Here is a 115,343-nt window from a genome sequence, read left to right on the forward strand (position 1 = left end):
CCCTAAAATTGGGCATTCTTCGCATGTGGTGACCTTGGACGTACGGCCTCAGCTGCTCGAGACACTCTCCGCTCTGCGCGACCGTGTCGCCGCCGCACGCTTTCCGCTGCCCCTCCCCGGGGCGCCACGCGCGCGTGCCAACCGTGACGAACTCCTCGCCCAGCTCGACGACTACCTGGTACCCCGGCTCCGGGAGCCCGACGCGCCCCTGCTGGCCGTCGTCGGCGGCTCCACCGGGGCCGGCAAGTCGACCCTCGTGAACTCCCTCGTGGGCCGGCGGATCAGCGAGGCGGGCGTGCTGCGGCCGACGACCCGGACACCGGTCCTGGTCTGTCATCCGGAGGACCATCACTGGTTCAGCGACGCGCGCGTGCTGCCCGATCTCGGCCGGGTGTGGGTGCCCCACCAGGAGGCGGGCGACGAACTGCTGCCCTCCGGTGAGCACGACGCGCGCGTGCTGCGCATCGAGACCGCCGACACGGTGCCGCGCGGCCTCGCCCTCCTCGACGCCCCCGACATCGACTCCCTGGTGGCGGACAACCGGGCCCTGGCCGCCGAGCTGATGTGCGCCGCGGACGTCTGGGTCATGGTCACCACGGCGGCCCGCTACGCCGATGCCGTCCCCTGGCACCTGCTGCGCACCGCCAAGGAGTACGACGTCACGCTGGTGACCGTCCTCGACCGGGTGCCCCACCAGGTCGTCTCGGAGGTCTCCCGGCAGTACGGCGCCCTGCTCACCAAGGCGGGCCTGGGCGACGTGCCCCGCTTCACCGTGCCCGAGCTGCCCGAGTCGGTCTGGGGCGCGGGCCTGCTGCCCTCCACGGCCGTCGCGGCCCTGCGTACCTGGCTGGTCCACCACGCCCAGGACTCCGGGGCCCGGCGGCAGGTCACGGCCCGCACGGTGTACGGCCTCCTCGACTCGCTGAGGTCGCGCACGGCCGAGCTGGCCAATGCCGCCGCCGCCCAGTACGCGGCCGCCCTCCGGCTCACCGCCGCCGTCGACAACGCCTACGACGGCGAGCACGCGCGTGTGCGCAGCAGGCTGAAGAACGGGGCCGTCCTCGCCGGAGACGCGCTCAAGCGCTGGCGCGCCTTCCCCCTCGACTGCACCGCCGGTGAACTGCTCGACGCCCTCGTGGAGAGCCTCGGCGCCCTGCTGCTGTGCTCCGTCACGGCCGCCGACGAGCGCGTCGACAACGCCTGGCGGCACGACCCCGCCGCGGACACCCCCCGGCTCACCGGCCGGGAGCCCGCCGCGGAGAGCGCCGAGCACCGCATCGGCATCGCGGTACGGCGCTGGCGGCGCGAGCTGGAGGAGTACGCCGAGGACGAGGTGCGGGACCTCGAGCGGAGCACCGCCCCCGACCCCGAGGCCGTCGCCGCCCTGATGGCCACCGTGCTGCTGGGCGGACGCCGGGCACGCACCGCGGGCGAGGGGCTCGCCCAGCGGATCGGCGCCCATGGCGCGCTGCGGCTGCGCGACCGGGCCGGACGCCTGCTGAACGACCACGTCGACCGCGTCATGCACACCGAGCGCGAGCGGCGCCTCGCCCCGCTCGACGCCCTGGCCGTCACCGCCGAACCCCAGGTCGAACTCATCGCCGCGCTGTCCGTACTGCAGAAGGAGAGGTGACCGGTGACCGCCGTCACTGACCACGACCACACGGACCACAAGCACCACATGGACCCCATCGACTCCATGAACGGCGCGGCCGCCTCCGCGGATGAGCCCTCCGGGGAACCCGGGGCAGTGTCCGCGGGCGAGGGGGTTCGGAACTTTGAGCATCCGCTGCTGGACGCCGCGGCCGCCTCCGGTGCCTCGGGTGAGATCCGTCCGGCAAGGAGCGGGTCCCCCGAGCCCGCCTCGGGCGCCGGCGACGCGGACGTGGACGCGGGCGTGGGCGCTCGGGCGGGCGACGTGGAGGCCGAGGCCGAAGCGGACGCCGGCAGGGAGAGCAGGGACGAGCAGCGGCACGCGCGCGTGCCCGAGGCGGGACGGGAAAGGGAGCCGTACGCCCCTGTGAAGAGTGCCGGTGCCGAGGCCGGCCGGAAACCGCCCGCCCGCACGACGGACGCCAAGGAGGCCAAAGAGGCAAAGAGGGCCAAGAAGGCCGAGACGGCCAAGGAATCCGGCACCGGCGGGGGCACCGACCCGGACGCCGATCCCACGGAGGCGTGGGACGACGGGCTCATCGCCCGGCGCGTGACCGAGGACTCCGCGGCGGCTCTCGCCGCCGAGCGCGCCTCCGTGCTGGACACCCAGCCGCGCAGCTCCGGCAGCCACGCCCCCGCCCCCCTGGCGTACGACGGCGCCCTGCGCTCCCGGCTCGACGCCCTGCGCGAGCTCGTCGGCCTCTCCCGCACCCGCCTGGACAGCCGTACCCTCGCCGAGGCGGGCCGCGTCCTGGACGAGGCGGCCGCCCGCCGCAAGCTCTCCGGCCGGCACACCGTCGTCGCCATCGCGGGCGCCACCGGCAGCGGAAAGTCGCAGCTCTTCAACGCGCTGGCCGGGGTCGCCATCTCGGAGACCGGCGTACGGCGTCCGACCACGGCCGCCCCCATCGCGTGCAGCTGGAGCGACGGAGCCGCGAGCCTCATCGACCGGCTCGGCATCCCCGGACGACTGCGCCGGCGCCCCCTGCACAGCGCGGAGGCCGACGGCAAGCTGAGCGGGCTGGTCCTGATCGACCTGCCCGACCACGACTCGGCGGCCGTGGAGCACCGTGAGCAGGTGGACCGGATCCTGAAGCTGGTCGACGCGGTCATCTGGGTGGTCGACCCGGAGAAGTACGCGGACGCCATGCTCCACGAGCGGTACCTGCGCCCGATGGCCGGCCACGCGGAGGTCATGTTCGTCGTCCTCAACCAGATCGACCGGCTGCCCGGCGAGGCCGCCGACCAGGTCCTGGACGACCTGCGCAGGCTGCTCGACGAGGACGGCGTCGCGCTCGGCGAGTACGGCGAACCGGGTGCCACCGTGCTCGCGCTGTCCGCGCTCACCGGCGAGGGCGTGGGGGACCTGCGCGACGCCCTCGGCCACTTCGTGGCGGAGCGCGGTGCCGCGGCCCGCCGGGTCGGTGCCGATGTGGACGCCGCGGCGGCCCAGCTGCGGCCCGTCTACACCACCGGCCGGCCCGTCGGCCTCAGTGAGGAGGCCCGGGAGGACTTCGCCGCCCGGCTCGCGGACGCGGTCGGCGCCACGGCGGCCGGCGAAGCCGCCGAACGCGCCTGGCTGCGCAACGCCAACCGCGCGTGCGGGACGCCCTGGCTGCGGCTGTGGCGCTGGTACCAGAGACGCGGCGGGTCCACCACGGGCCGGCTCCCGGTGCGCGCCGCCCAGCCGGACGAGGAGGCCACGGCCCGCCAGAGCGTCGAGCAGGCGGTCCGTACGGTGGCCGACCAGGCTTCGGCCGGCCTGCCCGCGCCATGGGCGGTGGCGGTGCGCGAGGCCGCCGTACGCGGATCCCACGGGCTCTCCGAGGCACTGGACGAACTCGCGGGGCGCGCGGGACTGCCGCCGGGCCGTCCGCCCCGCCCGGGGTGGTGGCCGGTGGCGGTGCTGGTGCAGGCGTCGATGACCCTGCTGCAGGTCGTGGGCGGCCTGTGGCTGGTGGGGCAGATCGCCGGGGTCATGGCGCCCAACCTGGGGGTGCCGGTGCTGCTGATGATCTGCGGGATCGTCGGCGGGCCGCTGGTGGAGTGGGGATGCCGGATGGCGGCCCGGGGACCGGCACGCCGCTACGGCATGGACGCGGAACGGCGACTGCGGGAGGCGGCCGCGAGCTGCGGCCGGGCCAGGGTGCTCGACCCGGTCGCGGCGGAGCTGCTGCGGTACCGGGAGGTGCGGGAGCAGTACGCCAGGGTCGTGGGGACCGGGCCGGGGGCGGGCTGAGGCCCAGCGGTCCGCCCGTTCACCCGTACGGGTGAGGGAGTTCTCCACAGCCTGTAGCTGATCCACAGTGCTCGGCGGGCCCCGGCCCTGCGGAGGCAGTCTGGTCCCGCGGCGATCGCGCCGCACGGCAGACGCAGCCGTACGGGAGGGGCCCGTACGCATGCCGGCCCGGCCTTGGGGGGCCGGGCGAGGGAGGGAGCGCGAGCATGAACGAGACCGTGGTGTGTGTGGTCGGCAACGTGGCGACGCAGCCGATGTACCGGGAGACGGCGGCGGGCCCGTCGGCGCGGTTCCGGCTGGCGGTGACCTCACGGTACTGGGACCGGGAGAAGAGCGCCTGGACGGACGGGCACACCAACTTCTTCACGGTGTGGGCCAACCGCCAGCTCGCCGTCAACGTGGCGGCGTCGGTGGAGGTGGGGCAGCCCGTCGTGGTCCAGGGCCGGCTGCGGGTGCGTGCGGAGCAGCGGGAGCAGCAGAGTTGGGCGTCGGCGGACATCGACGCGGTGGCCGTCGGCCATGACCTGGCGCGGGGCACCGCGGTGTTCCGCCGCGCGGCCAAGCCGGAGACACCGCAGCCGGCCCGGCCGGAGCCGAACTGGGAGACCCCGTCGGCCGAGCCACCGGAGGGCGGGACGGCCCACGCCCAACAGCCCCCGGAACCGGCGGCTGTGACGTGACGTGAGGGGGGTGGGGCGAGGACGCAGGAGGACCGGCATCGGAGGGCGGGCGGCTCGTCGCCGAGCCCCTTGGGTTGATTTGTCGATAGGCCCTGCTCACAACCCCTCACCGCGATAACGATTCCGGATCGGATCACCCATCAGACGATCGGACCGCCCGACGAGGTCCGGCCTGGTTCATAGGATGCCGAGCGTGCCCCTTGGGGCTGCCGATTCTGCTGGTGGGACCGTCCCCCACGTCCAACGGGTCCTGCTCGAAGGGGAATTCTGTGCTTGCTGCGTTCTCTGGGTTTCCTCGGTCCGCCCGCGTGGCCGCCCGCCTCGGCGCCTTGGCGCTGCTGTCCGGGCTGGTGGTGACGGGTGTGCTGTCCGGCGCCGGCCCGGCCGCGGCCGACGAGGCACCCCAGACCCAGGGTGGCGCGACGGCCACGATCAACGGTCTGAAGACCTACGGCGAGGCCGTGATCCACGAGGACGGCGCCGACCAGCGGGTGGCCGCGGGCCTGTTCGAGATGTCCGTGGACGGCGGCGGCACCCTGCAGACGTACTGCGTCGACATACACAACCCCACCCAGCGCGACGCCCGCTACCAGGAGACGCCCTGGAGCGGCACCTCGCTGGGCGGCAACAAGGACGCCGGCCGGATCCGCTGGATCCTGCAGAACTCCTATCCCCAGGTGAACGACCTCGCCGCGCTCGCCCGGCGGGCGCACGCGAGCGGGCTGACCGAGCAGGACGCGGCGGCCGGCACCCAGGTGGCCATCTGGCGCTACTCGGACGGCGTCAAGGTCGACGCCGTCGACCCCCAGGCCGAGAAGCTCGCCGACCACCTCTACAAGAGCGCCCATGACATCGGTGAGCCGCAGGCCTCGCTGACTCTGGACCCGCCCGCGGTCTCCGGCCACCCCGGCGATCTGCTGGGACCGGTCACCGTGCACACCAACGCGGGCAGCGTCGCGGTGAGCCCGCCGGCGGACGCGGTGAACAGCGGGGTGCGGATCATCGACAGGACCGGCAACGTGATCACGTCGGCGAAGGACGGCAGCCGGCTGTACTTCGACGTCCCCGAGGACGCGGCGGACGGCTCCGCGGTACTGACGGTCCAGGCCTCCACCACCGTGCCGGTGGGCCGCGCGTTCGCCTCCGAGAGCCGCAGCCAGACCCAGATCCTGGCCGGCTCCAGCGAGTCCACGGTCTCCGCGACCGCCAGTGCCACCTGGGCCGCCGAAGGCGCCATACCGGCGGTGTCGGCCCGCAAGAACTGCGCCAAGGGCGGCGTCGACATCACCGCGGTGAACAAGGGCGACCAGCCCTTCACCTTCGCACTGCTGGGCGCCGAGCACACCATCCCGGCCGGGGCCTCCCGCACCGTGACGGTGCCGCTCCAGGAGGACCAGCCCTACGACTTCACGATCACCGGCCCGCACGGCTTCAGCCACCGCTTCACCGGAGTCCTGGACTGCAAGACCCAGGGCTCGGTCACCACGGAGACCACCCAGACCCTCAGCGAGCCCAGCCCGGCCACGGTCGGCGGCAACACCACACCCACCGACACCGACCTCGCCGCCACGGGCGGCTCCGCCATCACCCCCCTGATCGCCGGCATCGCCATCGGCCTGGTCGTCATCGGAGGCGCGGTCCTGGTCATCCTCCGCAACCGCGAAAACCCGACGACCGACCGGCCCTGACTTGCATTCCTGACCATGGTTCCCGGCCGTGACGATGCCGGAGCGTGCCGGCAGCCGGCCGCCGGGCGGGCGATCGTTCTCGAGCGGGTCGAGTCAGCCCAGGCAGATCATGGGCCATGAGCGAGATCAGCGTGCTGTACGGGGGCAGACAGTACGCTGAATCGAGCGGGATCGAGCCCCGCAGCACAGCGACCAGGAGGTGCTTCATGACGGCTGAGATGGTGGCACCGGCATGGATGCATGAGCAGATCACGGCGGAGGAGTACGAGTCCTGGTCCGAGGAGCAGTGCGCTGGTATCGAGATCGTGGACGGGATGGTCGTCGTGAGTCCGAGTGCGTCCAAGCGGCCCAACCGGCTCGCGCGGATTCTGGCGAATGCCCTGGACGCCGCCGCGGGCCCGGAGTGGAACGCCGACACGGACTTCGACGTACGGCTTCAGGACGTCCCGCTCACCAATCGCCGCCCTGACGTCGTCGTGTACCGCGCAGACACGATCGACATCCACCGGGATCGGAGACCACCGACCGGATCGTGAAGGTTGACCAGTACGCCAAGGCGGGCATCGGCTTCTACTGGCGGATCGAGCAGGCCGCGACAGGCGTTCCTCTCGTGTACACCTACGTACTCGACCCCGCGACGAAGACCTACCGGGACGGAGACGTGTTCACCGGCGTCCTCAAGGTAGCGGCCCCCTTCCCGGTGAAGATCGACCTCGGCCAGGTCTGACTCACGCACTGCTCGGCAGTCGGCGGCGCGTGAGCCGGCCGGACAGCACGTGCGTCGAGCTCCGTGAGGAGCAGGGATAGCGTTGACGTCATGGCTGTCGACGTCCTCACCGAGACCGTGATCGCCCGCCCCTGTGCGCAGGTCGCCGCCTATGCCGGGGATCCGACCAATGCGCCGGACTGGTACGCCAACATCGTCTCGGTTCGTTGGCGGACCTCGCCGCCGCTCGGTGCGGGCTCGAAGCTCGACTTCGTCGCCCGTTTCCTGGGACGCACCCTGACCTACACGTACGAAGTCGTCGAGTACTCACCCCAGCGACTCGTGATGCGCACCGCGCAGGGGCCGTTTCCCATGGAGACGACCTACACCTGGCAGCCGGTGGACGCTGACCACACCCGGATGACGCTGCGCAACCGCGGCGAGCCGTCCGGCTTCGCCAAAGTGAGCGCACCGATGATGGCTGCGGCTGTGCGACGGTCGAACGCCAAGGACCTGGCAGCATTGAAAGCTCTGCTGGAAGGCGCCGACGCCACCGATTCCAGCTGACGCGTGCTCCGGGCCGTCCCTGGGCCGTGCGAGGGTGCCTGAGGCCGCTCAGCTGCGACCGACAGCGACGGACGACCTACGGCCGCCCCCACCGAAACCCCAGGTCAGAGCGCCCAGACCAAACGGGTTAACACCCAAGCCTGGCGTTCAGGCAAGATGGGGTGTATCTGCCCACTGCCAGATTTCAAGCTGCCGGACGGTTTCTCTTGGCTGAGTTCATTTACACCATGCGCAAGGCGCGCAAAGCGCACGGCGACAAGGTGATCCTCGACGACGTCACCCTGAGCTTCCTGCCGGGAGCGAAGATCGGTGTCGTCGGCCCGAACGGTGCCGGTAAGTCGACCGTGCTGAAGATCATGGCGGGGCTGGAGCAGCCGTCGAACGGCGACGCCTTCCTGTCGCCCGGCTACAGCGTCGGCATCCTGCTGCAGGAGCCGCCGCTGAACGAGGAGAAGACCGTTCTGGAGAACGTCCAGGACGGTGTCGCCGAGATCAAGGGCAAGCTCGACCGGTTCAACGAGATCGCCGAGCTGATGGCGACCGACTACTCCGACGCGCTGCTCGACGAGATGGGCAAGCTGCAGGAGGAGCTGGACCACGCCAACGCGTGGGACCTGGACGCCCAGCTCGAGCAGGCCATGGACGCGCTCGGGTGCCCGCCCGGCGACTGGCCCGTCACCAACCTCTCCGGTGGTGAGAAGCGCCGCGTCGCGCTCTGCAAGCTGCTGCTGGAGCAGCCCGACCTGCTGCTCCTCGACGAGCCCACCAACCACCTCGACGCCGAGTCGGTGAACTGGCTGGAGCAGCACCTGGCCAAGTACCCGGGCACCGTCGTCGCGATCACCCACGACCGGTACTTCCTGGACAACGTGGCCCAGTGGATCCTCGAGCTGGACCGCGGGCGCGCCTACCCGTACGAGGGCAACTACTCCACCTACCTGGAGACCAAGGCCACCCGTCTGAAGGTCGAGGGCCAGAAGGACGCCAAGCGGCAGAAGCGGCTCAAGGAAGAGCTGGAGTGGGTGCGGTCGAACGCCAAGGGGCGGCAGGCCAAGTCCAAGGCGCGTCTCGCCCGGTACGAGGAGATGGCCGCCGAGGCCGAGAAGATGCGGAAGCTGGACTTCGAGGAGATCCAGATCCCGCCGGGCCCGCGCCTGGGCAACGTGGTCGTCGAGGTCAACGACCTGCACAAGGGCTTCGGCGAGAAGATCCTCGTCGACGGGCTGTCGTTCACGCTGCCGCGCAACGGCATCGTCGGCGTCATCGGCCCGAACGGCGCCGGCAAGACCACGCTGTTCAAGATGATCCAGGGTCTCGAGACCCCGGACGCCGGTGACATCAAGGTCGGCGAGACCGTCAAGATCTCGTACGTCGACCAGACCCGCGCCAACATCGACCCGAAGAAGACGCTGTGGGAGGTCGTGTCCGACGGGCTCGACTACATCAACGTCGGCCAGGTCGAGATGCCGAGCCGGGCGTACGTCTCCGCCTTCGGGTTCAAGGGGCCGGACCAGCAGAAGCCCGCCGGTGTCCTCTCCGGTGGTGAGCGCAACCGCCTCAACCTGGCGCTGACCCTCAAGCAGGGCGGCAACCTGCTGCTCCTCGACGAGCCCACCAACGACCTCGACGTCGAGACGCTCTCCAGCCTGGAGAACGCGCTGCTGGACTTCCCCGGCTGCGCCGTCGTCGTCTCCCACGACCGGTGGTTCCTGGACCGCGTCGCCACGCACATCCTCGCCTACGAGGGTGAGTCGAGGTGGTTCTGGTTCGAGGGCAACTTCGAGTCGTACGAGAAGAACAAGATCGAGCGGCTCGGCCCGGACGCAGCACGTCCGCACCGCGCCACCTACAAGAAGCTGACCCGGGGCTGATCGATCTTGCGCCACCTGTACCGCTGCCCGCTGCGCTGGTCGGACATGGACGCGTACGGCCATGTCAACAACGCGGTCTTCATCCGCTACCTGGAGGAAGCCCGGATCAACTTCCTCTTCCGCCCGGAGAAGGACTTCAAGCAGGGGTCCGTGGTGGCGCGCCATGAGATCGACTACAAGCGACAGCTCGTCCACCGGCACCATCCGGTGGACATCGAGCTGTGGGTCACCGAGATCCGCGCCGCGTCCTTCACCATCACCTACGAGGTGAAGGACGAGGACGTGGTCTACGTGCGCGCCTCCACCGTCGTCGTGCCGTTCGACTTCGAGGCCCAGCGACCGCGCCGGCTCACCCCGGAGGAGCGGGAGTTCCTCCAGGAGTACCGGGACGACGCCGAGAACGACGGGAAGACCGAGGCCGAGGGGGAGGCCGTCGCCGCATGACGGTGCTCCACCTCGCCGACGAGACGGAGGCGGCCGACCTCGCCGCCTTCCTCTCCCGGCTGCTCCACTACGACCGTGGAGCCGCGGTGCGCCTGCAGGCGGCAGGGACCGCGCTCGCCGTGTTCGGGCGGCCGCCGTCCTTCGAGGTGCTGGCGGTGCGCGCGGTACGGCTGGCCAAGCCGTACGAGAACGGGCTGGACCTCACGCTCGACGTGACCGTGTCCGCCGGTGAGTTCCTGGAGTCCGTGGACGAGCGGGCGGCCACGGCCGCCGTGCCCGCCCCGGTCACCGGGCCGCCGTGGGCCGGCGTGCTGCCGCCGCGCGGCGGCTGGCGGCCCGAGCCGGGACTGCCCGCGCCGGAGGTACTGCGGACGACGGTCGCCGCGTCCGTCGCCGAGTTCCGCTCGCGCACGGAGAAGCTGGCGCCCGAGCGGCGCACCCGCGCGGAGCTGGACCGGATAGGGCGGGACATCTGGTCCCGGGAGGTCGGGGACACCCGGCTGCCGGTACGGGCCGTGCACGCGGCGCAGTCCCTGGGCTTCCTGCGGCCGGGCGCCGGCACGGACGGCACCGGGCTGTACGCCTGCGGAGCGTGGCTGAGGCTGCGGACGCCGTACGGATCCGTGGCGGTACGGCGGGCACAGGCCTCGGCGGGGCTCGGGGTGCTCGGCGTCAGCGTGCGCTGAGCGCAGCGCGGCCGGGCGCCTGCTCCGGGTGCGGCCGCGGTGGCACTGTGGCGGGCCCGTCTATCTCTCTTCGCTGTCGTCCGGCCACACGCCGATGTGGTCCGCTTCCAGTTCCAGGGCCACGCGGTCGCGCATGTGCAGGGCCCGGGTGTACTCGGCGGGCAGTTGGAGGCGGCCCGCGCGGTCGAGCATGGCGTACTCGCGGGCGACCACCGTCTCGTCGCCCGTCGTGGCGTCCACCTCACTGCGGCGCAGCACCTCCGTGGACGTACGGCCGTCGCGGATGGCGACCGTGCGGCGGACCTCGCCGGCCACGGCCTGGTCGTGCGTGACGATGACGATGGTGGTGCCGAGGGTCTCGTTCGCCGTGCGGAACGCGTCGAAGATCTGGGCGCCGGTCCGGGAGTCGAGTTCGCCGGTGGGCTCGTCGGCGAGGAGCACCGCGGGGGCGTTCGCGAGGGCCACCGCGATCGCGGTGCGCTGCTGCTGGCCGCCGGACATCTCGTGCGGGTGGCGGTCGCGGCAGTCGGCCACCTGAAGCAGGTCCAGGAGTTCCAGGGCGCGTTCGGCGCGGGCGCGGCGGCGCATGCGGGTGCCGGAGAGCTGGAGGGGGAGGGCGACGTTCTGGGCCGCGGTGAGGTACGGGAGCAGGTTGCGGGAGGTCTGCTGCCAGACGAAGCCGACGACCTCGCGGCGGTAGGCCAGGCGGTCCTTGGCGGTCATGGTGAGGAGGTCGTGGCCGGCGACGTGGGCTCCGCCGGCGGTGGGGGTGTCGAGGCCGGCGAGGATGTTCATCAGCGTCGACTTGCCGCTGCCGGAGGCGCCGACGAGAGCCGTCAACTCGCCCTCGTGCACGAGGAGGTCCAGGCCCTGGAGGGCTTGGACCTCGACGCCGTCCGCGGAGAAGATGCGGACCAGGCGGTCGCAGGTGATGAGGGCGTCGTGGCCGTAGGCGGGGCGGTTGCGGGTTTCGGTGACGCGGGTGGCCAGCTCGGTGAGGGTGGGGTGTGCCGTCGTCATGGGGTCTCCCTGGGGGCGCGGCGCTGCGCCGGGCGGTGGCGTCGGCTGTGGCTGTGCTGCGCCGGTGCCGGGCGGTGAGTTGCCTGGTGCGGCCTGGGCTTTCATGTGGTGTCGCCCGCTCTCAGTTCGGTCACCGAGCTGCGTCGTCCCGTCCACCAGGCCTGGAGGGCGGGCACACCCACCGCGAGTACCAGGACGGTGAGCGCCGGGAGCGTCAGGGACCAGGTGTCCGGATGGAGGACCGCCTTGCCTGCCGGGGTCTCTGCGGAGGTCAGGGCGACGGTCGTCAGGTCGATGCCGGGGGACAGGAGGAGGATCGTGGCCCAGCCGGTCAGGGTGCCTCCGACGGCGGCGAGGAGCGCCTGGGGGAGGGACTCCAGGACCAGGAGGCGGCGGCCCTGGGCGCGGGTGAGCCCCATCGTGCGCAGGCGGGCCAGCAGCGCGGTGCGTTCCGGGGCCGCCCTGAGCAGGGCCAGCAGGAGGGCCAGTACGGCGAATCCGGCGCCCGCGGCCACCGCCGCCGTGTAGACGTGCCCGGCGCCGGTCTGCAGGGGCGAGTCGGCGTACCGGGACCGCTCTTCGGCGCGTACCCGGACCGATGTCCGAGCGGGGGCCAGGCGGCGCAGCGCGGCCGTGTCCGGGTGGGCGCCGGTCAGGAGCAGGCTGGTGGGGCGGGCGGCCGCGGCGGGGAGGCCGGCGCGGTCGACGATCAGGAAGTCCGCGCCGGGTACGGCCGGCGTGCGGTCCCGGACGGTGGTGATCCGGACGGTCACCGCGCTGCCGTCCTCCAGCCGGACCGGGAAGGGGCGCCCGGTCCCGTAGGCGCGGGCGACGGACGGCGAGGCCAGCGCGGGCAGCGGGCCCGATCCGCCCGCCCCAGGGGATGCGCCCGACCCGCGCGATGCGCCCGCCCCATCCGGTCCCGGCCCCTTCGCCCCACGGGATGCGCCGGACCCGCCGGATCGATCAGACGCGCGTGATGCGTCCGCCCCATCCGGTCTCGTTCCCTTCGCCCCACGGGATGCGGACCCGCCGGATCCATCCGCCCCACGGGATGCGCCCGACCCATCGGGTCCCTTCGGCCCACGGGACGCATCCGGCCCGCCGGATCCATCCGACCCCACAGATCCATCCGACCCACGAGGCGCGTCCGACGCCTCCGGCCCACCAGCCCGAGACGACGACCGCTCCAGCCGCCCGGCGGGAAACGCCCCCATCCCCGTCTCCGCCGCCAGGCGGCCGTACGGCACCGGGTCGACGCCGACCAGGGGCACCGTGTCCTCGCCGTCCTCCGGCTTCGCCATGTACGTGATGCTCGCCGGGGTCACCCCGGAGACGCCGGGCACGGTGCGTATCCGGGCGGCCAGGTCGGTCGGCAGCGCGGTGGTGGAGTCGAGGCGGGCGTCGGCGCCGACGCCGAGGAGGGCCGCCCGGTCACGGGCGTCGGCCACGCCCGCGAGGACCGAGCCCCCGAAGGCCGCCGTCGTCAGGGCGGTCAGCAGGGCCAGCAGAGGCAGCACCGCCGAGGCGCGGGTGCGGCCCGCCCGGGCCAGGGAGAGGTGGCCCACCGCACCGCGCAGCCGAGCGGCCGGGCGGGACAGGCGGCGCAGGAGGAACGGGTGGAGGCGCAGAAGGACGAGGGCCGCGATGATGCCGGTCAGCACGGGGGCGAGGGACACCAGTTGGCCCGCCGACGTGCCGCTTCTGCGCAGCGTGGCCACCGCCCCGGCCGCCAGTGCCAGCAGCGTCAGCTCGGCGACGGTGCGGCGCCGGGTGGGCCGTACGGCGGTCACGTCCTCGCGCGGACCCGTCAGCCGCACCGCGCGGTGGGCGAGTGCGGCGCGCAGCGGGAGCGCGGCGCCGGCGGCGGCGGTGACGGCGAGTGCGGCGGCGACGGCGTACCCGGTGCGGCCGCCCGGGAGGAGGAGCAGCGCGGCGGCCAGGCCGACCGCTCCCGCGGGTACGGCGACCACCGCCGTCTCGGCCAGCAGCCGGCCGGCCAGGCCGGGCAGCGAGGCGCCGCGGGCACGCAGCAGGGCGAGTTCGGTGCGGCGCCGGTCGGCGGCCAGACCGCCCGCCATGAGCAGGACGACGCCGGCGACCGTGGCGGTGCCGGCGGCGGCCACCGCGACCAGCGGGGAGATGCCCGAGCGCAGCCGGTCGAAGGAGGCCAGGACGTCGTCCAGGTCGGTGCCGACGTCGGCGTCCGAGCCGGCGACGGCGCGGGCGCGCCGCAGACCGGGGCCCGACTCCGCGGAGGCGACGGCGGACTTCAGGGCGTCCAGGTCGTGGGCGCGCAGGCCGTCGAGGTCGGGGGCGAGGTACCAGTAGCGAAAGGGCTTCGCGCCGGTGCCCAGCAGCACGGGCGCCGCCCGTTGCGGGAGCAGGAGGGCGCCGAGCCAGTAGTTCTGCTCGGGTCCGGGCACGGGCAGGCGCATCAGGCTGGGGGTGCGCAGCAGCGGGACGGTGGACCAGTAGGCGCCGGTGGGGTCGCGCGGGGTGAGGATGCCGGTGACCCGGACGGCGAGCGGGGGGCGGGGGATGCCGGGCAGGTGGATGACCGAACCGACCCTGATGTGCAGGGCCTTGGCGGTCGCGGCCGTGACGGCGGCCTCCACCCGGGGCGAACTCGCGTCCACCGGCCCGGAGGCGCGCGGCAGCCGGCCCTCCCGGACCTTCGCGTGCCGGCCCAGGCCGCTCGGCGCGACCAGGGAGACCCGGGCCGGATGGCCGGTCGGGCGCGGGATCCACGGATCGGGCACCGTCAGGTTGCTCTCCTCGGCGACGCCGTACGCCGACTGGGACCGGTCGGTCGCCGGTACCCCGCCGACCGCGCCCAGCAGCTTCTCGTACCGCCGTTCGAGCGCGTCGGGGCGGAGCAGCGGGGCCGGGTCCTCGGAGAACGTGTCGGGCTGGTCCAGGGACGAGGTGATCCGCAGGGTGGTGCGCTCGGGGCGGGCCTGGCCCAGGGTGTGCCGCAGGCCCGCGTCCTCGTACCGGTCGACGGCCCGCGGGAAGGCGCCCGCCAGGCACGCGGTCAGCGCGACCAGCAGCGCGAGCGCGGCGGCGGCACCGGGCGCGGCCCGCAACCGGGTGCGCACCCAGGGGGCGACCACGACAGGAACGGAACGCACCTCACGCACCCCCTTCGCACGGCCCCGGAGTCGCGCGGGTGCGCGTCGTGGGACGGGGCGCCACGGCCGGGGTGGCAGCCCCGGAACTCGCCGGATGCGGCCCCTTGTTCGCGCCGGACACCACCTCACTCACCCCCCTGTTCCCGCAGCGCCCGTACCGGGTCCGCACGGCGCAGGACCGTCGCCGCCGAGACCGCCAGCGGTGCCGCCGCGGCGGCCACGAGGAGCAGCGCGACGCGGCCCGGCGGAAGCTGCACCAGCAGGTCCGGTACGGGGCGGGAGGCCTCGTCGGTCAGGACGATCAGCGGGAGGACGCCCCGGGCCAGTACGGTGCCCAGGGCCACGCCCACCGCCAGGGCCAGGCCCACCAGTACGGCCAGTTCGGCGGCTACCGTCCGGGCCAGCCGGCGGCGCGGGGCGCCGAGGGCGCGCAGGACCGCGAAGTCGGCCTCCCTCGCCCGCAGCGACCCGGCGGCGCCGACGGCGAAGCCGACCGCGGCCAGGGCCGCCGCCACCACGGCCGCCGCGGTGAACGCGGCCGTGGGACCGGCGCCGAAGGGGTCGTCGCGCAGTTCGGCGGCGATCTCGTCCCGGACCAGCACCTCCCCCGGGTCGACGTCCGGCAGCGCCCGCACGGCGGCGGCCACCCCGGCCGCGTCGCCGGGCGCGGTGCTCAGCCACCACTCGTTCGGCGTGACACTCTCTTCGTGCCGCGCCAGCAGCGCCCGGTTCGCGGCGCGCAGGTCGAGCAGGACGGCGCCCCCGTCCTGGCTTCCGGAGGCCTCCGGGGCGCCGGTCGTGGGCAGGGCGCGCACGGAACGCACGATCCGCACCGGCAGGCTCTGGTCGCCGATCGTCACGTCCAGACGCTGCCCGGTGCGGGCGCCCGCCGACTGCAGGAAGCGGTCGGTCGCCACGGCCGTGACCTCGGGCGGCGCGGGCCGCGCCACCTGGAACCGAACCGTCAGCGACGCGACCGTCCAGGCGTTCGCGTTCGGCAGGTATCCGGTGCCGTAGGTGAACGCCAGTGGCGTGCGGGAGCTGAGCCGGGGCCGGGTGGGGCTGGTCCGGGCGGTCGTCACGGCCGCGCCGCCGGTGTGCACGGCCGTGCTCCAGGAGGCGGGCAGCGCGAGCGGCCGTACGGTGCCGTCGGCTCTCACGGCGGCCAGCTCCCGGACGGTGAACCGGTGCCGCTCGCCTCGGTCGTCGGGCTGCGTCATGTCCAGTTGCAGACCGGTCAGGACCGCCGGGCCGGGTGCGGAGGTGAGGTCGAGGGTGAGCGTGTGCGCCCTGCCGTCGGCGGGCAGCCGGCCCACCGGCAGGTCGTACGGCACCCCGTAGCGGTCCTCCAGGGCGAGCGTGACGTCGGCGGTCGTGTCGGGGCCGGTCGAGCGGTGCAGGCTCGCGGTCAGCCGCAGGCGCGCGGTGTGCGCCGGGATCCGGGTGCCGGCGGGGGAGTCCTTCGGTGTGAGCGCGGCGAGCAGCGGTTTCGGCGGTGTGTCCGCCAGGTCCGGGCGCATCAGCAGCGCGCTGCCGGCGTGCGCGGTGTCGGTGGCCAGCACGGTCGCGGTGCGCTCGCCGGACAGGGGCTCCTCGCCGCGCAGCACGGGGACGGCCGCCCGCACGTGCGCAAGCGCGGCGTACGCGTCCGTACGGCCGAGTGCGCCCTCCCCCGAGGACAGCACCCGTACCGGAGCCCCGGCGCGGAAGTCGGCCTGGTCGTCCTGTGAGCGGTCCCAGGAGGCCGCCTGCCCGATGGCCAGCATGCCGAGCGCCACGGCGAGCACGAGCAGCAGCACCGGGCCCGCCTGACGCGCGGTGCGGCGGCTGAACTGCCAGCCGGCCAGCGCCATCGGCAGCCCCCGCCCGGCCGCCGCCCCCCGCTCGGCGAGCCTGGCCACCGGGGGCAGCAGGCGCAGCGTCAGCACGGTTCCGGCGAGCAGCGCCAGCGCGGGCGCGGCCACCAGCAGGGGATCCACCCCGAGGGTGCCCGTCCGGTCGGCGGCGACGCCCCCCGAGTCGTGCTGCTCCAACTGCCAGTAGGCCACCCCGGCCACGGCGAGCAGCCCGAGGTCGCCGCCGGCGCGCAGCGGACCGGGGAGGAGCCCGGCGCCGGCGCGACGGGCGCGGGGCGCGCGCGACCGTCCGGAACGGCCTTCTCCGACACGGGGAATGAGCGGTCGCCTGCGGTGACCCCGCTGCCCGCGTCGGGTCGGACGCTCCGCGCCGCCGCCTCCCGTCACCGCCGGCAGCGTCACCGTCAGGGCGCAGCCGAGGGCCACGGCGGCCGCCACCAGCCACACGCCGGGGGCGCCGGCCACCGGGAGGTCCAGGCGCAGGTCGAGGCGGGCCAGCGGGCCGTGGGCGGTGAGCAGGGTGGTGAGCGGGCCGGCGAGCAGGGGCGCGACCACGGCCGCCGGGAGCGCGAGCAGCAGCGACTCGGCGCCGGCGAGGGCCGCGATCCGGGCGCGGGAGGCGCCGCGGGCCCTCAGCAGCCGGGTCTCGGCGGCCCGTTCGGTGCCGAGCAGCCGGGCCACCAGCAGCAGCGCGTACCCGGCGAGCAGCACCAGCTGGAGCGCGACGATCAGCAGCGTGGAGCGGGAGACGAGGAGGGAGCGGTCGATCCGGTCCAGGACGTCCGGCAGCGAAGTCGAGGCCGCCGTGGCCCCGCTCAGCGCGGGGGCCGAGCGCAGCGCCCCGCTTCCGGCGCGGGCGGCGCTGCGCAGCTCCCCGATGCGGCCGGTCGTCAGCGAGGAGAAGTCGGCCGTCGCGAGCCACGCCGTCGTACCGGAGCTGACCCGGCCGCCGCCGAGCACCGAGGGGTCGGCGAGCAGCGGCCCGTACGTCGTGAAGCCGGCTTTCTTCACGCCGCGCCCGAGCAGGTCGTCCAGCCGCCAGTACGCGGAGTCGACGGCGGTGGGCCGGTACAGCCCGGTGACGCGGACCTCGAGCGTGCGGTCGGCGAGCCGGTCGGTCAGGGTGAGGCGGTCGCCGGGCTTCAGCCCGAGCGGCCGGGCGGCGGCCTGTGGCAGGGCCACCTCGACCTCGCCGGTGCTCCGGCGCGGGAGCCGGCCGGCGGTCGGCCGGACCTGGGTGGCATCCAGCGCCGCGAAGTAGGTGAGGTCCGGGTCGCCGGACCGGGCGGCGGGCGGCTGCAGCGAGCGGGGCAGCGCGTACGGGCCCGAGCGGCGCAGGGTGCGGACGGTCACCGGCAGCCCGCCGAAGGTCCGCCGCGCCCCGTCCCGTACGGCGGTCTCGGCGGCGGCGCGCTGCCCGGCCGGCACGTCGGCCTTGACGATGAGTGCGGTGTCGGACGTGGTGCGCCGGTCGTTCAGTACGTGGCGCAGCGCCGCGTCGCCGATCGCCCCCGAGTACGCCGTGAGCGTGGCCAGCACCGCGGTGGTCAGCGCCACGGTGAGCAGGGCGGAGCCGAGCAGCAGGCGGTGCGCCCGCGCGCGTGAGACGACGAACCCCGTCATCCGGCCCCCGTGTCGCCCGGAAACTCCCCGTGAATTTCTGGATCTCCGGGCGATGCTCGCAGAGCGAACCGGCCTGGGTAAGCGGTTGTCGACCGGTCTATACCCGATCGTGACCGGAATCCGGCGTCATCCGCCCGGAATCCGACGTTCAGCGCGAACGGGTCCGGAAGCGGGAGCCGGTCAGTCCGGGGTGTTGATCATCGACTGGGCCGCGTACGTCAGGTAGTTCCACAGCGTCCGCTCGTGCTCCTCGGACAGCTCCAGCTCGTCGACGGCCACCCGCATGTGCCGCAGCCAGGCGTCGTGCGCGGCCCGGTCCACGGTGAACGGGACGTGCCGCATGCGCAGCCGGGGGTGGCCGCGCCGCTCGCTGTAGGTGGTGGGGCCGCCCCAGTACTGCATGAGGAACAGGGTGAGCCGCTCCTCGGCCGGGCCCAGGTCCTCCTCCGGGTACATCGCGCGGAGGAACGGGTCCTCGGCGACTCCCTGGTAGAAGCGGTGGACGAGCCGGCGGAAGGTCTCCTCGCCGCCGACCTGCTCGTAGAAGGTCTGCTCCTGCAGCGTGCCGCGCCGGATCTCGGTCACGTCGGATTGCCTCACATCTGTCTGCCGGTCCGCCCCGAGGCTGTTCGGCCGGGGGCCCGGGGCCGCCCCCGGGAACTGCACTACCCGTCCATGGTCTCAGACCGGGTGACCGAGGACCCGAGCCCTACGACCTCCCTTGCCGCCCGCCCCTACTGTGGACCCATGGGCGTCCAGGACGGCACCGGGATCGAGGCACTCGCCGCCGAGGCGCGGGCCGCGCTGGTGCGGGAGATCGACGCCGAGGGCGCCTGGGCGGCGGACCCGGTCTGGCGGGAGGCGTTCCGGGCGGTGCCCCGGCACCTGTTCGTGCCGTACTACTACGTCGTGGGCCCACGCGGCTACGAGCGCCGCTGGAGCGCAAGCCCTGACCCCGGGGCACGGGAGCGCTGGGTGCGCGGCGCCTACGACGACGTGCCGCTGGCCACCCGGCTGCGCGACGGCGAGCTGCTCTCCTCCAGCAGCCAGCCCTCGCTGATGGCCCGGATGCTGGTCGCCCTGGGCGTGACGGACGGCGACCGGGTGCTGGAGGTGGGCGCCGGCACCGGGTACAACGCGGCGCTGCTCGCGCACCGGCTCGGCGACGACGACCTCGTCACCAGCATCGACCTGGAACCGGAGATCACCGAGTCCGCCCGGCAGCACCTGGCCGCGGCCGGTCACCGCGTGCCGGTCGTCACCGGCGACGGCGCGCGAGGGGTGCCGGAACGCGCCCCCTTCGACCGGATCATCGCCACCTGTGCCCTGCCGACGGTGCCGCGCCCCTGGCTCGCCCAGTGCCGCCCCGGCGCGCGCATCCTGACCCCGCTGGCCACCGGGCTGCTCGCCCTCACCGTCCGCGACGCCGGGCACGCCGAGGGCCGCTTCCTGCCGACGGCCGCCTTCTTCGTGCCGCTGCGCGGCGCGGGCCGCGCGGAGCCCGAGCCGGTGTCGCTCGGCGGGTTGCCGGTCCGGGCGCGCGAGCAGGACAGCTTCCGCTTCCTGCTCGCCCTGACCCGGGGCGTCCTCGATCCGCAGGAGGCCTGCGCGCTCTGGGAGCGCGAGGGCACGCCGGAACGGGAACGCTACGGCGTCACGGTCGCCGGCGAGCACATCTGGGCGTGGCTGGACGACCCGGAGGGGCCGTACGCCTGGCCCCTGCCGTGACCGCAGGGGCTCCGCCGCCGAGCGTGCTCAGCCGCGGCGGATCGTGATCGTCGTCCAGGCGCCGACGTGCACCCGGTCGCCGTCCTGCAGCGGCACCGGCACGAACGGCTGGATCGGCTCGTCGGAGCCGTTGACCGTGGTGCCGTTCGTCGAGTTCTGGTCGACGACCGCCCAGGTGCCGTCGGGCTGCTGGACCAGCACCGCGTGCTGGTGCGAGACGCCCGGGTCCTCCGGCGGCACCGACAGGTCGATGTCGGGGGTGTCGCCGGTGGAGTGGCGGCGGCGGCCGATGGTGACCTGGTTGCCGGTGAGCGTGCGCTGCTGCTCGGGCGAGTACGCGGGCAGGTTCAGGCCCGCGGCCTCGGGGCCCGAGCGCTGCATCATCGCCATGAAGTACTCGCGGTCCGGGCCGATGGTCGCGGTCCAGGTGGCCGGCCCCCGGGGGGCCTGCGGAGCCTGCGGGAAGCCGGATCCGGGCGCCTGCGTGCCGCCGGGCTGCGGATAGCCGTAGCCGCCCTGACGGGCGCCGGGGCCGGACGAGGGCGGGGAGATCACCCAGTCGTCCTCACCGCCGCCGAAGGATCCGCCGGCCGGGGGCCGGCCGGTCTCCTGCGGGAACGCGGGCGGCGCGGGCGGACCGGACGGCTGGAAGGCCTGCGGCGCACCGCCGGCCGTGCCGCCGGGACCGGCGGGCGGGGTCGGCCCGGGCGGCGGCGGAACCGGACGGGAGGGGTCGCCACCGAAGCCGGAGGAGCCGGGCGCGCCCGGCCCGCCGGGACCGGAGGGCTCCCGCCCGAAGGGCGGCGGAACGGCAGGACCACCGGGACCCTGCCCGGGCCCCCCACCGAAGCCGGAGGGACCGCCGGGGCCGCCGGAACCCTGCCCCGGTCCACCGCCGTAGCCGGACGGGCCGCCGGGGCCGCCGGAACCCTGCCCCGGTCCACCGCCGTAGCCGGAGGGACCGCCGGGGCCGCCGGAACTCTGCCCCGGTCCACCGCCGTAGCCGGACGGGCCGCCGGGGCCGCCGGAACCCTGGCCCGGTCCACCGAAGCCGGAAGCGCCACCGGGGCCACCCGGCCCCTGTCCATGCCCCTGCCCCGGGCCGCCGCCGAAGCCGGAAGAGCCCCCGTCGAAGGCCGGCGGCGGGCCGGAGGGACGCCGGCCGCCGCCGAAGCCGGAGGGGCCGCCCTGGCCGCCGGGCCCCGACGGGCCGCCCGAGGTGGGCGGCGGGCCGGACGGGCCGCGCTCGCCGGCGAACGGCGTCGGGCCCGACGGCTCGCTGCCGAAGGACGGGATCGGCTCGGCGGGCCGGTTCACCTGCGAGGGCCGCGAGCCCTGGTACTCGTACCCGTCACCGCCGCCGTACGTCGCGCTCGGCGGCTGGAAGCGGGGCTGGGCCGGGCGCGGGGCGGCCGGGGTGTAGGAAGTGGCCGTGTTGGTCAGGAAGTTCCACCGGCACTCCTCGCAGAACGGCGCGCCGCCCTCCCGGGGCGTACGGCACTGCGGGCACAGCTCCGGCTCCGGCGCGCCGGAGCCCGCGGGGCGCCCCGCGGGCCGGCCGCCCTGCGGCGGCGGGAAGCCGTAGCCGCCGGCGGGCGGGGGCGGCGGGGGCGGAGGTACGGCACCGGCCATGCGGTGACCGCAGACCTCGCACCAGTCGTCGGAACCCGACTGGTGTCCGTTCGGGCAGGTCGGCATGTCGGCGCTTCCCCTTCTCCTGAAAGTCCTCCGGAGGTCCGGATGTCACTTCTTTACACGAACAGTCTTTGTGGACCGGGTCTCGAGAGTCATCTCGTCGGCTTCCGCGACCTTCGCCTTCAACCGCACAGTACCTGTCGCGGCATCGACCACGTCCACCACCTTCGCAAGCAGTTTCGCAGTATCCGCGTTCCCCGAGGCGCTCGCGAGCTGAACGGCCCGCCCCAGTTTGGCCGTTGCTCCATCGAAATCGCCCGCTTTGCGAAGATCCAGGCCCTTCTGGATGACCTGGGCCAGTTCGGCCTGCCCCGTGTAGTGGGCGACCTGCGGGTTGATCGAGGTGGAGGCCGTCATGTCGTCGGTCCACACGGCCCGGACCAGGCCCTGCGCACCGAGGTTCTGCACCGATCCGTCCGGTTGCGGGACGATCAGCGAGACCCGGGCGGCGAGCATCTCCTGGCCGAGGCCGGCCGCCGGTACCTCCACGCACAGGTGGTAGTCGCGGGACTCGTCGCCCCAGGACCCGGTCGGGTAGTCCCCGGCGCGCGGCCCGGCCTCGGTGCGCCGGCCGGTCAACTCCTCCACGGTGGGCGCGACTTGCTTGACGAAGCGGATGCTCGTGCCGACCGGCGTCCACACCCGCAGGGCGACGTCGGCGACCTCCTTGCCCATCGCCGTCTCCATCATCCGCGTGAAGTCGGCGGCCAGACCGGCCGGGTCGGCGACGATGTCGGCGGTACCGAGGAGCGCCGAGGCGATCCCTGTGACTTCTTTCACTTCCCAGTCGGTGCCCACGCCCCGAGCGTCACAGGTGAACCGCCCGGCACAGGCGTCGAGCGCCGCCTTCAGCGCCTGCGGTGCCTCGTGCTCGTTGCGCCCGTCGGTGAGCAGGATGCCGTGCCGGATGGCGACGTCCGCCGAGGACAGCAGCCGGTCCGCCAGCCGCAGCCAGGTGCCGATGGCCGTACCGCCGCCCGCGCCGAGCCGGCGCAGCGCCTGCTTGGCCTGCTCGCGGGTGGTGGCGTCGGCGACCGCGAGCCGCCCGCCGCCCGGATACACCTCCTTGGCCACGTGCGTGCCGCCGATCACCGCGAAGTGCGTGCCGTCGCGCAGGGCGTCGATCGCGGCGGCCGTGGCGTCCCGGGCACCGCGCATCTTGGTGGGCGGGTAGTCCATGGAGCCCGAGCAGTCGACCATGATCGCCACGGCGGCGGACGGGGCCTGCCCCGGCGCGTGGACGGGCACCCCGGCGGCGCTGCCGAGGGTGCCGCCCCCGGTCGCGGTCACGGTGACGATGGCGTTGACCTCACGGCCGCCCTCCGGCAGGTACTCGTTCTGATAGACGTCCACCGAGAACTGCGGCACGGTCGACTTCGCGAAATTGGCCATACTCGATCGAATCCCCCTCGGGCCCCGCTCGTGCGAGGTCATGCGTGTGGCCGGACCGGTCCCCTCCGGCCCGTCGAGGCTCCCCCGTCGTTACCGCCTCAGGCCGATCCTGCCCCCTCGGGCGGCGCGGGGAACGGCAGGACGGCCACTGTTACGTTGTCGTGGCCCCCGCCGTCCAGCGCGTGGCCGACCAGGACCTGGGCGCTGTGCAGCGGGCGCAGGGCCGCGTCCGGCGGGACGACCTCGCTCATCTCCTCGGCCGTCTCGGCGTAGTTCCACAGCCCGTCGGTGCACACCACGACGGCACCGGGGCGGTCCGGCTTGAACGACGCGGTGTGCGGCTCCAGTTCGTAGGCGTCCGCGCCGAGCCAGCCGGTGATCGCGTGGGCGCGCTCGTCGGCGTACGCTTCCGCCTCGTTCATCAGCCCGGCGGCCACCATCTGCGCGGCCCAGGAGTCGTCCTCGGTCAGCCGGGCCGGGGGCGCGGAGCGGTCGGCCGGCACCCAGTAGGCGCGGCTGTCGCCGACCCAGCCGACCACCAGCAGTCCGGAGGTGACGATCGCGCCGACGATGGTGCAGGCCGGGGCGTTCTGGTGCGGGGCGTGCTCGCGCGCCGCGTCCGGCTCGTCCGCCAGGGCGTTGACGGCCTGTGAGGCGGCGACGATCGCCTCGTGCATCGCCGCCTGCGGGTGCGTGCCGCGCGGCAGGGCCGCCAGCAGCGTGTCACCGGCCGCCTGCGACGCGGCCGCCGAGGCCTCGTCGGGCCGGGTGGCCGAGGACACGCCGTCGCACACGATCGCCAGCGCCGCGGGCGAACCGTCGGGCAGGACGGTGTGGCCGACCGCGAAGGCGTCCTCGTTGCGGTGGTGGCGCAGCCCGCGGTCGCTGACCGCGGCGACCGGGCCCGACTCCCGCTCCATGTGGTCGCGTTCGCGCGGCTGGGCGTGCCCGCAGTTCTCGCAGTAGCCGTCGTCGTCGACCCGGCCCGCCCGGCAGGCCACGCACACCTGCGCGGGCTCCTCCGCCGCGGCCGGGTCGGCGGCCACCCGCGGGTCCGGGGCCTGCAGCGGATACTCGTCGGGCTCCGCCGGCCGGTCGAACCGCACGCCGGGCGCGGCCGGTTCCTGCGCGTGCAGGGGGCGGCCGCCCGAGTCGGTGCCGGGCAGATCGGCCGGCAGGTGCACCGGGGGCGGGGTGGCACCGGAGCCGGCCGGCTCGGGGGCGGGCCAGTCCACGCCGTCACCGGGCGCGGGGGAGCCGGTCATGGTGAGCGTCGGATGGTCCTGCGGCGGCGTCGGCACGACGGAGAGGTCGTAACCGCACGCGCCGCAGAACAGGTCACCCGACTCGACCGGCTCCGCGCAGCTCGGGCACTTCGACAGTGCGGCCTGCTGGGGCATCTGCGACATCAACTACACCCACGTCCGGGGGCGGTAACGGTTGGCCCGTTCCACCAGCTCGATCCTCTCCTCGCCGCCGGGCGCCAGCCGGGCCAGCGTGCGGTACGCGCGCTCCAGGCCGAAGCGCAGGCCCCGCTCGTCCAGGCCGCTGCCGAGCAGCGTCCGTCCCTCGGCGGCGGGCCCGCCGGCGCCCTGGCCCGAGGAGAGTATCCAGTCCAGCGCGCAGCCGAGCACTTCCGCCGACAACTGCTCGCGCCGCGCCGGGTCCAGGCCGTACGCCTGCAGCGCCTCGACCTGCCCGGCGGCGGCGGTCAGGTCGTCCAGGAACGGTACGTCACCGGCGCTCGCCGTGCGCTGACCGATCCGGGCCCGCACGGCGGCGACGCGTGCGGCCGTGTAGTGGATCGAGGACTCCGGCACCGACTCCAGCGTGCGGACGGCACTGCCGCGGTCGCCGGCCGCCAGCTGCACCCGGGCGAGCCCGAAGGCCGAGCTGACGAAGCTCGGGTCGGTCGCCCACACCAGGCGGTAGTACTCGGCGGCGTTGTCGAGCTGGCCCAGCACCTCCGCGCACAGGCCGAGCGCCAGCTTGGGCGCGGCCTCGCCGGGGAAGGCGTCGTAGATCGCGTCGAAGGCGAGCGCCGCGCCCTCGAAGTCGCCGGTGACCAGGGCGGCCACGCCGCGGTACCACACCACCCGCCAGTCCTCGGGCCGTTCGGCGTCCAGTTGGGCCAGGGCGGTGAGCGCCGCCTGGTGGTCGCCGCTCTCCAGCAGGGCGCGGATCCGGCGCAGCCGGGTCTCCACGGTCTGCGCGGGCGCCGCGTCCAGCGCGGTGAGCAGCTCGGCGGGGCCGGAGGCCATCAGGCCCGCGAGGAAACCGGCGTTGGGATCGGCCGGGTCCACCAGCGGGACCGGCAGCGCGAGCGCGGCGGCCGCGGTGTCCACGGGCTTGACCAGGGCCGACCAGGGCGGAGCAGGGGCGGACGCGGCGTTCGGCACCGCCCGCGCCCCCAGCCGGGACACGTCGCCGTCGGGCTTCGCGAACAGCTCCGTGTCGGTGACCTTCACCTCGGGCCCGAACAGCGTCGACAGCGCGGGCCGCGCCTGCCCGGTCTGCAGCGAGACGACCTCGCGCAGCACCCCGGTCAGCTGCTCGGCCATCTCCTGCGCGGAGGCGAACCGGCGGGCCGGGTCGGGGTCGGTGGCGCGCACCAGGAGCCGGTAGAAGGACTCGTAGCGCTGGAAGACGTCGATGTCGTCCGGATCGGGCAGGGAGTCCACGAAGACGTTCGTGTAGCCCTGGAAGTCGAACGTGAGCACGGCGAGCGTACGGCCCACCGTGTACAGGTCGCTCGCCACCGACGGGCCGACCTCGGCGACTTCCGGCGCCTGGTAGCCGACCGTGCCGTAGATCGCGGACTCCTCGTCGTCCATGCGGCGCACCGCGCCCATGTCGATCAGCTTGAGCTGGTCCTCGGTCTGGATGGCGTTGTCGACCTTGAAGTCGCAGTACAGCAGGTTGCGGCTGTGGAGGTGGCCGAGTGCCTCCAGCGCCTCGATGCCGTACGCGCACGCCTGCTCCACCGGCAGCGGGTCGCGCCGGCCGTCCGCGGCGCGGCGCGCGTTGGCGATCTCCTTCAGCGACTTGCCGCCGACGTACTCCATGACGATGTAGCCGTCGAGGGAGCCGGTGCGCTGGTCGAGGTGCTCCACGAAGTTGTAGATCCGCACGATGTTGGCGTGCTCGATCTCGGCGAGGAAGCGGCGCTCGGAGATCGCCGCGGCCATCGCGTCCTGGTCGCCGGTGTCCAGCAGACCCTTGAGGACGACCCACCGGTCGGAGACCGCGCGGTCCACGGCGAGGTAGATCCAGCCCAGGCCGCCGTGCGCCAGACAGCCCGCGACCTCGTACTGGCCGTGCACGATGTCACCCGACCGCAGCTTGGGCACGAACGAGTACGGGTGCCCGCACTTGGTGCAGAACCCCTCCGTGCGCCCCGGCCGGTCGCCCCGGGCGCGGCCGACCGGCGCCCCGCAGTCCGAGCGGGAGCAGAACCGCTTGCGCTCGGGCACCTCCGGGTTGTCCAGCACCATCACGCGCGGGTCGGGCCGCGGCACCTGCGGCACGCTCACCAGCCCGGCACCCAGCCGGCCGCGCGTGGAGGTCCCGGAGGAGGACCCGGAGCTGCGCACCGACACCGAACGCCCGGTGGAGCGGCCCGACAGGGAGCGGGAGAGCCGCCCGGACACCGAGCGGCGCGACTTCGACGACTGCGACGACGTCCGGGAACTGCGCGAGCTGCGCGCACTGCCGCTCTGCGCCGAGCCCCGGGTGACCCCGGTGGGCGCCGAGCCCACCATGCCTCCCCCGGAGGAGGGACCCCCGGCCGAGACGACCGGCGCGAGACCGCACGTGTCGCAGTACAGCTCACCGCCGCCGACGTCCTCGTACGACCCCGCGCAGCCCGGCCGCTGACAGCTCTGCCCCGGCTGACTCATGCCTGCTCCCCCTTCCGGTCCTCCGGCACGCTCGCGCCGCCGAGCAGCTCGGCCGCCGCCTGCTGGTAGCGCAGCACGGCCTGTTCGGCCACGCGCAGGTCGCAGGGCGCGCTCCACAGCATCCGGCGGGCCGCGTCGTACCGCTCCACCAGCAGCGGGTCCTCGGCCAGGCCGTGCCGGGCGACCTTCGCCTTGTAGGCGTCCAGCCGGCCGCGCAGCTCGGCGCGGACCGCGAGCGGCGCGGTGACCGCTGTCAACGACTCACGGGCGCGCAGCAGTTCGTCCTCCGCCTTCTCCTCCAGCGACTCCAGCAGGGGGGACAGCCGGTGCCACTGCGCCTGCCGCCGGTACTCCGCCGCCGTCGCCAACTGCTCCTGCAGCACGGTCGGCGGGCCGCTGACCACCGGCACCTCGGTCGCCGCGATCTTCGCCAGCACCTCCCCGCGCGCGGTGCGCGCCTCGGCGAGGGTGCGGTCCGCGCGGGAGAGCACGTCCCGCAGCCGGATCAGCCGCGCCTCCGCGTCCTGCCGGACCGTCAGCACCGCGTCGATCTCCCGCCGTACGTCCTCCAGGGCGCGCGCCTCACGGTCGTACACCGTGGTGTCCGGGCGGCCGCCGCCGGGCGCCGAACTGCCCTCGGCCGGCACCCAGAAGGCGAGCGGGTCGCTGACGACGTCCTCGCGCAGCCTGGTCAGCGTGCGCGTGATGCGCTCCAGGTCGTCGCCCGCCGGATGCTCGCCGGGGCGCACACCGACGGAGTGGGCGAGCTTGCGGGTGCGCTGCAGCTCCGCGGCCAGTAAATCGATCCGCGCGGGGAGCGCGGACCACACCGCGTCGGCGGCGACGACCAGGTCCAGCGAGGACGCGTACAGCTCGTTCATCCGGTCCACCAGCGAGGACAGCGAGAAGCTCTCGCTGAGCCGGTTGCCGCCCGGCACGGTGACCGCGTCGTCGCGCAGCAGCGCGGTCAGCTCCGCCAGGTCCTCCCGGCTGGACCAGCGGCGCCGGGCGCGGATCTCCCGCGCGGAGCGCAGCGCGGCGGTGTAGGCGTCGAAGTACGCCCACAGCAGGGTGATCGACGCCTCCGCGTCGGCCCAGCGCTCGGCGGTGACGCCGGTGAGTTCGGCGCCCTCGAGGAGTCTGCGGCCCGCGTGGTCCTGCAGGGCCAGCAGGGAGGTCTCGATCGCCTCGTGCTCCTGGCCGAGCCGCGCCAGCGCACGGTCCACCTCGTCCCGGTCCATCACCGGCCCGGCGGGGTCCGTGACGCCCATCGATCACCTCTCGCTGCTGTGTGGTTGGCCTGGGTCGTGGAAGCGGGTCAGCTGGTGCGCAGATACTGCGGCGCGGGCGGCTTGGACGGTCCCGAGTCCTTCCCCAGTGTGGCCGACAGCCAGCGGTCGTACGACGCCTGCCAGCCGTTCGCGCGGTAGCCGACCAGGACGCGATTGACCCGGCGTACCAGATCGGTGGCGTCCTTCTTCATCGCCACGCCGTAGTACTCGGTGGTGAACGCCTCGCCCATCAGTTTGAGCGTCGGGTCCTGCGCGGCCTGGCTCGCGGCGAGCGCGCCGTCGGTGACGACCGCGTCGACCTCGCCGAGCTGCAGCCGCACCAGGCAGTCGAGCTGGTTGGGGACGGTGGTGGAGATGTCGGTGGACGCGGGCAGGGTGCCCTTGTCCCGGTCCGCCTTCAGCTTCAGGTAGGCGGTGGAACCGGACGCCGTGCAGATCTTCTTGTGCGCCAGCGTGTCGTTGTACCCCGTGATGGATGACGACTTGGGCGCGAGCACCTGCTGGCCGGTCTTGAAGTAGGGCGCGGAGAACGCCACTTCGCCCAGGCGCTGGCAGGTGATCGTCATCGTGCGCACCACCATGTCCACCCGGCCGTCCTGGATGGCGGGGATGCGCCGGCTGGTCGGTATCGCCTTGAACTGCACCGCGTTTGGGTCCCCGAGGATGTCCTGGGCGATCCGGTGCACCAGGTCGATGTCGAAGCCCTCCAGCTCGGCGCCCTCGGTGTTGGGGTTGCGGTAGCCCCAGCGGTAGCTGTTCTGGTCGACGCCGACGACCAGCTTGCGCTTGGCGCCCGTACGGGCCTTGATGGCGTCGATCGTCGGGCCGTCGGCGCCGGACGGGGACAGCGTCTGGTTCTGCGCCTCGGAGTCCTTGCAGCCGTCCGCGCGGGCCTGGCCGGCGACGACCGCCCGCTGCCCGGCCGGCCTGCCCTCGTCGGGCGTCTGGGTGCACGGCAACAGCAGGACCAGGGCCAGCGCCAGGGCGCACAGCACCGCCATCGCGCCGACCCCACCCCAGCCCCTCAGGGAGGCCCGTACACGGCTTGCGTACATCGTCCCGCCCCTTGTCACCGGTACTCCGAAAGCCTGCGCCCGATGCCAGCGAGCGCGCCGGCGGCCGAGAGCACCGTCAGGACGGCGGCGCCGACGGGCAGCCCGGTCAGGGCGTCCCGGCCGTCACCGGCGGCCTGCTGGAACTCGGCCTGCTCGTGGTCGATGGCGTGGGCGAGATTGGTGTCGACACCGTCGAAGCACGCGCCGGTGGCGTCCTTGCCGCCGATCACCTTGTCCAGCGCCTGCTGGTAGTTGCCGTTCTCGTCCTCGCTGCGGGCCGCGGCGTGGCGCTGCTTCCACACCGCCATGTTGCCCTCGGCCGCCTTCACCGGTGCGCTGCCCGCCTGGTCGTCGGCGAGCCGGGCGGCCTCGGCGAGGCCCGTGCCGAGCACCGTCATGTCCTTGTCGAAATCGTAGTAGTACGCGTCGTACTGCTGTCCGCCCACCGTGACGGTCTCGGCGCCGCGCGCCACCAGGCTCAGGTTCTCGTTGCCGCGCGCCTTCAGGGAGGCGATCCGCGCGTCGTGCAGCACCTTCAGGGAGCGGATGCCCTCGTCGTAGGAGCCGTTGAGCCCGGACAGCGCGACGCTGTGGCCGACGACCAGCCACAGCAGCGCCACCGTCGTCGCGGCCGTGGCGGCGACCAGGCCGTGGTTGAGGACGCGGTTGGTGCGCCGGTAGGTGCGGTGCTGGGCCCAGCCGAGCGCGGCCAGGGCGAGCACGCCGAGCGCGATGGCGGCCCAGGGGTAGGGCCGCGCGTCGCCGTAGTCGGAGTCCAGCCGCTGGTTCTCCGTGGTGTAGAGATCCTCCGCCGCCGGGAGCATCTCCTTCTGCATCTTCTCGTTGGCGTAGCGCAGATACGCGCCGCCCACCGGGTAGCCCTGCCGGTTGTAGGTCCGGGCCCGCTCGATCAGGCCCTTGTACTCGGGCAGCAGCCGGTTCAGCCGGGCGATGGTCGTCTCGGAGGCCGAGCCCGGCTCGGCGTTGGCGGCGGCCTTGACGAGGCCCGCGGCGGCCGTCCGGATGTCCTTCTCGTACCGGTCCCGGGACGCGGCGGTCTCCTGACCGCCCGCCAGGAAGCCGCTGGAGGCGGCCGTGTTGGCGTCCGCGAGGGAGCGGTAGATGCCGGCCGCGCCGGAGCTGAGCGGCTGACTGCGGTGCAGCACGTCGTCGGCGGCGGCCGCCCGCTCGGAGGTCTGCCAGGCGGTGACGGCGCCGAACGCGACGACGAGCAGCGCCAGTACGGCGCCGATGATCCGCAGCCGGCCCGGTTCGGTCGTCGCGGCGGCGCGGACCCGTTCGACCCCCTCGGCGAACGCGGTACGGCGGGACGGAGCGGCCGGCGCGGGCACCGGCGGGCCGGGCTGGGGAGGCACGACGGGCAGCGCGGGCGGCGCCGGCGGGGCGGGCAGGGCGGGGCCCGCGCCGGGTGGCGCCGTGCTGCTCTTCGGCGGGTGTGTCACTTGACCTCCCCCATGGTCATCCGTTCGCCGCACAGTATCGCCGCCCGGACCGGCATCCGCACCAGCCTTCACTCGATCTTGATCGGATCGCAGCGCAACGGACGGCGCGGGGCGCGGGTCGCACCACCCCGTGCCGGTGAATACGCCGGGGCCGGGCGATCGGTTCCCCGGCCGGGGTGCGGTCAGCCGCCGCCGTCCACGTACAGGCACAAGGGGGTGACCTGCCGGGTCGAGCGGCACCCGAGCGGTGTCCTGGGGCTGATGCCCGGCTTCCCGAGCACCGCGTGCGAGGGCACGGGCCACGGCCGCCGGCAGACCGGTGACCTCGAAGTCCGGGTGCGGGGCGATCCGTTGGTCCCCGCCACGGGTCGGCGACACGGGCGGCACGCAGTCGTCCCGACCACGGGAACGCCGGGCAGGCCAGGCCCTCCGCGGGCCCGATCGCCGCTCCCTCGGCGTCCTCCGCGCGATCTCTCCCCCCCCGGCAACTCGCCGCAGAACCGCGTCGGCACGCCGGCTCGGGCGCCTCCGGCACCACACCCCACTGGTCGTGCCGCGCCGTCCGCTCCGCACCGGGCTCGGGGGTGGACCCGAGGCGTCAGCCGTCGTCGGTCAGGGCATGGGCTCCCAGTGGTGGCGGGCCCGGGCCTGGGCCTCCGGCGCCGTGCCCAGGTGGTCGAGGCCCAGGAGGGCCGCGCCCAGGACGGGGGCGGGGGTCACCACCTGGGGCTCGGCCTTGGGGGCGTGGGCGGTCAGGAGGGTGCGGATGCCGTCGTCCAGGCGGGTGTGGCCGGCCGTCAGGACGCTGCCCCCCAGGAGGACCGGGGTCGGTTCGTCCAGGAGGTCCAGGCGGGTCAGGGCCACGGTGGCCATCGTCGCCACCTCCTGCGCCAGCCGGTCCACGACGGACGCGGCGACCGCGTCCCCGCGCGCGGCCGTGGCGAAGAGCACCGGCGTCAGCTCGTGCCGGCGGCCGTGCTCGACGTGCCCCAGGTGCAGCGCCTCGATCAGCGCGTACATCGAGGGCAGCCCGAAGTGCGCGGGCAGCGTGCGGGCCAGTTCGGTGGCCGGGCCCCGGCCGTCCTCCGCGCGGGCGGCGTGCCACAGCGCCTCCTCCGCCAGGCCCCAGCCGCCGCCCCAGTCCCCGGAGATCCGGCCGAGCGCCGGGAAGCGGGCGGTGCGGCCGTCGGGGCGCATGCCGACGCAGTTGATGCCCGCTCCGCACACCACGGCCACGCCCCGGGGTTCGGCCACCCCCGCGCGCAGGATCGCGAAGGTGTCGTTGCGGACCTCCACCGACGCCCCCCACGCGCGCGCGTGCAGCGCGGCCGCCAACTGCTCCTCCTCCACCGGCAGATCGGCGTTGGCCAGACACGCCGAGACGTGCCCGGCCGAGGTCACGCCCGCCTCGGTGAAGGCCCGCGCCACCGGTTCGGCCAGGGCGTCCAGCGCCGCCGCCACCCCCACCGCCGGTGGACGGAAGCCGCCGCCGCGCGCCGTCGCCAGCACCTCCCCGGCGGCGGTGACCACGGCGACGTCGGTCTTGCTGTTGCCCGCGTCGATGGCGAGCACGGTTGACATCAGGCCCACGCGAGGTGCTCCCGGTTGTGCGCGATCAGCCGGTCGGTGAGGGTGTCGGCGTAGGCGTGCCGGCCGATCAGCGGATGGGCCAGCAGGGCCCGGAAGACCCGGTCCCGGCCGCCGCGCAGGGCCGCCTGGAGCGCCAGTTCCTCGTACGCCGTCACGTTCGCCACCAGCCCCGCGAACAGCGGATCCAGCTCCGGCACCGGAAGCGGCGCGGCGCCGGCCGGCCCCACCGCCGCCTGCACCTCGATCACCGCGTCGTCCGGCAGGAAGGGCAGCGTGCCCCGGTTGAGCGTGTTCACCACCTGGTACGGGCTCCCCGCACCGCCCAGCAGCGCCGCCGCGAGGTCCACCGCGGCCTCCGAGTAGAACGCGCCGCCCCGCTTGGCCAGCAGCGCCGGCTTCTCGTCCAGGGCCGGATCGCCGTACAGGGCGAGCAGTTCGCGCTCCATGGCGGCGACCTCCGCCGCCCGGGAGGGCTTGGTGCGCAGCTCCGCCACCACCTCGTCGTGGGCGTAGTAGTAGCGCAGGTAGTAGGACGGCACCACGCCGAGGCGGTCCAGGAGGGGGCGGGGCAGCCGCAGGTCGCCGGCGACGGCGTCCCCGTGCTCGGCCAGCAGCTTGGGCAGGACGTCCGCGCCCTCGGGGCCGCCCAGCCTCACGCCGGTCTCCCAGGTGAGGTGGTTCAGGCCCACGTGGTCGAGGTGGACCTCCCCGGGATCGGTGCCCAGCAGCGCCGCGAACTTGCGCTGGAAGCCGATCGCCACGTTGCACAGCCCGACCGCGCGGTGCCCGGCCTGGAGCAGGGCGCGGGTGACGATGCCGACCGGGTTGGTGAAGTCGATGATCCACGCGCGCGGGTTGGCCCGGCGCACCCGCTCGGCGATGTCCAGGACGACGGGAACGGTGCGCAGCGCCTTGGCGAGACCGCCGGCGCCGGTGGTCTCCTGGCCGATGCAGCCGCACTCCAGCGGCCAGGTCTCGTCCTGCTCGCGCGCCGCCTGCCCGCCGACGCGGAGCTGGAGCAGCACGGCGTCCGCGCCGTCGACACCGGCGTCCAGGTCGCAGGTCGTGACGATCCGGCCGCCGTGCCCCTGCTTGGCGAAGATGCGGCGGGCCAGCCCGCCCACCAGGTCCAGGCGGTCGGCCGCCGGGTCCACCAGCACCAGTTCCTCGATGGGCAGGGTGTCCCTGAGGCGTGCGAAGCCGTCGATGAGTTCGGGGGTGTAGGTCGAGCCTCCGCCGACCACGGTGAGTTTCACTGGAGGGTCCCTCGCTTCCAGGTGCCGGGGATGGGCCTCGTCGGCCGGGGGGCCGGGGGTTGCCCCCCGGGCAGACGCAGCATGAATGGTCTAACCCTTCACTCCGGTGAGCGTGACGCCCTCGACGAACGCCTTCTGGGCGAAGAAGAAGACGACGATCACGGGGGCCATGACCAGCACGGTCGCGGCCATGGTGAGGTTCCAGTCGGTGTGGTGGGCGCCCTTGAAGGACTCCAGGCCGTAGCTGAGCGTCCAGGCGCCGGGGTTCTCCGAGGCGTAGATCTGGGGGCCGAAGTAGTCGTTCCAGGCGTAGAAGAACTGGAAGAGGGCCACGGCGGCGATGCCCGGCTTCGCCATCGGCAGGATCACCCTGAGCAGGGTCCGCAGGTCGCCGCAGCCGTCCACCTTGGCCGCGTCGACGTACTCGTTCGGGATCGTCATCAGGAACTGGCGCAGCAGGAAGATGGAGAACGCGTCCCCGAACGCCATCGGGACGATCAGCGGCCACAGCGTGCCCGACAGGTCCAGCTGTTTCGCCCAGAAGAGGTACATCGGGATGATGACGACCTGCGGGGGCAGCATCATCATCGAGATCACCAGCATGAGTGACAGGTTGCGGCCCCGGAAGCGGAACTTGGCCAGCGCGTAGGCCACCGGGAGGGACGACGCCACGGTCAGTACGGTGCCGAGCCCAGCGTAGATCAGCGTGTTCTTCCACCAGGTCAGGAAGCCGGGGGTGTCGAGCACGCTTCGGTAGTTGCCCCACTCCCAGGTGTGCGGGATCAGGTCCCGGCTCAGCGCCTGCGAGTCGCTCATCAGCGAGGTCAGGAACACGAACACGAAGGGCAGGGTGAAGAAGAGGGCGGCGGCGACCCCGAGGGAGTGCACCGCGATCCACTCCAGCAGCGCCCGGCGCCGCGCCGACCGCTCGGCGTCCGAGACCCGGGGGGCCCGCTGCGCGGGCCGGTCCAGTACGTGCGTCATGGTTCAGTCACCTGCCTGGACGAGACCGCCCCGGCGCCGCATCAGCAGCGCGGTGAACGCCATCGACAGGGCGAACAGCACCAGTGCCACCACACAGGCCGAGCCGTAGTCGAAGCGCTGGAAGCCGAGGTTGTAGACGAGCTGGGGGAGGGTGAGCGTGGACTTGTCCGGGTAGCCGGGCTCGAACTGGGTGCCCGCGCCCTGGATGACGCCCGAGGCGACCTTTCCGGCGATCAGCGGCTGCGTGTAGTACTGCATGGTCTGGATCACGCCGGTGACCACGGCGAACATCACGATCGGCGAGATGTTCGGCAGGGTGACGTACCGGAACCGCTGCCGGGCCGAGGCCCCGTCCAGCTCGGCCGCCTCGTACTGCTCCGTCGGTACGTCCAGCAGGGCGGCCATGAAGATGACCATCAGGTCGCCGATGCCCCACAGCGCCAGCAGGGTCAGCGCCGGCTTGGACCAGGCGGGGTCGTTGAACCAGCCCGGCGCCGGCAGGCCCGCCTTCTCCAGAAGGGAGTTCACCGGGCCGGTCCCGGGGTTGAGCAGGAACGCGAAGGACATGGTGGCCGCGACCGGCGGGGCGAGGTAGGGCAGGTAGAACAGGGTGCGGAAGACGCCCGCACCGGTCTTGATCTTCGTGATGAGCAGACCCACCCCGAGTCCGAACAGGACCCGGAGGGTCACCATCACCACGACGAGCCACAGCGTGTTGCGCAGGGCGGGCCAGAAGAGCGGGTAGTGCGCGAAGACGTACGTCCAGTTCTTCCCGCCGCGCCACGTCGGCGGACGGAATCCGTCGTAGTGCATGAAGGAGAAATAGACCGTGGAGATCAGCGGATAGGCGAAGAAGACCGCGAAGCCGATCAGCCAGGGAGACATGAAGGCGGCTGTCCGCAGCGCCGACCGGCGGCGCTTGGAGGCCAGGGTGAGGGCGCTCATCGCTACTTCGCCTGTGCGATGTCGGTGTCGATCTGCGCGGCCGTCTTCTTCAGTCCGGCCTTCAGATCGGTGACCTTGCCGCTCTCGTAGTCGTAGCCGAACTGCTGGATCGTCACCAGGTAGACACCGCCGTTGAGGGAGGCGGGTGTCGTGGTGGAGTGCGGGTCGGCGGCGATGTCCAGGAAGGTCTTGAAGCGCGGGTCGTACTTCAGCTTCGGCGACTTGAGCGCGGCGAGGGTGGAGGGCACGTTGTGGATGTCGTTGGCGAAGCCGACCACGGCATCGGTGTCCGTGGTGATGTACTTGACGAACTCCCAGGCCGCGTTCTGCTTGTGGCTGGTGGCGGCGATGCCGGCGATGGTGCCGGTGATGTAGCCCTTGCCGTACTGGGCCGCCTGGTCGTCGGGGACGGGCAGCGGGGCGACACCGATCTCGAACTTGGGCTTGGCCGCCTCCGCCATGCCCAGCCGCCACTCGCCGTCGAGCTGCATGGCCACCTGGCCGGTGTGGAAGGGATGCTTGGGGCCCCACTCGTCACCGAGGGTGGCCCGGAACTTCTCCAGCTTCTGGAATCCGCCGAGTTCGTCGACGAGACGCTTCTGGAGCTCGAAGCCTCTTTGGAACGCCGGGTCCTCGGCGAGGTTCGACTTGCCGTTCTTGTCGAAGTACGTGGGCGAGAACTGCGCGAAGTAGTGCTCGGTGGTGGATTCCCAGCCGTGGTAGTCCGGCATGAATCCGAGCTGCTTGTAGCTGTCGCCCTGGGGGATCGTGAGCTTCTTGGCGTCGGCCTCGAACTGGGACCAGGTCCTGGGCGGGGCGGTGATGCCCGCCTTCTTGAACGCCGTCTTGTTGTAGTAGAGCCCGTAGGCGTCGCCCAGCAGCGGCACGGCGCAGCGGTTGCCGTCGAACCGGGTGTACTCGTTCATCGGCTTCGGGAAGGTCGTCGCCGGGTCGATGCCCGACTTCTTGAAGAAGGGGTTGAGGTCCACCAGCGCGCCCGAGGAGCAGAACTTGCCCACGTTGTTGGTGGTGAAGGAGGAGATCACGTCCGGCGCCTTGTCTCCGCCGGAGCGCAGCGCCTGGTTGATCTTGTCGTCGGTCATGTTGCCGACGACGTTCACGTGGATGTTGGGGTGCGCCTTCTCGAAGCCGGCGACCAGCGACGTGACCGCCTTGACCTCGTTCGGCGCGCTCCAGGCGTGCCAGAAGTTGATCGTCGTGTCCTTGGAGGCGTCGTCGGTGGCGCCGGCATTCGACTGGCCGGTGCAGGCGGTGGTGAGCAGAGCCAGCGAAGCAGTCAGGGCAAATGCCACTTTTCGGGCAGCGGACGGCATGACGTCGGGCATGACGGGGTCTCCCAGCGGGACGGGGATCGGGTGGGAAGGGAGTGGGGGGCGCTCTAGCGCGAGGTGTCGAAGACCTCGTCGCGGGTGGCCGCGAGCGCGGACTCCAGCGCGCCGCGCAGCACGGGGTGTTCGCGGACGTCGCCGACGAGGAGCCGGGGACGGGCCGCCGCCAGCTCCTCCAGCTCGGCCTGGACGAGGGCGCGCAGCACCTCGCCGCCGGCCGTCAGCACGGAGCCGCTGAGGACGACGAGTTCGGGGTCGAGGACGGAGACGAGGGAGGCGAGACCGGTGGCCAGCCGGGTCGCGTACGTCTCCAGCAGGGTGCGGTGCGCTCCGCCCGCGTGGTCGGCGGCGCACGCCAGGAGTTCTGCTGCGGCCTCCGCGTTCGAGCCCGTCGGCACGTCCTCGATGCCCAGGTCGCGGGCGATCCGGGGCACGGCCTGGGAGCCGGCCAGCTCCTGGTAGCCGCCGCTGTTGGCCTTGGTCACCTGGCGCACCAGCGGAGTGCCGGGCACGGGCAGGAACCCGACCTCGCCGGCGCCGCCGGTCCAGCCGCGGTGCAGCCGGCCGCCGAGCACCAGGGCGGCGCCCATGCCCTCCTCGTTCCACAGCAGGACGAAGTCGGCGTGACCGCGGGCGGCGCCGAGCCGTTGTTCGGCGATGGCGACGAGGTTGACGTCGTTCTCGTACTCCACCGGCATCGGCAGCGCGGCGGCGAGGTCGTCGAGCAGCGCGGGGGAGTGCCAGCCGGGCAGGTGGGAGGCGTAGCGCAGGCGGCCGGTGTTGGGGTCGAAGGCGCCGGGGGTGCCGATGACCAGCCGGTGCACGTCCGACCGGGCCAGGCCGGCCGCCTTCACGGCGCCGTCGAGGGCGTCGGTGACCTGCTGGACGACCGGGTGGGCCGGGCGCCGGCCGGGGGTGGGCAGTTCGTACTCGCCGACCGTGCGGCCGCTGATGTCGGCGACGGCGGCGAGGATGCGGTGCGGGGCGACGTCGAGCCCGGCGGCGTACGCGGCGCTCGGGTTGACCGCGTAGAGCTGGGCGCCCGGTCCCGGCCGGCCCTCACTGGTGCCGGTGACCCGCACCAGCCCGGCCGCCTCCAGACGGGCCAGCAACTGGGAGGCGGTGGGCTTGGACAGGCCGGTGAGCTTGCCGATGCGGGTGCGCGACAGCGGGCCGTGCTCCAGCAGGAGGTCCAGGGCGGCCCGGTCGTTCATGGCGCGCAGGACGCGCGGGGTGCCCGGCGTACCGGCGGTTCCTGCCATCTCTGTCGCCACCTGCCTCTCCGGCTGCCCAGCTTTCCAGTGACCCGCGGATCATGTCCATCCGGACGCCACTGTTAGGAAACTTTCCTATTGCGGGTGGGAGGAACGTAAGCCCAGGACGAAGGGGGCGTCAATAGACAACGCCCCCGAGGCAACGGAGTCGTTACCTCGGGGGCGCGGTAGATGGGCCGGCGGGGGCGCGGCAGGCGGGACGCCCGGAGTCCTACTTCCCCGGAGTCCCCGACCTCTGCGGTGCGATGGGTGCCGTCGCCGCCGACTGCGGGGAGTCCGCGCTGGAGTAGACCGACGGGGCCGCCACCGTCGCCGTCGGGTCCGGGGCGTCCTCGGCGTTCTCGGCGGCCGTCGCGCCGCCGACGATGCGGATGCTGGCCGCGTCGAACGCCCGCTTGATGCGCCAGCGCAGCTCCCGCTCGACCGTGGCCGACTTGCCGGGCATGGTCCTGGCCGAGACCCGCACCACCATGGAGTCGATGAGCACGCTGTCCAGGCCCAGCACCTCCACCTGACCCCACAGCAGCTCGTTCCAGGGCTCTTCCTTGCTCATCTTCTCGGCGACCTCGTCCAGCGTCGCCTTCACCCGGTCCAGGTCCTCGCTCGCCTTCACGGTCACGTCGACCCCGGCCGTCGCCCAGCCCTGCGAGAGGTTGCCGATCCGCTTGACCTCGCCGTTGCGGACGTACCAGATCTCACCGCTGTCGCCGCGCAGCTTGGTCACCCGCAGCCCGACCTCGATCACCTCGCCGGAGGCCACCCCCGCGTCGATCGTGTCGCCGACGCCGTACTGGTCCTCCAGGATCATGAACACGCCGGAGAGGAAGTCCGTCACCAGGTTCCGGGCGCCGAAACCGATCGCCACACCGGCCACACCGGCCGACGCCAGCAGCGGCGCCAGGTTGATCTTGAAGGTGGACAGCACCATCAGCGCCGCCGTGCCGAGGATCAGGAAGCTCGCCACCGAGCGCAGCACCGAGCCGATCGCGGCCGCCCGCTGCCGGCGCCGCTCCGCGTTGACCAGCAGCCCGCCCAGCGTGCTGCCGTCCGCGGCCTGCACCGACCGGGTCATCCGGTCGATGAGCTGGGTGATCGCCCGCCGCACCACCGCTCTCAGCGCCACCGCCACGACCACGACCAGCAGGATCTGCAGACCCATCGCGAGCCAGGTCGACCAGTTCTGCTCCACCCAACTCGCCGCGTTCGTCGCGCTCTCCTGGGCGTCCTGGAGCGAGGGAACGGGCGGTGCCGTCGAACCCGCCGGGGACGGAGAAGGGGAGGGTGACGGGGACGCGCCGGCGGCCAGCAGGACGACGGGCAAGGACACGGCAGGTACCTCCATGGTGCTGCGCGGTCCGCTCCGGTGGGGGCGGTCAAGGTCTTCGTGATTACGAAAAGGTCACCGGGCGGACAGAACCACCACACTAACGGGGCATTGTGTGTGCCCCGCGCCGTTCCGCCCAAGGGAGACCGGTCTCACCTGCGCTTGAACCGGCCATGATCCGGGGGATGCTCCGGATGTGGTCGAAAACACTCCCAGCCCGTTACCGGGACATGGTGGCGCGTCCACCAGGCATGAGGGGAGACTGACTGCAGATCGTCCCGGCGCGAGCCACGCGCCGCCGACGCCCAAGGAGGCACCCGTGCCGCACGTCCTGGTCCTCAACGCGTCGTACGAGCCACTCGGCGTCGTACCGCTCCGTCGCGCGCTCGTCCTCGTCCTGGAGAACAAGGCGGTCTCCCTCGAGGAATCCGGCGCCTACATGCACAGCGCAACCGTCACAGTCCCCGCACCCAGCGTGGTCCGGCTCAAGCGATTCGTACGGGTTCCCTACCGGGGGCCCGTTCCTCTCACCCGGCGGGCCCTGTTCGCCCGGGACGGCGGCCGGTGCATGTACTGCGGTGGCGTCGCAACCAGCGTCGACCACGTCATCCCGCGCAGCCGCGGGGGAAAGCACGTCTGGGACAACGTGGTGGCGTCCTGCCGCCGCTGCAACCACGTCAAGGCCGACCGCCACCTGGTCGAGCTCGGCTGGCGGCTGCGCCACAAACCCGCCCCGCCCACCGGACTCGCCTGGCGCATCATCGGCACCGGTCACAGGGACCCGCGCTGGCTGCCCTACTTGCAGCCGTACGGCGCGGACGACGCCATGGCCCGGATCGACGGCATCTCCGCCTGACGGTCCGGGCCTTCGCACACCCCGTGGCGTCCGTCAGCCACGGGGCCCTTCGCCACGCGCGCCGCGCAGCGCGTACCAGGCGGCGCCCAGCACGAACGCGGCCAGCGCCGCCGCCCAGGCGCCCGGTTGCGCACCGGGTTGCATCGGCCACGCCCACACCGTCGCCGCGCGCCCACGCGCCCCCGAGGAGGCGACGTACACGGCGGTGACGTACCCGAACGCCGGCAGCCAGCTCAGCCGCGCCCCCAGCACGACGGCCGCCGCCGCCGTGATCCCCGTGCAGCCGAGCGTGTTGCGGACCACCGCCGGGGGCCCGAAGACCTCCGGACGCCCGAGCACCGCCAGCGACAGCAGCGCCGAGGCCAGCGCGGCCGGCGCGAGCAACTGCGCCAGCCGGCGCGGCCACCAGGGGCGTACGGCCGTACGGTCCAGCTCGTCCGACGCCGAGTACAGGCTCGTCCCGATCACGGCCGACGCCAGCAGCGGGGCCAGCGCGACGATCGGCACCCGGCGGTCCGGGTCGAGATAGGTGTCCAGGCGGTCCGCCGCCCACAGCGCGAAGACGGCGGTACCGGCGAACGCGGCCAGCACGGCCGGCAGGGCTCGGGAACGGGCGTAGAGCACGAGTCCGGTCACAGGGCCGGCACCCCCTTCGCATCACAGCGGCCCCGGGCCGCGAAGTACGCCGACAGCCAGTCCCGGCGCTGCCGCTCGCCCATGCCGGCCAGCTCCGCCCGGGCCGCGCGACGCCTGCGCAGCTCGGCGCGGTCGGCTGCGTCGCCGTGGGCGTGGACCTCGTCGAAATGCTTCTGCGCCGGGCTCGGCGCGAGGTGGTTCTGCACCGCGTCGTCCGCCAGCTGCACCCGTTCGGTCAGCCGTCCGTCGGAGCAGTCACCGGACAGCCCCAGGCCGATGACGGCCTCCCACGCGAACTGCCGCGGATCGGTCAGCCGTCCCCGCACCGCCGACCAGCCGAGCGGTGTGAGGTGCGGCAGCTCGGCCTCCCCCTTGTGCGGCCCGCCTTCGCGGTCCTCCCACCGCACCGGCAGGTTCCGTACGCCTTTCAGCCTGCCCCTGATCCCGGCCAGTGCCTCGCTGACCTGCGGCAGCATGCCCGCGTACCGGGCGTTGACGCAGACCGCCGGGGTGGCGGAGGTGTCGCACACCTGGCGCCGGGCCAGCGGATCGGGCTGCCACAGCCCGTCCCCGGCCTGCACGAGCAGCGTTCCCGCGGCCAGGGCGGCGGCCAGCGGCAGCAGCGCCGCCGCCCGGCGCCGGGCCGCGTACCCGAGCGCGGCGGCGAGCGCCAGCCCGCCCGTCCACACCGCCATCGCGGACGGCTGCCACCACACCGGATGCACCCCGGCCAGCACCCGGTACGACGGGTTCAGCCGGAGCCCCGCGCCCGAGTGGCCCGCCGTGGCGACCCCGAGCCCCACGTACCCCGCCATCGCCAGCAGCGGCGCCGCCAGCCGCGTCGGTACCACCCGCCCCACCACGTGCCCGAGCAGCGCGGCCGCCGCCAGCGCCACCGCGTCCCCGGGCACCTGGGCCGGATGCGGCCGGTCGCCCTGGGAGTACGGCCAGGTGGCGGCCAGGGCGAGCACGGCCGCGACCACATGCCCGACGGCCACCCACGCGGCGACCGGCAGCGCGGACGCCAGCAGCCGGGCGAGCGGCGTGCGCACCACCGTCCCCCACAGCTCCTCGGTACGGCGCCGCCGCTCCCGCCCGCCCTGCCAGCAGCCCGCGGCGGCCGCCAGCGGCACGGTGATCAGCAGCGAGCCGTGCACCTCGGTCGCGGTCTCCGCCCACGCGCCCTGCCAGCGGGCCGAGGAGCCGGCGAGCAGAACCCCGGTCGTCAGCAGCACCACCGCCCCGGCCGCCGGGGCGAAGCCGCGCACCGCTTCGGCACGCAGCGGACGGGGCGTCCGCGCGGGCGCCGTTCGCTCGGCCGGCAGCGTCATCGGACCGCCTCCCGGGCACCCGCGCCCGGCCGGCCCCGGTGCGTCCGCAGCACCGCCGTGTACCCGCGCTCGATCGGATGGTCGCCCGGCCCGCGCGAGGCCATGCCGATCGCGGTGAGCGCCTCCGGGGTGCCCCGATAGGCGATCCGGCCCCCGTCCAGCAGCGTGACCTCCGTACAGGCGGCGGCCACGTCCTCCACCAGGTGGGTGGAGACCACCACGGTGGCGGAGGCGCCCAACTCGCGCAGCAGCTCACGGAACTCCACGCGCTGCTCGGGATCCAGCCCGGCCGTCGGCTCGTCCAGCAGCAGCACCCCCGGATCGTTGACGATCGCCTGGGCGATGCCGACGCGGCGGACCATGCCGCCGGACAGCGTCCTGATCCTGGCGTCGATGCGGTCCGCGAGCCCGACCCGGGCCACCGCCCGCTCGACGGCGGCCGGGGTCCGGGCGGCCGGCACCTCCTTCAGCCAGGCCACGTACGCGACGAACTCCCTGACCGTGAAGCCCGGGTAGTAGCCGAACTCCTGCGGCAGATACCCGAGCCGGCGCCTGATCCCGGACCGCCCGCGCGGATCGGCGCTGTCCTGCCCGAGAATCTCCACCCGCCCGCCGGACGGCTGCGCCACCGTCGCCAGCACCCGGATCAACGAGGTCTTCCCGGCTCCGTTCGGCCCCAGCAACCCGTGCACCCCGGTGCCGAGCACCAGATCGACGGAGTCGAGCGCGAGGGTTCTGCGATGCCGGACGGTGAGGGCGGACATGCGGATGGGCGGCACGGGGCCTCCTGGAAGTCGGGGATGGGTGGGGTGGGGGGTGGGCCGGCCGTCGGCCGTGGGCCTCGGGCCGTGCAGGTGCCGGCCCGGTGGCGTGTGTCGCGAGGGCGGCGGGGCCGGTGACGGCACCGTCCACCGGGGCGAGCGTCGTCCTCAGCGGCGCGGCAGGCGGTCGTACGACGGGCGGCGGGCCCGCAGGAGTACGGCGCTGAGCGCGGCCGCCGCCGCCCAGGCGCCCTGGGCGGTGCTGCCGTCGAGGCAGCGGGCGAGTTGCCCGGCGAGCCGGGCGGTGGCCTCGCCGCCGGGGCCCACGGAGACCGGTGCGAGGACAGCGGCCAGCCAGCCGCCCGCCGTGATCCCGGCCGCCGCCCGGCAGCCGACGAAGGAGGCCAGGGCCAGCGTGGCCAGCGTCAGCGCCAGCCCCGGCAGCAGCCAGGCCGCGGCCGCCGGGGCGCCCGAGGCGGGCAGCAGCAGACCGGTGAGCGTCAGCAGCGGCAGGCTCACCACGAGCACGGCGGCCGTCCGGGTCAGCGCCAGCCGCAGCCCGCCGGCCGGGGTGGCCGCGGTGATCTCGTGCAGCGGATCGGCGTGCGGCCCGTACGACAGGGCGACCCCCGCGACCGGCACCACGGGCGCGATCGCCAGCAGCAGCGCCCGCGCCCCGGGGAAGCCGCCCCCGTGGCCCAGTGCCATCGCCCCGACGGCCACCACCAGCACCGCCGGCAGCCACGCCCCCCGCACGGCCGGCCCGGCGGCCCACAGCAGCCGTGCGAGCCGTGGAAGCCCGGCGGACCGGCGTGCCGGCAGGGCACCCGGAGCCTTCACCGGCGGAAGCCCGGCGTACCGGCGGTGCGACGGCGCCGGAGCCTCGGCCAGCACCGCCTCGCGCACCTCCGCGAGCATCGCCCCGGCCGCCGTGCCGCGCACCGCCTCCGAGACCCGGGCCGCGCAGCCCGCGCAGCTCTCCAGGTGCTTCTCCAGCGACCACGCGTCCGGCTCCGGAAGGGAGCCGTCGGTGTAGCGGGCGACGAGGTCGGCGCAGGCGTGCCAGGTGCGCGCGTTGCCGTCGGTCATGCCGTGCCTCCCAGCGGGGACGGGTTCAGATGGGCGAGCGCGGACCGCAGCTCGGCGCGGGCGCGCCGGGCGCGGGACTTGACGGTGCCCTCGGGTATGCCGAGCAGCCGGGCCGCCTCCCCGGTGCTCAGGCCGTCGACCACGGTCGCGCGCAGCACCTCGCGCAGCTCCGGGGAGATGCGGTCCAGCGCGGTGCCGACCTCGCCGTACTCCAGCCCGGCCAGCACCCGCTCCTCCGCGGACGGCACGGCCGCCCCGGCGGCGTACGGCCGCCCCTCCGCCGTCTCCAGCGGCGCCTGAGCCAACCGCGCGGACCGCTCCTGCGCCCGCCGCGCGTCGACCAGGCGGCGGGCGGCGATGGTCCACAGCCAGCCGCCGGCCTCCTGACCGCGGTGCCCGGACGCCGACCGCCACACCGTGACGAAGGTGTCCTGCAGGACCTCCCGCACGACCTCCGGATCGGCGCATCGCCGCGTCAGCCGGGCGTGCAGCCACCCCGCGTGCCGGTCGTACAGCTCGGCCATCGCCGCCGCGTCCCCCGACGCGACGGCGCGCAGCAACGCCGCGTCCCCGCCGTCCTTCTCCCGCTGGCCCCCCATGGGGCGGAACAGTCTCACACCCCCTCTATCGACCGGCCGGCCGCCGCCGGATCACCGCCGCTGCCGGACCGATCGCCGGACTCCCGGTCGCGGCCGGTCGATCCGGTTCCTGAGAGTGCCGGTCGGTCGCGGGGCGGCTGGGCGGAGGCGGGCCGGTGGTGGTGCCGGGTCGGTCGCGGCGGTGCCGGGTCGATCGCCGGGCCGGGTGCCGCACGGGTGCCCGGCCGGTCCCGGGGAGGTGCCGGGTCGGTCCCGGAGAGGGTGCTGGGTCGGTTCCCGGATGGTGCCGGGTCCCTGCACGATGAACCCCCGACGGCCCCCGCGAACTCCGCGCTCGGCCGTCCGTCCGCTCCGTCGACCCCGCCCTGTGCTCCGCCCACCCCGGCCCCTGCGCTCACGGATCCTCACTCCCCACCCGTGCTGCGCGGACGCCCGCCCCTCCGACCCGCCCCTGAGCTCCCCGGACCCCTGCACCAGCCACTTCGGCCCCCGCGCTCCGCCCACCCCCGCACATGTGCTCCACCGCACCCCCGTGAGTGCCCTCGGCCTCACTGGGTAGGCCTGCCGTAACCAGCGCACGGCGCAGTGATCGACCCCACCGACAAGGAGGCCCCCGTGGCCGCACCGGCTCGTCTTTCGATTCCGGCCCAGTGGAAACCCGTGGCGGAGCCGTCCGCCGAGACCCTCGAGGCGCAGGTGTGCGTGTTCAGCGCGGAGAGCGCCTGCGCGGAGGCGCCCCTGACCAGTGAGCCGCCCCTGCCCGACGCCGAGCCCCTGACCAGCGAGCCGCCGCTCGCCGACGCCGCCCCGCTGACCAGCGAGTCCGACCCCGTCCCGGACTTCTTCGGCGCGGGGCTGTAGATGACCGCGGCGCTCGACGACGAGGAGCTGTCCCGGCTCGCCGGCCTGCACGGCGTCGCCACCTCCTACCGCCCCGCCCCGGACCGTACGGTCGCCGTCCCCGCCTCCGCCGTGGTCGCCGCCCTGGCCGCCCTCGGCGTCGACGCGAGCACCCCGGCCGCCGTGCGCACCGCGCTCACCGCGCGCGAACGCGAGCTGCGCGAACGCCTGCTGCCGCCCACACTCGTCCACTGGTCCGGCGACGCCGAGGTCCCCGCCGCCCTCGCCGCGCTGCCGCCCGGCACCCGGCTGCGCGTCCGTACCGAGGCGGGGGAGGAACGGGACGGCACCGAGGGCCTGCCGCAGGGCGTCCACCGGATCACCGCCACCGCACCCGACGGCCGTACCGGCGAGGCCAGTCTCATCGTCGCCCCGGACCGGCTGCCCGCCCCCGCCGGCCGCTCCTACGGCCTCCTCGTCCAGCTCTACTCCCTGCTCTCCCGGCGCTCCTGGGGCATGGGCGACCTCGGCGACCTCGCCGAGCTGGCCGGCTGGGCGGGCCGCACCGCCGGCGCCGGATTCGTCCAGGTCAACCCGTTGCACGCGGCGGTACCCGGCGACCCCACCGACCCCTCCCCGTACCGGCCGTCCTCGCGCCGCTTCCCCGACCCCGTGCACCTGCGCGTCGAGGAGATCCCCGAGTACGCCTACGTCGACGACCAGAGCCGGCTGCGCACCCTGCTCGACCGCGCCGACCGGCTGCGCGCCGCCGTCCTCGACAAGGGCGCCCTCATCGACCGGGACGCGGTCTGGGAGCTGAAGCGGGAGGCTCTGGACCTGGTGCTCCGCGTCCCCCTCGGGCCCGGACGGCAGGCCGCCTACGACGCCTTCCGCGCCGAGGAGGGACAGGCCCTCGAGGACCACGCCACCTGGTGCGCCCTCGCCGAGACCCACGGCTCCGACTGGCAGCAGTGGCCCGTGGCCCTGCGCGACCCCCGCTCCGCCGAGACCGCCCGCGCCCGCGCCGGCCTCGCCGCCCGCGTCGCCTTCCACAGCCGACTCGCCTGGCTCACCGACGGCCAGCTGCGCGCCGCCCAGCGTGCCGCCCGCGAGGCCGGGATGCGCGTCGGGATCGTGCACGACCTCGCCGTCGGCGTGCACCCCGGGGGTGCGGACGCCTGGGCGCAGCAGGACCACTTCGCCGCCGGCATGTCGATCGGCGCGCCACCCGACGCCTTCAACGCCCGGGGCCAGGACTGGGGCCTGCCGCCCTGGCGCCCCGACCGGCTCGCCGCCTCCGGCCACGCTCCCTACCGCCACCTCCTGCGCGCCCTCTTCCGGTACGCCGGCGCCCTGCGCATCGACCACGTCATGGGCCTGTTCCGGCTCTGGTGGGTGCCGCAGGGCAGCCCGCCCACCGAGGGCACCTACGTTCACTACGACGCCGACGCCATGCTCGCCCTCCTCGCCCTGGAGGCCACCCGCGCCGGCGCCGTGGTGATCGGCGAGGACCTCGGCACCGTCGAGCCCGGCGTGCGCGAGACGCTGCAGCGGCGCGGGGTGCTCGGCACCTCCGTGCTGTGGTTCGAACGGGACTGGGAGGGCGACGGCCGCCCGCTGCCGCCCGAGCGCTGGCGCGCCGACTGCCTGGCCACCGCCACCACCCACGACCTGCCGCCCACCGCGGCCCGGCTCACCGGCGAACACGTCGACCTGCGCGACCGCCTCGGCCTGCTGACCCGCCCGGCCGCCGACGAGCGCGCCGAGGCCACCGCCGACGCCGCCGAGTGGCTCGCCCTGCTGGGCAGCCTCGGCCTGCTCGACAGCCCCGCGGCCGGGCCGCCCGGCAGCGACGAGGAGGCGGAGATCCAGGGCGTCCACCGCTTCCTGCTGCGCACCCCGGCCCGGCTGATCGGCGTCTGGCTCCCGGACGGCGTCGGCGACCGCCGCCCGCAGAACCTGCCCGGCACCTGGGACCAGTACCCGAACTGGCGGCTCCCCGTCGCCGACGCCCAGGGGCGCCCGGTGCCACTGGAGGAGCTGACGGCGTCCCCGCGGCTCAGGTCCCTGCTCGAGGTCCTCCGGAATCCGCCCGGGCCGGCGGGCCCGGACTAGGCACCCCGGCCGCGCGGCCCCGGGAGGCGTTCGCTAACTTGGGGAACGTGGACAAGAAGAACGCCCTGCGCGCCGGCGCCCTGGCCGCCGGTACGACGCTGATGATGCTGCTCATGTCGTCCCCCGCGCTCGCGCTGACCCGCGACGACGGCGACGACCCCGGCCCGGGCCTGAGCGTCGTCCAGACGCTGGGCCTCTACGTGCTGGCTCCGCTGGCGCTGTTCGCGGTCATCACCGGCCTGGTCATGGCGCTGGACAAGTCCCACAAGAAGAAGGACACCACCTCGTCCAACATCGCCACCAAGGGCGAGGCGAAGGCCAAGGCCTGACCACGGCCTGACGGAGTCCTTCCGGTTCTTCCGCATCTTCCGCCGAGGGCGCCTGTCCTCCCGTCCGGGTACGGGTGAGGACGGCGCCCTCGGTGTTTTCCCGGACCGGCTGCCGGCTGCCCGTCGCTCTGGCCGGCCGGTGCTCAGGGGCTCGGCGCGGTCAGGTACCGCTGCACGGTCGGCCCCAGCCACGCCACCAGCTCCTCGCGGGACAGCGCGACGGCGGGGGGCAGCCGCAGCACATAGCGGGTGAGCGCGAGCCCCAGCAGTTGGGCGGCGCACAGCGCGGCCCGCGCCGGAACCTGCTCGGGGTCGGGACACACCTGCCGGGCCACGGGCAGCAACTGGTCCCGGAAGATCCCCTGCATCCGCTCGGCCCCGGCCTGGTTGGTCGCCCCGACCCGGAGCACGGCCGTCAGTTCCTCGTTCTCCTCCCACAGGCCGAGGAAGTGCGTGACGAGGGCCCGGCCGGCCTCCTCGCGCGGCACCTGCCCCAGGTCGGGCAGGTGCAGATCGAGTGCGACGGCCGCCGCGAAGAGGCCCTCCTTGCTGCCGAAGTAGCGCATCACCATCGACGGGTCGATGCGTGCGTCCTTGGCGATGGCCCGGATGGTGGCCCGCTCGTAGCCGTCGGCGGCGAAACGCTCGCGGGCGGCGGCGAGGATGGCGGTTCTTGTGGCGTCGGAGCGGCGGCTCTGACTGGTGGGCATGCTGGCGGTCATGCCAACGAGCGTAGGCCAACATTCGTGTGCCAACAAACGTGTGCCAACAAACGTAGGCCAACAAGTGTTGACACCGTCGGGCAGGCGTCACTACTCTCGTCAACGAGCGTTGGCAAACAATCGTTGGCAAACGAGTGTCGGCAAACATGTGCCGGCAACAGGAGGCCCTCATGAACGGCACCGGCACCAACGGCTCCGCCCCCACCCCGGCGGCCGGCCCCGCCCGCGTCCTCGTGGTCGGCTCCGGCCCCACCGGCCTCCTCCTCGCCGGTGACCTCGCCACCGCCGGCGTCCCGGTCACCGTCCTCGAGAAGCGCCCCCACCGGATCAGCAACCTCTCCCGCGCCTTCGTCCTGCACGCCCGCACCCTCGAGCAGCTCGACGCCCGGGGTCTCGCCGACGACCTGGAGGCGGTGGGGCAGCCCCTCGACCGGCTGAGCCTCTTCGGCCGCCTCTCCATCGACCTCGCCGGCCTCCCCTCCCGCTTCAACCACCTCCTGGTCCTCCCGCAGTACGAGGTCGAGAAGGTCCTGGAGCGACGGGCGGTCGAGGCGGGCGTCGACTTCCGGTACGAGACCGAACTGACCGGCCTGACCCAGGACGCGGACGGCGTCACGGTGCGCGCCCGCGGACCCGAGGGGCGCACGGAGACCCTCCGGGCCGCCTACGTGGTCGGCGCCGACGGCATGCGCAGTGCCGTGCGCGAGGCGGTCGGGCTGCCGTTCCCGGGCAGGTCGGCGATCCGGTCCGTGGTCCTCGCCGATGTGCGGCTCGCCGAGAAGCCGCCGACCCTGCTCACCGTCAACGCCGTCGGCGACGCCTTCGCCTTCCTCGCGCCCTTCGGCGACGGCTACTACCGGGTGATCGGCTGGCATCGGGGCCGCAACGTGCCCGACGACGCCCCGCTGGACCTGGCCGAGGTCCAGGAGATCACCCGGCTCGCGCTCGGCCGGGACTTCGGGATGCACGACGCCCGGTGGATGTCCCGCTTCCACAGCGACGAGCGCCAGGCGCCCGCCTACCGCGTCGGCCGGGTCTTCCTCGCCGGGGACGCCGCGCACGTGCACACCCCGGCCGGCGGCCAGGGCATGAACACCGGCCTGCAGGACGCCGCCAACCTCGGCTGGAAACTCGCCGCGGTGGTCGCCGGTCACGCCGGCCCCGACCTGCTCGACACCTACCAGAGCGAGCGCCACCCGGTCGGCCGGGCGGTGCTGCGCAGCAGCGGCGGCATCGTGCGGCTCGCCATGGCCAAGCGCCCCTGGACGCTGGCGGCCCGCGCCGCGCTGACGACCTTCCTCGACACGGTCGGCCCCGCCCGCCGCAAGGTGGCCGGCCAGGTCACCGGCATCGGCTACCGCTACCCGGCGCCCCGGGGCGCCCACCGCCTCACCGGCACCCGGGTCCCGGACGTCGCCCTGGCCGGCGGCGGCCGCCTCTACGAGGCCCTGCGCGGCGGGCGGTTCGTACTGATCACGCCGGAGCCGTACAAGGCCGGCCGCGTGGACCGGCTGGCCGTGGCGCGCTGGGCGAGCGACCGCCGCACCACCGTGCTGGTGCGCCCCGACGGCTACGTGGCCTGGGCGTCCGACGCGGCCGGCCCGGCGGACACCGAGGCAGCCCTCGCCCGGTACGTCGGCCCCGAGGACTGAACGCCCGCGCCGTTACTTCGCTGTCGTCCCCAGCAACGCCCGCAACAGGTCGGCCAGTTGGCCGGCCTGTTCGTCATCGAGGCCGGACAGGGCCTCGGTCTGTTCCGCCAGGCCCGCGCCGACCGCCTCGTCGATCAGCCGCAACCCCTCGTCCGTGAGAGTGACCTGGAGGGCGCGGCGGTCGTGCGGGTCGGGGGAGCGGCGCAGCAGTCCGGCGCGTTCGAGTTTGTCCAGGCGGCCGGTCATGCCGCCGGTGGTGAGCATCAGCGTCGCCGAGAGCATGCGGGGCGAGAGGGTGTACGGCTCGCCGGCGCGGCGCAGGGTGGCCAGGACGTCGAACTCGCCGCGGGAGATGCCGTACCGCGTGTACGCCTTCTCCATCCGGTCGCCCATCGCTCGCGACAGCCGGAAGATGCGGCCGAAGACCTCCATGGCGCGGGTGTCCAGGTCGGGCCGTACGGCGGCCCACTGGCCGATGATCGCGTCGACGGCGTCCCGGGGGGCGCCGGCCTCGGGGTGCTGGCTGCTCATGGGGGGAGTATCCGCGCCCGCCCGGTCACCCGCAAGAAAGCTACTTGACGCTAAGTAGCTTAGCACTAAGCTAATCATCGCCAAGCATTCTCTCCGCTGCGGAAAGGACCCCGCCGTGAACCGGTCCGCCACCGTGCTGCTCACCGCCCTCGCCCCCGTCTCCTGGGGCACCACCTACGCCGTCACCACCGAGTTCCTGCCACCGGACCGGCCCCTGTTCACGGCCCTGGTGCGCGCCCTGCCCGCCGGCCTGGTGCTGCTCGCCGCCACCCGTGTGCTGCCACGCGGCGCCTGGTGGGCGAAGGCGGCCGTACTGGGCGCGCTGAACATCGGCGCCTTCTTCCCGCTGCTGTTCGTCTCGGCGTACCGGCTGCCCGGCGGGATGGCCGCCGTGGTCGGCTCGGTCGGACCGCTGTTCGTGGTCGGCCTCTCGGCACTGCTGCTGCGGGAGCGTCCGGCCGTGCGCACGCTGCTCACCGGCGCCATGGCCGCGCTCGGGGTGAGCCTCGTCGTCCTCAAGGGGGCCGGCGCCCTCGATCCGGCCGGGGTGCTCGCGGCCGTCGCCTCCACCGCATCCATGGCCGCCGGGACCGTGCTGACCAGGCGGTGGGGCCGGCCGCCCGGTGCCGGACCGCTCGCGCTCACCGGCTGGCAGCTCACCGCGGGCGGCCTGCTGATCGCGCCGGTCGCCCTGCTGACCGAGGGGGCCCCGCCCGCGCTCGACGTCCGCGCGCTGGGCGGCTACCTCTACCTCGCGCTGGCGAACACCGCGGTCGCCTACTGGCTCTGGTTCCGCGGCATCGGCCGGCTCGGCGCCACCCGGGCGGGCTTCCTCGGCCCGCTCTCCCCGCTGACCGCCGCCGTGGTCGGCTGGGCGGCGCTCGGGCAGGCGCTCACGCCCGTGCAGGTGCTCGGCATGGCGCTGGCCTTCGCGGCGACGGCCGCCGGGCAACTGGGCGGCGCCGGGGGCTACGGGCGCCGTACCTCGTACAGGAAGCACCCGTACTCCACCGCGCGCACCTGCACCAGCGCCACCCCGGGATCGGCGAAGGCCTCCGCGAACGCCGGCGCGAAGCCGTCCGGGTCCTCCACCAGGCGGCCGCCGAGGATGCGGCCGTCGGCGGAATAGCGGCGCAGCGTGCGGTGGGCGTCGGTGAAGGGGAGCAGGTCCCCGCGCGGCCCGGCGCATTCCCCGGCGTGGACGAAAACGGGTCCCTGCTCGTCGTAGGCCCCCGGGTCGGCACCCGTTTCGGCCGCCCAGCGGCGCAGGGGCGCGTACGACACCAGGGCGATCCGCTCGCCGGGGGTGCTGCGGCGCAGGCAGCAGCGCAGCGGTGCGCCGCCCTCGGCGTCGGTGAAGGGGCGCGGCGGGCGGCCGGCGTCGTCGGTGGTGCGCAGCTCCTCGAGGGCGGCCGGGGTGATGGGCCGTGCGGTGTGCCTGGTCATGCGGACAGCGTGCCGCGCGGCGGGCGCGTCGTCCGGCGGGATCCGGACGTCGTGTCCGATCCGGCCGCTCTTGACAGGGTCCGCCCCCGGGAGTCCCATGGAACCGCTCAACACCCCTAGTAACACCCTTAGTGTGCAGAGGAGTTGGCATGGCGACACGCATCGTGATCAGGCCGTTGGACAAGAAGGAGACCACGGGAGACAGCAACTCCAGCGGTGCCTGACCGGGGGACCCGCGTGCGGACACCGTGGTCCCGGGGCGCCCTCCATCCAGGGGTGGACGAACTGGAGCGGCGGGCCCGCGCGCTGGTCGCTGCGGCACCCCGAGTGCTGCGGCTGCGTGCCGCCGGCCGCAGCCGGGCCGGCCTGCCGCTGTGGCTGCTGAGCGCCGGTCACGGAGAGCGGCAGATCCTCACCGTCGCCGGGGCGCACGCCAACGAACCGGTGGGCGGGGCCTCCGCGCTCCGGCTCGCCGCTCTCCTCGCCCGCCGCCCGGAGCGGCTGCTCCCGCCCGACTGCACCTGGCACTTCCTGCTCTGCCTCGACCCGGACGGCGCCCGCCTCGCGCACGGCTGGCAGCCGGAGGAGCCGGCCCCGTCGCTGCAGGAGTGCCACCGGTACTTCTACCGGCCCGAGTTCGCCTGCCAGCCCGAGTCGCTGCCGGCGCCCGGCACGGGCCGGGAGCCGCTGCCCGAGTCGGCGGCGCTCGTGCGGCTGCTCGACGAACTGCGCCCGGTGGCCCAGTTCACCCTGCACGGCATCGAGGTCGGCGGCGCCTTCACGATGCAGACCCGGCCGGTGCCCGGTGCCGCGCGCGCCTTCCGTGAGACCGCCGCGCTGCTGCGCATCCCGCTCGACGACCGTCCGGGTGACGGTCCCGACTGGCAGGCGGACCCGCCCGGCGTCCTGCGGCTCCCGGACTCGAACACCGGAAGCGAGCGCGACCCCAGCGGCTTCGTCTCCGAGAGCACCTGGCTGTACCCGCGGCGCCACGGCACGCTGACCGTCCTCGTCGAGGCGCCGGCCTGGTCCGCCCCGGCGGTGAGCGACCCCCGGCCGGCTCCCGACCCGTGCCGGCAGGTCGCGCGGGCGGCCGGGGTGCTGCTGGGCCGGGCCGGGGAGCTGACCCGGCTGCTCGGTGCCACCTGGTGCGAGGACGTGCCCGAGGACCTGCTGCCGCTGCACGCCGCCGCCCGGGAACTGCTGGACGTGGCGCCGTCGATCGCCGCCGGCTGGGAGCAGGAGCGCGCCGGCTCCCGGGGACACTTCGCGACCCTCGGGGTCGCCGCCCGCCGCATCCCGCTGCGCGTGGCGGCCATGGCGCGCCGCGCCCTGGCCCGCACCGCCCCCGGGACGGCCGACGCCCTCACGGACCTGGTGCACGAGTGGTGCCGGGAACTCGACAAGACCTACGAGCTGCGGTGGATCCCGGTGTCCGCGCAGACCGGGCTGCAGGTGCGCACCATGCTCGACATCGCCCGCAGGGTGTGTCCCTGAGCAGGCGAGAGGGTGCCCGGCTTCCGGCCGGGCACCCTCTCGTCGGCGTGCGGGACCTACGCGTCGGCCGCCGCGTCCGCCGCCTGGGCCTTCAGCGCGCGCTCGACGCCCGCGCGGGACTCCGAGACCAGGCGGCGCAGGGCCGCGTTCGGCTCGGCCGAGGACAGCCAGGAGTCCGTCCTGGCCAGGGTCTCCTCGGACACCTGGACCGACGGGTACAGGCCGACCGCGATCTGCTGGGCGATCTCGTGCGACCGGGAGTCCCAGACGCCCTTGACGACCTCGAAGTACCGGTCCGCGTACGGCGCCAGCAGCTCACGCTGGTCGGTCTGCACGAAGCCGCCGATCACGGCCTCCTGCACGGCGTTGGGCAGCTTGTCGGACTCGACGACCGACGCCCAGGCCTCCGCCTTGGCCTCCTCCGTCGGGCGGGCCGCGCGGGCGGTGGCCGCGTGCCGCTCACCGGCCGCCGTACGGTCCCGCTCGTACTCGGCGGCGATCTCCGCCTCGTCGAAACGGCCGACCGCCGCGAGCCGCTGCACGAACGCCCAGCGCAGCTCGGTGTCGACGGCCAGGCCCTCGACCGTCTGCGAACCGTCCAGCAGCGCCTCCAGCAGGTCGAGCTGCTCCGGGGTGCGGGCCGTCGCCGCGAAGGCCCGGGCCCAGGCGAGCTGGTGGTCGCCGCCCGGCTCGGCCGCACGCAGGTGGGCCAGCGTGGCGTCGGTCCAGCGGGTCAGCAGGGCCTCCCGGGCCGCCGGGTCCGCGTACAGGTCGATCGCGAGCTTCACCTGGCGGTGCAGCGACTGCACGACACCGATGTCGGACTCCTTGCCGATGCCCGACAGGACGAGGGACAGGTAGTCGCGGGTGGCCAGCTCGCCGTCGCGGGTCATGTCCCACGCCGACGCCCAGCACAGCGCGCGCGGCAGCGACGCCTCGAAGTCGCCGAGGTGCTCGGTGACAGCCTGCAGCGACACCTCGTCCAGGCGGACCTTGGCGTACGACAGGTCGTCGTCGTTGAGCAGGATCACCGCCGGGCGCGGCCGGCCCGCGAGCTGCGGTACGGCGGTCAGCTCGCCGTCGACGTCCAGCTCGATCCGGTCGGTGCGCACCAGCTTGCCGTTGCCGTCCAGGTCGTACAGGCCGATCGCGATGCGGTGCGGGCGCAGGGTGGGCTCGCCCTTGGCGCCGGCGGGCAGGGCGGGGGCCTCCTGGCGGACGGCGAAGGAGGTGACGGCGCCCTCGGCGTCCGTCTCGATCTCCGGACGCAGGACGTTGATCCCGGCCGTCTCCAGCCACTTCTTCGACCAGGTCTTCAGGTCCCGGCCGGAGGTCTCCTCCAGGGCGCCCAGCAGGTCCGACAGGCGCGTGTTGCCGTACGCGTGGCGCTTGAAGTAGGCCTGCACGCCCTGGAAGAACTCGTCCTCGCCGACGTACGCCACGAGCTGCTTGAGCACGCTCGCGCCCTTGGCGTAGGTGATGCCGTCGAAGTTGACCAGCACGTCGTCCAGGTCGCGGATGTCCGCCATGATCGGGTGCGTGGACGGCAGCTGGTCCTGCCGGTACGCCCAGGTCTTCATCGAGTTGGCGAACGTGGTCCACGAGTGCGGCCACTTCGAGCCGGGCGCGGCGGCCTGGCAGGCGATGGAGGTGTAGGTGGCGAACGACTCGTTCAGCCACAGGTCGTTCCACCACTCCATGGTGACCAGGTCGCCGAACCACATGTGGGCCAGCTCGTGCAGGATGGTCTCGGCCCGCACCTCGTACGCCGCGTCGGTCACCTTGGACCGGAAGACGTACTGGTCACGGATGGTGACCGCGCCCGCGTTCTCCATCGCTCCCGCGTTGAACTCGGGCACGAAGAGCTGGTCGTACTTGGCGAACGGGTAGGCGTAGTCGAACTTCTCCTGGAACCAGTCGAAGCCCTGCCGGGTCACCTCGAAGATCGCGTCCGAGTCCAGGAACTCGGCGAGCGAGGGCCGGCAGTAGATGCCGAGCGGCACGCTCTGCCCGTCCTTCTCGTACACGCTGTGCACCGAGTGGTAGGGCCCGACGATCAGCGCCGTGATGTACGACGAGATCCGGGGCGTCGGCTCGAAGGCCCAGACGTTGTCCTTCGGCTCCGGCGTCGGCGAGTTGGAGATGACCGTCCAGCCCTCGGGGGCCTTCACCGTGAACTGGAAGGTCGCCTTCAGGTCGGGCTGCTCGAAGGAGGCGAAGACCCGGCGGGCGTCCGGCACCTCGAACTGGGTGTAGAGGTAGGCCTGCTCGTCGACCGGGTCGACGAAGCGGTGCAGGCCCTCGCCGGTGTTGGTGTAGGCGCAGTCCGCGACGACCCGCAGGATGTTGCGGCCCTCCAGCAGCCCGGGCAGCGCGATCCGCGAGTCCTTGAAGACCTCGGCGGTGTCCAGCGCGTCCCCGTTCAGCGTGACCTCGTGCACGGTCGGCGCGACCAGGTCGATGAAGGATTCGGCGCCGCCCCGGGCGACGTCGAAGCGCACCGTGGTCACGGACCGGTAGGTACCGCCCTCCTGCGCGCCGGAGAGGTCGAGTTCTACCTCGTACGAGTCAACGGTGAGCAGCTCGGCCCGCTGCTGCGCCTCTTCGCGAGTCAGGTTTGTGCCAGGCACGCGGTCATCTCCTCGTTATGTGTGGGTTCGGCCATCCTTCCACGCGACCTGCGGCGGAGGCGACGTTCGAGGGCCGCCACGACCAGGCCCTAGGGAAAGCCCTATACCTCTGCGCCGGCACCCCGCGGACCGGAGGACAGCCGCCCCGGAACGGGAGCGGGGCGGGCACCCGCGTGGTGCCCGCCCCGACGTGCCGTACGGCGTCGGCCGTCAGCCCTTCAGCTCGGCCGCCACCAGCTCCGCGATCTGGACCGCGTTCAGCGCCGCGCCCTTGCGGAGGTTGTCGTTGGAGAGGAACAGGGCCAGGCCGTTCTCCACCGTCTCGTCGCGGCGGATGCGGCCGACGTACGACGGGTCCTTGCCGGCCGCCTGCAGCGGGGTCGGGATGTCGGAGAGGGCGACGCCGGGGGCGCCGGCCAGCAGCTCGGTCGCGCGCTCCGGGGTGATCGGACGGGCGAACCGGGCGTTGACCTGGAGGGAGTGGCCGGAGAAGACCGGGACGCGCACGCAGGTGCCGGAGACCTTCAGCTCGGGGATCTCCAGGATCTTGCGGGACTCGTTGCGCAGCTTCTGCTCCTCGTCGGTCTCGTTCAGACCGTCCTCGACGAGGTTGCCGGCGAAGGGCAGCACGTTGAAGGCGATGGTGCGCTTGTAGACCCCCGGCTCGGGGAAGTCGACCGCCTCGCCGTCGTGGGTCAGCTTGTCGGCGTCGGCGGCCACCTTCTGCACCTGGCCGTGCAGCTCGGCCACGCCCGCGAGGCCGGAGCCGGACACCGCCTGGTACGTGGCGACGACCAGCGCCTCGAGGCCGGCCTCCTCGTGCAGCGGCTTCAGGACCGGCATCGCGGCCATCGTGGTGCAGTTCGGGTTGGCGATGATGCCCTTGGGGCGGTCGGCGATCGCGTGCGGGTTGACCTCGGAGACCACCAGCGGGACCTCGGGGTCCTTGCGCCAGGCGGAGGAGTTGTCGATGACGACCGCGCCCTGGGAGGCGACCTTCTCGGCCAGCGCCTTGGAGGTGGCGCCACCGGCGGAGAAGAGGACGATGTCGAGGCCCGTGTAGTCGGCGGTCGACGCGTCCTCCACGGTCACGCCGTCCAGCACGGTGCCGGCCGAGCGGGCCGAGGCGAACAGGCGCAGCTCGGTGACCGGGAAGGCGCGCTCGACGAGGATCCTGCGCATGACCGTGCCGACCTGACCGGTGGCTCCGACGATTCCGACCCTCACGGCGACTCCCTCTGGTGTAGTGCTGGCTGTACTGCTGCTGCGGTGCGTGACCGGGGCTTTCCATCATGCGGCCGACCCCGGCCCACGTGTCCAATTCTTTGCCGGGCCCGCCCGAGGAGTGGGACGCGATCATCCGGTGCCCGGTTCCCGGACGTCCGCTTCCGGCCCCAGCTGAGCTGCAGATATTCCCTCCGCCAGGGGTGTGCGCCGGAAGCTGTGCTGTCCCGGACCCTGCCCGGTCGGGTTCCGGCCACACGGCGGTGTGACGTACGCCTCTGAACGTTCCGGGCGGGTGCGGCGTCGTAGGGGCAGCGAACGCGTGAGGGGGTGGGCTGGTGCTGCGCGGAGGGACGCGCCGCGAGCGGGGTGCGCACGCCGGTGGCGGCGACCGTGCCGGCGGGGATCCGCTGGACGCGGTCCAGGAACGCCGGGTGCGGGCGGTGCTCGCGCTCGGTGGCGTGCCGCAGGCGGACCTGCCGGACGGGGTGCAGCAGGTACGCCTGCGGCTGCTGGAGCGGGCCGCGAGCGGACGCGAGGCGCCGCGGGACGTGTCGGCGTGGGCGGCGGTGGTGGCCTCCAACCTGGCCATGGACTGGCACCGGGCCAAGCGGCGCCAGGAGCGGCTGGGGGAGCGGCTGGCGTCGCTGCGGGAGCCGGCGCACCCCTCCGGGGAGGAGACCAGCCTGCTCTCCCTGGCCGTCGCCCAGGGCCTGGACGAGCTGCCCGACCTGCAGCGCCAGGTCGTGGTGCTGCGCTTCTTCGCCGATCTGCCGGTGCGGGGGATCGCCGAGGAGCTGGGCATTCCCGAGGGCACGGTCAAGAGCAGGCTGCACACGGCGGTCCGCGCGCTGCGGGACCGGCTGCACGAGGACGAGGTGGTGTGAGGTGCCCGCCGAACACGAGCGCGAGAACGCGGGGCACCCCGAGCGGTACACCGGCTCCGGACCGGACCCCCTCATGGCGGCCATCACGGACACCCCCCTGCCGGACGAGGACCGCACCGACCCGGCCCGTCTCACCGAGCACCGGGCGGCCCGGAGCGACGTGGCCCTGCTGAGGGAACAGCTCACGTGGCTGGCGGAGGCCCTCACGGGGGAGAGCCTCGAGGAGGCCGCCGAGGGTGCGGCCGAGGCGCCGCCGGCGGACGGCGGGGCCGGCCGGGGTGGGGTGCGGGAGCGGAGTGCCGTGCGGCCCGGCGGGGCCGGGCGGGCGCCTCGGGGCGGGCGGGGCCCGGGTCGCCGGCGGGGGGCGCGGGTCGCCCTGGGGGCGCTGGCCGGTACCGCCGCGCTCTCGCTGGTCGTCGTCGGGTTCGGCTGGGTCGTGACGCACACCGGCGTCTCGGCGAACGGTGCGAGCAGCGCCGCCGCGGACAAGAGGGCGGACCAGGCGTCCGGCAAGGCGTCGGGGAAGAGCGGGAGGCCGGCCGATCCGGAACGCGAGCTGGCCTGTTCCCGGCTGGTCGTGGAGGGCACCGTGACCCGGGTCCAGCGACAGGAGTCGTCGCCGTCCAGCCGGGTCACGCTGTCCGTCATCCGCGCCTACAAGCCCGCGCACGGACCGGCCGTGGTCACCGTCCTGCTCGACCGCGGCGCGCGGCCGGCACCGCGCACCGGCCAGCACGTCCTCGTCCGGGTCGGCCGCGACCGGCAGACCGCGAGCCTGTGGGCCGTGGGCGACGCCCGCGTGTCGGCCGAGCGCGCCTGGATCACCGAGGCCCTCCCCGGCTCCCGCACCACCACCTGCCCACCCGCCCCCTAGGGGGCCGGCAGCTCCCTGCCCGCCCCCGAATATTGCCCTGCCACCCCCACCGGCCCGCGTTAACGTCCCCCCATGCGACGGAACTTGAGGGTGGCGGCCTACGCCGTGTGTGTCCGGGACGGGCGGATTCTGCTCGCGAGGTCGCCGGGGCCCGGCGGGGTGCCCGAGTGGGTGCTGCCCGGTGGCGGGATGGAGCACGGGGAGGATCCGTACGACACCGTCCACCGTGAGCTGATGGAGGAGACCGGTTACCGCGTTCGGGTGACCGGGCTGCTCGGCGTCCACTCCTTCAACCTCGTCGGCGACCCGCGGACCGGCCGCCGCACCGACCACCACGGTGTGCGGATCGTGTACGAGGCCGAGGTCGTCGGCGGTGAACTGCGCTTCGAGGTCGGCGGGTCCACCGACTTCGCCGCCTGGCAGGACCTGGACGCCGTGCCGGGCCTGGCCCGGGTGCCGCTCGTCGACGTCGCCCTGCGGCTGTGGCGCGAGCGCCCGGTGGACGGGCACCTGGGCCCCGAGGGCCGTCCCCTGCCCGAGGAGATGAACACGGAGTGACCGGACTCCGGCCGGTCACGATCCACTCGATGACCGCACTCCCCAGCCCGTGATCCCCGTACGGTGATCGGCGCTGCGCGTTGCCGCCGCGTTCACGCGCAGGTCATCCCCGGTGCCAACCATCGCTGGTGAGCGGGGCGTTCGCGTCCGCGACGACCCGCGACCACTGCCGACGCGTTCGCACTCGGGGAGATCGCGCCATGTCGCGCACACGCTCTGTCGCCGCCTCCGCCCTGGGGGTCCACCGCCGTACCGTCCTCGCCGCCGCCGGAGCGGTCTCGCTCTCCGCGGGCGCCGGCTACGCCCTGCGTCCCACCGACAGCCACGCCGCCACCGGTACCGAGGCCCCGGTCGCCGCCTCCCGGAAGGTGACCCCGGCGGCCCCGCTCGTGCCCTACACCAAGGGCACCACCCTCGCCTCCGTCGCCGCCCCCCGCACCAGCTCCGGCTACCGGCGCCTCGGCGACGGCCCCGGCTGGAAGCGGGTGGTGCGCGACGAACTGGCCGCCCCCAAGTCGGGTCGCGCCGACCGCCGTACCGCCCTGGCGGCGTTCGTGCAGTTCACCGACCTGCACCTGATGGACGTGCAGCACCCGCTGCGCCTGGAGTACCTGCGCGCCCACGACCCGCACGCCTGGCGCCCGCACGAGGCGCTCACCGTGCCCGGTGCGATCTCGCTGGTCGAGCGGGTCAACGCGCTGCGCGGCGCCCCCGTGACCGGCGCCCCGCTGCACTTCGTCATGACCACCGGCGACAACACCGACAACAACGCCCACTCGGAGCTGGAGTGGTTCATGAAGGTGATGAGCGGCGGCCGCATCACCCCGAACTCCGGGGACCCCCGCCACTACGAGGGCGTGCAGAACAGCGGTCTGAAGCTGTACTGGCAGCCCGACTCCACCGCCCGCGACGGCGACAAGGCGCTCGGCTTCCCGCACCTGAAGGGCTTCCTGGCCGCCGCGATCCGCGAGGTGCGAAGCCCCGGTCTGAACCTGCCCTGGTACTCCACCGTCGGCAACCACGACAACCTTCCGCTCGGCTGCTACGGCTCCCACGGCGACCCCTATCTCGCCGAGGCGGCCATCGCCGGCAAGAAGCTGTTCAGCGCCTCCGCCGCCGACGCCAAGAAGCTCCAGGACGCCATCAAGCACGCCACCGACCCCAAGGGCACCGGGTACCGGGACTTCCTCAAGGCCCATGCGCGCTCCATGCGCTCGGTCACGCCGGACGAGAAGCGGGCCCCGTACACCCCGGCCGACTACCTCAAGGCCCATCTCGACCCCGCCCACCAGGGGCTCGGCCCGGCCGGCCACGGCTACTCCTCGGCGAACCTGGACGCGGGCACCCAGTACTACGCCTTCCGCATCTCCGAGGACGTCATCGGCATCAGCCTCGACACCACCGACCCCGGCGGCCACTACGAGGGCTCGATCGGCACCGCCCAGCTGAAGTGGCTGGAGAAGACGCTGAAGGACAACAAGGACTCCTACGCCGTCGTCTTCAGCCACCACACCAGCACGACGATGACCAACACCCGCCCCGACCCGTCCCGCCCGGGCGAGCGCCGCCACAACGGCGCCGAGGTGGTGTCCGTCCTCGCCTCCCACCCGGGCGTGCTGGCCTGGGTGAACGGCCACGTCCACAAGAACGTCGTCACCCCGCACCGGGCCTCCGGCAACCGCTCCTTCTGGGAGATCTCCACCGCCTCGCACGTCGACCATCCCCAGCTGGCCCGCGTCATCGAGCTGGTGGACAACAAGGACGGCACGATCTCGGTGTTCACCACGCTGATCGAGTCCGCCGCCCCGCACCGCACCGACTACACCGACCTCTCCCAGACCGGTCTGGCGGCCCTGTACCGTGAGCTGTCCTTCAATGCCCCGGGGGCGATCAGGACGCTGGCGGGCGGCGCGGACGACCGGAACACCGAGCTGGTCCTGAGGAAGGGCTGAAAGTCACTCAACCGGCCTACACCGGTGCAACCTTCGCGCATGCCGCCCGGTCCCTCACCCCGACCGAACCGCACGGAACAGTTGGGGAAGACATGCGCGTACGTACGACTCTGACGGGCGCCGGCGCCCTGCTCCTCTCGGTGGTCCTGGCGGGCCCGGCGGCCGTGGCCGCCCCCGCCGCGGCCGGCCGCTCCGCCGACGGGCACGCGGCCACCCGCCGGGCGATCGAGGAAACGGTGGAGGCCGGGGTGCCCGGGGTGACGGCCACCGCGAAGGACGCCCGCGGCACCTGGTCCGCCACGGCCGGCGTCGGCGACCTGCGCACCGGCGAGCCGCGCTCGGCCGCCGACCGCTACCGCGTCGGCAGCATCACCAAGACGTTCGTCGCCACCGTCCTGCTCCAGCTGGAGGCGGAGGGCCGGCTGTCGCTGGACGACACGGTGGACAAGTGGCTGCCGGGCGTGGTCCGCGGCCACGGCCACGACGGCCGCCGCATCACCGTCCGTCAACTCCTCAACCACACCAGCGGCATCTACAACTACACGGCCGACGCGGACTTCGCCCGGACCTACTTCACCGAGGACGGCTTCCTCCAGCACCGCTACGACACGCTCACCCCGCGCGATCTGGTGGCGATCGCCATGCGCCACCAGCCCGACTTCGCGCCCGGCACGTCCTGGAACTACTCCAACACCAACTACGTCCTCGCCGGCATGGTGATCGAGAGTGTGACGGGCCACTCGTACGCCACCGAGATCGCCCGCCGCGTCATCGAGCCGCTGCGTCTGCGGGCCACCTCCCTGCCCGGCACCCGGGTCACGGTGCCGCGGCCCAGCAGCCGCGCCTATTCCAAGCTCGCGCTGACGGCGACGGGCCCGACGTACGACGTCACGACCCTCAATCCGTCCCTCGCCTCCTCGGCCGGTGAAATGATCTCGAATTCCGCGGATCTCGACCGCTTCTACAGCGCGCTGCTCCGCGGAAAGCTGCTGCCGCCCGCGCAGCTGAAGGAAATGAAGACCACGGTGGCCGTCGACGGCGCACCCCGCACGCGCTACGGCCTCGGCCTCATGGAGTCCACCCTGACCTGCGGCGTTCGCGTCTGGGGCCACGACGGCGGCATCCACGGCTCCGCGTCCTCGGCGGTGACCACGACGGACGGCCGGCATTCCTTCGCCCTCAATTTCAACGGGGACTGGACCGGCGACACGGGTGCCGTGATCGAAAAGGAATTCTGTTAGTCAACGTTTCATTCGCGTCATTGCGCGTTAACCCGGACGCAATGTCCGTACCGCCTCATATCGGCTAACCCGCTGTTCACGGGGATGGCTCGATCTGGTTGCAAGGCGGGTGGTCGCATGCGCACAGGGCGCGGACTGCGTGTGCTGTCGGTCTACGAGGGCTTCTTCTCGGGAGGAGCCCGGATCGTCCACAGCGACGTCGTACGGGGACTGGCCGAGGGCGGCCAGTCCCATCAGGTGCTCAGCATCCACGGAGAGGTCCACCGCGAGGCCACCCGGCAGCGCATGGAGGACGACGCCTGCTACCGCTCGCTCACCGCGGCCGGGGTCGCGGTCACCTCGCTGGGCCGCACCGCCGGCCTGGTCGACGGCTCGGTCGCGGCGTCGGTTTTCAGCGGGCCGGAACTGGCCGAAACCGCTCGGTCGATGGCGGCGGCCGATGTGATCCTCTCCCTGAAGGAGCAGCCGCTCGCCCTGCTGAACCAGGCCGGCCTGCCCCGCCGCCCGGTCGTGGTCTGCCTGCACCGCTCCGACCCCGCGGGCCAGGGCCCGGCCCTGGACGAGCTGAAGGCGGCCATCGCCGACGGCACGGTCGCGGCCTGTGTGTGCTGCGCCGAGTCGACCCGGGCGGCCTACCGGGCGGCGGGCGTCCCGGGCGAGCTGCTGCACGTCATCCCCAACGGCGTCGACCTCCTCCGGTTCCGTCCCGACGCGGCGGCCCGGCTCGCCTTCCGCGCCTGCCTGGGGATCCCGGCCGCGGCGCCGGTGGTGGTCTTCGCGGCCCGGTACGCCCCGATGAAGAACGTCCCGCTCCTCCTCGGCGCCGCCCGCACCTGGCTGGCCCGGGAGGACGCCGGGCACGTGGTGCTGTGCGGTGCGGGCATGACGCGGACGAACCCCGCCCTGCGGGCCGACCTGGAGCGCGCCCTGGCCGGGGAGCCCCGGCTCGCGGACCGGGTGCACCTGCTCGGCGTCCGGCACGACATGGAGGCGGTGTACGCCGGTGCCGACGTCGTCGCCCTGACCTCCGTCTCGGGGGAGGCGGCGCCGCTGTGTCTGATCGAGGGCATGATGTGCGGCGCGGTGCCGGTGACGACCGACGTCGGCGACAGCGCGGCGATCGTGGCGGGCCACGGCTTCGTCACCCCGCCCGAGCCCGGCGCCGTGGCCCTGGCCTGGTCGGCGGCCGTCGCCGGGCGCGCCGCTCTCGCCCCCGCCCTGGAACGCAGCCGCGAGCGCTTCAGCCGCACCCGCATGATCGCCGCGTACGCCGCCCTGCTGGACCGGGTCCGCGCCTCCCGCCTCGGCGGCCGCCCGGTCGCCGCGACGGACGAGCTGTAGCCGGCCGCGCAACGAGGAGGGGCCACCGGTGCACAGGCCCGGTGGCCCCTCCTCTCCCCTCCTGATGCTCTCCCCGGCCGTCACTACCGGGGCAGCACCACGACGTACGCCGCCGGGTCACGGTCGGCGGAGGCCATCAGCGCCGTGCGGATCACCGTGGCCTGCTGCTCCAGGGACTCCCGCAGCTTCCTCGGGGTGAGGTACACGACCGTGATCCCGAGCCGTTCCAGGTGCTCCCGCTTGCGCGCGTACTCCGACCACATCGCGTCCTCCTCCTGGCGCGGGGCCCGCGTGTCGAGCTCCACCGCCACCGCCTGCTCCGGCCAGTAGGCGTCCACGCCGCCGAGGTGGGGGCCGCCGGGCAGGCGCAGGTCCACGTTCCAGACCGGGTCGGGCAGGCCGTACTCGCCGACCATCCGGTACAGCCGGTCCTCCGCGACCGCCCGCCCGGCGGCGACGAGCGAGTCCACCGCGTCCACCACGTGCGGCCGGTTCAGAAGCTTCGCGCTGGTCAACTCCCGCACGACGGACACCGGTTCGCAGTGGCCTCCGCGCACCGCCTCGGTCAGCAGCCGCCGTACCACCGCGGCGTCCGTCAGTTCCGCCACCGCGTCCGCCAGGGCGCGCGGCACCGGGGCCACCGGCAGGCCCGTCACCGTGCGGGGCGTGGGCAGGGCCGGGGTGCGCAGGACGCGGACGTAGCCGGTGGAGCGCAGCCGGCGCAGGCGGGGGACCAGGACGTCGACGCGGTCCAGGGACAGCAGCGGCGGGGTGGAGGAGAAGCCGTACAGGGTGAGGGCCGCGAGGCCCGTGATCATCGCCTCCGGGTACGGCGTGCGGTGCGGCTCGTCGGCGCCGGGCTGGGCCGGGACGCCCGGCGCCGACTCCCGGGCCGCGTACAGCAGGGCGCCGTGCAGCCGCTCCTCGCTGGTCGGCGGGCCGGGGTGGAGGAGGACGACGTTCGGCAGCAGCAGCTGCCAGGGGCCGCCGGAGCGGCACTGCTCGTTCAGCTCGGCCGTGCTCACACCGTGGGAGCGCAGCTGAGCCGTCGTCAGGACCCTGCGGTGGGTGTCGCCGAGGTGGGCCAGGGGGCGGGGGGAGAGCGGGGTGTTGTGCGTCATGGCGTCGGGATTCCCGCCTCCGGTCCCACCCTTAACCGCTGTTACACGCCCGTCGCACAATGCGGACAAGACCGCCCTAAAGGACGCGTGTTCGGATGCCGAGTGGACACCGATAACCCCTGGTCCGATCGGGTGCGGACCAGGGGTTACGGGCGCTATTGAATGAATTCCGTAACGGTCACCGAGACCGTGACCTCAGGCCAAAGCTCAGTGGCCGGCCTCCGCGTCGCACGCCTGTCCGCGCAGCGCCCGTGCCAGGTCGTCCCGCGCCTCCAGCACCAGCCGGCGCAGGGCCGGAGCGGCACCCTCGTGCGCCTCCAGCCACGCGTCCGCCGCCCGCAGCGTCTCGGGCGAGTCCTGCAGCGACGGGAACAGCCCCCGCACGACGTCCATGCCGATCTGGATGGAGCGCTCCCGCCACACCCGCTCGATCACCGCGAAGTACTTCTGCGCGTACGGCGCGGTCAGCTCCCGCTGCGAGGGCTGCCCGAAGCCCGCGATCGTCGCCTCCACGAGCGCGTTCGACAGGGCGTCGGACTCCACCACCTGCGCCCACGCCTGCGCCTTCACCGCCGCCGACGGGCGGGCCGCCAGGCAGCGCACCTGGTGGCGCTTGCCGGAGGCCGTGTCGTCCCGGGCCAGTTCGGCCGCCAGCGCCGCCTCGTCCGCCGCCCCGTGCGCGGCCAGCGGCTCCAGGAACGCCCAGCGCAGCTCCTGGTCCACCTCCAGGCCCTCGACCGACTCGGTGCCGTCCAGCAGGCCCTTGAGCAGGGCCAGGTCCGCGTCGGCGGAGGCGACGGAGGCGAAGAAACGCGCCCAGGCCAGCTGGTGCTCACTGCCCGGCTCGGCCGCCCGCAGCTCCCGCAGGGCACCCTCCGCCACCAGGCGGCCGCCCTGCTCGCGCCACTCGGGCGCCGCGTAGTGCACCAGCGCCGAGTCCGCCCACGCGTGCAGCATCTGCAGCACCCCGATGTCCGACTCGCGGCCCGCGAACCGCAGCACCAGGTCCACGAAGTCCCGCGCCGGAAGCAGCGCGTCCCGGGTCAGGTTCCACAGCGCCGACCAGCACAGCGCCCGGGCCAGCGGATCGGTCAGCGCACCCAGGTGCTCGCGCAGGGCCGCCAGCGAGGTCGTGTCGAAGCGGATCTTGCAGTAGGTCAGGTCGTCGTCGTTGACCAGGACCAGCTCCGGCGCCTCGGCGCCCGCCAGTTCGGCCACGACCGTACGCGCGCCGTGCACGTCCGTCTCCACGCGCGCGTACCGCTCCAGGGCGCCCTCGGGGGTACGGCGGTACAGGCCCACCGCCACCCGGTGCGGGCGCAGCTCCGGATGGGTCTCCGGTGCCTCCTGCACGATCGCCAGCTCGGCGATCCGGCCGCCCTCGGTGTCCAGCAGCACCTGCGGGGTCAGCGAGTTCACTCCGGCCGTCTGCAGCCAGGAGCGGGACCACTCCGTCATGTCCCGCCCGCTGGTCTCCGCCAGCACCGACAGCAGGTCGCCCAGGCGCGTGTTGCCGTACGCGTGGCGCTTGAAGTAGCGGCGGGCGCCCTCCAGGAAGGCGTCCTGGCCGACGTACGCCACGAGCTGCTTGAGCACGGAGGCGCCCTTGGCGTAGGTGATGCCGTCGAAGTTGAGCTTGGCGTCCTGCAGGTCGTGGATGTCCGCCGTGATCGGGTGCGTGGAGGGCAGCTGGTCCGCGCGGTACGCCCAGGCCTTGCGGCGGTTGGCGAAGGTGATCCAGGCATCCGTGAAGCGGGTCGCACCGACGTTGGCGAAGGTCCCCATGAAGTCCGCGAAGGACTCCTTCAGCCACAGGTCGTCCCACCACTCCATGGTGACCAGGTCGCCGAACCACATGTGCGCCATCTCGTGCAGGATGACGTTGGCCCGCGCCTCGTACGACGCCCGCGTCACCTTCCCGCGGAAGATGTACTCCTCCCGGAACGTCACCAGGCCCGGGTTCTCCATCGCCCCCAGGTTGTACTCCGGGACGAACGCCTGGTCGTACTTCCCGAAGGGGTACGGGTGGTCGAAGTGGTCGTGGAAGAAGTCCAGGCCCTGCTTGGTGATCAGGAAGACGTCGTCGGCGTCGAAGTGCGGGGCCAGGCCCTTGCGGCACATCGCGCCGAGCGGGATCTCCAGCTTGCTGCCGTCTTCCAGGACCCGCTCGTAGCGGTCCGTCACATAGTGGTACGGCCCCGCCACCACGCACGTGATGTACGTCGAGATCGGCTTCGTCTCCGCGAACCGCCAGACCCCGTCCGCGAGTTCGCCGGCGCCGTTGCTCCACACCGTCCACCCCTCGGGCGCCCGCACCGCGAAGCGGTAGGGCGCCTTCAGGTCCGGCTGCTCGAAGTTGGCGAAGACCCGGCGGGCGTCGGCCGGCTCGTACTGCGTGTAGAGGTAGACCTCGCCGTCCTCGGGGTCCACGAAGCGGTGCAGGCCCTCGCCGGTGCGGGAGTAGGCGCACTGGGCGTCGACCGTCAGCTCGTTCTCGGCGGCCAGGTCCTCCAGCAGGATGCGGGAGCCGTCGAAGACCTCCCCGGGGTCCAGGTCCTTGCCGTTGAGCGTCACGGCCGTCACACCGGGCGCGAGCAGATCGGCGAAGCTCGACGCGCCCGGCTCGTTGCAGCGGAACCGGATCGTGGTGACCGAGCGGAAGGTGCGCGGCTCGCCGTCCCCGTCGGCGACGGCGGAGCGCAGGTCCAGCTCCACGTCGTACCCGTCGACGGACAGCAGCGCGGCCCGCTCCCGGGCCTCGTCGCGGGTCAGATTCTCACCGGGCACAGCGGCACTCCCTTGTGGTCGCTCGGACACCTGAAGAACAGGACCGATCCTGCCATGCGCCCCTGACAGGGCACACCGGGGGAATGCCCGCACGCCCGGGGATGTTGACGTTTCACACGCCCGTTCCGCTGAGGAGAAGCATGTCCGAGACCGCGACCACGCCCGGCAAGACCCCCGTGGACTTCTGGTTCGACCCGCTGTGCCCCTGGGCCTGGATGACCTCCCGCTGGGTGCTGGAGGTCGAGAAGGTCCGCGACATCGAGGTGCGCTGGCACATCATGAGCCTCGCCGTGCTCAACGAGGACAGGCTGGAGGAGCTGCCCGAGCAGTACCGGGAGATGCTCGCCACCAAGGCCTGGCAGCCGGTGCGCGTGGTCACCGCCGCCTGGCAGAAGCACGGCGCGGACGTCCTCGGCCCCCTCTACACCGCGCTCGGCACCCGCATCCACAACCAGGGCGAGGGCCCGACCCTGGAGGCCATCGCCGGCGCCCTCGCCGACGTCGGCCTGCCCGCCGAGCTGATCGAGTACGCCGAGCAGCAGGACTTCGAGTTCGACGCCGAGCTGCGCGCCTCCCACAAGGAGGGCATCGAGAAGGTGGGCCAGGACGTCGGCACCCCGGTCATCGCCGTTCCCGGCCCCGACGGCGAGCAGATCGCGTTCTTCGGCCCCGTCGTCACCCCCGCCCCGCAGGGCGAGGAGGCGGCCCGCCTGTGGGACGGCACCCTCGCCGTGGCCTCCGTGCCCGGCTTCTACGAGCTGAAGCGCACCCGCACCAAGGGTCCCGACTTCAGCAACCTGTAGTCCCTCGGCGGAGCACCCCCGTGAGTCGCGTCCTCACGGGGGCCTCCTTCCACCCGCCTGCCCGTGAAAGGTGAGAAGACGATCACGAGGCAGGACGTTCTCAGGGCGCGAGCAGCAGCACGTCCGCGCGGGACCTGGCCGGCCTCGTACCGGCGGGCCACGTCCTGCCGGTCGACCACCTGCCACATCGCCTCTGGTGGTCGTAGACCTGCTCGACGATCAGCCGCGAGCCTTATTGCAAGCCTATTGCAACTACACGCTGGCAACAACAGTGCCCGGGGCAGCGCAAAGGCCCCCACGTGTCGTACGTGAGGGCCTTGTTGTGGAGTGGGACCGGCTCAGCGGCGGGCGCGCACCCGCTGCCACGCGTACCCCGCCGCCGCCAGGCACAGCGTCATCCCGCCCGAGGAGTACAGCTGCACCCGGGTCTCGGGCCGCCGGGCCATCAGGACGAAGACCGCCGCCATCCCGGCCAGCGCGACCCAGGTCAGCCACGGGAACGCCCACATGCGCACCACCAGCTTCTCGGGGGCCTCGCGCTCCACCCGGCGGCGCAGCAGCAGCTGGGAGACCGCGATGAAGATCCAGACGACGAGGATGACCGCGCCGATCATGTTCAGCAGCCACGGGAAGACGTCGTCCGGGCGCCAGTAACTGAGCAGGACGCAGCCGAAGCCGACGACCGAGGAGGTCAGCACCGCGATCCGGGGCACCCCGCCGGAGACCCTCGCCAGCACCCTCGGGCCCAGGCCGCGCTCCACCAGCGAGTGGGCGATGCGCGAGGAGCCGTAGATGTTGGCGTTCATCGCCGAGAGCAGGGCCACCAGGACGACCACGTTCATCAGCTGCCCGGCGCCGGGGATGCCGAGGTGGTCCAGGGCGGCGACGTAGGGGCCCTTCGTCACGACCTCCTCGGAGTTCCAGGGGACCAGAGTGACGACGACCGCCATCGAGCCGATGTAGAACAGCGCGATGCGCCACATCGCGGTGCGGACGGCGCTCGCCACGCCCCGCACCGGGTCGGCGGACTCGGCCGCCGCGATGGTGACCGTCTCCAGGCCGCCGTAGGCGAAGACGGAGGCCAGCAGGCCCACGACCAGGCCGTCGCTGCCGTGCGGCAGGAAGTCGGTGAGGTGGGCGGCGCCGGGGGAGTCCGTGCCGGGCAGCACGCCCGCGACGGCCAGCACCCCGAGGACGAGGAACAGGCTGATCGCGCCGACCTTCAGTGCCGCGAACCAGAACTCGAACTCGCCGAAGTTCTTCACGGCGGCCAGGTTCGCGCCGCAGAACACCACCATGAACAGGGCGACCCAGGCCCACTGCGGGGTGCCCGGGAGCCAGCCCTGGACGATCTTCGCGGCGCCGATCCCCTCCAGGCCGACGGCCGTGCACAGCAGCACCCAGAACGACCAGCCGGCGGCGAACCCGGCCCAGGGGCCGAGGGCCCGCTCGGCGTGCGCGGAGAAGGAGCCCGAGGACGGGTACGCGGCCGACATCTCGCCGAGCATCCGCATCACCAGCATCACCAGCAGCCCGGAGAGGGCGTAGGCGACGACGATGGACGGGCCGGCGGCGGCGATTCCCGCGCCGGAGCCGACGAACAGGCCGGCGCCGATCACCCCGCCGAGGGCGATCATCGACAGATGGCGCTGCTTGAGGCCGTGGGAGAGGGAGGCGCTGCGCTGCTGCGGAGGCGTCTCGAGGGTGGTGCGGGGCATGGGCGCGTCTCGTCCAAGCAAGAGATGGGCAAAATCGCCCCACAGTCTGGGCGGCCCGTCCGCTCACGCGGAGGAGCCGCCCAGTATTCGGACACCCGCTTGCACACAGGGTGAGACGGTGGTTACGCCGCCACGGGCGTGTAGTGCGAGGCGTCGCCCTCGATCGCGTAGCTCTCCTTGCCCTCGATGCCGACCGGGACGTCACCGGCGACGGTCACCCGGTGCAGGCGGCGCGGCAGGCCGTCGTAGTTGTCGATGGCGTAGTGCTGGGTGATGCGGTTGTCGAAGAGGACCAGTTCGTTCTCCGCCCAGCGGTGGCGCAGGATGTTCTCCGGCCGGGTGACGTAGCCCTGCAGCAGGTCCAGGATCTTGCGGGACTCCCCGGCCGACAGGCCCACGATCCGCTGCGCGAACCCGCCGATGAACAGCCCGCGCTCGCCGGTCAGCGGATGGACGCGGACCACCGGGTGGGCCGTGCGGTACGTGATGGACGTGAACCGGGCGCGCTGGGCGGCCTTCTCCTCGTCGATGTCCTCGTCCGCCACCGCGTAGTCGTAGTCGTTGGTGTGCTCCGCCCACAGCGTGTCGGCCAGGCGCCGCAGCGGCTCGGGCAGGTCGCGGTAGGCGGCGCCCGCGTTGGCGATCAGGGTCTCGCCGCCGTACGGCGGGATCGTGATCGAGCGCAGGCTGGTGGCCTGCGGCGGGTTGAGGACGAAGGTGACGTCGGTGTGCCAGTGGTTGGCGCGCCCGCGCTCGCTGTCCACGGGCAGCACGTTCGGGGCGCCGTCCACGGCGCCGACGGTCGGGTGGGCGGTGGTCAGGTCGCCGAGGTGGCGGACGAAGGCCTGCTGGCCGGCGTCGTCCAGGCCGTGGGCGTCGAACACGAGCGCCTTGTGGGCGTTCAGCGCCTCCCGGATCCCGGCGGCCTCCTCCGGGGCGAGCGGCCGGGTGATGTCGACGCCGGAGACCCGGGCGCCGATGCGTGCGGTGACCTTGGTGATCTCGAGGGACATGCGGGGCTTCCTTTCGGGAGGATCAGGCGAACGCGGGCGCGAGGTACTGGTTGGCGGGGCGGGGAAGGCCGTAGCGCTCCCGGAGGGTCTGGCGGGGGCCGTACTCCGCGCGGAACAGGCCACGGGCGCGCAGGACCGGTACGACGTGCTCGACGAACGCCTCCAGGCCGGAGGGCAGCACGGCGGGCATGATGTTGAAGCCGTCCGCGGCTCCTTGCGTGAACCACGTCTCGATCTGGTCGGCGACCTGCTCGGGCGTGCCGGCGAAGGTGAGGTGCCCGCGTCCACCGCCCAGCCGCCCGATCAGCTGCCGCACGGTCAGCCGCTCGCGCCGGGCCAGCTCGACCACGAGGGTGTAGCGGCTCTTGGCGCCCTCGACGGCGGACTCCGGCGGCAGGTCGGCGGGCAGCGGGCCGTCCAGTTCGAGCGTCCCCGCGGGCAACTGAAGCAGGTTCTCCAGCCGGTCCACGCCGTGGTCGTACACGATGTGGTCCTCCAGCAGCCGCTCGGCGGCCCGCGCCTCGGCCTCGGTCGAGCCGAGCACCGGGACGATGCCGGGCAGCACCTTGAGGTGCTCGGGGTCCCGGCCGGCCCGCCCGGTGCGCGCCTTGAGGTCGGCGTAGAAGCCCTGCGCGTCGGCCAGGGTCTGCTGGGCGGTGAACACCGCCTCCGCGTACCGGGCGGCGAAGGCCTTGCCGTCGTCGGAGGAGCCCGCCTGCACCAGCAGCGGGTAACCCTGCGGGGTGCGCGGCACGTTGAGGGCGCCGGCGACGCTGAAGTACGTACCCTGGTGCCGGGGCGGGTGGACCTTGCTGTCGTCGCCCCAGACGCCGGCCGCCTTGTCGGCGACGATCGCGTCGTCCTCCCAGCTGTCCCACAGCTTCAGCGCCACGTCCAGGAACTCGGTGGCCCGGGCGTACCGCTCGGCGTGCGCGGGCTCGGCGTCCAGGCCGAAGTTGCGGGCGGCCTCGGCGCCCGCGGTGGTGACGATGTTCCAGCCGGCCCGGCCGCCGCTGATGATGTCCAGCGAGGCGAACTTGCGGGCCAGGTTGTAGGGCGAGTTGTAGGAGGTGGACGCCGTCGCGATCAGCCCGATGTGCTCGGTGGCCGTCGCCAGCGCGGTGAGCAGGGTGAGCGGCTCCAGCGCGCCGGCCGGGCGCTGCGCCAGGTTGGACCACAGCTGCGGGCCGTCGGCCAGGAAGAGCGAGTCGAAGGTGCCGCGCTCGGCGATCCGGGCCAGCTCCACGTAGTGGGCGAGGTCGACGTGCGCGTACGGGTCGCTCTCCGGCAGCCGCCACGAGGCCTCGTGATGGCCGGTGTTCATCAGGAACGCGTTCAGGTGCAGCGTGCGGGTCATGCGTGATCCTCCGTGACACCGAGGGCGGCCAGCAGCCGCTCGCGGTATTCGCCCAGCACCGGCTCGCGGTAGGAGCGCGGATGGGGGTGGTCGATGGTCAGGTCGAGGCCGATACGGCCCCGGTCGAGGACGAGGACCCGGTCCGCGAGCACGATGGCCTCGTCCACGTCGTGGGTGACGAGCAGCACCGACGGCCGGTGGCGCTGCCACAGGTCGCGCAGCAGGTGGTGCATCCGGATCCGGGTCAACGCGTCCAGCGCGCCGAACGGCTCGTCGGCCAGCAGCAGTTCGGGCTCGCGCACCAGGGAGCGGGCGAGCGCGGCGCGCTGCGCCTCGCCGCCGGACAGCTCCCCCGGCCAGGCCCGCTCGCGGCCCTTCAGCCCGACCTCCGCGAGGGCGGCCCGGCCGCGTGCGGCGGCGTCCTTGCCCTCCGCGCCCAGCAGCACGTTGTCCAGCACCCGGCGCCAGGGCAGCAGCCGGGAGTCCTGGAAGACGACGGACACCCGCTCGGGGGCGGTGAGCCGCCCGCTGCCGGCGACCCCGTGGTCGAGCCCGGCGACGGCCCGCAGCAGCGTCGACTTGCCCGAGCCGCTGTGCCCGAGCAGCGCGGTGAACTGCCCGGCGGGCAGGTCCAGGTCGATGCCGTCGAGGACGGTACGGCCCTCGAAGGACCGGGTCAGGCCGCGCAGCCGCACGGCGGGACGGGTCAGCTGCTCAGTGTGCGGCGCCACGACAGCACCCTCCGTTCGACGAGACGGACCACGCTGTCGGACACCAGGCCGAAGACGCCGTAGATCAGCAGGCCGACCAGGATCACGTCGGTCTGGCCGTAGTTCTGCGCCTGGAACATCATGTAGCCGAGGCCGCTGGTGGCGTTGATCTGCTCCAGGACCACCAGGCCCAGCCAGGAACCGGTGACACCGAGCCGGAGTCCCACGAAGAATCCGGGCAGCGCGCCGGGGATCACCACCTGCCGGACGAAGGCCGGCCGGGACAGGCCCTGCGCCTCGGCGAGTTCGACGTACCGGGTGTCGATGCCGGACAGCGCCGCATGCGTGTTGAGGTAGACGGGGACGTAGACGACGATCGCGATGATGGCGATCTTGAAGGTCTCGCCGATGCCCAGCCAGAGGATGAACAGCGGGATCAGACCGAGGGTCGGGATGGCCCGGTTGAGCTGCACCGTCCCGTCGATCAGCGCCTCCCCGGCCCGGCTGAGCCCGGAGGCGAGCGCGAGCAGCACGCCCGCGCTCAGGCCGATCGCGAAGCCGTACGCGGCCCGCCGCAAACTGGTCAGCACGTCCGTGGGCAGCGTGCCGTCCGTCCACAGGTGGACGGCCGTCCTGAGCACCGTCCAGGGCGCCGGGACGGCGCCCGTGTCGAGCGCTCCGGCGGCCGACGCGGCGGCCCACAGGGCGAGGACGGCCAGCGGACCGACGAGCCGGGCGGCGGGCAGCCGGCGCCCGGGCGAGAGCCGGCGGCGCCGGCGGACCTGGGGCAGTAGCTCCTCGGCGGCCGGGGCCGCCAGGGCTGTCGTGGTCGTGGTCACGGCGCTCACTTCCGGTACTCCGCCGGTACGGCCCGGGCGGCGATGGACTCGAAGCGGTGGTCGAAGAGGGTGGAGACGTCGAACTTCTTCACGAAGCCGCCGTCGGCCAGCAGGTCCGCGGTCTCCTGCTCCCAGGCGACGGCCTCGTCCCAGCTGGGCGGGAACAGCGGCTTGTTGGCGAGGGCGGTGATGGACTTCGCCTGGTCCGGGGTCAGGTTCTGCGTCTTGACGTAGAACTCCTCGTTCCAGACGTCCGGGTGCTCGTACGTCCACACCTGGCCCCGGGCCCACTCGGGGATGTACGCGGCGATCGCGGCCGCCTTCGCCGGGTCGTTCAGCACGGACTGCGGGGCCCACAGCAGGTTGAGCAGGTCGACCACGTCGGTGGTGACCGTGTGCGCGCCCTTGGCGCCGTACTGCTTGAGGTAGGCCGGCGCCTGGCTGTTGGCGAGCGGGGCCACGTCCACCTGGCCGGACTGCAGTGCGGTGAGGAACTGGTTGCTGGTCAGCGGGATCAGCTTGACCTCGTCGTACGCCAGGCCCGCCTTCTTCAGCGCCCGCAGCAGGACGACACCCTGCGCCTGCCCCTGGGAGAAGGCGAGCTTCTTGCCCTTGAAGTCTAGGACCGTGCGGATGTCGCTGCCGGGCTTGGTGGCGAAGAGGTAGTTGGGCTTGCGGGTGACGTTGATCGCCACGATCTTCGCCTGGAAGCCCTGGTAGTGCGCCTGGATCGGCGGGATGCCCGCGTTGTTGGCCAGGTCCAGGGACTTGGCGCGGAACGCGTTGATGACGTCCGGGCCCGCCCCGATGTTCAGCCAGCCCGCCACCGTGAACGGCAGCCTGGGCAGCTTCGCCAGCTTGAACTGCAACTGCTGGACGTTCTGGTACGAGGCGATCTTCAGGCTGGTGCCGGCCGGGACCTTGTCGGCGAGCGGCTTCGTCGCGGCGGCCTGCGTGTCGGCGGCCGCGTCGCCCTTCGCGCAGCCGCCGACCCCCAGCACGGCGGCCGACGCACCCAGCACAGAGGTGAGAAACAGTCGGCGGTCGAGACCGGTAACGGATGGAGAAGGCATGGGAAGACTCCTGGATGCACGGAGCGGAAAGGCAGACGGAATTCCGGACGGGCCGCATACCGGATGTGGGGGAATCCCGGACGGGAAAGGCGCCGGAAGAAGTGGCGCAAGTGAACTCACGCGAAACTCACGCAGACGGAAACACGCGCTTCATGCGCGGCAACAAGTCAGCAACAGAAGGTGCGACAGCTCGTGAGCGGGTTCATGACCAGTATGTTCCCGGCCACGAGCGTTCCCTGTCAACATTCCGAGTTTCCGAATTAAATCGCCTCAGGTGAGGCAGTCAGCGGATCCCGGAACAGCACGTCGAGAACCACGGAACCACCCGCGACGGCCAGCACGGAATCACGGAAACTCGTCGGCTCGACGGCCGCCGCACGACGTATTCCGGCCGCTTCCTTCAGTGCGTGCAGACAGTCCTCGAAGTGCATGGCACCCACCTCGGTCACCACCACGGTCTCCGGGTTGAGCACGTCCAGCAGCAGCCCGGCCGCGCGCCCGGTCGCCCGCGAGCGCTCCACCAGCAGCCGCCGGGCCGCCGCGTCCCCGGCCGCCGCCGCGGTCACCACATGCATCGGGTTCGTGCCGTCGGTCACCCCGGCCGCCCGGGCCCGCCGGCACAGCGTCCGCTCGCTCAACTCGGCCTGCAGGCAGCCGGTACGGCCGCACGCGCAGGGCTCGGTGCCGCCCGGCACCGGCAGATGCCCGATCGCCCCGGCCTGCGACCGGGGACCGTGGTGCACCTCGTCATGGGTGGCGAAGGCCGCGTCGACCACGTTCCCGACGAACAGGTGCAGCACGCTGCCGCTGCCCCGGGCCCGGCCGAACAGCCGCTCCGCGTTGACCAACGCCCGCGCGTGCCCGTCCACATGGACCGGCAGCCCGGTGCGGTCCTCGAGCAGCGTGCGCACCGGCACCTCGCGCCAGCCCAGCAGCTCGTGCTCGACGACGGTGCCCGCCTCCCGGTCCACCCAGCCGCCGACCGCCACCCCCACCCCGAGCGCCCGGCGCTGCGGGACCCGGGCCAGCAGCGCCCCGAGCGCCTCGGCCGCCAGGGCCAGCACCCGGCCGGGGTCGGTGTCCGCGTGCTTCAACTCCCGCCGGGCCAGCACCCGGCCGCGCAGATCGAGCAGTGCCACCGTGGTGTACGGCACGGCCACGTGCACCCCGCCGACCACGAACCGCTCGGTGTCGAGGTCGATCGGCACGTGCGGCCGGCCCACCCCGTTCGACCGGCGTGGCGCGGCCTCCTCACGGATCAGCCCGAGCCCGCCCAGCCGGGCGCAGTGCTCGGTCACGGACGCCGGCGACAGTCCGGTCAGCCGGGCGACGGTGCTGCGCGCCACCGGACCGTGCGCCAGCACGGACCGCAGCACGACACCGGCGGTGGCGCGCCGGCGGTCGCCGCCGGCGGCGGCACGGGGGAGGGGGCGCGGGGGGACAAGAGTGGATGCCGCGGTACGGGGCATGGAGGACCGTCCTCGGGAGCGGGGCCGACACGTCTCGGAAGGCGAGGCGTGCCGCAGCCCGCCCCTACCGGGGGCGGCGACAGGTGGCCGTGCCCTGGCGTCGCAGGTCGACATAGCGACGCGACGTGAAGTACCGGGACTGGGCGACCATGCCTGGAAGGGTAGGACAGGAAAGGTGAATCCCACCAGCCCACTAGGATTCATTGGCGGAACCCCACAGTCTCCCGGGACGCCCCCGAAGCGAGCCGCACACCCCTGCCTCAGTGACCGTTGTCACGCCGTACCGGGTGTAACCACCACCCTTTGTCGGGAGCGCACCAAGCGCGCGCTGCCGCCTTTGTCGAGCGCTGACGGTGATCACCCCGCCGCCCCCGGGATAGCGTCACGGTGTTCCCACCTGCCCTCACCTCACGCGGAGTCCCCATGAGCACCGCCACCGCCACCGCCCGCCCCGGTGCAGTCCTCGCCGACCTCCTGCCCGCGTCCCGGGTGCGCGACGTGGCCCTCGTGGCCGGCGGCGCCGTGCTCACCGGCCTCGCGGCGCAGCTCTCGGTTCCGGTGCCCGGCTCCCCGGTCCCGGTGACCGGCCAGACCTTCGCCGCGCTCCTCGTCGGCACCGCCCTCGGCGCCCGCCGCGGCTTCCTCTCCCTGGCCCTGTACACCCTCGCGGGCGTGGCCGGGCTGCCCTGGTTCGCGGACGGTGCCTCCGGCGCGGGCGCGGTCTCCTTCGGCTACGTCCTCGGCATGCTGCTCGCCTCCGCCGCCGTCGGCGCCCTGGCCCGCCGAGGCGCCGACCGCTCCCCGCTGCGCATGGCGGGCACGATGGTCCTGGGCGAGGCGATCATCTACGCCGTGGGCGTGCCCTACCTGGCCCTGGCGGCCCACCTGTCCGCCTCCCAGGCCGTCGCCGCCGGCCTCACCCCGTTCCTGATCGGTGACGCCCTGAAGGCGGCCCTCGCGATGGGCGCGCTGCCGGCCGCCTGGAAGCTCGCCGGCAAGCGCTGACGCCGACGTCCCTGCCGAAGAGGCTCGCCGGTCCGCACCGCTCCTCGGTCCCGGCGAGCCTCTTCGGCGTTTCCGCGTCGTGGTCCGGGTCAGCCGCTGTGCCGCCGCCGCTGCGACCACCACACCCCGGCGGCTCCGGCCGCGATCAGGGCGGCACCCGTGACACCGAGGGGCAGCACGTCACGCCCCACACCCGTCTTCGGCAGTTCGTCGCCGCCGGGTGCCACCGGCTTGTTGTCGGTGCCGAGGAGCAGCGGGGTGGCCGGGGCGTTCGGCGACGGGTTGACCGTGCCGAAGGGCACGGGGCCCTGCTGCCAGAAGGTCTTCTTCCCGTCCGTCGTCTGCACGGGCAGGCAGACCTTGCCGTTCTTGCTCAGGTCGTAGGTCGCCCGGACCGCGTACGACTTCGACGCGCCGGCCGCGAGCGGGCCGACGGGGCAGGAGAAGCCGCTGTTCGCACCCTTGGGCAGATCCTTTTCCGCAATCGCCGAACAACCCCGGACGCCGGTGATCCGGAGCCCGCCGAATCCGACGACCAGGAGCCGGACGCTGCCGCTCTCCTTGCTTCCCTCGTTCTTCACGGTGGCGGTCAGTGCCGTTTTTTTCGAACTGTTGTCGACCGAGATCCTTTCCGGCAGCAGGGTGCGCAACTCGACTCCGTCCGGCGCCCGGTCGACCGCCTTTCCCCCCTTCTCGCTCCCCGGCCCCTGGTCATCGGCCACGGCCGCGCCGGACAGCAGGATCGCGGCCGAGAAAGATGCCGTGACCAGCGATCCGACGGCGGCCGCCGTACGACGAGAACGCATGTTCGTCCCCCCTTCGGAAACTCCAGGCAACACCTGGAAACCCCTGAACCCCCTGCAACTGCGCCTGAATTCGCAGTACTTGAAGAGGTACCACAAGATTTCGCCACACTATGCTGGTACGGCAGGAAGTGTGACCGTTGTGTTTGAGCACATGCGGTCGTTGAGGGGGGTGCGGCGGAATTGCCGGGGAATTTCACGCGTGGTGGTGTTCCGGGGTTACTGGTGGCGGGGCGCTACCGGTTGGTCGAAAGCATCGGCCAGGGGGGAATGGGGCGGGTGTGGCGGGCCGTCGACGACATGCTGGACCGGCTGGTCGCCGTGAAGGAGATCCACCTCGGCGGCATCGACGCGGAGGATCTGCGCACCCGCCGCGAGCGCACGCTGCGGGAGGCCCGGGCGACGGCCCGGATCGACCATCCCCACGTCGTCCGTGTCTACGACGTGGTCGACGAGGGCGAACGCCTGTGGATCGTCATGGAGTTGGTCGCCGGGCGCTCGCTCGAGCGGATCACGGCGGAGGAGGGCGCGCTGAGCCCGCGAGCCACGGCGCGCATCGGGCTGGGGCTGGTGGCGGCGCTTCGGCAGGTGCATGCGCGAGGGGTGCTGCACCGGGACATCAAGCCGGGGAACGTCCTGGTGGAGAGCGGCGCCGGCGGGCGGGTGGTGCTGACCGACTTCGGCATCGCGGCCATCCAGGACGCGACGGCGCTCACGATGGCCGGCCTGCTCGTCGGCTCCCCCGACTACATGGCCCCCGAGCGTGTCTCCGGCCTCCCCCAGGGCCCACCCTCCGACCTCTGGTCCCTCGGCGCCACCCTCTGCGCGGCCCTGACCGGCCACTCCCCGTTCTCCCGCGGCACCACCCTGGCGACGCTGCACGCGGTGCTGTACGACGACCCGCAACTCCCGCCCGCCCCCGCCCCCTTGCACGCCCTCCTGACCGCCCTCCTCCACAAGGACCCCACAGCCCGACCTCACCTCGCCGAGGTGGAGTCCGCCCTGACGCCGCTGGCGTATCCACCGCCCCCACCGACCCTCCCGGGAGGGTCGACGGGGCCGGGGGACGGGAGGGGGGCCGACGGTGCGGGGGCGTCGGTGGCGGCGACTTCGAAATCGTCGGCGCCTGCTCCGCCGGCCGCAGCGGGGGCGGGGCCTGCGGTGCCCGCCTCGACGGTGGGGCCGGCTCGCGGGGCTGAGGCGGAAGCGGGAGTGGGCGCGGGGCCTGCGGGGGCCGGTCCGGCGGCTGGGCCGGGCCCGCGGGAGGCGGCTGGAGCGGAGTCGGTCCCGGGGACTGCGGCTGGGGCGGGGGCGGACCGTGCGCCTGCGCCTGCGGCTGGTGCTGGTGCTGGGGCGGGGGTGGATCGTGCGCCTGCGGCTGGGGCGGGCGTGAATCCGGGGCCTGCGGGTGCCGGTCCGGCGGCGGATCCCGCACCCGGGCCGTCAGCGGCAGACGGATCGGCGTCGGGGGCTTCCCCGGCGGGCCCCGCGTGGTTGCCCCCACCCGAACCGCCGCCGGTGTCACCGCCCGCTGGCGGGGCGTCTGCCTCCCCGTCCGCGCACCCGCCCGCGGTGTCGCCGTTCGCCGGTGGGCGGGCGGCTGCGTCTGCGGGTTCGGCTGCGGCGTCACCGCCTGTGGGTGGGCCGGAGTCTGCACCTGGGCGCGCAGCGGGGTCGGCTTCGGTGTCACCGTTCGCCGGTGGGCCGGCGTCTGCGGTTGCGGGCGCGAGTGCGGTGTCGCCGTCCGTCGGTGGGCCGGTCTCTGCCCCCGCGTCCACCGGCGAATCGGCCTCGGCGTCACCGTCCGCTGGTGGGCCGGTGGCTGATCGGGGTCCCGCGGGCACCGTTCCTGCCGCGCCTCCCGGCCCCGTGCGGGCCGGGGGCCGGCCACGTCCCGGTGAGTCGTACGGGCCCACTCTCACGGCCGTGCCCCGGCAGGAAGCTGAGCGAGGTGGGGGTGCGGCGCGCCGTCGTACCGCCCTTCTGGCCGGGCTCGGTGTCGTGGCCGTGGCCGTCGTGGTGGCGGTGCTGCTGGTCAGCCCCTCCCGTGACGGCGGCCGGGCGGGACGAGGCCTCGGGACGGCCGCGTCCTCCCGAGCCGGCGACACCGCCACCGCCACGGCCACCGCCACGGCCACCGCCACTTCCTCGCCGACCGTCGACGGCACCGTCCGGCCCCGCACCCTGCCCCCGGGCGCGCGGCGGGAGGCAGGAGGGTTCGCGTGGGTCACGCCGCACGGATGGCGGCGGGACGTGAAGACCGGTGCCGAGGTGCACTACACCTCGCCCGACGGCCGGCAGGAACTCGTGGGCAAGTCCTCGCTGGCACGGGGCGACCTCATGGACACCTGGCGCCGGTCGGAGCAGGACGCCCGCCGGGGCCGGGACTATGTCAAGCTCCGGCTGGCCAGAACCACCTTCCAGGGACACCCGGCGGTCGTCTGGGAGTACACCTTCACCCTCCGCGGCACCCCCTGGCACGCCCGCCTGCTCGGCTTCGACGCGGACGGGACGTCGTACCAGATCAACACCTGGTACCAGCCGGGGATCGAACCCCAGGCCCTCGCCACCTACGACCGGGTCAGGGGCACCTTCACGGTGCTGTGACACGGGAGGGGCCCCGAGGAACACCTCGGGGCCCCTCCGGGCACGCGCGACAGCGCCCCCGTCAGCCCACGGAGACCTTGTCCGCCGCAGCATCCTCCACGCCCTCGGCGGTGCGCCCGCCGGTGACCTTCTCCTTCACCACGGCGACCGCCAGCACGAGCGCCGCGACCAGCAGCGACAGCAGCACCGTCTCGCGGCCGTCGTGCTCGGTGTCGGTCAGCATGTAGCCGAGGACGAACACGATCAGCGCGGCCGTCGCCCACGTCAGGTACGGATACAGCCACATCTTCACGACCAGCTTCTCCGGCGCCTCCCGCTGGATGATCCGCCGCATCCGCAGCTGCGAGAAGCAGATCACCAGCCACACGAACAGAGCCACCGCACCACTGGAGTTGACCAGGAAGAGGAAGACCGAGTCCGGGAACTTGTAGTTGAAGAAGACCGCGAGGAAGCCGAAGAGGACGGACGCGAGGATCGCGGCCAGCGGCACGCCACGCGACGTCGTCCGGGCGAACGCCTTCGGCGCGTCACCGCGCTGGCCCAGCGAGAACGCCATCCGGGAGGCCGTGTACATGCCGGAGTTGAGACACGACAGCACCGACGTCAGCACGATGAAGTTCATGATCTGACCGGCGTGCGCGATGCCGAGCGAGTCCAGGGCGGCCACGTAGGAGCCCTGGTCCTCGATCGACGGGTCGTTCCACGGCAGCAGCGAGACGACGACGAGGATGGAGCCCAGGTAGAAGACGCCGATGCGCCAGATGATGCTGTTCGTCGACTTCGTCACCGCCCGCTGCGGGTCCTCCGACTCGCCGGCCGCCAGGGTCGCGATCTCGCTGCCCATGAAGGAGAAGACGACCAGCAGCACACCGGTGAGGATCGCGCCGGGCCCGTGCGGCAGGAAACCGCCGTGCGCGGTCAGGTTGGAGAAACCGGCCTTGTCGCTGTGGACGCCCGGCAGCACGCCGAACACGGCCAGCAGGCCGACGACGATGAACGCGCCGATCGCCACGACCTTGATGCCGGCGAACCAGAACTCGAACTCGCCGTAGGAGCCGACGGAGACGAGGTTCGTGGCCGTCAGGACGGTCATCACGATGAGCGCCCAGCCCCATTGAGGCACGGCCGGGATCCAGCCCTCCAGGATCTTCGCGCCCGCGGTCGCCTCCACGGCGAGCACGACGACCCAGAAGAACCAGTAGAGCCAGCCGATGGAGAACCCGGCCCAGCGGCCGAGCGCACGGTCGGCGTGCGCGGAGAAGGAGCCGGAGGTCGGGTTGGCGGCGGACATCTCGCCGAGCATCCGCATCACGAGGACGACGAGGGTGCCGACGAGGGCGTAGGACAGCAGGATGCCGGGGCCGGCGGTGGCGATGCCGGAACTGGAGCCGACGAAGAGCCCGGCACCGATCACACCGCCGATGGCGATCATCGACAGATGTCGGTTCTTGAGACCTGCTTGGAGTCCGGAACCAGGGGTCATGGACGGATTTCCTTTGCGCCGGTGGAGCGGTTCCCGTACGAGCGGGGGTGCCCTTGTGGGACGTGGTACGGGTTCTCGCACGAGCGGTGTACGAGGTGGTCCAGTGAATCCGAGGCGAATGGATTCGGGAACCTCCGAATCCGGATCGTTACCTGAGGTTTCCTTGAGGTTCTATGGTTCGAGTCACGTTTTTCCGTGAAGACACCCGAGGCTGCTGCCCGGGAACGGCCGTGTCACACTCGTCCCATGCGCGTGTATCTCGGCTCCGACCATGCGGGCTACGAACTCAAGAACCACCTCGTCGAATGGCTCAAGGCGGCGGGGCACGAGCCCGTCGACTGCGGGCCCCACATCTACGACGCCCAGGACGACTACCCGCCCTTCTGCCTGCGCGCCGCGGAGCGCACGGCGGCCGACCCCGAGGCGCTCGGCGTCGTGATCGGCGGCTCCGGCAACGGCGAGCAGATCGCCGCGAACAAGGTCAAGGGCGTGCGGGCGGCGCTGGCCTGGAGCGAGGAGACGGCCGCGCTGGGCCGGCAGCACAACAACGCCAACGTCGTGGCCGTGGGCGGGCGGATGCACAGCACGCAGGAGGCGACCAAGTTCGTCGAGGTCTTCCTCAACACGCCGTTCTCCGGTGACGAGCGCCACATCCGCCGCATCGACATGCTGGCGGACTACGAGACGACGGGCGACCTCCCCCCGATCCCGGCCCACCACCCGCAGCAGGACTGAGCCACCGCGTGACCGGCTAGGAAGGAAGAGGGACAGGAGCCGTGCCAGAGGGGCACACGATTCATCGGCTGGCGCAGGACTACGCCGCCCGCTTCTCCGGCACGGCCCCGCGCGTCACCAGCCCCCAGGGCAAGTTCTCCGACGCCGCGGACCTGCTGACCGGTGCCGGGCTCACCGGCACCGAGGCCCACGGCAAGCACCTCTTCCTCCGGTTCCGGGACACCGACTGGGTCCACATCCACCTCGGCCTCTTCGGCAAGGTGACCTTCGGCCCCGCCCCCGCACCCCCGCCCACCGACACCGTCCGGCTCCGGCTCGCGAACGACACCTCGTACGTCGACCTGCGCGGCCCCACCACCTGCGCGCTGATCACGGACGCGGAGAAGCGGGCGATCCACGACCGCCTCGGCCCCGACCCGCTCCGCGACGACGCGGACCCCGGCGCGGCGTACCGAAGAATCTCCCGCAGCCGTACGAGCATCGCCGCGCTGCTGATGGACCAGAAGGTCATCGCCGGCGTCGGCAACGTCTACCGCGCCGAGGTCCTCTTCCGGCACGGTATCGACCCGTACCGCGCGGGCCGGGACGTCACCCCGGCCGAGTGGGACACGCTGTGGGCCGACCTCGTCGCGCTCATGCACGAGGGCGTGCGCCTGGGCCGCATCGACACCGTCCGCCCCGAGCACACCCCGGAGGCGATGGGCCGCCCGCCCCGCGTCGACGACCACGGCGGCGAGGTGTACGTCTACCGCCGGGCCCTCCAGCCCTGCCACATCTGTACGACCGAGATCCGCACCGCCGACCTGGCCGCCCGCAACCTCTTCTGGTGCCCCACCTGCCAGAAGGCCTGAGCCGGGTCGTCTAGAACCCGTGCGGCAGCCACGGCGCCACGGCGGAGCCGAACGCCACCGACGCCTCCGCCAGCGCGCCCGCCCGCAGCTCCCGCACGCGTCCGGCGGCCGCCAGGGACAGCAGACTCACGCCACCGAGGTACGACGCCCCCAGCTCCCGTACGGACAGGGAGAGATCGGCAGCGTCGGTCGTGCGTTCGCAGGAGGCGCCCTTGGCATCGCCGGTGAGCCGCCAACGGCCGGTGTTCCAGGGGCAGAAGGCGTCCTCGACATCGAACACGACGTCCACCGGTGCCTGGTACGTCCGCGCCGTCAGCGCCGCACCGACGTCGACGAGACGCAGATGGCAGGAGTCCCGGAACGTGGGCCGGCAGCGCCTGATGTCGGACACCATGTACTGCCAGGCGTCGTCCACCGGCCGGCCGCGCACCGCCAGGGTCGTCATCAGGTCGATGCCGCACAGGAAGCGCCACAGCGCCGCCTCGGTCGCCGGGTCGAGCGCGGCGAAACTCTCCAGCGTCACCGTGCCGTCGTGCCCGCTCGGGCCCCAGCCGAGCTTGGTGCGGAACCGGGCGTACCCGGTGACCTCGCCATCCCGCTCGGCGACCACGCACTGCAGCGCCGACGCGCCGTTCCGGTCGCTCTCGGGGTCCAGCAGCCCCACCCGGTCCCAGCCGGGCTGCCGGGCCAGCATCCCGGGCCGGCGCGGCACCAGCGCCGCGTACACCTTCTCGCACGCGGCGAGCACCTCCGCCGGCGCCGCGTAGCGCAGCCGTACGTCATCGGTGCCGGCCGGCAGTGTTAGGGCGACCCGGCTGGTGTCGATCTCGGCCTGCAGCTGGAAGGCCGCGGCGCCGTACCCGAACCGGCCGTAGATCGCCGGCTCGGAGGCGGTCAGCGCGGCCAACGGCTCGCCCCGCTCCCGGAACTCGTCCAACTGCCGCCGCATCATGGAGGTCAGCACCCCGCGCCGGCGGTGCGTGGCGGCCACGCTCACCATGGTGACGCCCGCGGTGGGCACCGATGCGCCGCCCGGCACGGTCATCCGGAAGCTGAACGCACCACCCGTACCGACCAGGGTGTCTCCGTCCCAGGCGGCCAGGGACCGGTCGAACTCGGTGACGGACCGGTCCAGTTCGCGCTCCTCGGCGGAGGCCGCACCACCCCCGAAGGCCCGGATCAGGTGGTCGAACCACCCGTCCCAGTCCTCAGGGCGCAGTACCTTCAACTCGGTCGCACGGTCAGTCGCCATGAGTCATGCCTATCAGCGCATTGCGGGACGAGCCAGCGAATTTCTCCCGGGCGGCGGCGCGATGGCCCTCCGTGCCGTTCACTGTGAAGTCGAACCGCGAAGTTGAGCCTCGCACGGGGGACAAGTGGGACCTCCCGTGCCAAGCGCCTGGTCCGATGGATAGGGTCCCGAACTGATGGCAGCAGGACGAGAGCGGCGTGCGAAGGCCGAGACGTTCACGGCCCGGTGCAGGATGCAGTGGCACCGGGCCCGCGTCGGGCTGCGCAGAAGCGCCGTCGACTACTTCCGCGGCGACGGCTCCGACTGGATCGCGCTGGCGGGCCTGCTGCTCACCATCCCCGTGCTCGCGCTCATGACCCTCGCCGACTCGGTCTGGTGCTCCCCGGCCACGCTGGTGCTGCCGATCGTCGCGGGCGGCCTGCTGCTGCGCCCGGCGAGCCTGCTCGGCCTGTACGCGGCCGCGGCCACCGCGCTGATCGTGGAGTCGGTGCGGCTCGGCCCCTACACCGAGGGGCCCTCGCGGGTCACCCCCGGCGTGGTCCTGGTGGTCGCCGCCTGCGGTTTCTTCGGTCTGCTCACCGCCCAGTTCCGCAGCCGGGTCGGCGTGCCCTGGCGGCGCGGCGGCACCATGCTGTTCGACCTGCGCGAGCGGATCCGGGTGCAGAGCAAGCTGCCGAAGCTGCCGCAGGGCTGGCACCACGAGATGGCGCTGCGCCCGGCCGGCGGCCAGTCCTTCTCCGGCGACTTCGTCGTCGCGGCCCGCACGAACGGAGGCCGCACCCTGGAGGTCGTGCTCACCGACGTGTCCGGCAAGGGCATGGACGCGGGATCGCGCGCCCTGCTGCTGTCCGGCGCCTTCGGCGGCCTGCTCGGCTCCCTGCCCCCGCACGCCTTCCTGCCCGCCGCCAACGGCTACCTCCTGCGCCAGGACTGGGACGAGGGGTTCGCCACCTCCATCCACCTGGTCCTGGACCTGGACTCCGGCGACTACGAGCTGTACTCCGCCGGTCATCCGCCGGGGCTCCAGCTCAGCTCGGGCAGCGGCCGCTGGGAGGAGAAGGCCGCCGAGGGCCCGCTGCTGGGTGTGTACGACGGTGCCCAGTTCGACCCCGTGAAGGGCTCACTGCGCCCCGGTGACGTGTTGATGCTGTTCACAGACGGTTTGGTGGAAACCTCCGACCGCGACATCGTCGAGGGCATCGACCGCCTCACCGGCGAGGCCGACCGCTATGTCGCCGGTGGCTTCCACGGCGCCGCCTGGCACCTCATCGAGGCGGTGGCCAAGGACGTCAACGACGACCGCGCCCTGCTGCTGATCTGCCGCCAGGCCTGATCCACCACCCGCTGCCGCCGTCGTAGGCCCGCTGCCGTGCGACCGGTGCATCACCCTGCCCGGCTTCCGCAGCGCCTACCCCCGCGCGGTCCGAGCCGCGCCGGTCAGTGGGGCCAGGGTCTGCCAGCCCACCGTCTCGTACAGCGCCCGTCCGTCCGGCGTGGCCCCCAGAACCGCCCTGGTCGCGCCCTGGGCCGCAGCGGCACCGGCGAGCGTCGTCATCACCACCCGGCCCAGGCCCCGGCGCCGGTGTCCCGGGTCGGTCTCCACCTGGTCGACGACGGCCGTCGGCCCGGTGACGGCCACCTGCCCCCGGGCGGCGAAGCCACCGTCGGCGGCGCGGACCACCACCCGGGTGACCCCGGCCCGGCGCCAGTGGTGCAGGGCGTAGCCCTCGGCGAGGCCGGCCGGGGGTGCGGGGGAGCGCAGCGAGGCGGTCATCAGGAAGCCGGGCCCGCCCGCGAGCGCCCAGCCCTCCGGCAGCCACGCCTCCAGCGTCCGCGGCGCCACGAAGGTCTTCAGCCAGACGCCACGTGCCGCCGTGCTCTCGGTGATCTTGCGTACGGTCGGCTCGTCGGCCGCCGGCAGCACATGCCGCGCCACCTCCTTGGCCAGCCCGACCTGCACGGTGAACCCCCAGGGTTCGTACGCCGGTTCGGACGCCCCACGCGAGACGACCCAACCCTCGACCCACGCGCGAACCGCGTCGGCGGTGTCGGCGAACGGCATGACCCCTCCCTGGGGTGTGTAATGGATGCTAGGCGTCTTCACCTATTACATCACGGGCGTGCCGGGGGCGCGAGAGACTGGGGGCATGACAACGGGAGACACAGAGCCGGCGGCGTCCCTCCCCCTGGCCGAGGTCGAGGCGATCGCACGGGCCGCCCACGCGGGGCAGACCGACAAGGCGGGACGGCCGTACGCCGAGCACCTCGCCGCCGTGGCCGAAGGCACCCGCACCCGCGGCGGTGACACCGATCAGATCGCGGCGGCCTGGCTGCACGACGCGGTCGAGGACGACGCGCTCACCCGGGAGTGGCTGGCGCGGGCGGCTCTCACTCCGCGTACGAAGGCCATCGTGGACGCCCTCACCAAGCGGCCCGGCGAGGACCCGGAGGCGTACGCGGACCGTGTCCTCGCCACCCCCGGCGCCCTGCTGGTGAAACAGGCCGACCTGGCGCACAACGCCGACCCGGAGCGGCTGGCGGTCCTGCCGGAGGAGACCCGGAAACGACTGACCGAGAAGTACGCACGGATGCGCGCACTCCTCGGTCTGCGGTGAGGGGGGACGAGGACGGGGCAGCCGGACGGGCGTGAGCCGGAAGTCCGGGCGTGAGCCGGAAGCCGGGCCCGGTCCGGGAGTCCGGCGCGGCGTCAGGCGCCGACCGTCTCCCGGGCACGCTCCTTCGTCTGGCGCTCACGGGCCAGTTCGGCCGCGTCCTGCCGGAACGCCCACTCCATCCTCGGCTCCATGGCGAAGCGGAACACGCGCTGCACGGGTCGGGTGCACAGCAGGGTGACGGCGGCGGCCGCGAGGACGGTGACCAGGATCTCGCCGAGCGGGCGGTGCAGCCAGGCGTGGTCGAACCAGCCGCGGAAGTCGGCGAACTTCACCAGGAAGCCGTGCAGCAGATAGCCGTACAGGGTGCCCGCGCCGAGCGCCGTGAACCACATCGGGCGGCGCGGCACCCAGGCGAAGAAGCAGGCCGTCAGCAGCAGCGAGCAGCCCATCAGCGCGAGCACCATCACCGGGCCGCACCACCACGGGGCGCCCAGTTCCTGCGCGGAGTCGCGGTGGTAGAACCACGAGGTGTTCATGCGCGGCACCGCCCACCAGCCGACCGCGAGCGCGGCGGCGAACACCGGAACCGAGGCGATCCGCACCCAGCGGCGGCGCACCATGTGGAAGTGCTCCGGCTTCATGCTCAGGCCCAGCACGAAGTAGGGGAGGAACTGCAGGACGCGCTGCAGGTCGAGGTCGTCACCGATGCTCGGGGTGACGGTCGCGAGCATGGCGATGCCGATGGCCAACGGCAGCGGCCAGCGCACCAGTTTCCACACCGGGGTGGTGATCCGCCAGACGAACAGGGCGACCAGGAACCAGGTCAGGTACCACGGGTCGAGGAGGCTGATGTCCTCGTGGGAACCGTCGACGGCGTTCTTGAAGAGCGGGTACGCCGTCTCGAACAGGATGTACGGCACGGCGACGCCCGTGATCAGGCGCTTCAGCCGGTCCGGGCGCATGTCGAAGCTGCGGGAGAAGAAGCCGGAGATGATGATGAACGCCGGCATGTGGAAGGCGTACACCACCTCGTAGAGGCTCTCCAGGATCCGGCTGTCGCCCTTCAGCGGCTCCCAGGAGTGACCCATCGCGACGAGCACGATCGCCAGGTACTTGGCGTTGTCGAAGAACGCGTCGCGCTGCATGCCGTTGGGTTGTTTGCCGGGTCTGTCCGCCTTCGTCCGGGGCGTCTGTGTACTCATCGGGGTACGCGGGCCGGGCACTCCGTCGGCCGGCGACTGTGCCGGGGGGAGTGGCCTGCGGTTCTGGCCGGGGGACGAGGCGGCGTCAAACATCTCAGGCACCCTAGCGTCGACTGTGGATTCCGTAAAACCCGCGTGGTCATTCCTGGTTATCGCGTTCGGGTACCCCCTGATTTGCATAACTTGCCACCCTGGTCGACGTGATGGCGCACACATCGATGCCGTTCATTCACCCTCGATGTCCCGATTCATACCGACTAATTGGGGCATACGTCACCTCTGTGCCATCAATTCGAATTACCTGCGCACAAGATGTGTGGGCACGGAAACGAACTTGCGTGATTTCCTGTGGAGTCACCTGCGGGTGCGCTGTCGAATTCCCGTCCGCCGCTTGGATGCCGGCGGCCCGGCACCCAACGTTGTGTCACGGGCCGCATAGCCTGGCCGTGTTGGTGGCACGATGGTTCTGGCAGGGGCGCGCGGGGTCGTGCCCCGCGGCCGGGAGAGCGGACCGACCGAGGGTGTGATCAGTTGTGGCCATTTCACTGTCTGTGGTGCTGCTGTTGGCGATCATCCTGGTGGTGCTGATCCGAGGGGGGAGCATCAAGGCGGGCCCGGCCATCGTCGCCATCCTCTTCGGCTTCTTCCTCGCCTCGACCGGCATGGCCCCTTCCATCAACCGCTTCCTGAACTCGATAGCGGAAACGATCAACTCGATCAGCTTCTGAGTGCCACCCCGGCGGGGACGCCGGCAAGGAACCCCGGGCCCCGCGTCCTCCGTGGCCACCCCCGCCGAACCGGCGCGACGCCGATCACCGCCGACCGCGCTCCCCGGCGCCCGCTGCCCCGGGACGCACGAATCCCCGGGAACAGCAGAAGGCCCAGGGAGAGGAGCCAACCTCTCACCTGGGCCTTCGGCGTCCAGAGCGGGCGACGGGAATCGAACCCGCGTAGCTAGTTTGAAGATCGCGTACGCGGGTTGTGGCTGAGCTGGCCTTCCGCTGAGCTGCCGTTAAGGCCTGCCATCCCCGCTGTTCCCCCTTGTGCCCCATCGGCTACCGCCTCCAAGGGCACGTCAGGGACACGGTGTCGCCCAGCCGGCCGATGTTGCCACGGTGGTGAGCGGACCGCCGCATGCTTCCGACAGTCCACAGGATCGCCGTGAGCAGGTTCGTTACGTGTTCGGTGGCGTGGGCATCCGCGTGAAGGTGCACGGTACCGTGAGCGGCAGCGTTGAGTTGCACACCCCCTGCCACACCTCTCCTGTTGACGTCAGCTCGGTGACCAGGAGGCGAGCATCGAATACCGACAGCGTGGCGTCGAATACGTTGGTCGGGCCTCCCACCAGCTGCCAGAAGACGCCGCTTCCGTTGGCAACAGGGGTCGGCGGATTCGGACCAGCCTCATTGACGGACAGGACCCGCACCTGCCCGCCACAAACCACCGAGACGTACTTGGTCATCCCCTGAACTGCTGAGTCGATGTCGTTGCAGCCTGTTGGCGGCGGGGTCGGGGTCGGGGTCGGCTTTGGCGGCCTCGGCCCCCTGCACTTGTGCAGCGCCCCCATGCCAGGTTTCTCGCACTTACCGTCGGCGGACGCGTGGCCAGTCGCGGTGTGTGCGATGGCCGCGGCGGGGGTCACCAGTCCGATCGCCACCAGCAGCGCGGTTGTGGCGATCCCGCCAATCTTCTTGCGCTTGCCTCGCAGCAGGGGCCCGGACGGCGTAGGTGTCCTGTGGTCAGGACTCATGTGTGCTCCTTGTTCCAAGCGTTTCGGATGTCTCCTGCATCCGATGCGAGCTTGAACTGCACACGCAGGATCATTTGGCACGTTTTGGGATAACACGCCTATATATCAACGAGTCGGACTAGTGGCCTACGGGCTCAGGTTCACGCGCGGCGTACCGCGTCTTCTCGCCCTGGGCCAGTCGTTGCGGTCCTCACCCGACCGTGCCGCGATCCCTCGCGCCCGCTCGATGTGCTCATGGGTCCGAGCCCGGTTCCCCTCCCTAGCGTTGATCACCGCAAGGACCAGGTTCATGGCGCCCAACAGCGACAGCTCCTCCGGCGGGCATGCCGGCGCCTCTGCCCTCGGCGCCATGACGGCCGCAGCGGACTTCGCCGCTTGCTCCGCCTGCTCCATGTGCTGCTGCCTCATGAAGGCATGCGACATGCGAAACAGACTCGCGACCACCTCCAACGGCTGGCCTGCTAGTTCGGCTGCCTGCAATGCCCGGTCTGCCGCGATCCACGCCGCATCCGCCTGGTCCTGCCGCGTGAAGCTGGCTGCGGCCACGCGCCGCGCTGATCTACCAGCACGCCGGTGCCGACCGTGAGCGGCTGATCGCCGACGCGCTGAGCGCCCTGGTCGACAAGGGACGCGGAAAGCGCGAGGGGCACGCGGGGGACACGCAGGGCTGAACAGCCCGGGAAACGATCGAAGGCCCAGGGGCAGGAAATTCACTACCTGACCTGGGCCTTCGGCGTCCAGAGCGGGCGACGGGAATCGAACCCGCGTAGCTAGTTTGGAAGACTAGGGCTCTACCATTGAGCTACGCCCGCAGCACTGCGCCGCAGGTCGGTGACCGCGGCACTGCACTGCATCGTAGCGGGTCGCACACCGCGGAGGCCAACGTGTTGGACTGCGCAGATGCCGCGCCTGCGACCGTCGGCGAGGCGGCCGGCAAAGCAGCCGACGGATCCGGCCCGGCCATGTACCCTACGTGTCGCACCGAACGGGGTGTGGCGCAGCTTGGTAGCGCGTCCGCTTTGGGAGCGGAAGGCCGTGGGTTCAAATCCCGCCACCCCGACCACCGACCGAGGTACCCCTCGGTGATCGCCTTTTGGGGCGCCGACCGCCTGCGGTTACTATGCAAGCTGCGCGCCCGTGTGACCCGGCCCTCACGGCCTACGACTCCTCCGGGCGGCGAATCCGCCGGACCTGTCTGGCTCGGCAGAACCCAAGAAGTCAGCCACAAGGAGACCGAACCGTGAAGAGCGCCGTGGAGACCCTGAACCCGACCCGGGTTCGGCTCACTGTCGAGGTGCCCTTCGAGGAGCTCAAGGACAGCCTCGACGCGGCGTACAAGAAGATCAACCAGCAGGTCACGGTGAAGGGCTTCCGCAAGGGCAAGATCCCGGCCCGCGTCATCGACCAGCGGTTCGGCCGCGGTGCGGTCCTGGAGGAGGCCGTCAACGACGCGCTGCCGAAGTTCTACACCGACGCGGTCAACGAGGCCGAGCTCAGCCCCCTGGGCCAGCCCGAGGTCGACATCACCGAGCTGAAGGACGGCGAGACGCTGAACTTCACCGCCGAGGTCGACGTCCGCCCGGCCCTGGAGATCCCGGACTACTCGGGCATCGAGGTCGAGGTCGACGCCGTCGAGGTCACCGACGAGGACGTCGAGAAGTCGGTCGAGCAGCTCCGTGAGCGCTTCGCCTCCACCACCCCGGTCGAGCGCGCCGCCGAGGACGACGACGTCGTCACCGTCGACCTCGAGGCCAAGGTCGACGGCGAGGTCCTCGAGGACGGCGTCGCCCAGGGCGTCTCCTACACCATCGGCTCCGGCGAGCTGCTCGACGGCATCGACGAGGCCGTCAAGGGCCTGTCCGCCGGCGAGGAGGCCACCTTCACCTCCGAGCTCAAGGGCGGCTCCGCCGCGGGCAAGGAGGCCGAGGTCACCGTCAAGGTCACCCAGGTCGCCAAGCGTGAGCTGCCCGAGCTGGACGACGAGTTCGCGCAGCTCGCCTCCGAGTTCGACACCCTGGACGAGCTGAAGGCCGACAGCCGCAAGCGCCTGGCCAACATGAAGCAGTACGACCAGGCCACCCAGGCCCAGGAGCGCGTCCTGGAGAAGCTGCTCGAGCTGGTCGAGGTCCCGGTCCCCGAGAAGCTGCTCGAGGACGAGATCAACACCCGCAAGCACAACCTGGAGCACCACCAGCTCGGCCAGATGGGTCTCACCCTCGAGAAGTACCTGGAGATCCAGGGCAAGACCGCCGAGGAGTTCGAGGCCGAGACCCGCGAGGCCGCGGTCAAGGGCATCAAGACCCAGTTCGTCCTCGACGAGCTGGTCAAGAAGGAGAACCTCAACGTCAACCAGGAGGAGCTCACCGAGCACCTCATGCGGCGTGCGGCCTCCTCCGGCATGTCCCCCGACCAGTTCGCCCAGGCCGTCGTCGAGGGCGGCCAGGTGCCGCTCCTGGTCGGCGAGGTCGCCCGTGGCAAGGCCCTGGCCGTCGTGGTCGAGGCCGCCACGGTGAAGGACACCAACGGCGAGATCGTCGACCTGGACGACGAGGAGGAGGAGACCGAGGCCGCCGAGGCGTCGGAGACCTCCGAGGAGAACGCCGAGGGCTGAGCGGCCCCACGGCGCCTCTGAAGCGCGTACGACGGGCCCTGGGGACTGTCCCCGGGGCCCGTTCGTCGTCTATGGGGCGACAGCGGAGCCCCACGCGCTACGCCCCCGGCGAACACCCGCATTCCCGGGATTCCCCGAAGGGACCATCGCGTTAGGGTCCATGAAAGGCAGAACAATGAGACGGCCCGGCGCCGTCGCAAGACGAGCAGGTGGATACGTGACGAATCTGATGCCCTCCGCCGCCGGCGAGCCTTCCATCGGTGGTGGCCTCGGCGACCAGGTCTACAACCGGCTGCTCAACGAGCGGATCATCTTCCTCGGCCAGCAGGTTGACGACGACATCGCGAACAAGATCACCGCACAGCTGCTGCTCCTTGCCGCCGAGCCGGACAAGGACATCTACCTGTACATCAACAGCCCCGGTGGCTCGGTGACGGCCGGCATGGCGATCTACGACACCATGCAGTACATCCCGAACGACGTGGTCACGATCGCCATGGGCATGGCGGCCTCGATGGGCCAGTTCCTGCTCACCGGCGGGAGCGCCGGCAAGCGCTTCGCGCTGCCCCACGCCGACATCATGATGCACCAGGGCTCCGCGGGCCTCGGTGGCACGGTCTCGGACATCAAGATCCAGGCCGAGTACCTGATGCGCACCAAGAAGCGCATGTCCGAGCTGACCGCGCTGCACTCCGGCCAGACGGTCGAGACGATCATCCGCGACGGCGACCGCGACCGCTGGTTCACCCCGGAAGAGGCCAAGGAGTACGGTCTCATCGACGAGATCATCACGCACGCCTCGGGTGTTCCGGGAGGCGGCGGCACCGGTGCCTGACCGGCCCGGCCACGCCACGCACCGCCACGACCCCAGCCCCCAGAACGCCACCAGGACGGTGAACACCCTCATGAGCAACTTCCCCGGCGCCGCCAGCGGCATGTACGAAGGGCCCCGGCCCGACAGCCGCTACGTCATTCCGCGCTTCGTCGAGCGCACCTCCCAGGGCATCCGCGAGTACGACCCGTACGCGAAGCTCTTCGAGGAGCGCGTGATCTTCCTGGGTGTCCAGATCGACGACGCGTCCGCCAACGACGTCATGGCGCAGCTGCTGTGCCTGGAGTCGATGGACCCCGACCGGGACATCTCGATCTACATCAACAGCCCCGGTGGCGACATGACGGCCCTCACGGCCATCTACGACACCATGCAGTTCGTGAAGCCGGACATCCAGACGGTGTGCATGGGCCAGGCGGCCTCCGCCGCGGCCATCCTGCTCGCCGCCGGCACCCCCGGCAAGCGCATGGCGCTGCCGAACTCCCGCGTGCTGATCCACCAGCCGGCCGGCTCCACCGGCCGCGGTCAGCTCTCCGACCTGGAGATCATCGCGAACGAGTTCACCCGGATGCGTGAGCAGCTGGAGAACATGCTGGCCAAGCACTCCAACCGGCCGATCGAGCAGGTCCGCGAGGACATCGAGCGCGACAAGATCCTCACGGCCGAGGAAGCGCTCGAGTACGGCATCGTGGACCAGATCATCTCCACCCGGAAGATGAACAACGCCTCGGTCCGCTGACGCGGAGCGGCGACTCGCGGGCCCCCTTGGCAGGGAGCACGTCAAAGTGAACCCTGCCAAGGGGGACCCGAACACGGGGCCCGGCAAGGTACCGTCGGACATAAGGCAGCACCAGGAGCCGCTGGACTCGGAAGCGTCCGGGCGTCTCCCAGGCGAAGGGGAAGCACACCGTGGCACGCATCGGTGACGGCGGCGATCTGCTCAAGTGCTCGTTCTGCGGCAAGAGCCAGAAGCAGGTCAAGAAGCTCATCGCAGGTCCCGGTGTGTACATCTGCGACGAGTGCATCGATCTCTGCAACGAGATCATCGAGGAAGAGCTCGCGGAGACCAGCGAGGTGCGCTGGGAGGAGCTGCCCAAGCCGCGGGAGATCTACGAGTTCCTCGAGGGCTACGTGGTCGGCCAGGAGGCCGCCAAGAAGGCGCTCTCGGTCGCGGTGTACAACCACTACAAGCGGGTCCAGGCGGGCGAGAACGGCGGCGCCCAGGGCCGCGACGACGCCATCGAGCTGGCGAAGTCCAACATCCTGCTGCTCGGCCCCACGGGCTCCGGCAAGACGCTCCTCGCCCAGACGCTCGCGCGCATGCTGAACGTGCCCTTCGCGATCGCCGACGCTACGGCGCTGACGGAGGCGGGGTACGTCGGCGAGGACGTGGAGAACATCCTCCTGAAGCTGATCCAGGCGGCCGACTACGACGTCAAGAAGGCCGAGACCGGGATCATCTACATCGACGAGATCGACAAGGTGGCGAGGAAGAGCGAGAACCCCTCGATCACCCGGGACGTCTCGGGCGAGGGCGTCCAGCAGGCCCTCCTCAAGATCCTCGAGGGCACCACGGCCTCGGTCCCGCCCCAGGGCGGCCGCAAGCACCCCCACCAGGAGTTCATCCAGATCGACACGACGAACGTCCTGTTCATCGTGGGTGGCGCCTTCGCCGGCCTGGAGAAGATCATCGAGGCCCGGGCGGGAGCGAAGGGCATCGGCTTCGGCGCCACGATCCGCTCCAAGCGCGAGCTGGAGTCCAAGGACGTCTTCGAGGACGTCATGCCGGAGGACCTGGTCAAGTTCGGCATGATCCCGGAGTTCATCGGCCGTCTCCCGGTCATCACCTCGGTCCACAACCTGGACCGCGAGGCACTCCTGAAGATCCTGGTCGAGCCCCGCAACGCCCTGGTCAAGCAGTACCAGCGGCTGTTCGAACTCGACGGCGTGGAACTCGACTTCGAGCGCGAGGCCCTGGAAGCCATCGCCGACCAGGCCATCCTCCGCCAGACCGGCGCCCGCGGCCTGCGCGCCATCATGGAGGAGGTCCTGATGTCGGTCATGTACGAGGTCCCGTCCCGCAAGGACGTGGCCCGCGTGGTCATCACCCCCGACGTCGTCCACTCCAACGTCAACCCGACCCTGATCCCCCGAGACGCCCGCGGCCGGGGGGCGGGGGAGCAGAAGACGGCGTAGCCGCCACCAGACACGCGCGAAGGGGCCCCGGTCACCCGACCGGGGCCCCTTCGCGCGTGTCGAACCGTCGGCCTCGACATCGGCGCGCGGGTGTCACAGCTTGACGCGGATCTCCTCGCGCACCTTCGTGGTGATGTCAACCGCCGTGTCCTTGTCGACACCTCCCGTGTTGTCGCCCGGGGACACCATGGCGACCGTGCTGTAGTCGGACCACACGCAGAACCAGTCGGTCGACTCCCGCTTCGTGAGGGAGTTCGTGCTCTGCGTCGCCTGGCACTTCATGAGAGCGCCGTCGATGTCGACGTCCTCCGGCTGGCCGAGCAACTTGACCTTGCCGCTGGTGCTCGAGGAATCGGACGACCCGCTGTCGTCGACCTTCTTGTTGTTGTCCGAGATCTGCTGGGTGAGGGCGACGAAGTACTTGTCCAGCGCCGCTTCGGGATCCGCGATCTCGCCGTAACCGCCCACCATGGTGAGGCCCTTGGCCGTCAGCAGGTCGCTCTGGCTGGGCAGTTTGCTGGGGTCGGGATGCTCCGGGTCGTAGTCGCCGAAGTCGGCCGTGGACCACTGGCCGACGACGGCCTTTCCGCCCTTGACGCCGGCCTTGGTCAGGTACTTCACCGTGGTCGAGTCGCTGCTCTCTCCGCCCTTGCCGACGCGCTTGTAGTCACTGAGCACGGTCGACGGAGTCGTCAGCTTGTGCGCACCGTCATTGGACAGACCCGATCCACTCCCGCTGAGCACGAAATACGCCCCCACCGCGATCGCCGCGACGACGGCCACCGCGCCGATGACCAGGCCCGTCTTCTTCTTGCCGCCCTCCGGGAGCGGGGCCTGGGGAGGCATGCCGTAGGGCTGCTGGCCGTAGGGGCCCGGCTGCTGGCCGTACGGGTTCGGCTGCGGGGGGACGCCGCCCTGCTGCGGGTAGCCGTACCCGGGCTGCGGGGGAGCCGGAGGGGCCTGCTGGGGGTAGCCGTAGCCGGGCTGCGGGGCCTGCGGCTGCTGGCCGTACGGGCCCGGCTGGCCGTAGGGCCCGGGCTGGCCGTACGGGGCAGGCTGCCCCGGCTGGCCGTACGGTCCCGGCTGCTGGGGCGGCTGGCCGTACGGGCCCGGCTGGTTGTTGCTCATCTCTGGGTTCCCCTCCAGATGCCTTATGTGTTCCTGACATCCTGGCCCAGCCCCCCGAACCGCACGGCACCGGGGGCCGCACCGTTACAGAACAAACGCGTTTCGGGACGGCCCCGTGACACCTCTAAACTGACCCCCGTGACCGAGAACGCTCAGCAGCAGCCACCAGCGCCCGACACCGAACTGCCGACCCAGTACGCGCCGGCCGATGTAGAGGGGCCGCTGTACGAGCGCTGGGTAGAGCGCGGTTACTTCGAGGCGGACGAGAAGAGCGACAAGCCGCCGTACACCATCGTCATCCCGCCGCCGAACGTCACCGGCAGCCTGCACCTCGGGCACGCCTTCGAGCACACCCTCATCGACGCCCTGACCAGGCGCAAGCGCATGCAGGGCTACGAGACGCTGTGGCAGCCCGGCATGGACCACGCCGGTATCGCCACGCAGAACGTCGTCGAGCGGGAGCTGGGCAAGGAAGGCAAGTCGCGGCACGACCTGGGCCGGGACGCCTTCGTCGAGCGCGTCTGGCAGTGGAAGGCCGAGTCCGGCGGGCAGATCAGCGGCCAGATGCGCCGCCTGGGCGACGGCGTCGCCTGGTCCCGTGAGCGCTTCACCATGGACGAGGGCCTTTCCCAGGCCGTCCAGACCATCTTCAAGCGCCTCTACGACGACGAGCTGATCTACCGCGCCGAGCGCATCATCAACTGGTGCCCCCGCTGCCTGACCGCGATCTCCGACATCGAGGTCGAGTACCAGGACGACGACGGCGAGCTGGTCTCCATGACGTACGGGGACGGGGACGACACCATCGTCGTCGCCACCACCCGCGCCGAGACCATGCTCGGTGACACGGCCGTCGCCGTGCACCCCGAGGACGAGCGGTACAAGCACCTCGTCGGCAAGCTCATCAGGCTCCCGCTCACCGACCGCTCCATCCCGGTCGTCGCCGACACCCATGTCGACCCCGAGTTCGGCACCGGCGCCGTCAAGGTCACCCCGGCCCACGACCCGAACGACTTCGAGATCGGCCAGCGGCACGACCTGCCGTCCCTCACCGTGATGGACGAGCACGCCGTCATCACCGCGCACGGCCCCTTCCAGGGCCTGGACCGGCTCGAGGCCCGCTCCGCCATCGTCGCCGCCCTGCGCGCCGAGGGCCGGATCGTCGCCGAGAAGCGGCCGTACGTCCACTCGGTCGGCCACTGCTCGCGCTGCAAGACCACCATCGAGCCGCGTCTGTCCATGCAGTGGTGGGTCAAGGTCGGCCCGCTGGCGAAGGCGGCCGGTGACGCCGTCCGCGACGGCCGGGTCAAGATCCACCCGCAGGAGATGGAGAAGCGGTACTTCGACTGGGTCGACAACCTCCACGACTGGTGCATCTCGCGCCAGTTGTGGTGGGGCCACCGCATCCCGGTCTGGTACGGACCCGAGGGTGAGGTCGTCTGCGTCGGGCCCGACGAGCAGCCGCCGAGCGGTGAGGGCTGGCGTCAGGACACCGACGTCCTCGACACCTGGTTCTCCTCCGGCCTCTGGCCGTTCTCCACGCTCGGCTGGCCCGAGCAGACCGAGTCGCTCGCGAAGTTCTACCCGAACTCCGTCCTGGTCACCGGCTACGACATCCTCTTCTTCTGGGTCGCCCGGATGATGATGTTCGGGCTGTACGCGATGGACGGCACCCCGCCGTTCCACACCATCGCCCTGCACGGCATGGTCCGCGACCAGTTCGGCAAGAAGATGTCGAAGTCCTTCGGCAACGCGGTGAACCCGCTGGACTGGATGGACAAGTACGGCTCCGACGCCCTCCGCTTCACCCTCGCGCGCGGCGCCAACCCCGGCGTCGACGTCCCGATCGGCGAGGACTGGGTCCAGGGCTCCCGCAACTTCGCCAACAAGATCTGGAACGCGACCCGCTTCGCGCTGATGAACGGCGCGACGGTTCAGGGCCCGCTGCCGGAGCCGTCCGCGATGTCGGCCACGGACCGCTGGATCCTCTCCCGCCTCAACTCGGTCGTCGCCGAAGTCGACGCGTACTACGACGACTTCCAGTTCGCCAAGCTCTCCGACGCCCTCTTCCACTTCGCGTGGGACGAGGTCTTCGACTGGTACGTCGAGCTGTCCAAGACGACGTTCCAGGCGGGTGGCGAACCGGCCGAGGTCAGCAAGCGAGTCCTCGGCGAGGTCCTCGACGTCACCCTCAGGCTGCTGCACCCGGTCGTCCCGTTCGTCACGGAGACCCTGTGGACCACCCTCACCGGCGGCGAGTCCATCGTCATCGCCGAGTGGCCGGCCGACAGCGGCTTCCGCGACCGGGCGGCCGAGCGGGAGATCGAGTCCCTCCAGTCCGTCATCACCGAGGTCCGCCGCTTCCGCGCCGACCAGGGCCTGCAGCCGGGGCAGCGCGTCCCGGCCCGCCTGACTCTCGACGGCACGGCGCTGGCCCCGCACGAGGCCGCCATCCGCCAGCTCCTCCGCCTCCAGCCGGAGGGCGACGCCTTCACGGCCACGGCCACCCTCCCGGTCGCCGGCGCCGAGGTCGCGCTCGACCTGTCCGGCACGATCGACGTGGCCGCCGAGCGCAAGCGGCTGGCGAAGGACCTGGCCGCCGCCGAGAAGGAGAAGGCCCAGGCCAACGCCAAGCTCGGCAACGAGGCGTTCCTGGCGAAGGCCCCGGAGAACGTGGTCGACAAGATCCGCACGCGCCTGGCCAAGGCCGAGGAGGACATCGCCCGCATCACCGCCCAGCTGGAGCGGCTGCCGCAGGCGTAGCCGTCCGTAGGCGACAGGGCCCCCGGAGCCGCGAGGTTCCGGGGGCCTTCGCGCGTCCGGGGGCCTTCGCGCGTCCGGGGAGAGGCGCTGCTCGCCGAGAGGTGCCTCCCCACGGGAGGCACCCGCAGCACTCACCCGTGCCGCCCCGGAGGCACGACTGCCCGCAGGCTGCGGTGGCGAGCAGCCGGCGGGAACCGCGACCCCCGTGGGGCGCGGGAACTGCGCGACCGGCCCCCACGCGCCCGCAGTCGGCCCACGAGACAAGCCACCCCATACCGGCGCCGCGAAGCCCCCGCCCGCTTTCGTAGACTGACCCCGTGAGCGACCACCCGGGCAACAGCGACACCCCCGACCCCCTCGGCCCCCTCGACGGAGTCGACGGCTTCGACGAGATCGTCGAGGCCGAGACCACCCGCGACCCCGACCTGGCGGTGATCGAGGCCGGCAGCCGCACCCTGCGCACCCAGGGCGGCGCACCGCAGGCCGACGTACCGGCGCGCCCCGAGGACCCGGAGGTCGACAGGGCGCTGCGCGCGGTCGAGACGGAGCTGGCCACCCGCTGGGGCGAGACCAAGCTGGAGCCCTCGGTCAGCAGGATCGCCGCGCTGATGGACGTGCTGGGCGAGCCGCAGCGGTCGTACCCCTCGATCCACATCACGGGGACGAACGGCAAGACCTCCACCGCTCGCATGATCGAGGCCCTGCTCGGCGCCTTCGAGCTGCGCACCGGGCGGTACACGAGCCCTCACGTGCAGTCGATCACCGAGCGCATCAGCCTGGACGGCGCCCCGATCTCGGCCGAGCGGTTCATCGAGACGTACCAGGACATCAAGCCGTACGTCGAGATGGTCGACGCCTCGCAGGAGTACCGGCTGTCCTTCTTCGAGGTGCTCACCGGCATGGCGTACGCCGCCTTCGCCGACGCGCCGGTGGACGTGGCCGTCGTGGAGGTCGGCATGGGCGGCTCCTGGGACGCGACGAACGTGATCGACGGGGACGTCGCCGTGGTCACCCCCATCGGGCTCGACCACACCGACCGGCTCGGCTCCACGCCCGGGGAGATCGCCGGTGAGAAGGCCGGCGTCATCAAGCAGGACGCCACCGTGATCCTGGCCCAGCAGCCGGTGGACGCGGCGCAGGTGCTGCTGAAGAAGGCCGTCGAGGTGGACGCCACCGTGGCCCGCGAGGGCCTGGAGTTCGGCGTGACCGCCCGGCAGATCGCCGTCGGCGGCCAGCTCCTCACGCTGCGCGGCCTGGGCGGCGAGTACCAGGAGGTCTACCTCCCGCTGCACGGAGCCCACCAGGCGCACAACGCGGCCGTGGCCCTCGCCGCGGTGGAGGCGTTCTTCGGCGTGGGCGCGCAGCGCGCGGAGCCGCTGGACATCGACACCGTCCGCAAGGCCTTCGCGGCCGTCTCCTCGCCGGGCCGCCTGGAGGTCGTACGGCGCTCTCCCACCGTCGTCCTGGACGCCGCCCACAACCCGCCGGGCGCGGAGGCCGCCGCAGAGGCCGTGCGGGAGGCATTCGACTTCACACGGCTCATCGGCGTGGTCGGGGCGAGCGGCGACAAGAACGTGCGCGGGCTGCTGGAGGCCTTCGAGCCGATCTTCGCGGAGGTCGTGGTCACGCAGAACTCCAGCCACCGCGCCATGGACGCGGACGAGCTGGCCGCGATCGCCGTCGAGGTGTTCGGCGAGGAGCGGGTGCAGGTCGAGCCACGGCTGCCCGAGGCCCTGGAGGCGGCGATCACGCTGGCCGAGGAGGAGGGCGAGTTCGCCGGTGGCGGGGTGCTGGTCACCGGGTCGGTCATCACGGTGGGCGAGGCCCGCCTGCTGCTGGGCAAGGGCTGAGGAGTTCCGTCGTGCGTACGCTGTGTTCGTCGACGCTGATCGGCGAGTTCTTCGTCATCGGGTTCGCGGGCCTCGTGGCCATGAAGGACCCGGGTCTGTCCACGTCGACCGTGTGGCTGGTCAGCGGCATCGCCATGGTGCTGTGCGTGCTGCTGTGCGGCGTGGTGACCCGGCCGGGCGGGGTCGCCCTCGGCTGGGCGCTGCAGATCGCCCTGATCGCCTCGGGTGTCTTCGTGCCGACGATGTTCTTCATGGGCGCGCTGTTCGCCGCCCTGTGGTGGGCCTCGGTCCACTTCGGCAGAAAGATCGACGAGGCCAAGGCCCGCTTCGCCGAGTCCGGCGCCTCCAAGGCTGACGCTGTGTGACGAGCGCAGGGCGCGCTCTTGTAACCTCGTGCCACCGCACATCGCAGACAAGGAGCACCTCGTGAGCCAGCGCACCCTCGTCCTCCTCAAGCCCGACGCCGTCCGTCGTGGCCTGACCGGCGAGATCATCAGCCGTATCGAGCGCAAGGCCGGCTGGCAGATCACCGCGCTGGAGCTGCGCACCCTGGACCAGGACACGCTGGAGCAGCACTACGGGGAGCACAAGGGCAAGCCCTTCTACGAGCCGCTGGTGGAGTTCATGGCCTCCGGCCCGGTCGTGGCCATGATCGTCGAGGGTGAGCGGGTCATCGAGGGGCTGCGCGCCCTGGCCGGCCCGACCGACCCGATCGCCGCCGCGCCCGGCTCCATCCGCGGGGACTACGGCGTGATCGTCCGCGAGAACCTGATCCACGCCTCCGACTCGGAGGAGTCCGCCGAGCGCGAGGTGAAGATCTTCTTCCCGGGCCGTGCCTGAGCGGCACGCGAGCGGATTTCCCACCGCCTTTTTTCTGACGGGCCCTCAGGCCTCGTCGTGAAACCGGCCTGGGACGGCCGTACGTTTTCGGCCGTCCCTTGGCATATGCCTTGCCGATCGGGGGAACGTGTGCCCCCGATGGACCGTCTCCACAAGCGAGGCGGCGCGCCATCTGATGACAATGGCGAAGACCCTCGCGCAGTGTTCGTGCAGGCGCGTTTACGATGGAAGCCTTCACGTCACAGCACCCGCCTCGCCGACCTGATATGCCCTCAAAAGCCCGGGAAGGCCAGATGAATCCGGATGGGGAACTCAATGTCGTTCATCGGCCGTGACATGGCTGTCGACCTCGGGACCGCCAACACGCTGGTGTACGTCAGGGGTCGCGGAATCGTGCTCAACGAGCCGTCCGTCGTCGCGATCAACACCAACACCGGTGGCATCCTCGCGGTCGGTGCCGAAGCGAAGAAGATGATCGGCCGGACCCCGGGCAACATCGTCGCGGTGCGTCCGCTGAAGGACGGGGTCATCGCCGACTTCGAGATCACGGAGCGGATGCTCCGCTACTTCATCCTCAAGATCCACAAGCGGCGGTACCTCGCCCGGCCGCGCGTCGTCGTCTGCGTGCCCTCGGGCATCACCGGCGTCGAGCGCCGCGCCGTCATCGAGGCGTCCTCCCAGGCCGGTGCCCGCCAGGTGCACATCATCGAGGAGCCCATGGCCGCCGCCATCGGCTCCGGCCTGCCGGTCCACGAGGCCACGGGCAACATGGTGGTGGACATCGGCGGCGGCACCACCGAGGTCGCGGTCATCTCGCTCGGCGGCATCGTCACCGCGCAGTCCATCCGCGTCGCGGGCGACGAACTGGACAACGCGATCATCCAGTACATCAAGAAGGAGTACAGCCTCCTGCTGGGTGAGCGCACGGCCGAGCAGATCAAGATCACGATCGGTTCGGCGTACGAGCTCGACGCCGACGAGCACACCGAGGTCCGCGGCCGCGACCTGGTCTCCGGGCTGCCGAAGACCGTCGTCATCTCGGCCGCCGAGGTCCGCAAGGCGATCGAGGAACCCGTCAACGCGATCGTGGACGCGGTCAAGACCACCCTCGACAAGTGCCCGCCGGAGCTGTCCGGCGACATCATGGACCGAGGAATCGTTCTGACCGGCGGCGGAGCCCTGCTGCGCGGCCTGGACGAGCGGCTGCGCCGGGAGACCGGCATGCCGATCCACATCGCCGAGGACCCCCTGGACAGCGTGGCGCTCGGCTCCGGCAAGTGCGTCGAGGAGTTCGAGGCGCTCCAGCAGGTCCTGGACGCCCAGCCGCGCAGATGACGCGACTCCCCGATTCCGCCGTACGAGATGATCTCCTCTCGTGCGGCGGATCGTTGATATAGAGGCACAAGCTCCCCCAAATGGGCCCCAAAGGTTTGCGTTTCACCATTCGCGCTCCGCCCAAAGGGCCCCTCGAATTCCTACTGAGGAAGGGCACGGCCGCCGCACGTGAGGGACACGAAAGAGAGCCGGCTGCTCCTGGTCCTGCTGATCGCCATCGCGTTCGCGCTGATCACGGTGGACATCCGCGGGGGCCGGAACTCCCCGGTCGACGGTGCCCGGCAGGCCGCAGCCGCCGCGTTCGGCCCCATCGAGAACGGACTGTCCTCGGCGGTCGACCCGGTCGGCAACGCCATCTCCGCCGTCCGCGACTCCGGCAGCCGCCACGACCGGCTCGCCGCGCTGGAGAAGGAGAACGCCGCCCTCAAGGCCAAGCTCGGCAGCGACGACCGCAACCGCAGCCGCCTCAGGCAGCTCGACAAGATGCTGAAGATCGCCGGCGAGGGCCAGTACGGCATCAAGGGCGCCCAGGTCATCGCCATCGGCGCGGCCCAGGGCTTCTCCTGGACCATCACCATCGACGCCGGCGCGAACGACGGCATCAAACGGGACATGACCGTCATCAACGGCGACGGACTCGTCGGCCGCGTCACCACCGTGGGCCCCGACACCGCCACCGTGCTGCTCGCCAACGACCCGGACTTCACCGTCGGCACCCGCATGGAGAACGGCGACGAACTCGGCTTCGCCTCCGGCCAGGGCGACCGCCCGCTGCGCGTGGAACTCCTCAACGGCAAGGCCGAGGTGAAGAAGGGCGACCGCCTCGTCACCTTCGGCTCCCAGGCCGACAGGCCGTTCGTGCCGGGCGTCCCGGTCGGCGTGGTCTCCCGCGTCGACCCCTCCGGCGGCGGCCTCACCCGTACGCTCTACGTCACGCCGTACGTCGCCTTCAGCAAGCTCGACATCGTCGGCGTGGTCGTCCAGCCCCCGAAGAAGGACCCGCGCGACGAGGTCCTGCCGGCCAAGCCCAAACCGGTCCCCACGCCGACGGTGACCGTCACGGTCACCCCCTCGGCCAACGCATCCGCCGACGGCGAGCAGCAGTAGGAGCTGACTTTTCCATGCGTGTCAACCGGATCCTGCTCTCCACCGCGCTGGTCGTCGTCGCCCTGGTGATCCAGGTCAGCGTGCTCGCCCGGCTGCACCTGCCGGGCGCCGTACCCGACCTGCTGCTGCTCACGGTCCTCGGCCTGGCGATGGTGTACGGCCATGTCGGCGGCGCCCTCGTCGGCTTCGGCGCCGGCCTGCTCGCCGACCTCGCCCCGCCCGCCGACCACGCCGCCGGCCGCTACGCGCTCGTGCTGTGCGTCATCGGCTACTTCGCCGGGCTCGTCCGGCCGGCGAGCGGCCGGCTGAAGTCGGCGACCGGCCCGATGGCCGTCGTGGTCGCCGCCGCCGTCGCCTCCACCCTGCTGTACGCGGGCGTCGGCGCCCTGGTCGGCGACACCGCCGCCCGCCATGTCGGCCTGCCCGGCCTGCTGTTCTCGGCCGCGCTGTACGACCTGCTGCTCGCGCCCTTCGTGGTGCCCGGCATCATGTGGCTGGCCCGCCGCTCCGACAACGACCCGCTCGCCGAGGTCGGGCCCGCCACCAAGGCCGGCGACATCTCCTCCGGCTGGCTCTCCTCCGGCACCGGCCTGCGCATCGGCAGCCAGCGCGGCGGCCTCGGCGCCCTGAAGGCCAAGGCCCGCAGCCGCTCCGCCCGGGTCGGCCGCATCAAGGGGGTCAAGCGCCTGTGAACCCCCGCGAGTTCACCCGAACGAGTCAGCTTTCGCGGAACGCGGCCTCACAGGCTGGTCGTTCATCATTCGTCGGTGCATCCGCCGTCCGAGCATCAGCCGTCCGCGCACCCGCATCCGCGTACTGAGAGGGGGAGACAGCCGCAGTGACCAACATCCCCGAGACCGGACGGACCCCACGGGTCCAGACCCGCCTCGTCGTCATCCAGATCCTCGTTCTCTCCCTCCTCGGCACCCTCGGCGGCCGCCTGTGGTACCTGCAGATCCGGGAGGGCGCCGAGTACCAGAAGGAGGCCTCCGGCAACCACGTCCAGCAGGTCGTCCAGCCCGCCGTGCGCGGAGACATCCTCGACGCCCGCGGCGTGCCTCTCGCCGACAACGAGACGCGCCTGGTCGTCTCCGCCTCCCGCACCGAACTGCTCAAGCAGAAGGACGACGGCAAGGCCGTCCTGACCAAGCTGGCCGGCGTCCTCGGCATGAAGCCCGCCGAGGTCATGCAGAAGGTCCGGCTGTGCGACGCCAAGACCCCCCAGCCCTGCTGGAACGGCTCGCCCTACCAGCCGATCCCGGTCACCGACGAGGCCACGCCCAAGCAGGCCCTGCAGATCCGCGAACGCGCCGAGGACTTCCCCGGCATCACCGCCGAACCCGAGGCCGTGCGCCGCTACCCGGGCCCGGGCAGGTCCAACTCCGCCCAGGTCCTCGGGTATCTCTCCCCGGTCACCGACAGCGAGATCCAGAAGGCCAAGGACACCGACTCGCCCTACCTGCGCTCCGACATGGTCGGCCGCTCCGGCCTGGAGCGCACCTACGACAAGGTGCTGCGCGGCAAGGCGGGGGTGACGCGCTACGAGGTGGACAACCTCGGCCGGGTCATCGGCAAGGCCAGGTCGGACGCGGCCCAGCCCGGCTCCAACCTGGTCACCAGCATCGACTCCCGCGTCCAGCGCGTCGCGGAGTACGAACTGGACAAGGCGATGAAGGTCGCCCGCCAGCAGTACGACAAGATCACCGGCGAGAACTACAAGGCCGACTCCGGTGCCGTCGTCGTCATGGAGGCCAAGACCGGCCGGATCGTCGCCATGGCCTCGGCCCCCACCTACGACCCGAACGTGTGGGTGGGCGGCATCTCCGCCAAGGACTACAAGGCCCTCACCGGGAAGAAGTCCGACTACCCGCTGCTCAACCGCGCCATACAGGGTCAGGCCGCACCCGGCTCGACCTTCAAGGTGGTCTCCACGGCCGCCGCGGTCAACGCCGGCTACGCGTTCGACGGCCGCTACCCGTGCACCAGCTCGTACTCGGTGGGCAGCCAGGTCTTCAAGAACTTCGAGGGCGAGAACTTCGGCCCCATCTCCCTGGGCCGCGCCCTGGAGGTCTCCTGCGACACCGTCTTCTACGGTCTGGCCGACAAGGAGTGGAAGCGCGACGGCGGCATCAACCCGAAGAAGGGCCAGCCCAAGGACTACTTCTTCAAGACCGCCCACCAGTTCGGCCTCGGCAGGGAGACCGGCATCGACCTGCCCAACGAGGTCACCGGCCGCGTCCCCGACCGCCAGTGGAAGCTGAACTACTGGAAGGCCAACAAGGACGCGTGGTGCAAGACCGGCAAGAAGGACGGCACCTACGTCGAGAAGATCGCGTACGAGAACTGCCTCGAGGGCAACAAGATGCGCGAGGGTGACGAGATCAACTACTCCATCGGCCAGGGCGACACCCTCGTCACGCCGATCCAGGAGGCGGTGATCTACGGCGCCGTCGCCAACGGCGGCACCATGTACCAGCCGACCATCGGCAAGGCCGTCATCAGCGCCGACGGCAAGAGCGTGCAGGAGATCAAGCCCAAGAAGCGCGGCCGGCTGCCGGTCACCCAGGCCACCCTCAAGGGCATGGACGACGCCTTCGCCGGCGTCATCACCCGCGGTACCGCCGCCTGGAAGTTCGGCGGCTGGCCGCAGAACAAGATCCCGCTGCACGGCAAGACCGGTACCGCGGAGGTCTACGGCAAGCAGACCACCTCCTGGCTCGCCACGTACTCCAAGGACTACACGGTGATCATGACGATCGCCCAGGCCGGTACGGGTTCCGGAGCCTCCGGTGAGGCCGTGCGCAACATCTACAGCGCGCTCTACGGCGTCCGGGGCGACGGCTCCATCGACAAGAAGAAGGCCCTGCTGCCCGAGCCGCAGAAGAGCCTGCCGAAGGTCCGCGCCGACGGCACCGTCGTCAACCCCAAGGTCTCCGGCGACCCCGCCAAGGACGTCGAGGCCGCCCAGAAGAACAACTCCACCAACGGCGACGACCAGCAGCCCCCGGCCACCTCGCCCACACCCACCAGCACCAGCAACACCCGCAGAAAGCCCCGCAGGAGGGGCAGCCGGAGGATGCTCACATGACCGGCGCCAACAGCTTCTCCGTCTCCGGGTACGGCCCCGAGCGGGCCGGCTGGACCAGGGTCTTCGCCCGCGACTCGCTGACCCGCCGGCTGGACTGGCCGATACTGCTGTCCGCGCTCGCACTGTCGGGAATCGGCTCGCTCCTCGTCTACTCGGCCACCCGCAACCGCACCGAGATCAACCAGGGCGACCCGTACTACTTCCTGCTCCGGCATCTCATGAACACCGGCATCGGGCTCGCCCTGATGATCGGCACCATCTGGCTCGGCCACCGCGCTCTGCGCAACGCCGTGCCGATCCTCTACGGCCTGTCCGTCTTCGGCATCCTCGCCGTGCTCACCCCGCTCGGCTCCACCGTCAACGGCGCCCACTCCTGGATCGTGCTCGGCGGCGGCTTCTCGCTCCAGCCGTCGGAATTCGTGAAGATCACGATCATCCTCGGCATGTCCATGCTGCTCGCGGCCCGCGTCGACGCCGGCGACAAGAAGTACCCCGACCACCGCACGGTCGTGCAGTCCCTGGGGCTCGCCGCCGTACCCATCCTGATCGTGCTGCTCATGCCCGACCTCGGCTCGGTCATGGTGATGGTGGTCATCATCCTCGGCGTGCTGCTCGCCTCCGGCGCCTCCAACCGCTGGGTCTTCGGCCTCATCGCCGCCGGCGCCATCGGCGCGATCGCCGTCTGGCAGCTGCACATCCTGGACACCTACCAGATCAACCGCTTCGCCGCCTTCGCCAACCCCGACCTCGACCCCGCCGGCGTCGGCTACAACACCAACCAGGCCCGCATCGCCATCGGCTCCGGCGGTCTCACCGGCGCCGGCCTCTTCCACGGCTCACAGACCACCGGCCAGTTCGTCCCCGAGCAGCAGACCGACTTCGTCTTCACGGTCGCCGGCGAAGAGCTCGGCTTCGTCGGCGCCGGACTGATAATCCTTCTCCTCGGCATCGTCCTGTGGCGGGCCTGCCGCATCGCCCGCGACTCCACCGAGCTGTACGGCACGATCGTCGCCGCCGGGATCGTCGCCTGGTTCGCCTTCCAGGCCTTCGAGAACATCGGCATGACCCTCGGCATCATGCCGGTCACCGGCCTGCCCCTGCCCTTCGTGTCGTACGGCGGCTCCTCCATGTTCGCCGTGTGGGTGGCCGTCGGACTCCTGCAGTCCATCAAGGTGCAACGACCCATGTCCGCCTGAAGGGGAGGCCTAATCAGCGCAAACGCGGCTAGATTCTGTTCATGGCGGATGAGAAACGCGAGATCGAGCGCAAGTACGAATCCGACGACAGCGGACTGCCCGACCTGACCGGCGTCGGCGGGGTGGCGAACGTACTCGACAAGGGCCTCGTCGAACTGGACGCCACCTACTACGACACCCCCGACGAACGCCTCGCCGCGGCCTCCCTCACCCTGCGCCGCCGCACCGGAGGCTCCGACGCCGGCTGGCACCTCAAACTCCCGGTCGCCCCCGGCATCCGCGACGAGATCAGAGCACCCCTGTCCGACACCGTCCCCGACGAGATCGCCGCCCTCGTCCGCTCCCGGGTCCGCGGCGCCGGCCTGGTCCCCGTGGTCCGGCTCCGCTCCGCCCGCGACGTACGCCACCTGGTCGACGCCGACGGCACCCTGCTCGCCGAGGCCAGCGTGGACACCGTGACCGCCGACCGCCTGAACCGGGCGGGCGGGACCGCCCAGTGGACCGAGATCGAGGTCGAACTCGCCGACGGCATCGACCCCGCCTTCCTCGACAAGGTCGACAAACGGCTGCGCAAGGCGGGCGTACGACCCTCGTCGTCCTCCTCCAAACTGGCCCACGCCCTGCAGCAGACCGGCGGAGCCCCCACCCGCACCACCGGACGGGCACAGCCCGTCACCGCCGCCGACCACCTCCTCGCCTACCTGCGCGAACAGCGCGAGGTCATCCTCGAATGCGACCCGGCCGTCCGCCGCGACGTACCGGACTCCGTCCACCGCATGCGAGTCGCCACCCGCCGCATGCGCAGCACCTTCCGCACCTTCGGCGCCGTCCTCGACCCCGCCGTCACCGCCCCCGTCGCCGCCGAGCTGAAGTGGCTGGCCGGCGAGCTCGGCACCGACCGCGACCAGGAGGTCCTGGCCGACCGCCTCACCACCGCCCTCGACGGCCTCCCGCCCACCCTCGTCGTCGGCCCCGTGCACCACCGGCTCACCACCTGGGCCGGCGCCCGGCACAGCAGCACCCGCGGGCACCTCATCGCCGTCCTGGACTCCGCCCGTCACCTCGCCCTGCTCGACACCCTGGACGCCCTCCTCGCCGACCCGCCCCTGCGCAAGAAGGCCACCGGCAAGCCGGACAAGATCCTCGCCAAGGCCGTACGCAAGGACTTCGCCAAGGTCGCCCGCCTGGTCACCGGCGCACTCGCCCTGCCCCCCGGCCCGGACCGCGACCTCGCCCTGCACGAGGCCCGCAAGAAGGCCAAGCGCACCCGCTACGCCGCCGAGGCCGCCACCCCCGCCCTCGGCCGCCCCGCCCGCGCCCTCACCACCTCCATGAAGAGCCTCACCACCCTCCTCGGCGACCACCAGGACAGCGTCATGGCCCGCCACACCCTGCGGGAACTGTCCGCCGTGGCCCACGCGGCGGGGGAGAGCGCCTTCACCTACGGGCTGCTGCACGGCAGGGAGGAGCAGCGCGCGGCGGAGGCGGAGGCCGAGCTCCCCGGCCTCTGGGCGAAGATCGACTCCGGGGCGTCCGTCTGAGCGTACGGAGGAGGCCGCCGAGCGGGTTACGCTTGATGGTCACCCCTGTCAGCTCACGAAGGTTCGCGAGATGCCTGCCGAAGCCGCCGAGTCGGTGTTCCCGCAGCTTGAAGCACTGCTCCCGCATGTGCAGAAGCCCATCCAGTACGTCGGCGGAGAACTCAACTCCACGGTCAAGGAATGGGACTCCTGCGACGTCCGCTGGGCACTGATGTACCCGGACGCGTACGAGGTCGGCCTGCCCAACCAGGGCGTCATGATCCTCTACGAGGTCCTCAACGAGCAGGACGGCGTCCTCGCCGAGCGCACCTACAGCGTCTGGCCGGACCTGGAGGCGCTGATGCGCGAGCACGGCGTCCCGCAGTTCACGGTGGACAGCCACCGCCCGGTGAAGGCCTTCGACCTGTTCGGCCTGTCCTTCTCCACGGAACTGGGCTACACCAACATGCTCACGGCCCTGGACCTGGCGGGCATCCCCCTGGAGTCCAAGGACCGCACCATCGACGACCCGATCGTCGTCGCCGGCGGCCACGCCGCCTTCAACCCCGAACCGATCGCCGACTTCATCGACGCGGCCGTGATCGGCGACGGCGAGCAGGCCGTCCTCGACATCACCCGGATCACCCGCGAGTGGAAGGCCGAGGGCTGCCCCGGCGGCCGCGAGGAACTGCTCTTCCGCCTGGCGAAGACGGGCGGCGTCTACGTCCCCGCCTTCTACGACGTCGAGTACCTCCCCGACGGCCGCATCGCCCGCGTGGTCCCCAACAAGTCGGGCGTGCCGTGGCGCGTGTCCAAGCACACGGTCATGGACCTGGACGAGTGGCCCTACCCCAAGCAGCCCCTGGTCCCCCTTGCGGAGACGGTCCACGAGCGCATGTCCGTGGAGATCTTCCGCGGCTGCACCCGCGGCTGCCGCTTCTGCCAGGCGGGCATGATCACCCGCCCGGTCCGCGAGCGCTCCATCACGGGCATCGGCGAGATGGTCGACAAGGGCCTGAAGGCGACGGGCTTCGAGGAGGTGGGCCTCCTCTCCCTGTCCTCGGCGGACCACTCGGAGATCGGCGACATCGCCAAGGGCCTGGCGGACCGCTACGAGGACGACAAGATCGGCCTCTCCCTCCCCTCCACCCGCGTCGACGCCTTCAACATCGACCTGGCCAACGAACTGACCCGCAACGGCCGCCGCTCCGGCCTGACCTTCGCCCCCGAGGGCGGCTCGGAACGCATCCGCAAGGTCATCAACAAGATGGTCTCGGAGGACGACCTGATCCGCACGGTCGCCACCGCCTACGGCAACGGCTGGCGCCAGGTGAAGCTGTACTTCATGTGCGGCCTGCCCACGGAGACCGACGAGGACGTCCTCCAGATCGCCGACATGGCGACGCGGGTGATCCAGAAGGGCCGCGAGGTCTCGGGCTCCAACGACATCCGCTGCACGGTTTCGATCGGCGGCTTCGTCCCCAAGCCCCACACCCCCTTCCAGTGGTCCCCGCAGCTCTCCGCCGAGGAGACGGACGCCCGCCTGGAGAAGCTCCGCGACAAGATCCGCGGGGACAAGAAGTACGGCCGCTCCATCGGCTTCCGCTACCACGACGGCAAGCCCGGCATCGTCGAGGGCCTCCTCTCCCGTGGCGACCGCCGCATCGGCGCCGTCATCCGCGCGGTCTACGACGACGGCGGCCGCTTCGACGGCTGGCGCGAGCACTTCTCCTACGACCGCTGGATGGCCTGCGCCGACAAGGCCCTCGCCCCCTTCGGCGTCGACGTCGACTGGTACACCACCCGCGAGCGCACCTACGAGGAGGTCCTCCCCTGGGACCACCTCGACTCCGGCCTCGACAAGGACTGGCTCTGGGAGGACTGGCAGGACGCCCTCGACGAAACAGAGGTCGAGGACTGCCGCTGGACGCCCTGCTTCGACTGCGGGGTGTGCCCGCAGATGGACACCCACATCCAGGTGGGGCCGACGGGCAAGAAGCTGCTGCCTTTGACTGTGGTCGACAAGTAGCGGGTCGGGCCTCGTGCGGCAGGGAACGCAGGGGCCGCCGCCCTCATGGCGCAGCACAGCCACCTGGCCGTGCTGCGCTACGACGCGGCCCGCGTCGAGACCGATCCCCGTGCCGCCGTCCTTGCCTTCTACGAAAGCGCCTACCGGGCCGGGGCCGGACGCGCCGGATGGGGCATCGTGACGCTGGCGTGCCCCGGAGGCATCACGGACGTGGTCCGGCGGATCTGACTTCCGGTCGGGAAAGTCCGACGATCGAGCGGTCAGGCTTCGGTGTCGGTGCGCGCCAGGATGCCTTTGAGCAGCCCCGTGGCCTGGCCCACCTCGATGAGGTAGCCGTCCGGATCGCGCATGTAGCAGCGCAGCTCGGCACGGCGGTCGATGGGCGGGGTGAGGAACTCGGCCCCTTTGGCGCTTGCCGTGGCGTAGAAGTCGTGGATGTCCGCCACCCGTACGTTCAGAAAGCTGGAGACGGTGTTGGGGTCCTCCGGTGTGCGCAGGACGACATCGGGTTTGTCGTCGGTGGGCCCGCCGCCCGGGTTCATGATGATCCAGCTGTTGGCGACCTTGACGATGCAGGGATTCTCATCCAGCACCACCCGTCCACCCAGTATGTCGGCGTAGAACGCGCGCGAGCGAGGGACATCGCTGACCGTGAGGAAGTGGGTGAGCACCAGGCCCTCGGCCGGTGCGGGAAGGTCGTCGGCTGTGGCGCCGGCAGACGTGACGTCGGACATGTGTCGAGCGTATGGCGCGCATGGCCGTGCGGCACTCTCAGCCGATGCGTCTCTCGTTGCGTGATGCGGCATGGGAGCGGGCCGGGCCGGGCACCGGGCGCGGTTTTGTGCACTGAGGCGGGCGAGGCACTCGATGGGGTGAGGGAGGCGCCGGCGGGGGTGGTACCCGCCGGCGTGGTCTGGCGGCCGCCGTGCCGGTGATGCGGCTGCACTGACGAGGCTGTGAGGTGCGGCGTTCGCAGGCATCCTGGGCCTGTCCGGTTTGCGGTGAGTCGTCTTGTTCGGGCAGTGGGCCGCTGCTAAGCCTTGGGCACACGACTCCAGGGAGAACGCCGTGCGCCGAAGGCCCCCTCTTGCCGTCCCTCCGCGTTCACGAGTCCGAGCGTTCCTGTGCGCC

Annotated in this window: 91 protein-coding genes, 2 tRNA genes and 4 pseudogenes; 49 read left to right on the forward strand and 48 right to left on the reverse strand. The window is 72.5% G+C overall.

Going from position 1 to position 115,343, the window contains the following annotated elements; translation table 11 throughout:
* Window positions 1-25 precede the first annotated feature (25 nt).
* The 9 genes and pseudogenes from ACZ404_RS05815 to ACZ404_RS05855 all read left to right on the forward strand — a co-directional run bounded on the left by ACZ404_RS05815 (window position 26) and on the right by ACZ404_RS05855 (window position 10,534).
* The gene (locus tag ACZ404_RS05815; RefSeq protein WP_468436309.1) at window positions 26-1,633 is read left to right on the forward strand and encodes a dynamin family protein; all 1,608 of its coding nucleotides are present in this window, start codon (window positions 26-28) and stop codon (window positions 1,631-1,633) included.
* Window positions 1,634-1,636: 3 nt separating this feature from the next.
* On the forward strand, window positions 1,637-3,892 hold the full coding sequence (locus ACZ404_RS05820; RefSeq protein WP_468436311.1) for a GTPase: 2,256 nt from the start codon (window positions 1,637-1,639) through the stop codon (window positions 3,890-3,892).
* Window positions 3,893-4,098: 206 nt separating this feature from the next.
* Window positions 4,099-4,572: a single-stranded DNA-binding protein gene (locus ACZ404_RS05825; protein ID WP_468436313.1), complete on the forward strand. Its 474-nt coding sequence runs from the start codon at window positions 4,099-4,101 to the stop codon at window positions 4,570-4,572.
* Window positions 4,573-4,880: 308 nt separating this feature from the next.
* Entirely contained in the window at window positions 4,881-6,260 is a 1,380-nt protein-coding gene (locus ACZ404_RS05830; RefSeq protein ID WP_468436315.1) for a Cys-Gln thioester bond-forming surface protein, read from the forward strand.
* Window positions 6,261-6,466: 206 nt separating this feature from the next.
* A pseudogene (locus ACZ404_RS05835) lies at window positions 6,467-6,987 on the forward strand (Uma2 family endonuclease).
* Window positions 6,988-7,077: 90 nt separating this feature from the next.
* Window positions 7,078-7,533: an SRPBCC family protein gene (locus ACZ404_RS05840; RefSeq protein WP_468436317.1), complete on the forward strand. Its 456-nt coding sequence runs from the start codon at window positions 7,078-7,080 to the stop codon at window positions 7,531-7,533.
* Between the two features lie 206 nt (window positions 7,534-7,739).
* Window positions 7,740-9,404, forward strand: coding sequence for an energy-dependent translational throttle protein EttA (gene ettA, locus ACZ404_RS05845; protein ID WP_468436319.1), 1,665 nt, complete (start codon window positions 7,740-7,742; stop codon window positions 9,402-9,404).
* Window positions 9,405-9,410: 6 nt separating this feature from the next.
* Window positions 9,411-9,848: an acyl-CoA thioesterase gene (locus ACZ404_RS05850; protein ID WP_468436321.1), complete on the forward strand. Its 438-nt coding sequence runs from the start codon at window positions 9,411-9,413 to the stop codon at window positions 9,846-9,848.
* Complete coding sequence (locus ACZ404_RS05855; protein ID WP_468436323.1) at window positions 9,845-10,534, forward strand: DUF8185 domain-containing protein; 690 nt, start codon at window positions 9,845-9,847, stop codon at window positions 10,532-10,534. The genes ACZ404_RS05850 and ACZ404_RS05855 overlap by 4 nt, the downstream gene beginning before the upstream one ends.
* Window positions 10,535-10,594: 60 nt before the next feature.
* Here the strand turns inward: ACZ404_RS05855 and ACZ404_RS05860 are convergent, their stop codons facing one another.
* The 4 genes from ACZ404_RS05860 to ACZ404_RS05875 all read right to left on the reverse strand — a co-directional run bounded on the left by ACZ404_RS05860 (window position 10,595) and on the right by ACZ404_RS05875 (window position 18,752).
* On the reverse strand, window positions 10,595-11,554 hold the full coding sequence (locus tag ACZ404_RS05860; RefSeq protein ID WP_468436325.1) for an ABC transporter ATP-binding protein: 960 nt from the start codon (window positions 11,552-11,554) through the stop codon (window positions 10,595-10,597).
* Between the two features lie 101 nt (window positions 11,555-11,655).
* Window positions 11,656-14,688, reverse strand: coding sequence for an FtsX-like permease family protein (locus ACZ404_RS05865; protein WP_468436327.1), 3,033 nt, complete (start codon window positions 14,686-14,688; stop codon window positions 11,656-11,658).
* Window positions 14,689-14,813: 125 nt separating this feature from the next.
* On the reverse strand, window positions 14,814-18,167 hold the full coding sequence (locus ACZ404_RS05870; protein WP_468436328.1) for an FtsX-like permease family protein: 3,354 nt from the start codon (window positions 18,165-18,167) through the stop codon (window positions 14,814-14,816).
* A gap of 180 nt (window positions 18,168-18,347) precedes the next feature.
* Complete coding sequence (locus tag ACZ404_RS05875) at window positions 18,348-18,752, reverse strand: globin (RefSeq protein WP_468436330.1); 405 nt, start codon at window positions 18,750-18,752, stop codon at window positions 18,348-18,350.
* Window positions 18,753-18,914: 162 nt separating this feature from the next.
* Here ACZ404_RS05875 and ACZ404_RS05880 point away from each other — a divergent pair, with 162 nt between their 5' ends.
* Entirely contained in the window at window positions 18,915-19,895 is a 981-nt protein-coding gene (locus tag ACZ404_RS05880; protein ID WP_468436332.1) for a methyltransferase domain-containing protein, read from the forward strand.
* A 27-nt stretch (window positions 19,896-19,922) separates the two neighbouring features.
* Here the strand turns inward: ACZ404_RS05880 and ACZ404_RS05885 are convergent, their stop codons facing one another.
* The 15 genes and pseudogenes from ACZ404_RS05885 to ACZ404_RS05955 all read right to left on the reverse strand — a co-directional run bounded on the left by ACZ404_RS05885 (window position 19,923) and on the right by ACZ404_RS05955 (window position 39,431).
* Entirely contained in the window at window positions 19,923-21,593 is a 1,671-nt protein-coding gene (locus ACZ404_RS05885; protein WP_468436334.1) for an FHA domain-containing protein, read from the reverse strand.
* A gap of 45 nt (window positions 21,594-21,638) precedes the next feature.
* On the reverse strand, window positions 21,639-22,982 hold the full coding sequence (locus ACZ404_RS05890; RefSeq protein ID WP_468436336.1) for a vWA domain-containing protein: 1,344 nt from the start codon (window positions 22,980-22,982) through the stop codon (window positions 21,639-21,641).
* Between the two features lie 98 nt (window positions 22,983-23,080).
* Window positions 23,081-24,391 carry a PP2C family serine/threonine-protein phosphatase gene (locus tag ACZ404_RS05895; protein ID WP_468436337.1) on the reverse strand — a complete coding sequence of 437 codons (1,311 nt, stop codon included), beginning with the start codon at window positions 24,389-24,391 and terminating at the stop codon, window positions 23,081-23,083.
* Between the two features lie 3 nt (window positions 24,392-24,394).
* Window positions 24,395-26,881, reverse strand: coding sequence for a serine/threonine-protein kinase (locus ACZ404_RS05900; protein WP_468436339.1), 2,487 nt, complete (start codon window positions 26,879-26,881; stop codon window positions 24,395-24,397).
* Entirely contained in the window at window positions 26,878-28,152 is a 1,275-nt protein-coding gene (locus tag ACZ404_RS05905; RefSeq protein WP_468436341.1) for a hypothetical protein, read from the reverse strand. Before ACZ404_RS05905 ends, ACZ404_RS05900 begins: the two co-directional genes overlap by 4 nt.
* Window positions 28,153-28,199: 47 nt before the next feature.
* Window positions 28,200-29,228 carry a glutamate ABC transporter substrate-binding protein gene (locus ACZ404_RS05910; protein ID WP_468436343.1) on the reverse strand — a complete coding sequence of 343 codons (1,029 nt, stop codon included), beginning with the start codon at window positions 29,226-29,228 and terminating at the stop codon, window positions 28,200-28,202.
* A 14-nt stretch (window positions 29,229-29,242) separates the two neighbouring features.
* Window positions 29,243-30,691: a hypothetical protein gene (locus ACZ404_RS05915; protein WP_468437152.1), complete on the reverse strand. Its 1,449-nt coding sequence runs from the start codon at window positions 30,689-30,691 to the stop codon at window positions 29,243-29,245.
* Window positions 30,692-30,964: 273 nt separating this feature from the next.
* A pseudogene (locus ACZ404_RS05920) lies at window positions 30,965-31,264 on the reverse strand (hypothetical protein); the annotation flags it as partial.
* A 39-nt stretch (window positions 31,265-31,303) separates the two neighbouring features.
* Window positions 31,304-32,281, reverse strand: coding sequence for an N-acetylglucosamine kinase (locus ACZ404_RS05925; protein WP_468436344.1), 978 nt, complete (start codon window positions 32,279-32,281; stop codon window positions 31,304-31,306).
* Window positions 32,272-33,537, reverse strand: coding sequence for a 6-phospho-beta-glucosidase (locus ACZ404_RS05930; protein WP_468436345.1), 1,266 nt, complete (start codon window positions 33,535-33,537; stop codon window positions 32,272-32,274). The genes ACZ404_RS05925 and ACZ404_RS05930 overlap by 10 nt, the downstream gene beginning before the upstream one ends.
* 90 nt (window positions 33,538-33,627) lie before the next feature.
* On the reverse strand, window positions 33,628-34,521 hold the full coding sequence (locus tag ACZ404_RS05935; protein WP_468436346.1) for a carbohydrate ABC transporter permease: 894 nt from the start codon (window positions 34,519-34,521) through the stop codon (window positions 33,628-33,630).
* Window positions 34,522-34,524: 3 nt separating this feature from the next.
* Window positions 34,525-35,466 (reverse strand): carbohydrate ABC transporter permease, encoded by a 942-nt coding sequence (locus ACZ404_RS05940; RefSeq protein ID WP_468436347.1) that lies wholly within the window; start codon window positions 35,464-35,466, stop codon window positions 34,525-34,527.
* Window positions 35,467-35,468: 2 nt separating this feature from the next.
* Window positions 35,469-36,800, reverse strand: coding sequence for an ABC transporter substrate-binding protein (locus ACZ404_RS05945; protein ID WP_468437154.1), 1,332 nt, complete (start codon window positions 36,798-36,800; stop codon window positions 35,469-35,471).
* Window positions 36,801-36,865: 65 nt separating this feature from the next.
* On the reverse strand, window positions 36,866-38,077 hold the full coding sequence (locus ACZ404_RS05950; RefSeq protein ID WP_468436348.1) for an ROK family transcriptional regulator: 1,212 nt from the start codon (window positions 38,075-38,077) through the stop codon (window positions 36,866-36,868).
* Window positions 38,078-38,300: 223 nt separating this feature from the next.
* Window positions 38,301-39,431, reverse strand: a complete 1,131-nt coding sequence (locus ACZ404_RS05955) for a mechanosensitive ion channel family protein (protein ID WP_468436349.1) — start codon at window positions 39,429-39,431, stop codon at window positions 38,301-38,303.
* A 301-nt stretch (window positions 39,432-39,732) separates the two neighbouring features.
* On the opposite strand from ACZ404_RS05955, the gene ACZ404_RS05960 reads away from it, so the two are divergent.
* A complete protein-coding gene (locus ACZ404_RS05960; protein ID WP_070027169.1) occupies window positions 39,733-40,269 on the forward strand; it encodes an HNH endonuclease in 537 nt (178 codons plus the stop codon).
* Between the two features lie 33 nt (window positions 40,270-40,302).
* Here ACZ404_RS05960 and ACZ404_RS05965 read toward each other — a convergent pair whose 3' ends face one another.
* The 5 genes from ACZ404_RS05965 to ACZ404_RS05985 form a co-directional block, all read right to left on the reverse strand.
* On the reverse strand, window positions 40,303-40,905 hold the full coding sequence (locus ACZ404_RS05965; protein ID WP_468436350.1) for a hypothetical protein: 603 nt from the start codon (window positions 40,903-40,905) through the stop codon (window positions 40,303-40,305).
* Complete coding sequence (locus ACZ404_RS05970; protein ID WP_468436351.1) at window positions 40,902-42,236, reverse strand: hypothetical protein; 1,335 nt, start codon at window positions 42,234-42,236, stop codon at window positions 40,902-40,904. The genes ACZ404_RS05965 and ACZ404_RS05970 overlap by 4 nt, the downstream gene beginning before the upstream one ends.
* A complete protein-coding gene (locus ACZ404_RS05975; protein ID WP_468437156.1) occupies window positions 42,233-43,000 on the reverse strand; it encodes an ABC transporter ATP-binding protein in 768 nt (255 codons plus the stop codon). Before ACZ404_RS05975 ends, ACZ404_RS05970 begins: the two co-directional genes overlap by 4 nt.
* A gap of 165 nt (window positions 43,001-43,165) precedes the next feature.
* Window positions 43,166-44,086 (reverse strand): anti-sigma factor family protein, encoded by a 921-nt coding sequence (locus ACZ404_RS05980; RefSeq protein WP_468436352.1) that lies wholly within the window; start codon window positions 44,084-44,086, stop codon window positions 43,166-43,168.
* The gene (locus ACZ404_RS05985; RefSeq protein ID WP_468436353.1) at window positions 44,083-44,685 is read right to left on the reverse strand and encodes an RNA polymerase sigma factor; all 603 of its coding nucleotides are present in this window, start codon (window positions 44,683-44,685) and stop codon (window positions 44,083-44,085) included. The genes ACZ404_RS05980 and ACZ404_RS05985 overlap by 4 nt, the downstream gene beginning before the upstream one ends.
* Window positions 44,686-45,300: 615 nt before the next feature.
* On the opposite strand from ACZ404_RS05985, the gene ACZ404_RS05990 reads away from it, so the two are divergent.
* Genes ACZ404_RS05990 through ACZ404_RS06000 form a run of 3 tightly spaced genes read left to right on the forward strand, consistent with a single transcriptional unit; the run spans window position 45,301 to window position 47,969 of the window.
* A complete protein-coding gene (locus ACZ404_RS05990; RefSeq protein WP_468436354.1) occupies window positions 45,301-45,546 on the forward strand; it encodes a hypothetical protein in 246 nt (81 codons plus the stop codon).
* Window positions 45,547-47,640, forward strand: a complete 2,094-nt coding sequence (malQ, locus tag ACZ404_RS05995; RefSeq protein ID WP_468436355.1) for a 4-alpha-glucanotransferase — start codon at window positions 45,547-45,549, stop codon at window positions 47,638-47,640.
* Between the two features lie 47 nt (window positions 47,641-47,687).
* Window positions 47,688-47,969: a hypothetical protein gene (locus ACZ404_RS06000; RefSeq protein WP_468436356.1), complete on the forward strand. Its 282-nt coding sequence runs from the start codon at window positions 47,688-47,690 to the stop codon at window positions 47,967-47,969.
* A 143-nt stretch (window positions 47,970-48,112) separates the two neighbouring features.
* Here ACZ404_RS06000 and ACZ404_RS06005 read toward each other — a convergent pair whose 3' ends face one another.
* Window positions 48,113-48,691 carry a TetR/AcrR family transcriptional regulator gene (locus ACZ404_RS06005; RefSeq protein WP_468436357.1) on the reverse strand — a complete coding sequence of 193 codons (579 nt, stop codon included), beginning with the start codon at window positions 48,689-48,691 and terminating at the stop codon, window positions 48,113-48,115.
* 170 nt (window positions 48,692-48,861) lie between these two features.
* On the opposite strand from ACZ404_RS06005, the gene ACZ404_RS06010 reads away from it, so the two are divergent.
* Window positions 48,862-50,343: an FAD-dependent monooxygenase gene (locus ACZ404_RS06010; RefSeq protein ID WP_468436358.1), complete on the forward strand. Its 1,482-nt coding sequence runs from the start codon at window positions 48,862-48,864 to the stop codon at window positions 50,341-50,343.
* Window positions 50,344-50,355: 12 nt separating this feature from the next.
* Here the strand turns inward: ACZ404_RS06010 and ACZ404_RS06015 are convergent, their stop codons facing one another.
* Window positions 50,356-50,874: a MarR family winged helix-turn-helix transcriptional regulator gene (locus ACZ404_RS06015; RefSeq protein WP_468436359.1), complete on the reverse strand. Its 519-nt coding sequence runs from the start codon at window positions 50,872-50,874 to the stop codon at window positions 50,356-50,358.
* Between the two features lie 115 nt (window positions 50,875-50,989).
* Here ACZ404_RS06015 and ACZ404_RS06020 point away from each other — a divergent pair, with 115 nt between their 5' ends.
* Window positions 50,990-52,003, forward strand: a complete 1,014-nt coding sequence (locus tag ACZ404_RS06020; protein ID WP_468436360.1) for an EamA family transporter — start codon at window positions 50,990-50,992, stop codon at window positions 52,001-52,003.
* Here the strand turns inward: ACZ404_RS06020 and ACZ404_RS06025 are convergent.
* Window positions 51,910-52,419 (reverse strand): annotated as a pseudogene (locus ACZ404_RS06025) (DUF1203 domain-containing protein); the annotation flags it as partial. The gene ACZ404_RS06020 and the pseudogene ACZ404_RS06025 overlap by 94 nt on opposite strands.
* A gap of 177 nt (window positions 52,420-52,596) precedes the next feature.
* On the opposite strand from ACZ404_RS06025, the gene ACZ404_RS06030 reads away from it, so the two are divergent.
* A complete protein-coding gene (locus ACZ404_RS06030) occupies window positions 52,597-53,817 on the forward strand; it encodes a M14 family zinc carboxypeptidase (RefSeq protein ID WP_468436361.1) in 1,221 nt (406 codons plus the stop codon).
* A 56-nt stretch (window positions 53,818-53,873) separates the two neighbouring features.
* On the opposite strand, the gene pepN (ACZ404_RS06035) is transcribed toward ACZ404_RS06030, so the two are convergent.
* Entirely contained in the window at window positions 53,874-56,447 is a 2,574-nt protein-coding gene (gene pepN, locus ACZ404_RS06035; RefSeq protein ID WP_468436362.1) for an aminopeptidase N, read from the reverse strand.
* Between the two features lie 210 nt (window positions 56,448-56,657).
* Complete coding sequence (locus tag ACZ404_RS06040) at window positions 56,658-57,674, reverse strand: aspartate-semialdehyde dehydrogenase (RefSeq protein ID WP_468436364.1); 1,017 nt, start codon at window positions 57,672-57,674, stop codon at window positions 56,658-56,660.
* 335 nt (window positions 57,675-58,009) lie between these two features.
* On the opposite strand from ACZ404_RS06040, the gene ACZ404_RS06045 reads away from it, so the two are divergent.
* The 6 genes from ACZ404_RS06045 (at window position 58,010) to ACZ404_RS06070 (ending at window position 64,524) form a co-directional block, all read left to right on the forward strand.
* Window positions 58,010-58,558, forward strand: a complete 549-nt coding sequence (locus ACZ404_RS06045; protein WP_468436365.1) for a sigma-70 family RNA polymerase sigma factor — start codon at window positions 58,010-58,012, stop codon at window positions 58,556-58,558.
* Between the two features lies 1 nt (window position 58,559).
* Window positions 58,560-59,432, forward strand: coding sequence for a hypothetical protein (locus ACZ404_RS06050; protein WP_468436366.1), 873 nt, complete (start codon window positions 58,560-58,562; stop codon window positions 59,430-59,432).
* 72 nt (window positions 59,433-59,504) lie between these two features.
* Window positions 59,505-59,990, forward strand: coding sequence for an NUDIX hydrolase (locus tag ACZ404_RS06055; protein WP_468436367.1), 486 nt, complete (start codon window positions 59,505-59,507; stop codon window positions 59,988-59,990).
* A gap of 200 nt (window positions 59,991-60,190) precedes the next feature.
* A complete protein-coding gene (locus tag ACZ404_RS06060) occupies window positions 60,191-61,942 on the forward strand; it encodes a TIGR03767 family metallophosphoesterase (protein WP_468436369.1) in 1,752 nt (583 codons plus the stop codon).
* Between the two features lie 92 nt (window positions 61,943-62,034).
* Window positions 62,035-63,183, forward strand: coding sequence for a serine hydrolase domain-containing protein (locus ACZ404_RS06065; RefSeq protein ID WP_468436371.1), 1,149 nt, complete (start codon window positions 62,035-62,037; stop codon window positions 63,181-63,183).
* Between the two features lie 141 nt (window positions 63,184-63,324).
* Window positions 63,325-64,524 (forward strand): glycosyltransferase, encoded by a 1,200-nt coding sequence (locus ACZ404_RS06070; RefSeq protein ID WP_468437158.1) that lies wholly within the window; start codon window positions 63,325-63,327, stop codon window positions 64,522-64,524.
* 83 nt (window positions 64,525-64,607) lie between these two features.
* Here ACZ404_RS06070 and ACZ404_RS06075 read toward each other — a convergent pair whose 3' ends face one another.
* Window positions 64,608-65,645, reverse strand: a complete 1,038-nt coding sequence (locus tag ACZ404_RS06075; RefSeq protein ID WP_468436373.1) for a hypothetical protein — start codon at window positions 65,643-65,645, stop codon at window positions 64,608-64,610.
* Window positions 65,646-65,852: 207 nt separating this feature from the next.
* Window positions 65,853-68,432 carry an aminopeptidase N gene (pepN, locus tag ACZ404_RS06080; RefSeq protein WP_468436375.1) on the reverse strand — a complete coding sequence of 860 codons (2,580 nt, stop codon included), beginning with the start codon at window positions 68,430-68,432 and terminating at the stop codon, window positions 65,853-65,855.
* A 140-nt stretch (window positions 68,433-68,572) separates the two neighbouring features.
* Here pepN (ACZ404_RS06080) and ACZ404_RS06085 point away from each other — a divergent pair, with 140 nt between their 5' ends.
* Window positions 68,573-69,235, forward strand: a complete 663-nt coding sequence (locus ACZ404_RS06085) for a mycothiol-dependent nitroreductase Rv2466c family protein (protein WP_468436377.1) — start codon at window positions 68,573-68,575, stop codon at window positions 69,233-69,235.
* Between the two features lie 338 nt (window positions 69,236-69,573).
* Here ACZ404_RS06085 and ACZ404_RS06090 read toward each other — a convergent pair whose 3' ends face one another.
* The 7 genes from ACZ404_RS06090 to ACZ404_RS06120 all read right to left on the reverse strand — a co-directional run bounded on the left by ACZ404_RS06090 (window position 69,574) and on the right by ACZ404_RS06120 (window position 77,414).
* The gene (locus ACZ404_RS06090) at window positions 69,574-70,953 is read right to left on the reverse strand and encodes an amino acid permease (RefSeq protein ID WP_468436379.1); all 1,380 of its coding nucleotides are present in this window, start codon (window positions 70,951-70,953) and stop codon (window positions 69,574-69,576) included.
* Window positions 70,954-71,075: 122 nt separating this feature from the next.
* Complete coding sequence (locus ACZ404_RS06095; RefSeq protein ID WP_468436381.1) at window positions 71,076-71,966, reverse strand: TauD/TfdA dioxygenase family protein; 891 nt, start codon at window positions 71,964-71,966, stop codon at window positions 71,076-71,078.
* Between the two features lie 22 nt (window positions 71,967-71,988).
* Window positions 71,989-73,323 carry an LLM class flavin-dependent oxidoreductase gene (locus ACZ404_RS06100; protein ID WP_468436383.1) on the reverse strand — a complete coding sequence of 445 codons (1,335 nt, stop codon included), beginning with the start codon at window positions 73,321-73,323 and terminating at the stop codon, window positions 71,989-71,991.
* Window positions 73,320-74,054: an ABC transporter ATP-binding protein gene (locus tag ACZ404_RS06105; RefSeq protein ID WP_468436385.1), complete on the reverse strand. Its 735-nt coding sequence runs from the start codon at window positions 74,052-74,054 to the stop codon at window positions 73,320-73,322. Before ACZ404_RS06105 ends, ACZ404_RS06100 begins: the two co-directional genes overlap by 4 nt.
* On the reverse strand, window positions 74,030-74,881 hold the full coding sequence (locus tag ACZ404_RS06110) for an ABC transporter permease (protein ID WP_468436387.1): 852 nt from the start codon (window positions 74,879-74,881) through the stop codon (window positions 74,030-74,032). Before ACZ404_RS06110 ends, ACZ404_RS06105 begins: the two co-directional genes overlap by 25 nt.
* Window positions 74,878-75,945, reverse strand: a complete 1,068-nt coding sequence (locus ACZ404_RS06115; protein WP_468436389.1) for an ABC transporter substrate-binding protein — start codon at window positions 75,943-75,945, stop codon at window positions 74,878-74,880. Before ACZ404_RS06115 ends, ACZ404_RS06110 begins: the two co-directional genes overlap by 4 nt.
* A gap of 260 nt (window positions 75,946-76,205) precedes the next feature.
* Window positions 76,206-77,414 (reverse strand): ROK family protein, encoded by a 1,209-nt coding sequence (locus ACZ404_RS06120; RefSeq protein WP_468436391.1) that lies wholly within the window; start codon window positions 77,412-77,414, stop codon window positions 76,206-76,208.
* A 423-nt stretch (window positions 77,415-77,837) separates the two neighbouring features.
* On the opposite strand from ACZ404_RS06120, the gene ACZ404_RS06125 reads away from it, so the two are divergent.
* Window positions 77,838-78,419 (forward strand): biotin transporter BioY, encoded by a 582-nt coding sequence (locus tag ACZ404_RS06125; RefSeq protein ID WP_468436393.1) that lies wholly within the window; start codon window positions 77,838-77,840, stop codon window positions 78,417-78,419.
* 89 nt (window positions 78,420-78,508) lie between these two features.
* On the opposite strand, the gene ACZ404_RS06130 is transcribed toward ACZ404_RS06125, so the two are convergent.
* Window positions 78,509-79,225, reverse strand: coding sequence for an LPXTG cell wall anchor domain-containing protein (locus ACZ404_RS06130; RefSeq protein WP_468436395.1), 717 nt, complete (start codon window positions 79,223-79,225; stop codon window positions 78,509-78,511).
* Window positions 79,226-79,492: 267 nt separating this feature from the next.
* Here ACZ404_RS06130 and ACZ404_RS06135 point away from each other — a divergent pair.
* Window positions 79,493-80,164 (forward strand): annotated as a pseudogene (locus ACZ404_RS06135) (serine/threonine-protein kinase); the annotation flags it as partial.
* 984 nt (window positions 80,165-81,148) lie between these two features.
* Entirely contained in the window at window positions 81,149-81,829 is a 681-nt protein-coding gene (locus ACZ404_RS06140; protein WP_468437204.1) for a hypothetical protein, read from the forward strand.
* A 61-nt stretch (window positions 81,830-81,890) separates the two neighbouring features.
* Here ACZ404_RS06140 and ACZ404_RS06145 read toward each other — a convergent pair whose 3' ends face one another.
* Complete coding sequence (locus ACZ404_RS06145; RefSeq protein ID WP_468436397.1) at window positions 81,891-83,312, reverse strand: amino acid permease; 1,422 nt, start codon at window positions 83,310-83,312, stop codon at window positions 81,891-81,893.
* Window positions 83,313-83,558: 246 nt separating this feature from the next.
* Here ACZ404_RS06145 and ACZ404_RS06150 point away from each other — a divergent pair, with 246 nt between their 5' ends.
* Window positions 83,559-84,047 (forward strand): ribose-5-phosphate isomerase, encoded by a 489-nt coding sequence (locus ACZ404_RS06150; RefSeq protein WP_468436399.1) that lies wholly within the window; start codon window positions 83,559-83,561, stop codon window positions 84,045-84,047.
* A 41-nt stretch (window positions 84,048-84,088) separates the two neighbouring features.
* Window positions 84,089-84,898, forward strand: a complete 810-nt coding sequence (locus ACZ404_RS06155; protein WP_468436401.1) for an Fpg/Nei family DNA glycosylase — start codon at window positions 84,089-84,091, stop codon at window positions 84,896-84,898.
* 10 nt (window positions 84,899-84,908) lie between these two features.
* Here ACZ404_RS06155 and ACZ404_RS06160 read toward each other — a convergent pair whose 3' ends face one another.
* Complete coding sequence (locus ACZ404_RS06160; protein WP_468436403.1) at window positions 84,909-86,150, reverse strand: GNAT family N-acetyltransferase; 1,242 nt, start codon at window positions 86,148-86,150, stop codon at window positions 84,909-84,911.
* Between the two features lie 175 nt (window positions 86,151-86,325).
* Here ACZ404_RS06160 and ACZ404_RS06165 point away from each other — a divergent pair, with 175 nt between their 5' ends.
* Window positions 86,326-87,483 carry a SpoIIE family protein phosphatase gene (locus ACZ404_RS06165; protein WP_468436405.1) on the forward strand — a complete coding sequence of 386 codons (1,158 nt, stop codon included), beginning with the start codon at window positions 86,326-86,328 and terminating at the stop codon, window positions 87,481-87,483.
* 75 nt (window positions 87,484-87,558) lie between these two features.
* Here ACZ404_RS06165 and ACZ404_RS06170 read toward each other — a convergent pair whose 3' ends face one another.
* Window positions 87,559-88,212, reverse strand: coding sequence for a GNAT family N-acetyltransferase (locus ACZ404_RS06170; protein WP_468436407.1), 654 nt, complete (start codon window positions 88,210-88,212; stop codon window positions 87,559-87,561).
* Window positions 88,213-88,297: 85 nt separating this feature from the next.
* Between ACZ404_RS06170 and ACZ404_RS06175 the strand changes: the two genes are divergently transcribed.
* Entirely contained in the window at window positions 88,298-88,765 is a 468-nt protein-coding gene (locus tag ACZ404_RS06175) for an HD domain-containing protein (protein ID WP_468436409.1), read from the forward strand.
* Window positions 88,766-88,857: 92 nt separating this feature from the next.
* Here ACZ404_RS06175 and ACZ404_RS06180 read toward each other — a convergent pair whose 3' ends face one another.
* Window positions 88,858-89,967, reverse strand: coding sequence for an acyltransferase family protein (locus ACZ404_RS06180; RefSeq protein ID WP_468436411.1), 1,110 nt, complete (start codon window positions 89,965-89,967; stop codon window positions 88,858-88,860).
* Window positions 89,968-90,500: 533 nt separating this feature from the next.
* Here ACZ404_RS06180 and ACZ404_RS06185 point away from each other — a divergent pair.
* Window positions 90,501-90,695: a hypothetical protein gene (locus ACZ404_RS06185; protein ID WP_026178055.1), complete on the forward strand. Its 195-nt coding sequence runs from the start codon at window positions 90,501-90,503 to the stop codon at window positions 90,693-90,695.
* 446 nt (window positions 90,696-91,141) lie between these two features.
* Here the strand turns inward: ACZ404_RS06185 and ACZ404_RS06190 are convergent, their stop codons facing one another.
* The 3 genes from ACZ404_RS06190 to ACZ404_RS06200 all read right to left on the reverse strand — a co-directional run bounded on the left by ACZ404_RS06190 (window position 91,142) and on the right by ACZ404_RS06200 (window position 92,529).
* Window positions 91,142-91,717, reverse strand: coding sequence for a hypothetical protein (locus ACZ404_RS06190; protein WP_468436413.1), 576 nt, complete (start codon window positions 91,715-91,717; stop codon window positions 91,142-91,144).
* A gap of 126 nt (window positions 91,718-91,843) precedes the next feature.
* Entirely contained in the window at window positions 91,844-92,263 is a 420-nt protein-coding gene (locus tag ACZ404_RS06195; RefSeq protein WP_468436415.1) for a hypothetical protein, read from the reverse strand.
* A 195-nt stretch (window positions 92,264-92,458) separates the two neighbouring features.
* Window positions 92,459-92,529, reverse strand: a tRNA-Gly gene (locus tag ACZ404_RS06200).
* 174 nt (window positions 92,530-92,703) lie between these two features.
* Between ACZ404_RS06200 and ACZ404_RS06205 the strand changes: the two genes are divergently transcribed.
* From ACZ404_RS06205 to clpX, 5 genes are all read left to right on the forward strand, one after another.
* Window positions 92,704-92,780, forward strand: a tRNA-Pro gene (locus ACZ404_RS06205).
* A 177-nt stretch (window positions 92,781-92,957) separates the two neighbouring features.
* The gene (gene tig / locus ACZ404_RS06210) at window positions 92,958-94,328 is read left to right on the forward strand and encodes a trigger factor (protein WP_468436417.1); all 1,371 of its coding nucleotides are present in this window, start codon (window positions 92,958-92,960) and stop codon (window positions 94,326-94,328) included.
* A 229-nt stretch (window positions 94,329-94,557) separates the two neighbouring features.
* Window positions 94,558-95,163, forward strand: coding sequence for an ATP-dependent Clp protease proteolytic subunit (locus tag ACZ404_RS06215; protein WP_468437160.1), 606 nt, complete (start codon window positions 94,558-94,560; stop codon window positions 95,161-95,163).
* Window positions 95,164-95,233: 70 nt separating this feature from the next.
* Window positions 95,234-95,899: an ATP-dependent Clp protease proteolytic subunit gene (locus ACZ404_RS06220; RefSeq protein WP_468437162.1), complete on the forward strand. Its 666-nt coding sequence runs from the start codon at window positions 95,234-95,236 to the stop codon at window positions 95,897-95,899.
* 170 nt (window positions 95,900-96,069) lie between these two features.
* Window positions 96,070-97,356, forward strand: a complete 1,287-nt coding sequence (clpX, locus tag ACZ404_RS06225) for an ATP-dependent Clp protease ATP-binding subunit ClpX (protein WP_468436419.1) — start codon at window positions 96,070-96,072, stop codon at window positions 97,354-97,356.
* Window positions 97,357-97,449: 93 nt separating this feature from the next.
* Here the strand turns inward: clpX and ACZ404_RS06230 are convergent, their stop codons facing one another.
* Window positions 97,450-98,484 carry a hypothetical protein gene (locus ACZ404_RS06230; RefSeq protein ID WP_468436420.1) on the reverse strand — a complete coding sequence of 345 codons (1,035 nt, stop codon included), beginning with the start codon at window positions 98,482-98,484 and terminating at the stop codon, window positions 97,450-97,452.
* Window positions 98,485-98,622: 138 nt separating this feature from the next.
* Here ACZ404_RS06230 and ACZ404_RS06235 point away from each other — a divergent pair, with 138 nt between their 5' ends.
* The 12 genes from ACZ404_RS06235 to ACZ404_RS06290 all read left to right on the forward strand — a co-directional run bounded on the left by ACZ404_RS06235 (window position 98,623) and on the right by ACZ404_RS06290 (window position 114,440).
* Window positions 98,623-101,247 (forward strand): valine--tRNA ligase, encoded by a 2,625-nt coding sequence (locus ACZ404_RS06235; protein ID WP_468436422.1) that lies wholly within the window; start codon window positions 98,623-98,625, stop codon window positions 101,245-101,247.
* Window positions 101,248-101,564: 317 nt separating this feature from the next.
* Window positions 101,565-103,097 (forward strand): bifunctional tetrahydrofolate synthase/dihydrofolate synthase, encoded by a 1,533-nt coding sequence (gene folC, locus ACZ404_RS06240; protein WP_468436424.1) that lies wholly within the window; start codon window positions 101,565-101,567, stop codon window positions 103,095-103,097.
* An 11-nt stretch (window positions 103,098-103,108) separates the two neighbouring features.
* Window positions 103,109-103,462 (forward strand): DUF4233 domain-containing protein, encoded by a 354-nt coding sequence (locus tag ACZ404_RS06245; protein ID WP_468436426.1) that lies wholly within the window; start codon window positions 103,109-103,111, stop codon window positions 103,460-103,462.
* A 61-nt stretch (window positions 103,463-103,523) separates the two neighbouring features.
* Window positions 103,524-103,937 (forward strand): nucleoside-diphosphate kinase, encoded by a 414-nt coding sequence (gene ndk, locus ACZ404_RS06250; protein WP_061923039.1) that lies wholly within the window; start codon window positions 103,524-103,526, stop codon window positions 103,935-103,937.
* Window positions 103,938-104,252: 315 nt separating this feature from the next.
* Complete coding sequence (locus ACZ404_RS06255; RefSeq protein WP_116151120.1) at window positions 104,253-105,272, forward strand: rod shape-determining protein; 1,020 nt, start codon at window positions 104,253-104,255, stop codon at window positions 105,270-105,272.
* Window positions 105,273-105,440: 168 nt separating this feature from the next.
* A complete protein-coding gene (gene mreC / locus ACZ404_RS06260) occupies window positions 105,441-106,379 on the forward strand; it encodes a rod shape-determining protein MreC (protein ID WP_468436428.1) in 939 nt (312 codons plus the stop codon).
* 14 nt (window positions 106,380-106,393) lie between these two features.
* The gene (gene mreD / locus ACZ404_RS06265) at window positions 106,394-107,071 is read left to right on the forward strand and encodes a rod shape-determining protein MreD (protein WP_468436430.1); all 678 of its coding nucleotides are present in this window, start codon (window positions 106,394-106,396) and stop codon (window positions 107,069-107,071) included.
* Window positions 107,072-107,217: 146 nt separating this feature from the next.
* A complete protein-coding gene (gene mrdA / locus ACZ404_RS06270; RefSeq protein ID WP_468436432.1) occupies window positions 107,218-109,467 on the forward strand; it encodes a penicillin-binding protein 2 in 2,250 nt (749 codons plus the stop codon).
* Window positions 109,464-110,663 carry a rod shape-determining protein RodA gene (gene rodA, locus ACZ404_RS06275; RefSeq protein ID WP_468436434.1) on the forward strand — a complete coding sequence of 400 codons (1,200 nt, stop codon included), beginning with the start codon at window positions 109,464-109,466 and terminating at the stop codon, window positions 110,661-110,663. The genes mrdA and rodA overlap by 4 nt, the downstream gene beginning before the upstream one ends.
* A gap of 41 nt (window positions 110,664-110,704) precedes the next feature.
* The gene (locus ACZ404_RS06280) at window positions 110,705-112,204 is read left to right on the forward strand and encodes a CYTH and CHAD domain-containing protein (RefSeq protein ID WP_468436436.1); all 1,500 of its coding nucleotides are present in this window, start codon (window positions 110,705-110,707) and stop codon (window positions 112,202-112,204) included.
* A 70-nt stretch (window positions 112,205-112,274) separates the two neighbouring features.
* Window positions 112,275-114,212, forward strand: a complete 1,938-nt coding sequence (locus ACZ404_RS06285) for a TIGR03960 family B12-binding radical SAM protein (protein ID WP_468436438.1) — start codon at window positions 112,275-112,277, stop codon at window positions 114,210-114,212.
* A gap of 45 nt (window positions 114,213-114,257) precedes the next feature.
* Window positions 114,258-114,440 carry a DUF5996 family protein gene (locus tag ACZ404_RS06290; RefSeq protein ID WP_468436440.1) on the forward strand — a complete coding sequence of 61 codons (183 nt, stop codon included), beginning with the start codon at window positions 114,258-114,260 and terminating at the stop codon, window positions 114,438-114,440.
* A gap of 32 nt (window positions 114,441-114,472) precedes the next feature.
* On the opposite strand, the gene ACZ404_RS06295 is transcribed toward ACZ404_RS06290, so the two are convergent.
* Window positions 114,473-114,946, reverse strand: a complete 474-nt coding sequence (locus ACZ404_RS06295; RefSeq protein WP_468436442.1) for a VOC family protein — start codon at window positions 114,944-114,946, stop codon at window positions 114,473-114,475.
* Window positions 114,947-115,343: the final 397 nt, after the last annotated feature.

The sequence above is a fragment of the Streptomyces sp. NPDC030798 genome (assembly GCF_055572275.1).

Bases quoted from the DNA above. Each gene is read 5' to 3' on its own strand.
- ACZ404_RS05975 (WP_468437156.1), bottom strand. From the start codon at position 43,000: ATGTCCGCCCTCACCGTCCGGCATCGCAGAACCCTCGCGCTCGACTCC.
- ACZ404_RS06115 (WP_468436389.1), bottom strand. From the start codon at position 75,945: ATGCCTTCTCCATCCGTTACCGGTCTCGACCGCCGACTGTTTCTCACC.
- ACZ404_RS06095 (WP_468436381.1), bottom strand. From the start codon at position 71,966: ATGTCCCTCGAGATCACCAAGGTCACCGCACGCATCGGCGCCCGGGTC.
- ACZ404_RS05950 (WP_468436348.1), bottom strand. From the start codon at position 38,077: ATGGCAGGAACCGCCGGTACGCCGGGCACCCCGCGCGTCCTGCGCGCC.
- ACZ404_RS06290 (WP_468436440.1), top strand. From the start codon at position 114,258: ATGGCGCAGCACAGCCACCTGGCCGTGCTGCGCTACGACGCGGCCCGC.
- ACZ404_RS05840 (WP_468436317.1), top strand. From the start codon at position 7,078: ATGGCTGTCGACGTCCTCACCGAGACCGTGATCGCCCGCCCCTGTGCG.
- ACZ404_RS06130 (WP_468436395.1), bottom strand. From the start codon at position 79,225: ATGCGTTCTCGTCGTACGGCGGCCGCCGTCGGATCGCTGGTCACGGCA.
- ACZ404_RS05855 (WP_468436323.1), top strand. From the start codon at position 9,845: ATGACGGTGCTCCACCTCGCCGACGAGACGGAGGCGGCCGACCTCGCC.
- ACZ404_RS06075 (WP_468436373.1), bottom strand. From the start codon at position 65,645: ATGACGCACAACACCCCGCTCTCCCCCCGCCCCCTGGCCCACCTCGGC.
- ACZ404_RS06255 (WP_116151120.1), top strand. From the start codon at position 104,253: ATGTCGTTCATCGGCCGTGACATGGCTGTCGACCTCGGGACCGCCAAC.
- rodA (WP_468436434.1), top strand. From the start codon at position 109,464: ATGACCGGCGCCAACAGCTTCTCCGTCTCCGGGTACGGCCCCGAGCGG.
- ACZ404_RS06165 (WP_468436405.1), top strand. From the start codon at position 86,326: ATGGCAGCAGGACGAGAGCGGCGTGCGAAGGCCGAGACGTTCACGGCC.
- ACZ404_RS06100 (WP_468436383.1), bottom strand. From the start codon at position 73,323: ATGACCCGCACGCTGCACCTGAACGCGTTCCTGATGAACACCGGCCAT.
- ACZ404_RS06190 (WP_468436413.1), bottom strand. From the start codon at position 91,717: ATGAGTCCTGACCACAGGACACCTACGCCGTCCGGGCCCCTGCTGCGA.
- ACZ404_RS06055 (WP_468436367.1), top strand. From the start codon at position 59,505: ATGCGACGGAACTTGAGGGTGGCGGCCTACGCCGTGTGTGTCCGGGAC.
- ACZ404_RS05970 (WP_468436351.1), bottom strand. From the start codon at position 42,236: ATGACGCTGCCGGCCGAGCGAACGGCGCCCGCGCGGACGCCCCGTCCG.
- ACZ404_RS06065 (WP_468436371.1), top strand. From the start codon at position 62,035: ATGCGCGTACGTACGACTCTGACGGGCGCCGGCGCCCTGCTCCTCTCG.
- ACZ404_RS05900 (WP_468436339.1), bottom strand. From the start codon at position 26,881: ATGAGTCAGCCGGGGCAGAGCTGTCAGCGGCCGGGCTGCGCGGGGTCG.
- ACZ404_RS05885 (WP_468436334.1), bottom strand. From the start codon at position 21,593: ATGCCGACCTGCCCGAACGGACACCAGTCGGGTTCCGACGACTGGTGC.
- ACZ404_RS05980 (WP_468436352.1), bottom strand. From the start codon at position 44,086: ATGACCGACGGCAACGCGCGCACCTGGCACGCCTGCGCCGACCTCGTC.
- ACZ404_RS06170 (WP_468436407.1), bottom strand. From the start codon at position 88,212: ATGCCGTTCGCCGACACCGCCGACGCGGTTCGCGCGTGGGTCGAGGGT.
- ACZ404_RS06175 (WP_468436409.1), top strand. From the start codon at position 88,298: ATGACAACGGGAGACACAGAGCCGGCGGCGTCCCTCCCCCTGGCCGAG.
- ACZ404_RS06085 (WP_468436377.1), top strand. From the start codon at position 68,573: ATGTCCGAGACCGCGACCACGCCCGGCAAGACCCCCGTGGACTTCTGG.
- ACZ404_RS05945 (WP_468437154.1), bottom strand. From the start codon at position 36,800: ATGCCGTCCGCTGCCCGAAAAGTGGCATTTGCCCTGACTGCTTCGCTG.
- ACZ404_RS06160 (WP_468436403.1), bottom strand. From the start codon at position 86,150: ATGGCGACTGACCGTGCGACCGAGTTGAAGGTACTGCGCCCTGAGGAC.
- ACZ404_RS05955 (WP_468436349.1), bottom strand. From the start codon at position 39,431: ATGGAGGTACCTGCCGTGTCCTTGCCCGTCGTCCTGCTGGCCGCCGGC.
- ACZ404_RS06060 (WP_468436369.1), top strand. From the start codon at position 60,191: ATGTCGCGCACACGCTCTGTCGCCGCCTCCGCCCTGGGGGTCCACCGC.
- ACZ404_RS06120 (WP_468436391.1), bottom strand. From the start codon at position 77,414: ATGCCCCGTACCGCGGCATCCACTCTTGTCCCCCCGCGCCCCCTCCCC.
- ACZ404_RS05935 (WP_468436346.1), bottom strand. From the start codon at position 34,521: ATGACGCACGTACTGGACCGGCCCGCGCAGCGGGCCCCCCGGGTCTCG.
- ACZ404_RS05870 (WP_468436328.1), bottom strand. From the start codon at position 18,167: ATGACGGGGTTCGTCGTCTCACGCGCGCGGGCGCACCGCCTGCTGCTC.
- mreD (WP_468436430.1), top strand. From the start codon at position 106,394: ATGCGTGTCAACCGGATCCTGCTCTCCACCGCGCTGGTCGTCGTCGCC.
- ACZ404_RS06220 (WP_468437162.1), top strand. From the start codon at position 95,234: ATGAGCAACTTCCCCGGCGCCGCCAGCGGCATGTACGAAGGGCCCCGG.
- malQ (WP_468436355.1), top strand. From the start codon at position 45,547: ATGACCGCGGCGCTCGACGACGAGGAGCTGTCCCGGCTCGCCGGCCTG.
- ACZ404_RS06150 (WP_468436399.1), top strand. From the start codon at position 83,559: ATGCGCGTGTATCTCGGCTCCGACCATGCGGGCTACGAACTCAAGAAC.
- ACZ404_RS06295 (WP_468436442.1), bottom strand. From the start codon at position 114,946: ATGTCCGACGTCACGTCTGCCGGCGCCACAGCCGACGACCTTCCCGCA.
- ACZ404_RS05860 (WP_468436325.1), bottom strand. From the start codon at position 11,554: ATGACGACGGCACACCCCACCCTCACCGAGCTGGCCACCCGCGTCACC.
- ACZ404_RS06180 (WP_468436411.1), bottom strand. From the start codon at position 89,967: ATGAGTACACAGACGCCCCGGACGAAGGCGGACAGACCCGGCAAACAA.
- ACZ404_RS05825 (WP_468436313.1), top strand. From the start codon at position 4,099: ATGAACGAGACCGTGGTGTGTGTGGTCGGCAACGTGGCGACGCAGCCG.
- ACZ404_RS05940 (WP_468436347.1), bottom strand. From the start codon at position 35,466: ATGAGCGCCCTCACCCTGGCCTCCAAGCGCCGCCGGTCGGCGCTGCGG.
- ACZ404_RS05890 (WP_468436336.1), bottom strand. From the start codon at position 22,982: ATGGCCAATTTCGCGAAGTCGACCGTGCCGCAGTTCTCGGTGGACGTC.
- ACZ404_RS06285 (WP_468436438.1), top strand. From the start codon at position 112,275: ATGCCTGCCGAAGCCGCCGAGTCGGTGTTCCCGCAGCTTGAAGCACTG.
- ACZ404_RS06230 (WP_468436420.1), bottom strand. From the start codon at position 98,484: ATGAGCAACAACCAGCCGGGCCCGTACGGCCAGCCGCCCCAGCAGCCG.
- ACZ404_RS06015 (WP_468436359.1), bottom strand. From the start codon at position 50,874: ATGAGCAGCCAGCACCCCGAGGCCGGCGCCCCCCGGGACGCCGTCGAC.
- ACZ404_RS06010 (WP_468436358.1), top strand. From the start codon at position 48,862: ATGAACGGCACCGGCACCAACGGCTCCGCCCCCACCCCGGCGGCCGGC.
- ACZ404_RS06145 (WP_468436397.1), bottom strand. From the start codon at position 83,312: ATGACCCCTGGTTCCGGACTCCAAGCAGGTCTCAAGAACCGACATCTG.
- ACZ404_RS05895 (WP_468436337.1), bottom strand. From the start codon at position 24,391: ATGTCGCAGATGCCCCAGCAGGCCGCACTGTCGAAGTGCCCGAGCTGC.
- ACZ404_RS05905 (WP_468436341.1), bottom strand. From the start codon at position 28,152: ATGGGCGTCACGGACCCCGCCGGGCCGGTGATGGACCGGGACGAGGTG.
- ACZ404_RS06005 (WP_468436357.1), bottom strand. From the start codon at position 48,691: ATGACCGCCAGCATGCCCACCAGTCAGAGCCGCCGCTCCGACGCCACA.
- ACZ404_RS06280 (WP_468436436.1), top strand. From the start codon at position 110,705: ATGGCGGATGAGAAACGCGAGATCGAGCGCAAGTACGAATCCGACGAC.
- ACZ404_RS05880 (WP_468436332.1), top strand. From the start codon at position 18,915: ATGGGCGTCCAGGACGGCACCGGGATCGAGGCACTCGCCGCCGAGGCG.
- ACZ404_RS06125 (WP_468436393.1), top strand. From the start codon at position 77,838: ATGAGCACCGCCACCGCCACCGCCCGCCCCGGTGCAGTCCTCGCCGAC.
- ACZ404_RS05910 (WP_468436343.1), bottom strand. From the start codon at position 29,228: ATGTACGCAAGCCGTGTACGGGCCTCCCTGAGGGGCTGGGGTGGGGTC.
- ACZ404_RS06090 (WP_468436379.1), bottom strand. From the start codon at position 70,953: ATGCCCCGCACCACCCTCGAGACGCCTCCGCAGCAGCGCAGCGCCTCC.
- ACZ404_RS06215 (WP_468437160.1), top strand. From the start codon at position 94,558: ATGCCCTCCGCCGCCGGCGAGCCTTCCATCGGTGGTGGCCTCGGCGAC.
- ACZ404_RS05985 (WP_468436353.1), bottom strand. From the start codon at position 44,685: ATGGGGGGCCAGCGGGAGAAGGACGGCGGGGACGCGGCGTTGCTGCGC.